Source organism: Ruegeria sp. AM1 (assembly GCF_056540745.1).
Genome location: NZ_JBQFXH010000001.1, coordinates 838955 through 949650 on the forward strand (window position 1 = coordinate 838955; position 110696 = coordinate 949650).

The 110696-nt window shown below is 56.6% G+C and carries 112 protein-coding genes and 3 tRNA genes (2 of these 115 running past the window's edge); 58 read left to right on the forward strand and 57 right to left on the reverse strand.

Going from position 1 to position 110696, the window contains the following annotated elements; all coding sequences use genetic code 11:
* The 3 genes from ACR0I7_RS04185 to ACR0I7_RS04195 all read right to left on the reverse strand — a co-directional run.
* On the reverse strand, positions 1-788 hold the 5' portion of the coding sequence (locus ACR0I7_RS04185; RefSeq protein ID WP_480508720.1) for an HAD family hydrolase. 187 nt of this gene lie to the left of the window's left edge; the window shows 788 of its 975 coding nt (coding positions 1-788); its start codon is at positions 786-788; the stop codon falls past the left edge of the window.
* Between the two features lie 73 nt (positions 789-861).
* Positions 862-2472 carry an arylsulfatase gene (locus ACR0I7_RS04190; protein WP_480508722.1) on the reverse strand — a complete coding sequence of 537 codons (1611 nt, stop codon included), beginning with the start codon at positions 2470-2472 and terminating at the stop codon, positions 862-864.
* Positions 2473-2783: 311 nt separating this feature from the next.
* Entirely contained in the window at positions 2784-3860 is a 1077-nt protein-coding gene (locus tag ACR0I7_RS04195; protein ID WP_480508724.1) for an AI-2E family transporter, read from the reverse strand.
* Between the two features lie 151 nt (positions 3861-4011).
* Here ACR0I7_RS04195 and ACR0I7_RS04200 point away from each other — a divergent pair, with 151 nt between their 5' ends.
* The 3 genes from ACR0I7_RS04200 to ACR0I7_RS04210 all read left to right on the forward strand — a co-directional run bounded on the left by ACR0I7_RS04200 (position 4012) and on the right by ACR0I7_RS04210 (position 7088).
* Positions 4012-4881 (forward strand): YihY/virulence factor BrkB family protein, encoded by an 870-nt coding sequence (locus ACR0I7_RS04200; RefSeq protein ID WP_480508726.1) that lies wholly within the window; start codon positions 4012-4014, stop codon positions 4879-4881.
* Entirely contained in the window at positions 4878-6806 is a 1929-nt protein-coding gene (locus tag ACR0I7_RS04205; protein WP_480508728.1) for a multiheme c-type cytochrome, read from the forward strand. Before ACR0I7_RS04200 ends, ACR0I7_RS04205 begins: the two co-directional genes overlap by 4 nt.
* Before the next feature lie 99 nt (positions 6807-6905).
* Positions 6906-7088: a hypothetical protein gene (locus ACR0I7_RS04210; protein WP_480508730.1), complete on the forward strand. Its 183-nt coding sequence runs from the start codon at positions 6906-6908 to the stop codon at positions 7086-7088.
* Between the two features lie 4 nt (positions 7089-7092).
* Here the strand turns inward: ACR0I7_RS04210 and ACR0I7_RS04215 are convergent, their stop codons facing one another.
* From ACR0I7_RS04215 to ACR0I7_RS04225, 3 genes are read right to left on the reverse strand one after another with little or no spacing between them, the layout of a single operon-like run.
* Positions 7093-7809, reverse strand: a complete 717-nt coding sequence (locus ACR0I7_RS04215; RefSeq protein ID WP_480508732.1) for an RlmE family RNA methyltransferase — start codon at positions 7807-7809, stop codon at positions 7093-7095.
* A 52-nt stretch (positions 7810-7861) separates the two neighbouring features.
* Positions 7862-8197 (reverse strand): hypothetical protein, encoded by a 336-nt coding sequence (locus ACR0I7_RS04220; RefSeq protein ID WP_480508734.1) that lies wholly within the window; start codon positions 8195-8197, stop codon positions 7862-7864.
* 20 nt (positions 8198-8217) lie between these two features.
* Positions 8218-9330: a Ppx/GppA phosphatase family protein gene (locus ACR0I7_RS04225; protein WP_480508736.1), complete on the reverse strand. Its 1113-nt coding sequence runs from the start codon at positions 9328-9330 to the stop codon at positions 8218-8220.
* Positions 9331-9569: 239 nt separating this feature from the next.
* On the opposite strand from ACR0I7_RS04225, the gene ACR0I7_RS04230 reads away from it, so the two are divergent.
* From ACR0I7_RS04230 to ACR0I7_RS04245, 4 genes are all read left to right on the forward strand, one after another.
* Positions 9570-9866: a virulence factor gene (locus ACR0I7_RS04230; protein ID WP_480508738.1), complete on the forward strand. Its 297-nt coding sequence runs from the start codon at positions 9570-9572 to the stop codon at positions 9864-9866.
* 26 nt (positions 9867-9892) lie between these two features.
* Positions 9893-10819: a methylenetetrahydrofolate reductase gene (locus tag ACR0I7_RS04235; RefSeq protein ID WP_480508740.1), complete on the forward strand. Its 927-nt coding sequence runs from the start codon at positions 9893-9895 to the stop codon at positions 10817-10819.
* Between the two features lie 9 nt (positions 10820-10828).
* Entirely contained in the window at positions 10829-11890 is a 1062-nt protein-coding gene (locus tag ACR0I7_RS04240) for a methyltetrahydrofolate cobalamin methyltransferase (protein ID WP_480508742.1), read from the forward strand.
* 127 nt (positions 11891-12017) lie between these two features.
* Positions 12018-12091: transfer RNA gene (locus ACR0I7_RS04245), tRNA-Gly, on the forward strand.
* 44 nt (positions 12092-12135) lie between these two features.
* Here ACR0I7_RS04245 and ACR0I7_RS04250 read toward each other — a convergent pair.
* A complete protein-coding gene (locus ACR0I7_RS04250) occupies positions 12136-14178 on the reverse strand; it encodes an ASKHA domain-containing protein (protein WP_480508744.1) in 2043 nt (680 codons plus the stop codon).
* A gap of 217 nt (positions 14179-14395) precedes the next feature.
* Between ACR0I7_RS04250 and guaB the strand changes: the two genes are divergently transcribed.
* The 3 genes from guaB (at position 14396) to ACR0I7_RS04265 (ending at position 19481) form a co-directional block, all read left to right on the forward strand.
* Positions 14396-15844, forward strand: coding sequence for an IMP dehydrogenase (guaB, locus tag ACR0I7_RS04255; RefSeq protein ID WP_480508746.1), 1449 nt, complete (start codon positions 14396-14398; stop codon positions 15842-15844).
* A gap of 77 nt (positions 15845-15921) precedes the next feature.
* Positions 15922-17082, forward strand: coding sequence for an RsmB/NOP family class I SAM-dependent RNA methyltransferase (locus ACR0I7_RS04260; RefSeq protein ID WP_480508748.1), 1161 nt, complete (start codon positions 15922-15924; stop codon positions 17080-17082).
* Positions 17083-17189: 107 nt separating this feature from the next.
* On the forward strand, positions 17190-19481 hold the full coding sequence (locus tag ACR0I7_RS04265; protein ID WP_480508750.1) for an ATP-binding protein: 2292 nt from the start codon (positions 17190-17192) through the stop codon (positions 19479-19481).
* Positions 19482-19505: 24 nt separating this feature from the next.
* On the opposite strand, the gene ACR0I7_RS04270 is transcribed toward ACR0I7_RS04265, so the two are convergent.
* The 4 genes from ACR0I7_RS04270 to ACR0I7_RS04285 form a co-directional block, all read right to left on the reverse strand.
* The gene (locus tag ACR0I7_RS04270; protein WP_480508752.1) at positions 19506-20783 is read right to left on the reverse strand and encodes a hypothetical protein; all 1278 of its coding nucleotides are present in this window, start codon (positions 20781-20783) and stop codon (positions 19506-19508) included.
* 66 nt (positions 20784-20849) lie between these two features.
* Positions 20850-22304: a hypothetical protein gene (locus ACR0I7_RS04275; RefSeq protein WP_480508754.1), complete on the reverse strand. Its 1455-nt coding sequence runs from the start codon at positions 22302-22304 to the stop codon at positions 20850-20852.
* Between the two features lie 89 nt (positions 22305-22393).
* Entirely contained in the window at positions 22394-23803 is a 1410-nt protein-coding gene (locus ACR0I7_RS04280) for a hypothetical protein (RefSeq protein WP_480508756.1), read from the reverse strand.
* A 131-nt stretch (positions 23804-23934) separates the two neighbouring features.
* A complete protein-coding gene (locus tag ACR0I7_RS04285; RefSeq protein ID WP_480508758.1) occupies positions 23935-25773 on the reverse strand; it encodes a GumC family protein in 1839 nt (612 codons plus the stop codon).
* 641 nt (positions 25774-26414) lie between these two features.
* Between ACR0I7_RS04285 and recA the strand changes: the two genes are divergently transcribed.
* The 4 genes from recA to ACR0I7_RS04305 all read left to right on the forward strand — a co-directional run bounded on the left by recA (position 26415) and on the right by ACR0I7_RS04305 (position 31599).
* The gene (gene recA, locus ACR0I7_RS04290) at positions 26415-27479 is read left to right on the forward strand and encodes a recombinase RecA (protein WP_480508760.1); all 1065 of its coding nucleotides are present in this window, start codon (positions 26415-26417) and stop codon (positions 27477-27479) included.
* Positions 27480-27636: 157 nt separating this feature from the next.
* Complete coding sequence (gene alaS, locus ACR0I7_RS04295; RefSeq protein WP_480508762.1) at positions 27637-30309, forward strand: alanine--tRNA ligase; 2673 nt, start codon at positions 27637-27639, stop codon at positions 30307-30309.
* Position 30310: 1 nt separating this feature from the next.
* Complete coding sequence (locus ACR0I7_RS04300) at positions 30311-30598, forward strand: DUF1330 domain-containing protein (protein WP_480508764.1); 288 nt, start codon at positions 30311-30313, stop codon at positions 30596-30598.
* Between the two features lie 377 nt (positions 30599-30975).
* Positions 30976-31599 (forward strand): transglutaminase-like cysteine peptidase, encoded by a 624-nt coding sequence (locus tag ACR0I7_RS04305; RefSeq protein WP_480508766.1) that lies wholly within the window; start codon positions 30976-30978, stop codon positions 31597-31599.
* A gap of 92 nt (positions 31600-31691) precedes the next feature.
* On the opposite strand, the gene ACR0I7_RS04310 is transcribed toward ACR0I7_RS04305, so the two are convergent.
* The 3 genes from ACR0I7_RS04310 to ACR0I7_RS04320 form a co-directional block, all read right to left on the reverse strand.
* Positions 31692-32420, reverse strand: a complete 729-nt coding sequence (locus ACR0I7_RS04310) for a hypothetical protein (RefSeq protein WP_480508768.1) — start codon at positions 32418-32420, stop codon at positions 31692-31694.
* 457 nt (positions 32421-32877) lie between these two features.
* Positions 32878-34695: a translational GTPase TypA gene (gene typA, locus ACR0I7_RS04315; protein ID WP_480508770.1), complete on the reverse strand. Its 1818-nt coding sequence runs from the start codon at positions 34693-34695 to the stop codon at positions 32878-32880.
* A gap of 76 nt (positions 34696-34771) precedes the next feature.
* Positions 34772-35107, reverse strand: a complete 336-nt coding sequence (locus ACR0I7_RS04320) for a DMT family transporter (protein WP_480509709.1) — start codon at positions 35105-35107, stop codon at positions 34772-34774.
* 207 nt (positions 35108-35314) lie between these two features.
* On the opposite strand from ACR0I7_RS04320, the gene ACR0I7_RS04325 reads away from it, so the two are divergent.
* Positions 35315-35446, forward strand: coding sequence for a hypothetical protein (locus ACR0I7_RS04325; RefSeq protein WP_480508772.1), 132 nt, complete (start codon positions 35315-35317; stop codon positions 35444-35446).
* 57 nt (positions 35447-35503) lie between these two features.
* Here ACR0I7_RS04325 and ACR0I7_RS04330 read toward each other — a convergent pair whose 3' ends face one another.
* Genes ACR0I7_RS04330 through ACR0I7_RS04340 form a run of 3 tightly spaced genes read right to left on the reverse strand, consistent with a single transcriptional unit; the run spans position 35504 to position 37550 of the window.
* Positions 35504-36655: an HD domain-containing protein gene (locus ACR0I7_RS04330; protein ID WP_480508773.1), complete on the reverse strand. Its 1152-nt coding sequence runs from the start codon at positions 36653-36655 to the stop codon at positions 35504-35506.
* Positions 36652-36897, reverse strand: coding sequence for a hypothetical protein (locus ACR0I7_RS04335; protein WP_480508775.1), 246 nt, complete (start codon positions 36895-36897; stop codon positions 36652-36654). The genes ACR0I7_RS04330 and ACR0I7_RS04335 overlap by 4 nt, the downstream gene beginning before the upstream one ends.
* On the reverse strand, positions 36897-37550 hold the full coding sequence (locus ACR0I7_RS04340; protein ID WP_480508777.1) for an alpha/beta hydrolase: 654 nt from the start codon (positions 37548-37550) through the stop codon (positions 36897-36899). The genes ACR0I7_RS04335 and ACR0I7_RS04340 overlap by 1 nt, the downstream gene beginning before the upstream one ends.
* 180 nt (positions 37551-37730) lie before the next feature.
* On the opposite strand from ACR0I7_RS04340, the gene iscR reads away from it, so the two are divergent.
* From iscR to ACR0I7_RS04390, 10 genes are all read left to right on the forward strand, one after another.
* Positions 37731-38189, forward strand: coding sequence for a Fe-S cluster assembly transcriptional regulator IscR (iscR, locus tag ACR0I7_RS04345; protein WP_480508779.1), 459 nt, complete (start codon positions 37731-37733; stop codon positions 38187-38189).
* A gap of 57 nt (positions 38190-38246) precedes the next feature.
* Positions 38247-39290, forward strand: coding sequence for a cysteine desulfurase family protein (locus tag ACR0I7_RS04350; protein WP_480508781.1), 1044 nt, complete (start codon positions 38247-38249; stop codon positions 39288-39290).
* 18 nt (positions 39291-39308) lie between these two features.
* A complete protein-coding gene (gene sufB / locus ACR0I7_RS04355) occupies positions 39309-40829 on the forward strand; it encodes a Fe-S cluster assembly protein SufB (protein ID WP_480508783.1) in 1521 nt (506 codons plus the stop codon).
* Positions 40829-41032: a hypothetical protein gene (locus ACR0I7_RS04360; RefSeq protein WP_480508785.1), complete on the forward strand. Its 204-nt coding sequence runs from the start codon at positions 40829-40831 to the stop codon at positions 41030-41032. Before sufB ends, ACR0I7_RS04360 begins: the two co-directional genes overlap by 1 nt.
* Before the next feature lie 48 nt (positions 41033-41080).
* Positions 41081-41836 carry a Fe-S cluster assembly ATPase SufC gene (gene sufC, locus ACR0I7_RS04365; RefSeq protein ID WP_480508787.1) on the forward strand — a complete coding sequence of 252 codons (756 nt, stop codon included), beginning with the start codon at positions 41081-41083 and terminating at the stop codon, positions 41834-41836.
* Positions 41836-43116, forward strand: coding sequence for a Fe-S cluster assembly protein SufD (sufD, locus tag ACR0I7_RS04370; RefSeq protein WP_480508789.1), 1281 nt, complete (start codon positions 41836-41838; stop codon positions 43114-43116). The genes sufC and sufD overlap by 1 nt, the downstream gene beginning before the upstream one ends.
* Positions 43116-43601, forward strand: coding sequence for a YIP1 family protein (locus tag ACR0I7_RS04375; protein WP_480508791.1), 486 nt, complete (start codon positions 43116-43118; stop codon positions 43599-43601). The genes sufD and ACR0I7_RS04375 overlap by 1 nt, the downstream gene beginning before the upstream one ends.
* Positions 43598-44182, forward strand: coding sequence for a YIP1 family protein (locus ACR0I7_RS04380; protein WP_480508793.1), 585 nt, complete (start codon positions 43598-43600; stop codon positions 44180-44182). The genes ACR0I7_RS04375 and ACR0I7_RS04380 overlap by 4 nt, the downstream gene beginning before the upstream one ends.
* On the forward strand, positions 44175-45395 hold the full coding sequence (locus ACR0I7_RS04385; RefSeq protein WP_480508794.1) for a cysteine desulfurase: 1221 nt from the start codon (positions 44175-44177) through the stop codon (positions 45393-45395). Before ACR0I7_RS04380 ends, ACR0I7_RS04385 begins: the two co-directional genes overlap by 8 nt.
* A gap of 75 nt (positions 45396-45470) precedes the next feature.
* A tRNA-Arg gene (locus ACR0I7_RS04390) sits at positions 45471-45547 on the forward strand.
* A 126-nt stretch (positions 45548-45673) separates the two neighbouring features.
* On the opposite strand, the gene mepK is transcribed toward ACR0I7_RS04390, so the two are convergent.
* Positions 45674-46243, reverse strand: a complete 570-nt coding sequence (mepK, locus tag ACR0I7_RS04395; RefSeq protein ID WP_480508796.1) for a peptidoglycan L,D-endopeptidase MepK — start codon at positions 46241-46243, stop codon at positions 45674-45676.
* A gap of 354 nt (positions 46244-46597) precedes the next feature.
* Between mepK and ACR0I7_RS04400 the strand changes: the two genes are divergently transcribed.
* Genes ACR0I7_RS04400 through ACR0I7_RS04415 form a run of 4 tightly spaced genes read left to right on the forward strand, consistent with a single transcriptional unit; the run spans position 46598 to position 50843 of the window.
* Positions 46598-48208, forward strand: a complete 1611-nt coding sequence (locus ACR0I7_RS04400; RefSeq protein ID WP_480508798.1) for a L,D-transpeptidase family protein — start codon at positions 46598-46600, stop codon at positions 48206-48208.
* Between the two features lie 35 nt (positions 48209-48243).
* Positions 48244-49335, forward strand: coding sequence for a UDP-3-O-(3-hydroxymyristoyl)glucosamine N-acyltransferase (gene lpxD, locus ACR0I7_RS04405; protein ID WP_480508800.1), 1092 nt, complete (start codon positions 48244-48246; stop codon positions 49333-49335).
* A gap of 32 nt (positions 49336-49367) precedes the next feature.
* Positions 49368-49625, forward strand: coding sequence for an acyl carrier protein (locus tag ACR0I7_RS04410; protein WP_480508802.1), 258 nt, complete (start codon positions 49368-49370; stop codon positions 49623-49625).
* A gap of 9 nt (positions 49626-49634) precedes the next feature.
* A complete protein-coding gene (locus ACR0I7_RS04415) occupies positions 49635-50843 on the forward strand; it encodes a beta-ketoacyl-[acyl-carrier-protein] synthase family protein (RefSeq protein WP_480508804.1) in 1209 nt (402 codons plus the stop codon).
* A 45-nt stretch (positions 50844-50888) separates the two neighbouring features.
* Here the strand turns inward: ACR0I7_RS04415 and ACR0I7_RS04420 are convergent, their stop codons facing one another.
* Positions 50889-51497, reverse strand: a complete 609-nt coding sequence (locus ACR0I7_RS04420) for an invasion associated locus B family protein (protein WP_480508806.1) — start codon at positions 51495-51497, stop codon at positions 50889-50891.
* A gap of 426 nt (positions 51498-51923) precedes the next feature.
* Between ACR0I7_RS04420 and ACR0I7_RS04425 the strand changes: the two genes are divergently transcribed.
* Positions 51924-53471: a helicase HerA-like domain-containing protein gene (locus ACR0I7_RS04425; protein ID WP_480508807.1), complete on the forward strand. Its 1548-nt coding sequence runs from the start codon at positions 51924-51926 to the stop codon at positions 53469-53471.
* A gap of 46 nt (positions 53472-53517) precedes the next feature.
* Here ACR0I7_RS04425 and ACR0I7_RS04430 read toward each other — a convergent pair whose 3' ends face one another.
* The 8 genes from ACR0I7_RS04430 to ACR0I7_RS04465 all read right to left on the reverse strand — a co-directional run bounded on the left by ACR0I7_RS04430 (position 53518) and on the right by ACR0I7_RS04465 (position 60540).
* Positions 53518-53772 (reverse strand): hypothetical protein, encoded by a 255-nt coding sequence (locus ACR0I7_RS04430; protein ID WP_480508809.1) that lies wholly within the window; start codon positions 53770-53772, stop codon positions 53518-53520.
* Between the two features lie 190 nt (positions 53773-53962).
* Entirely contained in the window at positions 53963-55276 is a 1314-nt protein-coding gene (locus tag ACR0I7_RS04435) for a branched-chain amino acid ABC transporter permease (protein ID WP_480508811.1), read from the reverse strand.
* Positions 55273-56283: a branched-chain amino acid ABC transporter permease gene (locus ACR0I7_RS04440; protein WP_480508813.1), complete on the reverse strand. Its 1011-nt coding sequence runs from the start codon at positions 56281-56283 to the stop codon at positions 55273-55275. The genes ACR0I7_RS04435 and ACR0I7_RS04440 overlap by 4 nt, the downstream gene beginning before the upstream one ends.
* A gap of 114 nt (positions 56284-56397) precedes the next feature.
* Entirely contained in the window at positions 56398-56751 is a 354-nt protein-coding gene (locus ACR0I7_RS04445; RefSeq protein ID WP_480508815.1) for a hypothetical protein, read from the reverse strand.
* 207 nt (positions 56752-56958) lie between these two features.
* Complete coding sequence (locus ACR0I7_RS04450) at positions 56959-57288, reverse strand: hypothetical protein (protein WP_480508817.1); 330 nt, start codon at positions 57286-57288, stop codon at positions 56959-56961.
* A 316-nt stretch (positions 57289-57604) separates the two neighbouring features.
* On the reverse strand, positions 57605-58435 hold the full coding sequence (locus ACR0I7_RS04455; protein WP_480508819.1) for an ABC transporter ATP-binding protein: 831 nt from the start codon (positions 58433-58435) through the stop codon (positions 57605-57607).
* A gap of 8 nt (positions 58436-58443) precedes the next feature.
* The gene (locus ACR0I7_RS04460) at positions 58444-59232 is read right to left on the reverse strand and encodes an ABC transporter ATP-binding protein (protein ID WP_480508821.1); all 789 of its coding nucleotides are present in this window, start codon (positions 59230-59232) and stop codon (positions 58444-58446) included.
* A gap of 126 nt (positions 59233-59358) precedes the next feature.
* A complete protein-coding gene (locus tag ACR0I7_RS04465; RefSeq protein ID WP_480508823.1) occupies positions 59359-60540 on the reverse strand; it encodes an ABC transporter substrate-binding protein in 1182 nt (393 codons plus the stop codon).
* A 165-nt stretch (positions 60541-60705) separates the two neighbouring features.
* Here ACR0I7_RS04465 and ACR0I7_RS04470 point away from each other — a divergent pair, with 165 nt between their 5' ends.
* Together ACR0I7_RS04470 and ACR0I7_RS04475 are read left to right on the forward strand one after the other, a co-directional pair.
* On the forward strand, positions 60706-61803 hold the full coding sequence (locus ACR0I7_RS04470) for a PQQ-dependent sugar dehydrogenase (RefSeq protein ID WP_480508825.1): 1098 nt from the start codon (positions 60706-60708) through the stop codon (positions 61801-61803).
* A 52-nt stretch (positions 61804-61855) separates the two neighbouring features.
* A complete protein-coding gene (locus tag ACR0I7_RS04475; protein ID WP_480508827.1) occupies positions 61856-62383 on the forward strand; it encodes a GNAT family N-acetyltransferase in 528 nt (175 codons plus the stop codon).
* 18 nt (positions 62384-62401) lie between these two features.
* Here ACR0I7_RS04475 and ACR0I7_RS04480 read toward each other — a convergent pair whose 3' ends face one another.
* Positions 62402-63406 (reverse strand): GlxA family transcriptional regulator, encoded by a 1005-nt coding sequence (locus tag ACR0I7_RS04480; RefSeq protein WP_480508829.1) that lies wholly within the window; start codon positions 63404-63406, stop codon positions 62402-62404.
* A gap of 168 nt (positions 63407-63574) precedes the next feature.
* Here ACR0I7_RS04480 and ACR0I7_RS04485 point away from each other — a divergent pair, with 168 nt between their 5' ends.
* Positions 63575-64945, forward strand: coding sequence for a class II 3-deoxy-7-phosphoheptulonate synthase (locus ACR0I7_RS04485; RefSeq protein ID WP_480508831.1), 1371 nt, complete (start codon positions 63575-63577; stop codon positions 64943-64945).
* A gap of 52 nt (positions 64946-64997) precedes the next feature.
* On the opposite strand, the gene ACR0I7_RS04490 is transcribed toward ACR0I7_RS04485, so the two are convergent.
* Complete coding sequence (locus ACR0I7_RS04490) at positions 64998-65672, reverse strand: PAS domain-containing protein (protein WP_480508833.1); 675 nt, start codon at positions 65670-65672, stop codon at positions 64998-65000.
* 242 nt (positions 65673-65914) lie between these two features.
* Between ACR0I7_RS04490 and ACR0I7_RS04495 the strand changes: the two genes are divergently transcribed.
* The 11 genes from ACR0I7_RS04495 (at position 65915) to ACR0I7_RS04545 (ending at position 76818) form a co-directional block, all read left to right on the forward strand.
* The gene (locus tag ACR0I7_RS04495) at positions 65915-66805 is read left to right on the forward strand and encodes a YicC/YloC family endoribonuclease (RefSeq protein ID WP_480508835.1); all 891 of its coding nucleotides are present in this window, start codon (positions 65915-65917) and stop codon (positions 66803-66805) included.
* Between the two features lie 18 nt (positions 66806-66823).
* Positions 66824-67465 (forward strand): guanylate kinase, encoded by a 642-nt coding sequence (gene gmk, locus ACR0I7_RS04500; protein WP_480508837.1) that lies wholly within the window; start codon positions 66824-66826, stop codon positions 67463-67465.
* Positions 67462-68001, forward strand: a complete 540-nt coding sequence (locus ACR0I7_RS04505; protein ID WP_480508839.1) for a gamma carbonic anhydrase family protein — start codon at positions 67462-67464, stop codon at positions 67999-68001. The genes gmk and ACR0I7_RS04505 overlap by 4 nt, the downstream gene beginning before the upstream one ends.
* 10 nt (positions 68002-68011) lie before the next feature.
* On the forward strand, positions 68012-69058 hold the full coding sequence (locus tag ACR0I7_RS04510) for an ATP-binding protein (protein WP_480508841.1): 1047 nt from the start codon (positions 68012-68014) through the stop codon (positions 69056-69058).
* Between the two features lie 189 nt (positions 69059-69247).
* Positions 69248-70303, forward strand: a complete 1056-nt coding sequence (locus ACR0I7_RS04515; RefSeq protein ID WP_480508843.1) for a substrate-binding domain-containing protein — start codon at positions 69248-69250, stop codon at positions 70301-70303.
* Positions 70304-70388: 85 nt separating this feature from the next.
* On the forward strand, positions 70389-71861 hold the full coding sequence (gene pstC / locus ACR0I7_RS04520) for a phosphate ABC transporter permease subunit PstC (RefSeq protein WP_480508845.1): 1473 nt from the start codon (positions 70389-70391) through the stop codon (positions 71859-71861).
* Positions 71858-73219 carry a phosphate ABC transporter permease PstA gene (gene pstA, locus ACR0I7_RS04525; protein WP_480508847.1) on the forward strand — a complete coding sequence of 454 codons (1362 nt, stop codon included), beginning with the start codon at positions 71858-71860 and terminating at the stop codon, positions 73217-73219. Before pstC ends, pstA begins: the two co-directional genes overlap by 4 nt.
* A gap of 12 nt (positions 73220-73231) precedes the next feature.
* Positions 73232-74029 carry a phosphate ABC transporter ATP-binding protein PstB gene (gene pstB / locus ACR0I7_RS04530; protein WP_480508849.1) on the forward strand — a complete coding sequence of 266 codons (798 nt, stop codon included), beginning with the start codon at positions 73232-73234 and terminating at the stop codon, positions 74027-74029.
* Positions 74030-74045: 16 nt separating this feature from the next.
* Entirely contained in the window at positions 74046-74747 is a 702-nt protein-coding gene (phoU, locus tag ACR0I7_RS04535; protein WP_480508851.1) for a phosphate signaling complex protein PhoU, read from the forward strand.
* Between the two features lie 11 nt (positions 74748-74758).
* Positions 74759-75448: a phosphate regulon transcriptional regulator PhoB gene (gene phoB, locus ACR0I7_RS04540; protein ID WP_480508853.1), complete on the forward strand. Its 690-nt coding sequence runs from the start codon at positions 74759-74761 to the stop codon at positions 75446-75448.
* 140 nt (positions 75449-75588) lie between these two features.
* Positions 75589-76818, forward strand: coding sequence for an acyl-CoA dehydrogenase (locus ACR0I7_RS04545; RefSeq protein ID WP_480508854.1), 1230 nt, complete (start codon positions 75589-75591; stop codon positions 76816-76818).
* 211 nt (positions 76819-77029) lie between these two features.
* On the opposite strand, the gene ACR0I7_RS04550 is transcribed toward ACR0I7_RS04545, so the two are convergent.
* The 3 genes from ACR0I7_RS04550 to ACR0I7_RS04560 all read right to left on the reverse strand — a co-directional run bounded on the left by ACR0I7_RS04550 (position 77030) and on the right by ACR0I7_RS04560 (position 80196).
* Positions 77030-77389, reverse strand: a complete 360-nt coding sequence (locus ACR0I7_RS04550; protein WP_480508856.1) for a pyridoxamine 5'-phosphate oxidase family protein — start codon at positions 77387-77389, stop codon at positions 77030-77032.
* A gap of 676 nt (positions 77390-78065) precedes the next feature.
* Complete coding sequence (locus ACR0I7_RS04555) at positions 78066-78929, reverse strand: acyl-CoA thioesterase (RefSeq protein ID WP_480508858.1); 864 nt, start codon at positions 78927-78929, stop codon at positions 78066-78068.
* 49 nt (positions 78930-78978) lie between these two features.
* Positions 78979-80196 carry a serine hydrolase domain-containing protein gene (locus tag ACR0I7_RS04560; protein WP_480509711.1) on the reverse strand — a complete coding sequence of 406 codons (1218 nt, stop codon included), beginning with the start codon at positions 80194-80196 and terminating at the stop codon, positions 78979-78981.
* A 198-nt stretch (positions 80197-80394) separates the two neighbouring features.
* Here ACR0I7_RS04560 and ACR0I7_RS04565 point away from each other — a divergent pair, with 198 nt between their 5' ends.
* Positions 80395-80994 carry a DsbA family protein gene (locus ACR0I7_RS04565; protein WP_480508860.1) on the forward strand — a complete coding sequence of 200 codons (600 nt, stop codon included), beginning with the start codon at positions 80395-80397 and terminating at the stop codon, positions 80992-80994.
* 4 nt (positions 80995-80998) lie between these two features.
* On the opposite strand, the gene ACR0I7_RS04570 is transcribed toward ACR0I7_RS04565, so the two are convergent.
* From ACR0I7_RS04570 to ACR0I7_RS04580, 3 genes are read right to left on the reverse strand one after another with little or no spacing between them, the layout of a single operon-like run.
* The gene (locus ACR0I7_RS04570; protein ID WP_480508862.1) at positions 80999-81796 is read right to left on the reverse strand and encodes an IclR family transcriptional regulator; all 798 of its coding nucleotides are present in this window, start codon (positions 81794-81796) and stop codon (positions 80999-81001) included.
* Positions 81797-81808: 12 nt separating this feature from the next.
* Positions 81809-82834, reverse strand: a complete 1026-nt coding sequence (locus ACR0I7_RS04575; RefSeq protein ID WP_480508864.1) for a phosphotransferase — start codon at positions 82832-82834, stop codon at positions 81809-81811.
* Positions 82831-83649, reverse strand: a complete 819-nt coding sequence (locus ACR0I7_RS04580) for an SDR family oxidoreductase (RefSeq protein ID WP_480508866.1) — start codon at positions 83647-83649, stop codon at positions 82831-82833. Before ACR0I7_RS04580 ends, ACR0I7_RS04575 begins: the two co-directional genes overlap by 4 nt.
* Before the next feature lie 467 nt (positions 83650-84116).
* On the opposite strand from ACR0I7_RS04580, the gene aroQ reads away from it, so the two are divergent.
* Both aroQ and ACR0I7_RS04590 read left to right on the forward strand, forming a co-directional pair.
* A complete protein-coding gene (gene aroQ / locus ACR0I7_RS04585) occupies positions 84117-84566 on the forward strand; it encodes a type II 3-dehydroquinate dehydratase (protein WP_480508868.1) in 450 nt (149 codons plus the stop codon).
* Positions 84563-85318 (forward strand): helix-turn-helix transcriptional regulator, encoded by a 756-nt coding sequence (locus tag ACR0I7_RS04590; RefSeq protein WP_480508870.1) that lies wholly within the window; start codon positions 84563-84565, stop codon positions 85316-85318. Before aroQ ends, ACR0I7_RS04590 begins: the two co-directional genes overlap by 4 nt.
* A gap of 398 nt (positions 85319-85716) precedes the next feature.
* Here ACR0I7_RS04590 and tsf read toward each other — a convergent pair whose 3' ends face one another.
* The 5 genes from tsf to ACR0I7_RS04615 all read right to left on the reverse strand — a co-directional run bounded on the left by tsf (position 85717) and on the right by ACR0I7_RS04615 (position 89516).
* Positions 85717-86592, reverse strand: a complete 876-nt coding sequence (gene tsf, locus ACR0I7_RS04595) for a translation elongation factor Ts (RefSeq protein WP_480508872.1) — start codon at positions 86590-86592, stop codon at positions 85717-85719.
* 76 nt (positions 86593-86668) lie between these two features.
* A complete protein-coding gene (rpsB, locus tag ACR0I7_RS04600) occupies positions 86669-87460 on the reverse strand; it encodes a 30S ribosomal protein S2 (RefSeq protein WP_480508874.1) in 792 nt (263 codons plus the stop codon).
* A 168-nt stretch (positions 87461-87628) separates the two neighbouring features.
* Positions 87629-88483 carry a lyso-ornithine lipid O-acyltransferase gene (gene olsA / locus ACR0I7_RS04605; protein WP_480508876.1) on the reverse strand — a complete coding sequence of 285 codons (855 nt, stop codon included), beginning with the start codon at positions 88481-88483 and terminating at the stop codon, positions 87629-87631.
* Positions 88470-89225, reverse strand: a complete 756-nt coding sequence (olsB, locus tag ACR0I7_RS04610; RefSeq protein ID WP_480508878.1) for an L-ornithine N(alpha)-acyltransferase — start codon at positions 89223-89225, stop codon at positions 88470-88472. The genes olsA and olsB overlap by 14 nt, the downstream gene beginning before the upstream one ends.
* Positions 89226-89333: 108 nt before the next feature.
* Positions 89334-89516 carry a DUF3553 domain-containing protein gene (locus ACR0I7_RS04615; protein WP_480508880.1) on the reverse strand — a complete coding sequence of 61 codons (183 nt, stop codon included), beginning with the start codon at positions 89514-89516 and terminating at the stop codon, positions 89334-89336.
* Between the two features lie 42 nt (positions 89517-89558).
* On the opposite strand from ACR0I7_RS04615, the gene ACR0I7_RS04620 reads away from it, so the two are divergent.
* Positions 89559-90155, forward strand: coding sequence for a histidine phosphotransferase family protein (locus tag ACR0I7_RS04620; protein WP_480508882.1), 597 nt, complete (start codon positions 89559-89561; stop codon positions 90153-90155).
* Here ACR0I7_RS04620 and ACR0I7_RS04625 read toward each other — a convergent pair.
* The 10 genes from ACR0I7_RS04625 to ACR0I7_RS04670 all read right to left on the reverse strand — a co-directional run bounded on the left by ACR0I7_RS04625 (position 90152) and on the right by ACR0I7_RS04670 (position 98118).
* Positions 90152-91414, reverse strand: a complete 1263-nt coding sequence (locus ACR0I7_RS04625; protein ID WP_480508884.1) for a glutamate-5-semialdehyde dehydrogenase — start codon at positions 91412-91414, stop codon at positions 90152-90154. The two genes, ACR0I7_RS04620 and ACR0I7_RS04625, sit on opposite strands and share 4 nt — an antisense overlap.
* A 38-nt stretch (positions 91415-91452) precedes the next feature.
* Entirely contained in the window at positions 91453-92559 is a 1107-nt protein-coding gene (gene proB / locus ACR0I7_RS04630; protein WP_480508886.1) for a glutamate 5-kinase, read from the reverse strand.
* The gene (obgE, locus tag ACR0I7_RS04635) at positions 92547-93581 is read right to left on the reverse strand and encodes a GTPase ObgE (protein WP_480508888.1); all 1035 of its coding nucleotides are present in this window, start codon (positions 93579-93581) and stop codon (positions 92547-92549) included. The genes proB and obgE overlap by 13 nt, the downstream gene beginning before the upstream one ends.
* 37 nt (positions 93582-93618) lie before the next feature.
* Entirely contained in the window at positions 93619-94155 is a 537-nt protein-coding gene (locus tag ACR0I7_RS04640) for a GNAT family N-acetyltransferase (RefSeq protein WP_480508890.1), read from the reverse strand.
* A complete protein-coding gene (locus ACR0I7_RS04645) occupies positions 94152-94760 on the reverse strand; it encodes a LysE family translocator (RefSeq protein ID WP_480508892.1) in 609 nt (202 codons plus the stop codon). Before ACR0I7_RS04645 ends, ACR0I7_RS04640 begins: the two co-directional genes overlap by 4 nt.
* Complete coding sequence (locus ACR0I7_RS04650; protein WP_480508894.1) at positions 94757-95260, reverse strand: GNAT family N-acetyltransferase; 504 nt, start codon at positions 95258-95260, stop codon at positions 94757-94759. Before ACR0I7_RS04650 ends, ACR0I7_RS04645 begins: the two co-directional genes overlap by 4 nt.
* A gap of 84 nt (positions 95261-95344) precedes the next feature.
* The gene (gene rpmA, locus ACR0I7_RS04655; protein WP_039535512.1) at positions 95345-95614 is read right to left on the reverse strand and encodes a 50S ribosomal protein L27; all 270 of its coding nucleotides are present in this window, start codon (positions 95612-95614) and stop codon (positions 95345-95347) included.
* 11 nt (positions 95615-95625) lie between these two features.
* Positions 95626-96246 (reverse strand): 50S ribosomal protein L21, encoded by a 621-nt coding sequence (locus ACR0I7_RS04660; RefSeq protein WP_480508896.1) that lies wholly within the window; start codon positions 96244-96246, stop codon positions 95626-95628.
* Between the two features lie 220 nt (positions 96247-96466).
* On the reverse strand, positions 96467-97276 hold the full coding sequence (locus ACR0I7_RS04665; RefSeq protein ID WP_480508898.1) for a DUF2059 domain-containing protein: 810 nt from the start codon (positions 97274-97276) through the stop codon (positions 96467-96469).
* Positions 97276-98118, reverse strand: coding sequence for a DUF2059 domain-containing protein (locus ACR0I7_RS04670; protein WP_480508900.1), 843 nt, complete (start codon positions 98116-98118; stop codon positions 97276-97278). The genes ACR0I7_RS04665 and ACR0I7_RS04670 overlap by 1 nt, the downstream gene beginning before the upstream one ends.
* Before the next feature lie 123 nt (positions 98119-98241).
* Here ACR0I7_RS04670 and ACR0I7_RS04675 point away from each other — a divergent pair.
* Together ACR0I7_RS04675 and ACR0I7_RS04680 are read left to right on the forward strand one after the other, a co-directional pair.
* Positions 98242-98331 (forward strand) — tRNA-Ser (locus ACR0I7_RS04675).
* A gap of 207 nt (positions 98332-98538) precedes the next feature.
* On the forward strand, positions 98539-99060 hold the full coding sequence (locus tag ACR0I7_RS04680; RefSeq protein ID WP_480508902.1) for a hypothetical protein: 522 nt from the start codon (positions 98539-98541) through the stop codon (positions 99058-99060).
* A gap of 98 nt (positions 99061-99158) precedes the next feature.
* On the opposite strand, the gene rpsI is transcribed toward ACR0I7_RS04680, so the two are convergent.
* Together rpsI and rplM are read right to left on the reverse strand one after the other, a co-directional pair.
* Positions 99159-99644, reverse strand: a complete 486-nt coding sequence (gene rpsI / locus ACR0I7_RS04685) for a 30S ribosomal protein S9 (RefSeq protein WP_039535473.1) — start codon at positions 99642-99644, stop codon at positions 99159-99161.
* A gap of 6 nt (positions 99645-99650) precedes the next feature.
* Positions 99651-100109 carry a 50S ribosomal protein L13 gene (gene rplM / locus ACR0I7_RS04690; protein ID WP_480508904.1) on the reverse strand — a complete coding sequence of 153 codons (459 nt, stop codon included), beginning with the start codon at positions 100107-100109 and terminating at the stop codon, positions 99651-99653.
* 188 nt (positions 100110-100297) lie between these two features.
* On the opposite strand from rplM, the gene ACR0I7_RS04695 reads away from it, so the two are divergent.
* Positions 100298-100714, forward strand: a complete 417-nt coding sequence (locus ACR0I7_RS04695; RefSeq protein ID WP_480508906.1) for a nuclear transport factor 2 family protein — start codon at positions 100298-100300, stop codon at positions 100712-100714.
* Here the strand turns inward: ACR0I7_RS04695 and ACR0I7_RS04700 are convergent.
* Complete coding sequence (locus ACR0I7_RS04700) at positions 100711-102105, reverse strand: aminotransferase-like domain-containing protein (protein ID WP_480508908.1); 1395 nt, start codon at positions 102103-102105, stop codon at positions 100711-100713. The two genes, ACR0I7_RS04695 and ACR0I7_RS04700, sit on opposite strands and share 4 nt — an antisense overlap.
* Before the next feature lie 99 nt (positions 102106-102204).
* Between ACR0I7_RS04700 and ACR0I7_RS04705 the strand changes: the two genes are divergently transcribed.
* Positions 102205-102432 carry a DUF1127 domain-containing protein gene (locus ACR0I7_RS04705; protein WP_480508910.1) on the forward strand — a complete coding sequence of 76 codons (228 nt, stop codon included), beginning with the start codon at positions 102205-102207 and terminating at the stop codon, positions 102430-102432.
* 59 nt (positions 102433-102491) lie between these two features.
* On the opposite strand, the gene ACR0I7_RS04710 is transcribed toward ACR0I7_RS04705, so the two are convergent.
* Positions 102492-102935 (reverse strand): PaaI family thioesterase, encoded by a 444-nt coding sequence (locus ACR0I7_RS04710; protein ID WP_480508912.1) that lies wholly within the window; start codon positions 102933-102935, stop codon positions 102492-102494.
* 58 nt (positions 102936-102993) lie between these two features.
* Between ACR0I7_RS04710 and ACR0I7_RS04715 the strand changes: the two genes are divergently transcribed.
* The 4 genes from ACR0I7_RS04715 to gluQRS all read left to right on the forward strand — a co-directional run bounded on the left by ACR0I7_RS04715 (position 102994) and on the right by gluQRS (position 106916).
* Complete coding sequence (locus tag ACR0I7_RS04715; protein WP_480508914.1) at positions 102994-103779, forward strand: enoyl-CoA hydratase; 786 nt, start codon at positions 102994-102996, stop codon at positions 103777-103779.
* Between the two features lie 250 nt (positions 103780-104029).
* A complete protein-coding gene (gene trmFO, locus ACR0I7_RS04720) occupies positions 104030-105400 on the forward strand; it encodes a methylenetetrahydrofolate--tRNA-(uracil(54)-C(5))-methyltransferase (FADH(2)-oxidizing) TrmFO (RefSeq protein ID WP_480508916.1) in 1371 nt (456 codons plus the stop codon).
* A complete protein-coding gene (locus ACR0I7_RS04725) occupies positions 105397-106011 on the forward strand; it encodes a class I SAM-dependent DNA methyltransferase (protein ID WP_480508918.1) in 615 nt (204 codons plus the stop codon). Before trmFO ends, ACR0I7_RS04725 begins: the two co-directional genes overlap by 4 nt.
* Positions 106008-106916, forward strand: a complete 909-nt coding sequence (gene gluQRS / locus ACR0I7_RS04730) for a tRNA glutamyl-Q(34) synthetase GluQRS (protein WP_480508920.1) — start codon at positions 106008-106010, stop codon at positions 106914-106916. Before ACR0I7_RS04725 ends, gluQRS begins: the two co-directional genes overlap by 4 nt.
* On the opposite strand, the gene hisI is transcribed toward gluQRS, so the two are convergent.
* Positions 106913-107302: a phosphoribosyl-AMP cyclohydrolase gene (gene hisI / locus ACR0I7_RS04735; protein ID WP_480508922.1), complete on the reverse strand. Its 390-nt coding sequence runs from the start codon at positions 107300-107302 to the stop codon at positions 106913-106915. The genes gluQRS and hisI overlap by 4 nt on opposite strands.
* Positions 107303-107350: 48 nt before the next feature.
* Here hisI and ACR0I7_RS04740 point away from each other — a divergent pair, with 48 nt between their 5' ends.
* Both ACR0I7_RS04740 and ACR0I7_RS04745 read left to right on the forward strand, forming a co-directional pair.
* Positions 107351-107803: an iron-sulfur cluster assembly scaffold protein gene (locus tag ACR0I7_RS04740; RefSeq protein ID WP_480508924.1), complete on the forward strand. Its 453-nt coding sequence runs from the start codon at positions 107351-107353 to the stop codon at positions 107801-107803.
* Between the two features lie 58 nt (positions 107804-107861).
* Positions 107862-108500 (forward strand): MarC family protein, encoded by a 639-nt coding sequence (locus ACR0I7_RS04745; protein ID WP_480508926.1) that lies wholly within the window; start codon positions 107862-107864, stop codon positions 108498-108500.
* A 185-nt stretch (positions 108501-108685) separates the two neighbouring features.
* On the opposite strand, the gene ACR0I7_RS04750 is transcribed toward ACR0I7_RS04745, so the two are convergent.
* Positions 108686-108808, reverse strand: a complete 123-nt coding sequence (locus tag ACR0I7_RS04750) for a hypothetical protein (protein ID WP_480508928.1) — start codon at positions 108806-108808, stop codon at positions 108686-108688.
* A gap of 112 nt (positions 108809-108920) precedes the next feature.
* Positions 108921-110696, reverse strand: the 3' portion of a protein-coding gene (gene recG, locus ACR0I7_RS04755; protein ID WP_480508930.1) for an ATP-dependent DNA helicase RecG. Its footprint extends 315 nt past the window's final position; 1776 of the gene's 2091 nt are visible here — the last part of the coding sequence; its start codon lies beyond the right edge, outside the window — the gene reads right to left on this strand; it ends in the stop codon at positions 108921-108923.

Here is a 110696-nt window from a genome sequence, read left to right on the forward strand (position 1 = left end):
GTCCATTCGAGCATCGCAAAGTCTCCGTCAGAATTTCCGACGGCCAGAACAGGGCGCTTACCTATCGTGCGTTCAATGTTGATCGGTTTGCCCTCCTTGTCGTCGACAAAAGCAATGCCGGGTGATTTGACGATGGTTGGGACGCCCTCGACCCTCTCATAAATGCTGTCACCGTAGGTGCCCAGAACCTGAGACGGCGGGATGCCATAGGCTTGCTCGGCAAAGACCCGCATGAAATGGATACCGCCGCCAGAGACGATATAGGTCGTGAAGCCTTCGTCGCGCAGATATCTGAGCAGTTCGACCATGGGTTGATAGGTCATCTGATCATAGGGCAATCCGGTCGCCTCGTGGCGGGCTTGTGTCAGCCATTTTGCGGTTGACGCCTGAAAGGCCTCAACACTCATGCCCGAATGCGAGACGTTTATCACCTCGATCAGCGCCTCTACACCGCCGTCAAGGATCGGGTGCAGGTCGCCTTTGGCGGCGGCCTCAAGGACGGGGCTTGTCAGGATCGAAGGATCATCCTTTGCCATCTCAGCCAGCCGGTCCATGGCAAAGATAAGCTGGAAATAGACCGGCTGTTCGGCCCAAAGCGTGCCGTCATTGTCAAACACTGCGATCCGGTCAGCGGGCGTGACATAGTCTGTGCTGGACGGGTCTGTCACGGCATCAACAAAGGAGACGATCCGGTCACGGGTCTCGGTGTCCCGCCAACTGGGCAGCGGATCGGCGTAAAGGCTGACGGGTAAGCCGCAAAGAAGGGTCGTAAATATTAGGTTTCGCATCAAAACACCCTGTATCTAATGGTTAGGGCCACCCGGTATCAGGCGGCCCTTGGGAGTTCGGCCAGGTTTGAGCCTAGTTGTTGGTGGGGGTCGTCAGCTTTTCCATCACCCGATCCAGATTGAAACTGGCCGCCTTTTGTCGTGGCGGAAACTCTTCAAAAGTCGCCAGGAAGTTCCCCACATATTGCTGGGCGGGAACCAGGAAATACGCCCGATCCAGCAACCAGTCATAATAGGTGTTGGACGTGCGATAGGCCCGCTCATAGGGGTCGCGACGCAGGTTGATGATCAAGGGAATGCGCAGCTCGGTCCAGGGTTCGATCCAGGCGCGCAGGGTTGCCCATGCTTTTTGCTCAAGGAAGATCAGCTTCCAATCATCGAAACGCAGCGCGGTCAGATCGCCGTCATCCGAGAAATAGAAGATTTCGCGGCGTGGGCTTTCGGTTGCTTCACCGGTTAGCAGGGGCAGGATGTTGTACCCGTCAAGATGCACTTTGTAGTCGCGCCCCATGGCTGCTGAGGTATATCCCTCCATCAGCTTGCCCTTGATCTCAGGGTCGCCTGCAATGGCCAGATAGGTCGGCAGCCAGTCCATGTGGTGAACGATCTCATTGCTGACCGATCCCGCTTCGATCTGACCGGGCCAGCGGACCATCGAAGGCACGCGCCAACCGCCTTCCCAGTTGGTGTTCTTCTCACCCCAAAACGGCGTTGCGGCGGCATCCGGCCACGTGTTCATGTGGGGGCCGTTATCGGTCGAGTAGTGAACAATCGTGTTGTCCGCGATGCCCAGCTCGTCCAGCAGGTCCAGCAGCTGGCCCACATGCATGTCATGTTCGATCATGCCCGCCGTGTATTCATCTGCCGAGCCGCCAAAGATCTCGTTCGCCTGGGCCCGCATTTCATCTTTGACATGGGTGCGGAAATGCATACGGGTGCCGTTCCACCAGACATAAAAGGGCTGACCCTGATCATGGGCGCGTTTGATAAAGTCGATGGCCGCCGCAACGGTTTCTTCGTCTACTGTCTCCATACGCTTGCGGGTCAGCGGGCCGGTGTCTTCGATTGAGCCATCGGCGCTGGATTTAATGACACCGCGCGGGCCATAGGCCTCGCGAAAGGTGCGGCCGTCCGGCAAAACAGCATCACCCGGATAATCTTCGTTTTCAGGCTCTTCCTCGGCGTTCAGGTGATAGAGGTTTCCAAAAAACTCATCAAAACCGTGGTTTGTGGGTAGATGTTCATCTTTGTCGCCCAGATGGTTCTTGCCAAACTGACCCGTGACATAGCCGTGGTCCTTCAAGAGGCCCGCGATGGTTGGGTCTTCTGTCTGCATGCCCAGATCGGCACCGGGCAGACCGACCTTGGATAGGCCGGTACGGAAAACGGACTGCCCCATAATATAAGACGAACGGCCGGCGGTGCAGGATTGTTCACCATAATAGTCCGTTAAGATCATGCCTTCTTTGGCCACACGGTCGATATTCGGCGTCTGATAGCCCATTAAACCCATCGTATAGGCCGAGATGTTGGACTGACCGATATCATCGCCCCAAATCACCAGGATATTGGGCTTTTGATCCTGCGCCAGGGCAGGGATGGCCAGCAGGGCGGCTGCGGACGCGACGACAAGGCGCCGCACCTCTCTGCGCCAGATATCGGTAAACGAGCGTGATGATGACATGATATGCTCCTGAACAGACTGGATCGCACGGGACCCATTGGCATGAAGTGATTTGGATGGCTGGTCTTAAGGGCCACCGGCAACTATTTGATTCCTAATTAAAATCCCTGCACGATGCCGAAAATCGACGGCATCTCAACAGGTAGAGGAATATCCAAGGTAGATATCACATAATCGAATTAAAGCATACATTTCTTTGGTTAATTTCTGATCCCGGTGCGGGAAGCCGCCCGTGACAATAGTTTTGTAGGGTCAGGCTGTCTGACTTCCCTGAGGTGACCTCAACAAGCGCTGTATTCTTGCTAGCCAAGCTAGGTCGGCGTGTCGTCCTCACCCAATCGGCCGTCCAGAGACATTAGGATCGCCACAGGGCGCAGCGCCGGGATGTGGCTGAAAATAATCAGAATGCAGACGGTCAGCGGCACGCTGAGGAAGGCGCCGATCAAGCCCCAAAGCGTGGTCCAGAATGTCAGCGCCATAATGACCAGAAAGGTCGACATGTTCAGCGACCGACCCAGCATGGCGGGGTCGAGAAAATTTCCGATCAGGAATTGAATGGTGCCGCACCCCAGAACAATGATCAAAAACGGCGCGATGCTGTCAAATTGCACAAGCGCTATCATCGCCGGAAATACCACCGCGATAATCGAACCGATCGAGGGGATGAAGTTCAGGGCAAAGGTCAGCACCGCCCATGTCTCGGCATATTCAAGGCCCAGCGCGCGAAAAACAGTATAGCTGATACTGGCGGTGATCAGACTGATAAAGGTTTTGACCCCGACATATCGCTGCAGACTGTATGAGATCGCGTCCAGAATTGAGGCCAGATCGGCCCCGGTCAGCGGGCTGCCAGCCGCAAGCTGCAGCTTTTTGCGAAAGGCAAGACGCTCGGCCATCAAAAAGGCCACGTAGAGGCTGATCAGAAAAAACTGGTTGAGCAAAGAGGTTGCGCTGCCCAGCAGCAGGCGCGCCACGTATGACATATCGATGCTGACAAGGTTATCGCGGATAAAGCTGGTTACATCGTTGCCGGCAAGTCCGGTGATGCGATTGACCGCACTGTCGAACTGGGTCTCATAGGTCCCGATTGAACGGGCAAATTGGGTCGCCTGACTGCCCAGAACATACATGATCATAAACAAGCCAGCCAAAACAACGGTGATCGCTGCAACATTCGCCAGCCAAACCGGCGCGTGCGTCAATGAGATAACCCGATCGCTGAGCGCGATGATCAGAACGTTCACCAGCAGCGCCACGGTCAAAGGTATGAGAAAGCTGGCCCCGGCATACAACCCCAGCACCACAAGTGTGGCAACGATGGTGACATCGCGAACCACCGCCAGCTTTAGCCTGGGCCTTGAGGCAGTGTCTTGGGGATCAGAAGTCATGTGATGCCTTGGATTGTCGCGCCGGTGTCGGGGCAATCCTGCACGGGTCAGTGGGTTTATGCAATCCGCTCAGGCGGTTATGGGCGTGGATTCCGCTGATCTGCGGCATTGCCGGGTTCTGCCGCTGCACAAGGCAGGTTAGGGTCGGGATATGTCACACTCCGCGATTCCCATTTTTGGCCGCTTTATCCGCGCGTTCTGGCTGGCGGTTCGGCGTTTTGACGACAAGAACGGCTTTGTCATGAGCAGTCATGTCGCCATGTCGCTGATGATGGCTCTTTTTCCTTTTGTTCTGTTCACCGTGGCGTTGGCAGGCGCGCTGTCGCAGGGATATGTCACCGACGAGTTAATCGAACTGATCTTCGGGGCCTGGCCGAAGGATGTGGCCGACCCGATTGTGAGCGAGCTGCGGGCGGTTCTCGTCGGGGCCGGATCGGGTGTAATCACGTTGGGTGGCCTTTTGGCGATCTATTTTGCGTCCAACGGGGTCGCCGCAGTGCGCGCTGCGATGAATATGGCCTATCACGACCATGACAGCTGGCCGTTCTGGAAAACGCGCCTGCTGTGTTTTGCGCTGGTCATTATGGGCGGTGCCGCCATTCTTGCGATTGCAGCGGTCGAGGTAATCTTGCCTGTCTACACGCAGCTTGTGTCGGAAAAGACCACGGTCGATGTCGCTGACTGGCTGTCCGTCGACCGTTTGCGCTGGACTTTCACAGTTGCTGTGCCGGCAGGTACAGTCTTGCTTGCTCATCTGATCCTGCCAACCCGACGGCACAGCCTGATGCAGATATTGCCCGGTGTCATCCTGACGCTGGCCCTTTGGACAGCGGGCGGTTGGGGATTTTCGATCTATATCGCGCAATTTGCCACCTACAGCGCAACTTACGCAGGGCTAGCGGGGGCGATGGCTGCGCTGATATTTCTATATCTGTGCTCTGCCATGTTGATACTGGGCGCAGAATACAACGGTGCGCTCATAGACCTCGGGTCGACAGCGCGATCTGGCGCGGACAAATGAAGACGGACAGGCGCGATAGCGCTGGCATGTTGTGGGTGAGTGCCCTGACTGCATTTCTGATTGCCGCAACATCTGTTCAGGCGCAGGACTATGTGGGGTCGGACAGCTGCATCGACTGTCATCACACTGAAACGCGCGACTGGGCTGGCTCGCATCACGCCAATGCTTGGACAAATGCATCGACGGACACCGTTCGGGGCGATTTTGGGGGAACTGCGTTTTCGCATGATGGAATGTCTGTGGCGTTCGAGCGGTCAAACGATCAGTACCACGCCCGTGTAACCGAGAAGAACGGCGAGACGACCAACTATACGGTACACTCGGTCGTGGGTGTCGAACCCTTGCAGCAATACCTGTTTGAGACCGAACCGGGCCGTTTTCAGAGCTTTGACGTAGTTTGGGATACCGAGCGTGATCAGTGGTTTCATCTCTACCCCAATCAGGATCTTCCGCCGGATGACGGGCTGCATTGGACTGGTCCTTACAAGAACTGGAATGCGCGATGCGCAGAATGCCATGCGACCGGGTTCGAAAAGGATTATGATCCGGTCGCCCGTCAATACAATTCGCACCAGTCCGAAATCGGGGTCGGGTGCGAGGCTTGTCATGGACCCGCTTCGGAACATCTGAACTGGGCAACCGGCAAGGCGCCCCTTGATGGTCTGGATGCCTTTGGGTTCGCGATGAGTTGGGGCAGGGGGGGCGCCGAAGCAGAAATCCAACAATGCGCCGGATGTCACTCCAGACGCGAAGCGTTGGACGATGGGAATCCTCTACCCGGTACGGCCTATCACGATGCCTATAACCTCGCCCTTTTGCGCCCCGGTTTGTATCACCCGGATGGGCAGATACTAGACGAAGTCTATGTCTACGGATCGTTCCTGCAATCGCGGATGTATCAAAAGGGCGTCAGCTGCCTGAACTGCCACGACGCCCATAGTGGCGCGCTAAAGGCCGAAGACAACGGGGTCTGTACTCAGTGCCATTCATTGGCTGGGAATGCCGATTTTCCATCGCTGGTCAAAGCTGAATACGATAGTCCCGATCACCACCACCACCCGGTCGAGAGCGCCGGTGCGCAATGTAAAAGCTGTCATATGATCGAGCGCACTTATATGGGTAACGACGGTCGGCGCGATCACAGTTTTCGTATTCCGCGTCCCGATCTGGGGTTGGGTACAGATGCCTGCACCGATTGCCACGAAGGCCGCGATCAGGGCTGGGCGGCGCGTCAAATCGAGCGTTGGTTTCCTCAGTCCGAACGGCGCGGCAGTCACTATGGTTCGGTTTTCAAGGCGGCGCTGTCGGGCCGGTCAGACAGCAGTCCTGAGCTGTTGGAAATTGCCCGCGATCCTTCTGAGGCCGGGATCGTACGGGCGACGGCATTGTATCTGCTGCTGCCCGTCGCTGACTCGGAAATCGCTGCCCAAACTGCGCTTTTGCTGGCGGATGGTGATCCGCTGATCCGGGCAAATGCGGCTGCGTTACAACGTGCAGCGCCTTTGTCAGACAAGGTGACCCGGCTTGAGCCCTTGCTGTCTGATCCATTTCGGAATGTTCGTATTTCAGCTGCCAAAGAATTCCTGACGGTCCCGGATCAGGCGATGACGCCGAGCCAGCGCGCACTGGCCGCGCAGGGGATGGCGGATTGGCGGCAGACGATGTCAAACAGGCTCGATTTCCCAGAAACGCATCTGGTTCTGGGCGGAATGGCGCTGAGACTGCGCAACGTGCAGGCGGCTGAGCGCGCTTTTCGCGAGGTTGTCACGCTTGATCCGCAACGGGCTGAGGCCTGGCCCTTGCTGGTGCAACTGGCGCAGATCAATCGGGGACCGCAGGCGGCGCGTCAGGTGTTGCAAGAGGGGTTGAGCATCCTGCCTGACGATCCGGCCTTAAACCAGCTTGCGACGCAAGTTGGCCGCTGAAACGGCATCAAGCTGACGGTTTTGCGCCACGATACTGGCAATGTTCGGCGGTAGGGGTCGGACAGGGCGGCACGCCCTTTGGTTTCTCAAAGGTGATCCATGTCAGATACAGCGGCAGCAAAAACAACGTCAGAGCAAACATCATTGGAAGAGCGCATTCTAGACCTGCGCAACAGACAGCCGACCTATATCAACCACGGCGAGGCGCTGCTGCTGATCGGGAACGCTGCCGCATCGCTGCGCGCGCAACGTCTGAGCGACGACCGCATCGTTCTGGACTGAGCGCTTAACCGCGGAACCCTGTCGCAACGACAAATTTCTCGGAGCTGTCCGAGCGGGATGCGGGCGGTTTGACGTTGGCCACCTTGTCAAATTTCTGCTTCAACAGCTTTTGAAGATCGCCTTCGGCCCCTCCGGCAAGAACCTTGGCGACAAATGTGCCTCCCTCGTCGAGGACATCAAAGGCGAAATAGGCCGCAGTTTCGCACAGGGCCATAATGCGTAGGTGGTCTGTCTGTTTATGCCCCGAGGACGCGGCAGCCATATCCGACATCACCACATCCGCATTGCCGCCCAGCCAGTCTTTGACCTTGAGATCGGCGTCGTCTTCCATGAAATCCAGAACATGGGCTTCGGCACCCGCAACTGGCTCGACCTCTTGCAGGTCGACCCCCAATACTGTCCCAATCCGCTTGCCGCTTTTCTCGCCCAGCGCGTTGACACGTTTCACGGACACCTGCAGCCAGCCGCCGGGCGCGCATCCCAGATCCACGACGCGCGCGCCGGGGACAAGGAACCGGAACTTGTCGTCCAGTTCCAGAATCTTGAACGCCGCGCGTCCACGATACCCTTCGGCCTGCGCGCGCTTGACATATGGGTCATTCAACTGACGCTCTAGCCATCGGGTCGAGCTGAGCTTGCGCCCGCGCGCGGTTTTGACCTTGACCTTCAGGTCGCGCTGTCCGCGACCCGACGTGTTTTTACCGCTCGGTGTTTTGGCCATACAGATGGTCTCCTGAAGAATGCGTGGCCTTTAAAGGCTCATGCAATGGGTATCAAGCCACTGCGCCCGGCATGTCCCTCAATAACAGATCGGGCCACGGGGACGAAACACCAAACGCCAGAAAACCCAAACCGTTCAATACCGACCTAACCAGAGTGGCTCGGCGGATATCGGCCTGTGCGAAATCATGCAGCAATATTAGTGCATCCTGCGCTTGGTTCGATGGAACCTGTATTGCGATACCCCCAATCGCAAGCGCATAATGGGGCGTGATACCTGCAATGTGATAGCCGGGGCAAAATACATCAAATTTCGCGGCCTCAAGCGCACATATTGTCGTTGAAGCGGTCGAGGTCCGATACGCAATCGCTATGGTGGACAGGGGCATATTGAGCAGCAATCAAGTGTTTAAAATGGTCCGTCTTCCAATACGCCGTCGGCGCTCATCTGTGCATAGAGCAAACCCTCCCGCAGCCCCCGATCCGCCACAGACAGACGGTCCGTGGGCCAGCAGCGCAGTAAGGCCTGCAAGATGGCCGAGCCTGACATGATCAAGGCCTGACGGTCGTCTCCGATCCGAGGGTCGCGGCGACGGCCCTGCGGGCCGAGTTCAAGATAACCGCGGATGACTTTGTCAATCTGATCGCTGGTCATGCGCAGCCCATCCACTTTGGTCCGGTCGTAGCGTCTTAGCCCCAAATGCGAGGCCGCAACGGTGGTGACCGTCCCACTGGTGCCAACGATCTGAAACCCCTCACGGGCCTGTTCGTCTTTGTACGGCGCGAAGTCCGCCAGATTCTCTTCGAAGAACCAACTCATCAGCGCAAAGCGGGCGGCATCATCCTCGACGTCATGGAACTGGTCGCGCAGGGTTGCGACGCCCAGTGGTACGCTGATCCAGTCTACGACCTTGGCTGCGGGAAAAGGGCTTTCTGCGGCGTGGAACCCATTATGCAGGCGCATGATGGCTGCAGGCCTGTCGCGGCGGGGCACGGACGAGATATCAATCCAGACTAATTCGGTCGAGCCGCCACCAATATCCACCACCAACAATTGCTCGGTCTTGGTCGAGACCAGCGGTGCGCAGGATATCACTGCCAGGCGGGCCTCTTCTTCTGGTTGGATAATATCAAGTGTCAGACCGGTCTCACGCTTGACTTGCCGGATGAAGTCGCGCGAGTTCTTGGCGCGTCGGCAAGCCTCGGTCGCGATCAAACGCATCCGCTTGACCTTGTTGCGTTTCAACTTTTGCTGGCAAATCCGTAAGGCCTGAACAGTGCGTGACATAGACGCCCGCGACAGCCGTCCAGTACGCTCTAGACCCGCGCCTAGTTGCACGGACTTGGAGAAACTGTCGACCACATGGAACCCGCTGCCCTTGGGCTGGGCGATCAACATGCGGCAACTATTTGTTCCTAGATCCAGTGCCGCATATAATGCATCCGGATCGGGTTTTGCTGGCGCGGGGCTTTCGACCGCTTTCGGGAACGCGCCCGCACCTTTGGGACGCTTGGGCGCCATCGTAACGCCCTCCGATTTTCGAGTTACCCCGACCATAGGTCGCGCACTGCAATCACGCAAGACGCTCATTATCGTCATGAAGATTTTGATGTCGGGGTCTTGGAAAAGTTCGGATACAAGCCCGGTACATAATCGCGGGCAAAAACGTCGCTGTGAAAGCGTCGTGTGTCGAAATTCGACCGAACAAAGCCCACATTGAAGTTTAGAACCGGTCCATCTGGTTAGGAGGAATCACGGCGATGCCTGACGTCACCATCGTTTACTGGCGCGACATTCCCGCCCAAGTCATCGTCGGCAAAGGCCGCCGGGGCGCAAAACGTCAGCTGGAGGAGCGGTTCGAGCAAGCCATCGACCGCGCTGCGATGAAGGTGAACGCCAAGGACAGTGATGCCTATCTGGCCGAGTGGCGCAAGGCCGCCCCGTTTGCGGTTGAGGGCGATCCGTCCGAGATTGCCGAAGCCGAGGCCGCGCGTCTGGAAACGGAATACGATCAGGATCGCATTAAGGCCCTGATCGCCAATGACGGTTGGGCATGAGCCCCAGATCTTTATGGGAGGCCGCAATGGCTTTGCTGAACTTCAAGAAACGCGATGCGGTCGAAAACGGCCCAGTGAACCCCACCGTCGAAGCCTTTCTAAAGGGCTATTCGATCGAAGTGATGCCGCGCACTGCTGAAAAAGTCGAAGATTTCCGTGCGCTGCTACCCGAAGGCACCCGCGTCTATATCGCTCATATCGAGGGCACGCCCATCGAGGATATGGTCAACACCGCCAAGCGTATCGCGGCCGAGGGCTATCCGGTGATGCCACATTTCCCGGCGCGGATCATCAAGGATGCGGCGACTTTGGAAAACTGGATCGCGATGTATCAGGGCGAGGCAGGCGTCGATCAGGCGCTGCTGCTGGCCGGTGGTGTCGCCATCCCGCACGGCGATTTCCACAGCTCGATGCAGTTGCTGGAAACCGGTTTGTTCGACAAGGCGGGCTTCAAACGTTTGCACGTCGCGGGCCATCCAGAAGGTAACAAGGACATTGATCCGGACGGCTCGACCAAAAACGTCGAGGATGCGCTGCGCTGGAAACAGAAGTTCTCAGAAACGACCGATGCGGACATGGCCCTGGCGACGCAGTTTGCCTTTGATGCCAAACCAATCATCGCCTGGGCTGACGGGCTGAAAGAGGCTGGCATCGACATCCCTGTGCATATCGGTATCGCGGGGCCGGCCAAGCTGCAGACATTGATCAAATTCGCCATTGCCTGTGGCGTCGGTCCATCGCTGAAGGTGCTGCAGAAGCGCGCTATGGACGTGTCCAAGCTGTTGCTGCCTTACGAGCCTACGGATGTTTTGACTGAACTGGCCAACCACAAGGCGGCCAACCCGGATTTCAACGTTACCAAGGTCCACTTCTTCCCGCTGGGCGGGATCAAGACCAACGCCAACTGGGCGATCAATAACGGCGGCGCTTCGGCAAAGCCCGTAAACTCCTAAGGAACGGACATGACCCGTACAGTCGTAGAATCAAAAACAAAAACTGCCGTTCTGGGCTTTGATGAACCGTTTTGCGTGATTGGTGAACGGATCAACCCCACTGGCCGTAAGAAACTGGCTGCAGAGCTGGAGGCAGGCGATTTCTCAACAGTTGAGAAAGACGCGCTGGCGCAGGTTGCCGCAGGGGCCACCGTTCTAGATATCAATGCAGGCGTTGTCTACAACTCGAACCCCAACCCCAATGAAACCGAACCGCCGCTAATGCGCCAGATCGTTGAAATGGTGCAGGGGCTGGTTGATGTGCCGCTGTGCATCGACTCTTCGGTGCCGGGCGCCCTTGAGGCCGGTCTGGAAGCGGCAGAGGGCCGCCCGCTGCTGAACTCGGTCACAGGCGAGGAAGAGCGTCTGGAACTGGTTCTGCCGCTGGTCAAGAAATACAACGTGCCGGTTGTGGCAATCTCGAACGATGACACGGGTATTTCCGAAGACCCGGATGTACGCTTTGCAGTTGCCAAGAACATTGTCGAACGCGCCGCCGATTACGGCATTCCCGCGCATGACATCGTCGTTGACCCGCTGGTTATGCCGATCGGTGCGATGGCGACTGCTGGTCAACAGGTCTTTGCTCTGGTCCGTCGCCTGCGCGAGGAACTGGGTGTGAACACCACCTGCGGTGCGTCCAACATCTCGTTCGGTCTGCCAAACCGTCACGGCATCAACAACGCGTTCCTGCCGATGGCCATGGGTGCTGGCATGACGTCGGCGATTATGAATCCGGTGGCGCTGCCGGTGACGCAGAAGAAGATTGCGGAAAAGAAAGAACAGGTTGCCGCCGCTGGCATTGTTTTGCCCGAAGGCATGGATGACGAGGCATTTGTTCAGATGTTCGGCCTGGGCTCGACCAAACCACGCTCCGGCAAAGAGATGGAGGCCATTCGTGCCGCCAATCTGCTGACCAACAACGACGCGCATGGCGGCGAGTGGATTCGGTTCAACAAACCCCCCGAAGCCGCTGGAGCCGAAGGAGAAGGTCGCGGTCGCCGCGGAGGCGGGCGTCGTCGCCGCGCTTGAGAGAAGCAAGCAGAGATTCTGTTTGGGCCGGGTTCTGTACCCGGCCTTTTTCGTAAAAAAACGATACCAAATTGGGCGTATGGCATCTTGTCTTCGACAAAGACGTAATGCTATTCAAAGCCGCGCGGCGGGTATGATGTAATGGTAGCCTGTCAGCTTCCCAAGCTGAACGCGCGGGTTCGATTCCCGCTACCCGCTCCAATCAATCACTGCCATCTGTCTGACACAGCTTGAGGACGGCGTGCCTATGATCGTCTGCGACGGCGGCGGCCCGTTTTTTCGTCCGCGCCGCCCGTGTTGAAGCTGGGGTTTGGCAGCGTCACCACATGCGCGAGTTCAGTGAACGGATCGGTTTTGTGCGGGATTGCGTTTGCAGCGACAAAATGATCCTGAAACTTTGGCTCAATCGCGGTTTCGACCTTGGTGATTTCGCGCACAACGCGTTCGATCTCGGTGCGCGCACCGATGTTGCACAAGGCAATCCGCGCCCCTGTACCAGCTGCATTGCCTGCACTGGTGACCTTGTCCAATGGCGCATCCGGAATCATGCCCAGAACCATGGCGTGTTTGGTCGAGATATGAGCCCCAAACGCACCCGCCAGAACAACGCGATCCACCCTGTCCACGGCCATTTCATCCATCAGCAGTCTCGCGCCGGCATAAAGTGCCGATTTTGCCAGCTGAATCGCCCGGATGTCGCCCTGCGTGACGGTGATCCGAGGGCCACCTTCGGCGCTTGCATCGTGGATCAGATAAGAATGTGTGCGCCCTTCGGGTACGCAGCGCGAGGTGCCTGTCTGTTCGGCCGAGCCAATCAGGCCGCTTTCGTTCAGCAGCCCGGCCATGCGCATTTCGGCAACGGCTTCGATAATGCCTGATCCGCAGATGCCCGTGATGCCGGTGGTGGCGATATCACGATCAAAACCATCTTCGTCTGACCACTTCTCGGACCCGATGACGCGAAACCGCGGTTCTTTCGTGGCAGGATCGATCTCGATCCGTTCAATTGCGCCGGGGGCGGCTCGTTGCCCTGAACTGATCTGCGCGCCCTCAAATGCAGGGCCGGTGGGTGAGGAACAGGCCAAAACCCTGCTGGTGTTGCCCAGCAGTATTTCGGCATTGGTGCCAACATCGACGATCAAGACCAGATCGTCGGACTTTCCCGGTTCTTCCGATAGGGCAACGGCTGCGCAATCTGCGCCGACGTGACCAGCGATACAAGGAAGGATATAGACCTGCGCGCGCGGGTTCATCGTATCGAGGCCCATGTCGCGGGCAGGTAAGCTGAGGCTTTCTGACGTCGCCAGCGCAAAGGGGGCCTGGCCCAGTTCCACCGGATCAAGACCCAAAAGCAGGTGGTGCATGACGGGGTTACAGACGAATACGGTCTCGACGATCAGTGCGGCATCGATCCCGGCTTCGTCAGCGATCGTCATCACAAGGTCATTGATCGCCGCCCGCACGGCCTGCGTCATTTCTTGATCGCCGCCGGGGTTCATCATCGCATAGGACACGCGACTCATCAGATCCTCGCCAAAGCGAATCTGTGGGTTCATCAACCCAGAGGACGCTTTGACCTCACCAGTCTCAAGATCAGTCAGATGCGCCGCGATTGTGGTCGAACCGAGATCGATGGCCAGCCCATACAGGCCAACCTCGTGCAGCCCCGGCCAGATTTCTGTGATGCGGGCAGGGGCGTCAGAATGGCCCTTGTGAACTGCCACTGTCACCTCCCATTTGCCTTTGCGCAGGGTGGGCTGCAGCTTGGACATCAAGGACAGGTCGGCACTGACCGACTCAATCTGCCATTGTTCGCGCAGAGCACGTTCCAGCCGTTCCAGATCGCCGGTTGGCGAGTGCATGTCGGGCTCTTCCACCACAACGAAGTACAGGCGCGTCGCAGGGTCCATGGTGATGGCGCGCGCTGCAGCGGCCTTGCGTACGACCTGACGGTGGACCTGACTTTCTGCAGGGACGTCAATCACGACATCGCCCTGAACCGTTGCCTGACATCCCAGACGACGCCCCGGTTTTAGGCCACGCTTGTCGTCATAACGTTGTTCGACTGCGTTCCATTCGCTCAGCGCACCTTCGACGACGGTGACGCCATGTTTAGGAAACTCACCGAAACTGGGTGTGATCTGGCATTTCGAACAAATGCCGCGCCCGCCGCAGACCGAATCCAGATCGACCCCCAACTGGCGGGCGGCTGTCAGAACGGGTGTCCCCACCGGAAAATGCCCGCGTTTGCCGGACGGGGTAAAGACGACAAGGGGGTCGGTGGTCATGTGCGGCCTGCCTGTTGTGTTCGTGCGTGTCCCGCGCAAGATATGAGTTTGCGCGCAAAGGGAAAGGGCATTCAGCGGCAAGTTTTGGCTGCCGAGCGTCGTTTTATGCCATGGCGGGTCCCAGTCATTGACAACAACTTGTATGCGGGGGCTTTTCCTTCGGATGAATCCATGTAATAGGGTCACCGCCAAACGGGGTTTTGCATGGGGTTAGCAGATGCAGATTCGTGAGGCACTCACCTTTGACGACGTTCTTCTGGTTCCGGGCGCATCTTCTGTGCTGCCGGCAACAGCGGATACAACGACGCGCGTAACGCGTCAGATCACCATGAATATCCCGCTGCTCAGCTCGGCGATGGACACGGTGACCGAGGCGCGCATGGCCATTGCCATGGCGCAGGCCGGCGGCATCGGCGTGATCCACAAGAACCTATCCGTGGATGAGCAGTCGCGTGAAGTTCGACGTGTGAAGCGCTTTGAATCAGGTATCGTCTACAACCCGATCACACTGCGGGCCAATCAGACGCTGGCGGATGCCAAGGCGCTGGTGCAGCGCTACAACTTTACCGGGTTTCCGGTGATCGAAGAAGACGGTCGGGTCGTTGGTATTGTCACCAACCGAGACATGCGCTTTGCCACCTCGGACGATACGCCCATCAAGATGATGATGACCTCCGATAACCTTGCAATGCTGCAGGAACCGGCCGATCTGGATGAGGCCAAAAGCCTGATGAAGGCGCGCCGGATCGAAAAGCTGCTGGTGGTGGATGGTCAGGGCAAGCTGACCGGCCTGCTCACCCTGAAAGACACGGAACAAGCGGTTCTGAACCCGACCGCCTGCAAGGATCATCTGGGCCGCTTGCGGGTTGCCGCCGCCACATCGGTCGGCGACGCCGGCTTTGAGCGATCCGAGCAACTGGTGGATTCTGGCGCTGACATTATCGTTGTCGATACGGCGCACGGCCATTCTCAGGGCGTTTTGGATGCTGTGACGCGGGTTAAATCTCTGTCAAACGAGGTTCAGATCATCGCGGGCAACGTCGCGACCGGTGACGCGGCCAAAGCGTTGATCGATGCGGGTGCGGATGCGATCAAGGTCGGCATTGGCCCTGGCTCGATCTGCACGACCCGCATGGTCGCCGGTGTGGGTGTGCCTCAGCTGTCCGCAATCATGGATTGTGCGGCTGCGGCTGGCGATGTGCCCGTGATCGCAGATGGGGGCATCAAGTTCTCGGGCGATTTTGCCAAAGCCATCGCGGCAGGTGCGTCCTGTGCCATGGTCGGCTCGATGATCGCTGGTACGGATGAAAGCCCTGGCGAAGTCATCCTGTATCAGGGCCGCTCGTTCAAATCATATCGGGGCATGGGCAGCCTTGGCGCAATGGCGCGCGGTTCGGCGGATCGATATTTCCAAAAGGATGCTGCGAACGACAAGCTGGTGCCGGAAGGGATCGAAGGGCAAGTGCCCTACAAGGGTTCCGCCGGTGCAGTGATCCACCAGTTGGTTGGCGGGTTGCGTGCGGCCATGGGGTATACCGGCTGCGCTACGGTCGATGAAATGCGCCGCAACTGCAACTTTGTAAAAATCACGGGTGCTGGTCTGAAAGAAAGCCATGTGCATGATGTTCAGATCACGCGTGAAAGCCCGAACTACCGGGTCATGTAAATCGATGATCGGCTCGATTGCTGGGCGTTGCATAAGCACTATCTTGGAGCGGCCCTGATGCGGGCACGAAAGCAGCAATGATTCCTGCCGCGCGCGTTCAGGCCGCAATCGAGATTCTAGACGAAATTCTTGCTGGGGCACCGGTTGAAAAAGCCCTGACCGGCTGGGCACGCCGCAGCCGTTTTGCGGGCTCGAAAGACCGGGCCGCGATCCGGGATCACGTCTTTGATGCGCTACGGTGCAAACGATCCTTTGCAGCTCTTGGGGGCAGCGAAACCGGTCGGGGTCTGATGATTGGTCAGGTGCGGAGCACAGAAGCGGATCTGGACCAGATATTTACCGGTCGGCGGCACGCCCCTGCGCCAATCGCGACCGGTGAGATCAGGCGCGACTTTGCCAGCGCTGCAGAGCGCTGTGATATCCCGGATTGGCTGTGGCCGGAATTCAAACAATCCTTGGGGGACGAGGCAGAGGCTGCTGCCATCGCCTTACAGAGCCGCGCGCCGGTGCATTTACGCGTCAATCTGGCTAAATCCGATGTTGTGACCGCGCTGTCGGTGCTTGAACGTGATGGAGTTGTCGCTGAGCAGCACCCAGCCTGCGCAACCGCTCTGTTCATTCGCGACGGCGCGCGCAAAGTCTCGCACAGCACGGCCTATCAGCAAGGTCTGGTAGAGTTGCAGGACGCCGCGAGCCAGGCTGTTGTCACGAAACTGCCGTTGCGTCCGGGTATGCGGGTGCTTGACTACTGCGCTGGCGGCGGCGGCAAAGCGCTTGCGATGGCGGCACATGAGGGCATTCAGGTTTATGCGCATGACGCAAACCCGAGCCGTATGCGTGATCTGCCCGCGCGCGCCAAACGGGCAGGGGTCGATATTGCGATTGTCCCGCCTGAAGACATCCAGAATGCGCCTGAATTTGACCTTGTCTTAACGGACGTGCCCTGTTCCGGCAGCGGTTCGTGGCGCCGCGCTCCGGCCGGAAAATGGGCGCTTACGCAACAACGCCTTCGTGATCTGTCTGCGACGCAGCTCTCGATACTGACCACGGCCTCCGGGCTGGTGCGCCATGAGGGTGTGCTGGCCTATGTGACATGTTCGATGTTGAAGGTCGAGAATGAGCAGATTGTAGGCAGATTTCTTGCCTCACAGCCGGATTGGCGATCGGGCTTTCAAAAAACGTGGCTGGTTACCCACGGCACAGATGGATTCTTCACAACGCACTTGACGCGAAGTTAGTACCCTGAAAACAACTAAGAGACGAATTCTGCTGTTTGAATTTCTTTAAGCGGTAATTAACCATTTGTAAGCCGTAATCGGCGAACGAATTCTGCGCTGAGTTGTGAATGTCCGAAGCTAACGATTTTCTGCCCGATCTTTCTGACCGAAATACCCCAAGCAGCGGCCGTCTGGCTTTCATATTGTCTGCGGCTCTGCTTCTTTCCGCCTTACCTGCTTTGGGCGCGCTGCCACGTGATTGGGACTCCGGTCTTTTTGTTGTGAGCGGGTCGTTTTTGGTGGTCACCATTGTTGTTACCATTCGAAACTGGGTCGTAAGCCAGTCTGCTGCAAAGGTCAGGGCTGCGCTCGGGGTCTTCATTGAGCAGGAAAACAATCCCTGTTTTGTGACCACGGCGCAGGGGGATATCGTAGTCGCGAACAGGCGCGCAAAGGCAAAGTTCGACGCGATCAGCGGATCCCGGTTGGATGCGTGTCTGCGATCTCTTTTTGCCAACCCATCGGCCATTCTGCTGCGGCTGCAGTCGTTGGCAGAGGCACATGGACGTATTCACGAGGATATCGTCACCAAGGGCCGGAGCATTCCGATATCCGCCAGCGCATTGCGCGGTGGGCTGTTTTGCTGGCATATCAAGATTTCTGAACCCGGGCAGTGGGACAACGCCGCTCTTCCGGTGCTGACCCTCGGGCGCAACGATATGATCCTGAACATGAATGATGCGGCCCGGACGCTCATCGGATCTGCGCCCTCGGCATTGGATCAAATTCTGGTCGAGAACGACTGTAATCAACAAAGCATCAGACACATCAAGGTCTCAGATGGGACGGTGCGCGTATGCGTCTCGGAAATACGTCGCACTGCGGTGGGGCGGGATGTGGTTCTGATTCCAGTTCAGAACTCTGCTCAGGAGCAGGCGGTGACACCGTTTGCCGATCTGCCGGTACCGGTGATGCGTCTTTCACCAGAAGGGGATATTCTGGAAATCAACCGGCTTGCTCGCAGACTAATCGGCGAGTCCGATCCGGAAACCACAAGGATCGCTGATGTCATGCATGGGTTGGGATATCCGATCAATGACTGGCTTGCCCAGACCGCAGCACAGGATGGACCTCCGCGGTCAGAGTTTTTACGGCTGACACGCAGGGACACCGAAGTTTTTGTACAAGTCACGCTAAGCCGCGCCGTTGCTGAGGGGCAGGTAGCCCTGATCGCCGTCCTCAACGATGCGACAGAGCTAAAAACGCTGGAGGCTCAATTCGTTCAGGGACAAAAGATGCAGGCGGTGGGGCAACTGGCCGGGGGCGTTGCACATGACTTCAACAACCTACTGACTGCCATTTCGGGCCATTGTGATCTGCTGCTGCTGCGTCACGACCAGAATGATCCGAATTACGGTGATCTCGTTCAGATAAATCAGAATGCCAATCGCGCCGCCGCATTGGTCAGCCAGTTGCTTGCATTTTCGCGCAAACAAACCCTCAGGCCCGAGGTGCTGGATCTGCGCGACACAATTTCCGACCTGATCCATCTGCTGAACCGGTTGGTTGGTGAAAAAATCCGGCTCACACTCAGCCACGATCCGATCCTCAAGCCCGTGCGCGCCGACAAACGTCAGTTGGAGCAGGTTCTGATGAACCTTGTGGTCAATGCCCGCGATGCGATGCCCGAGGGTGGGGAAATCCGCATAGAAACAGAGGTCCTGCAACTGAGCGATGCGATTGTTCGTGATCGTGCCACCGTTGCGCCGGGTGAATATGTTACCGTCAAGGTGAGCGACAGTGGCGTCGGTATCCCCGCCGACAAGTTGCAAAAAGTCTTTGAGCCCTTCTACACCACCAAACGGACGGGTGAAGGCACCGGGCTGGGCCTGTCTACCGCCTATGGCATCGTGAAACAGACCGGCGGCTTTATCTTTGTCGACAGCGTCGAAGGTGAGGGGACAGAGTTTTCCGTCTTTCTGCCGGTATCGAGGGCCAAGAAGAACCCCGAACCCTCTGACCATACCATCCCTGACAGCCAAAGTGCGCGTCAGGGAGAAGGCGTAGTCCTGCTAGTCGAGGACGAAGCGCCGGTGCGCGCCTTTGCAACGCGCGCCCTGCGTTTGAAAGGGTTTACCGTGCTGGAAGCGGAATGTGCCGAAGATGCACTGCACCTTCTGGAGGATGCAGACCTGAAGGTAGATATTTTTGTCACCGACGTCGTCATGCCGGGTATTGATGGTCCAACATGGGTACGCCAAGCGCAAAAAGAGCGCCCCGATGTCCGCGTCGTGTTCATGTCTGGCTATACCGAGGGGGCGTTTGGCGATTCTGGACCACAGATTCCAAATTCCGCTTTTCTTCCGAAACCCTTCTCGCTCAATCAGCTGACCGAGGCGGTGTTTCAACAACTTGGTTAGCAGGCTCTCTGCTCGGTCTCACGATCAATGCGCGGCTGTGCTCGAAGATACAGCGCTTGCGTCGGCTCGCCTGGTGACCTTCCCGCTTCTGCTTGTTGCCAACAGGCCGATGGATACGATCCAGGGGATCAGCGTGCCTCTCTGATAGACATGCGTAAAGTTCATGGCCAGCGCGGCAAATGTTAGGGTGATTGTGATGACCGTTGCGCGGCCCATTACTCTGTGAGGCGTATCGGATTTTGCCAATACAGCTGCAAAAATAGCGGACAGAAAAATCAGCGCCAGGCCGAGCAGGGCCATCAGGCCGCCTTCGTTTGCAAGCAGCAGATATAGATTGTGAACCGAGATGTTCTCGGCGCTCAGCTCGCGATATTGACCGCCGCCCATGCCAATCAGCAGGTAGTCAGGCAGGAACCGCCAGGCTTCGATCATCAATCCGGCACGCGAGTCGAAGGTTCCTGCTTCTTGCAGTTCCCCTTCCAATATGGGTGTCAGCACGCGTTCGATGAATGTTGGGGGCAGGATATGCTCGGCCCAACGTAACCCGATTGCGATGACACATGAAATTGCGGCCGTCCATATGAGGATGAGTTTGAGCTTTCCCAGCAGCAAGAGGTAGAGAACGCCACAAATGAAAGCACCTGCCAAGCTTGAGTTGGAACTTGCGAAGATCAAAGTGACAAAAGTCAGTGCAAAGAAGCCCAGAAACACGCCGGGCCGAAAGGCGCGCGAGAGACCGAGATACCACAGAACCGGGAACCACAGCACGATCAGGCCCGCCATGGAATTGGGATTATCGACCAAACCCGTTACCCGCTTGTTTCCGCTGACAAAAACGAATTGTCGGGTGTTGGTTGCAGAATATCCTATCGCATAAGCGACCATACCTGTCATGCAATTCAGCCCGATAGACAGAATGCCGGTCTTGGCCAGTATCACAGCCTCTTTGTAAGGGCGGCTGAGAATGGTCAGGGGCAGCAAAACTAGTGAAAAGAAGTACTGCACCATGACGACAAATGCGTCCACGGGATTGCCGTAAGCAATGCTTCCAATCAGGAGCCCTGCCAGAACGAGGCCGACACCAATCATCCACATCGAGGTCGCTGAATAGATGGGGTATTTAGGAACGTTGCGTGTACATCGCAGCAGCAGCGATAGGGTCAGGAAGAAATCGCTGGCGGTGAAGAACACAATCGGAGAGCGGAAAGCGAAGAAAGTGCTGAGCAGAACACCAAGCACGGCACAAAAGAACTCGGCCCTCTCAAGTGAGGATTTTGGTTTGGCGCCGATCACTCCTTCCATCGCTATTATGCCCTTAGTCCCTCTTGACCCGCCTGCTTTGCTGGCGGGCCGCTTATGCTATGCTACTTACATTCCAACGCCGTCGCCGGCCAGCTCATGGAGAAACTCCTCCAGATTTGTCCAGCCATCGCCGTCCTTATCAAGCTTGGCATCATCCGGGTCCGAGGGGTTCAGACCTTTGTCGCGCTCCCAATTGTCGGCAATGCCATCCTGATCCAAATCTTCATAGGGCGCGGCGCTTGCCAATTCGGGCCATCCCCCCACTTTTTCAGGGTTTCTTTTGAGGACACGCCCGGAACGGTCCCGAACCTCCTGCAGGACACGTGTATCAACGCTGTCCCTTGCCGGGCGCGTCGCACCCGCGAGTTGGAGGACGGTTTCATACACTGTCGAAACCGGGTCTGCCTCGACCAACGGGGTGATCACCGGTGCATCGACCACATAGTCCCGGTGTTCCGGGGCAATCACAAGTTCTTCAGGGAGTGTGCTGCTGTTCCGGTTATCCTCGTCCAGATTGTCCTGCAAAAACAAACGGAACCCGTGTTCGCCGCGATCGAAGAGATAAATCAGCCGATCCGATCCGATGTCCTCGCCGGTAATCTTGTGGTTGCCGATGACGTTTGCTGCAAGCTCAACCCAGCGATTGTCGAACGAGACGACATATTGCCAGCGCGGCGAATAGAGCAGGTTGTTCACAATCTCTACGCTCAGGCCGGGCGCCTTTGGTACGATCTGCGGGTTTCTGAATATGCCGTGGGAAAACAGATTGTGGTGAACGCTGAAATCCCCGCCTTTCGTCAAAAGCATGTTGCGCGCACGTGTGCTTTTGCCCGGGCCGCCGCTGAACAGGGGTTCGCTGAAAATGCTCCACTGAAACGTCACGCGTTCTGCAAATTCGGAATCCACCGTTTCATCGCTGCCCCAACTGGCCGAGATATGATCAAAGATGATGTCGCGGCTGGCATGGGTATAGAGCCCGATTGCGCCTGAACAGCACGCTCTTAACTCATGCGGGCCCGGGCGGACGCGCAGGTGCCGGGCGATGACGTCATGTGTGCGTATCTCAAGCGAGGGGCGCAGTTGCAGCGGGCCGTTGCGTATCGCGATCCCACCTCCGGGCGCGGTCTCACCCGCAATCGTCAGATAAGGATGGATTGCGATCAGGGGCCGTTTTTCGAGCAAGATGGTGCCGCTTACCCTGAAAATGCATGCGCGCGGCCCTTGGGCCTCGATACAGGCGCGCAGCGATCCGGGGCCTTCCTCGTTGGTATTGGTGACGTAAATTGCGGTGCCGCCACGGCCACCTTTGGCGGCTGCCCCGTGCCCCTCGGCCGTTGGAAAGGCGCGCTGCTGACCATCTGGCAGTTGAGGCGGGAATGTTCGTTGCTGAATTTCGGCACTTGCCTCGCCCCCTAGAAACAATGGGCACAGTGCGACAACCGCAATGCATCTGACCGCGGCATCGGTCAGCTGATGTGAAAGCGAAACAAATCCATCAAGAAGATTGCGGGAACTCGACATAATAGGAACCTTTGTGAACTGAAAAACCACTAAATTTCTGATGTTTAAGGTTGCAGGTTGATTTGGTGTTCAAATCTTGTGGGGTTGGATCATGTGGCCTGTCGCCTCAACTCCTGCACTATCAAAATCAACAGCAGGCTAGCACATATGACGACCGTGACGATAGGCCAAAGTACCGCCAGATTGCGAACCGATGCGACCGAAATCACCGAAGACGAGATCAGCGATCCTTGCAGCAGGAAAACCCCAAGACCGGCGCAGACCAGCATGCGTTGGCCAGGCCATTTCACGCTGAAGCACAAGATCGACAGCGCAAGTATCGCTATCGAAACGATCCAACCGAGCGCAAAGATCGCATGTATCGCGGCGGCGAAAGGCGGGGTGTAGACGTCCCTGACAAAACGGCCCGAAGCGTTGTTCATGGGCAAGGGCGAATTTTCAGCCACGTAGCGGTCGATCTCTTCCTGTGAGACGGCATAGTAGAAGGGCTGCCAGTGCGCGACGTAGTGCCGCAGCGCAAGAGACAGGAAACCGGATGTGTTCTGCCGGATGCGCTCGGCGCCGACTTCTCCCATCAGCTGGCGTTGCGAACGTCCGGTTTTTTGAGCCAGCGCCGCAAGCTCGTCGTTCTTGTATCTAAACAGCATGTCGGATTCGAATCCATGCCGAATAAAGAAGGCGATGCTGCCTGACGGAGCCTGTGCAATAGCGTCGCGCGCCGCCTCTGCCTGGTCATGTTCGAGAAAGTTCCAGATTTCTGTTCTTGGGTCATCCTGATCATAAGGGCTTGGGCCGGCCGAAATGACGCCACTTTTTGAGAACAACGCGTTGCCGAGAACCGTCTCACGCTCTGCATTCTGATAAAATGTATAGCAGATACTCTCGACGGACAGCACAAACACCACGCACGAAATCGAAACCGCAGACGCTTTCCAGATGCTTCTGTGGTTCAGGTATCCGCTGGCCATCAAGGCGATCACCAATACCGGCAGCGCAGCATATCCAACGGGACGACTGATGATCATCAGGCCTGCCGACATGCCGAGCAGCAGATAGGATTTGCGATCCAGCTTGTAACACAGGCGGATAACGGCGGTGAGAAACAGGCAGAGCGCGGTTTGGAACAAAGACTCGGTTAAAATGCTGTTGTTAAAGTAGAACGTCATCGGGTTGAAAATCAGGAGAAGTATCAACACCACGCCAAACGTGGGCCGTCCTGAAAATCTGGCGAAGGTAAAGGCGAGTATCGCTGCGGAAATGGAAAACAACCAGGTCTGCGCGATCACGGCGGCGCGCAGGGGGCGTCCCAGTGTTTCAAACAGATCAAGAAATGCCGGGTACACAACACCACGGTAGGCTTCGGCCTCAACATAGCCCGCAGATGCGTTGGTGACATACACATCCGCCAGCTGAAAGGTCGACTGAACCGCAGCCGCGCAAAGCGCGATGAATACAATAAATAACCTTTGTTGAACTAGCGGCTGCGTCGCGCGTTTCATCGTTAACACTCCGAAAATCGGTACTGGTCACCATTTCTCCTGCACATCATGCGAGAAAACACTCTGAGCGGTCTCGCAAGCCGCCCTGTTTGACACCGCCGGGGACAGGCCCCTGGCACTAGCGATTTGCGCTAGTAGTCGTCGTAGTTTCCATAATATCCATCATACCCGATCCAGCGGAATTTTTTCGGATCGATGTCATTCAGGACGGTTCCCAAAATGCTGAAACCCGCCTGCGACAGGCGCCGCGTTGCGGTGTTTAGCGCATCCAGCGGCGTTTTTCCCCAGCGCGTCACCAGCAGGACGGCGTCGACCAGTGCTTCATTGCGATAGACTTCGTCCAGGATGAGCGCTGGCGGGGTATCGATTACAATCAAATCATACCGTGCCGCCAGGGTATCACGCAGCTTTTTAAGCTTTTTGTCCGCAGCTTCTGTTAGCTCCCGCGTGGGCGATTTGACGGTGACCAAGTCCAGCGTACCCGCTGTGGGCACCGATGTTTGCACCGGCTGCACAACGAGGTTGTCTCCGTAAATATCCGAGAATTGTACATCCTTAAGGTCTGGGAACAGCAGTTTGGTGGCGCCGCGGCGGTGCGTATCCAAATCGATCAGCAGCGCATTCATGCCATCAACAGCCGCCGAGGCCGCAAGGACGGTGCTGACCATCGACTTGCCCTCATTCGGCAGACCCGACGTGATAAGAATGGTCTTGGCGTCCTGAAATTTGATGCAATTTGTCAGTACGCTGCGCGCGGATTCTGACAAAGATGACTTCGGGTTGTTGAGCAGGTCATCAATCGGATTTGCACGGCCGCGGATCTTTTTCTGCTTTATGAAATAGCCAAGATTGTTGAGGCCCGTCGCTTTGTGGATCTGCTTTTCGTTACGAACGGTCCGGTCCATCCCTTCGCGGACCAGCGCGAAGACAAACCCAAGGATCAATGACATTGCGCCAGCCAGCAACGTTGCAAGCAACCGACTTGGCGCATAGGGGGCGATTGGCACACGGGCGACCGAAACCTGGGCCGTTCCTTCGTCAATCTGACCAATCCGTGTCTCCAGCAGGTTCAGATTGTCGATGGCCGTCTGAAAGCGTGACCGAAGAAGCTCGATTTCGCGTTCCTTGCGAAGCAGGGACAATTCCGAGCGTGTTCGTGTCTGCAGCTTTTCTTCGGCTTCGGCCACTCGCTCGCGCAGTATTTCTTCTTCGGCCTCGGAAATCTCCTGTTCGAGGCCCGCGTTCAGGATGGCGCGTTCGCGTTCGACATTGCTTCGGAGACGTATCATGACCTGATCGTCGTCCAGATTGTCGTTGCGGATAAAATCAGCAAGTTCGGCTTCGGCTTGCGTCAGTTCTTCGCCCAGCAAGCCAACACGCCGACGCAGATCGTTGATAGACTTTTGCAACCTATCGAAACGCGTTTTTAGCTCGTTGTCGATGTAGACCGTGATAACAGTATTGGCCAGCGCGGCAGCAAGAGTAGGGTCCGTTGAGCGGCCTTCTACCGTAACCGCAAGGCTCTCGCCGGTTCTAGCTACATTGTAGGAACCCAGAACTTTGTCGATCACAGCCTCATGCCGAACCGCTTCATCAACGGGCAATCCGGTATCAGGATCCACCTTGCTTATAAAACTGCTGTCTTCGAACAGGTCCAACGTTTCTGCGACTTGTTCGGCAAAGTCTCTCGACCGGAGCTTCGCTAGTTCCGTCTCGACCCCGGGCCGGCCAAACTCGACCGTTTCAAGCTGCCCGGTTGTCTCGCTGAACCGTGTTTCGGACAGCGCCAGAACCATCTGCGCCTTTGTCTGATAGCGATCAGGTACCGAAGACATATAGATAGCAGTCATCGTAACCGCGACGATAACCAGAACCGTGATCGCCATAATGTTGCGGCGCAATAGCAGCCAGATATTTACGAAATCGCCAGTTTCATCCTGACTACCAGCAACGTCATTCGATGACTGCACGGTTGTACTCCAAACTTAGTTGTTCAATCGATACGACGACAAACGCGTATCGGAATCCAGTAAAATATGTCGCGCACTTGTATCGCCACTTGAGGTGAGGTGGTAGTATATTTCTCCACAAATCCCACAATTTAGGGCAGCGCCGGCCGCCGTGTATTTCGCGCATGCCTATCAGACCATAAGCGCTTCTGTACCGGGTCTGGGCCGGGTGCGCGACAAAACCCCGTGCAGTGACACCAGATGTGACACAAGCGAGACCATTTTTCGGTAATGTTTCGCCTGTGGGGACAATGCGAGAGTGCTTAAGGTGGTGCGCGCGTTTTAGGGCGAAACGCATCTTCGTGGGAGGGGCCGGTTTGCCTTGCTAAACCGGGTATTGTGTTGAAACCAAAGCTGCGACGTGATGCAGATCTATCCTGTGTGTGAAGTATGTATTTATTTTTTATAGACTTACGAGGGATTTGACGGGCTGCAAGAAGTTCAAAACGCCGTAAACGACTCTTTAACTCATTTGCGAAAGGTTAGAATTCGGAAAGTTTTGATTGAAATGTTCTCCTTTTGATCCCATAAGGAACAAGAGGCGAACAAAGCAGCGATTGCCGCCCGTTCAAGGGTGTGACAAAAGGGAAGGCGACAGGACAATGGCGGATCTTCTGACAATGAGCGATAAGAAAAACGCAGACAAGCAAAAGGCGCTCGACAGCGCACTGGCTCAGATCGAACGGCAGTTCGGCAAGGGCTCGATCATGAAGCTGGGCGAGGATTCTAAGCAGGATATCGAGGCCAGTTCGACCGGCTCGCTGGGACTGGATATTGCGCTGGGAATTGGCGGCCTGCCGATGGGGCGGATTGTTGAGATTTATGGCCCGGAAAGCTCGGGTAAGACCACATTGACGCTGCACTGTATTGCAGAGCAGCAAAAGCGTGGGGGCGTCTGTGCATTTGTCGATGCAGAACACGCGTTGGATCCGCAGTATGCCCGCAAGCTGGGCGTTGATCTGGATGAATTGCTGATTTCGCAGCCCGATACCGGTGAACAGGCACTTGAGATCACCGATACGCTGGTGCGCTCGGGGGCGGTGAACATGGTCGTGGTCGACTCGGTGGCAGCGCTGACGCCAAAATCCGAGCTGGAAGGCGACATGGGCGACAGCAATGTCGGCGTTCAGGCCCGTCTAATGAGCCAGGCGATGCGCAAGCTGACCGGTTCGATCAGCCGCTCGAACTGTATGGTGATCTTCATCAACCAGATCAGGATGAAGATCGGCGTCATGTTCGGCAGCCCAGAAACCACCACCGGGGGCAACGCGCTGAAATTCTACAGCTCGGTTCGTCTTGACATCCGCCGCATCGGCGCGATCAAGGACCGTGATGAAGTGGTTGGCAACCAGACCCGCGTCAAGGTTGTTAAGAACAAGGTCGCACCGCCGTTCAAACAGGTCGAATTCGACATCATGTATGGCGAGGGCATCTCGAAAATGGGCGAACTGCTGGATCTTGGCGTCAAGGCCGGTGTGGTCGAGAAATCGGGTTCCTGGTTCAGCTATGGTGACGAGCGGATCGGGCAGGGGCGTGAAAATGCCAAACAATACCTGCGCGAGAACAGCCGGGCAGCGCTCGAGATCGAAGATAAGATCCGCGCCGCGCACGGGCTGGATTTCGACATGCCGCCGACTGTCGAGGATGACGATATCCTCGAGGCCTGAGGGCGCGCGGAAGGCCGTGATAGGTTGACAGTGATGCATTCAGGGCGGTCCGTCGGGGCCGCCCTGCTTCTTTTGCTGAACGTCAATGCTGTGGACTATCTGCGGGGACAGGGCTAAACCTGCCCAGACCACGATTATTGCGCGCTGAGAGAACCTTATGCCCACCCTGAACGATATCCGCTCAACCTTTTTGAACTACTTCGACAAACAGGGGCACGAGGTGGTTGCGTCCAGCCCGCTGGTGCCCCGCAATGATCCCACGCTGATGTTTGTCAACTCAGGCATGGTTCAATTCAAGAACCTGTTCACGGGCGTCGAAACCCGTGACTACCAGCGCGCGACAACAGCTCAGAAATGTGTGCGCGCAGGCGGCAAGCACAACGATCTGGACAATGTCGGATACACCGCACGCCACCACACATTCTTTGAAATGCTAGGGAACTTCTCCTTCGGGGACTATTTCAAACCCGAGGCGATCCCGTTTGCATGGGAACTGATCACCAAGGAATTCGGGATCGATAAGAACCGACTGCTGGCCACGGTGTATCATACCGACGATGAAGCCTTTGAAATCTGGAAGAAAGTCGGTGTCCCCGAAGATCGCATCATCCGCATCGCCACAAATGACAACTTTTGGCAAATGGGTCCGACCGGTCCCTGCGGACCCTGCACAGAAATCTTCTATGACCACGGTGATCACATCTGGGGTGGCCCTCCGGGATCCGCCGAAGAGGACGGTGACCGCTTCATTGAGATCTGGAATATCGTTTTCATGCAGAACGAGCAGTTCGAAGACGGCTCGATGGTGGAACTCGACATGCAGTCGATCGATACCGGCATGGGGCTTGAGCGGATCGGAGCACTGCTGCAGGGCAGCCATGACAACTATGACACTGACCTGTTCAAAACGCTGATTGAGGCGTCGGCGGATGTGACAAATGTTGATCCCTATGGCGATCAGAATGTGCATCACCGGGTGATTGCGGATCACCTGCGGTCGACCTCGTTCCTGATCGCGGATGGGGTCATGCCAAGCAATGATGGACGTGGCTATGTGCTGCGCCGGATCATGCGTCGCGCCATGCGGCATGCACATCTGCTGGGGGCCAAAGACCCGGTCATGCACCGGCTGGTTCCAACTTTGGTCCAACTGATGGGCGCCCAATATGCCGAACTTGGTCAGGCACAGGCCCTGATCGAAGAGACGCTGCTGCTTGAGGAAACTCGGTTCAAACAGACGCTGGATCGCGGTCTCAAGTTGTTGGACGACGAAGTCTCCGGTCTGGAGGAGGGCGCAGCCTTGTCTGGTGCTGCGGCATTCAAACTCTATGACACCTACGGGTTCCCGCTGGACCTGACGCAGGATGCGCTGCGTGAAAAGGGACGCACCGTTGATACATATGGGTTCGACGCAGCAATGGCAGAACAAAAAGCCAAGGCGCGCGCGGCTTGGGCCGGATCTGGCGAAGCCGCAGATCAAGTTGTCTGGTTTGATGTCCTGGATGCAAGCGGCGCAACAGATTTCCTGGGCTACGACACCGAAAAAGCCGAAGGGCAGGTGGCCGCGCTCATAGTTGATGGGGCGCAGGTGGATCGTATCGAGCAGGGCGGAACCGGTTGGGTTGTGGTCAATCAGACCCCATTCTACGGCGAGGCCGGCGGTCAGATCGGCGATACCGGTGAAATCCGCCGTCTCGAAGAGCGTGCAGATGTATCCCGTGTCGAAGACACTCGAAAATTTGCCGACGGCAAGGTCTATGCCCATAAGGTCACCGTTGATCATGGCATGCTATCAAAAGGCGATGCGGTTGAGTTGGAGGTCGATCACGCCCGCCGCACCGCTATTCGCGCGAACCACTCGGCCACACACCTGCTGCACGAGGCTTTGCGTGAGGCGCTTGGGGATCATGTCGCGCAGCGCGGATCGCTGAATGCTGCGGATCGTTTGCGGTTTGATTTCAGCCACGCGAAGGCGTTGACCACTGAAGAAGTTCAAAAGGTCGAGCGCGAAGTGAATGATTTCATTCGCCAAAACTCGAGTGTTGAAACCCGGATCATGACCCCCGACGATGCACGAGAGCTGGGGGCACAAGCGCTGTTTGGCGAAAAATATGGTGATGAAGTGCGCGTCGTATCCATGGGCAAGGCACCGACTGGCAAAGGCCATGATGGAGAGACCTGGTCGATCGAGCTGTGCGGTGGCACGCACGTTCGTCAGACCGGTGACATTGGAACCTTCGTCATCCTGGCGGACAGCGCCAGCAGCGCAGGTGTACGCCGCATCGAAGCGCTGACGGGAGATGAAGCGTTCCGACACCTGTCGGCGCAGGACCACCGTGTTGCGCAGATCGCGATGGAGCTGAAAGCACAGCCCGGCGACGTCGTGGATCGTGTGAAATCTCTACTGGACGAGCGGAAAGCTCTGCAGAACGAAGTCGCCCAACTGCGCCGCGATCTGGCTATGGCAGGGGGTTCGGACGGCGGCGGCGGCGAAGCGCGTGAGATAAACGGGGTGAAGTTCCTAGCGCAAACGCTGCAGGGCGTGTCCGGAAAGGATTTGCCCGCCTTGATCGATGAACACAAGGCCCGGTTGGGGTCCGGCGCGGTTCTGCTGATTGCGGAAACCGGGGGTAAGGCCGCCGTTGCGGCTGGCGTGACTGAGGATCTAACCGGGTCAATCTCGGCCGTGGATCTTGTCAAATCCGCTGTTGTAGAACTGGGCGGCAAGGGCGGCGGTGGTCGTCCGGATATGGCTCAGGGTGGCGGTCGCGACGCATCAAATGCAGAGGCGGCAATCAAGGCCGCAGAGCAGGTACTGGGAGGGTCCTGAGATGGCCGCACTTTGGATTGCACATGTCACGGTCACCGATGACGAAGCCTATGGCAAATACGCACAGCTGGCAGGACCGGCCATCGCCAAGCATGGCGGTGCGTTTATCGCCCGGGCCGCGCGGTATGTTCAACTGGAAGGCAAGGATCGCCCGCGTAACGTGGTTGCCCGCTTCCCGTCGGTCGAGGCGGCTGTGGAGTGTTACCACTCACCAGAATACCAAGAAGCCCTTAGCCATGCGCGTGGCGCGAGCGAGCGTGAACTGGTGGTTGTAGAAATCACCGAGTGAGAATCACGAGCCGGGCGGAGCCCCAAAAGACAGAAAAACGGTCCGACGGCGTGTCGGGCCGTTTTTTGCATTGTGAAAACAGGCTGCAGGCAGTGTAGGACTCTAGGTTGCGGTCGTCGCCTTTATTATCATTATTTATCAATGTAGTAGATTTCAGATGACGTAAGGGAAACGGGCAGCCCCGACCTCAAATGTGACCAGCATCGCCATGTTCTTGAGCAGAAATAGTCACAAAAAATGACGAATTTCCGCCGCTTTTTCCCTCCAGTTTGACCAGAGATTGCGCTGCCTGATCTGTTCTCGGATAGTTTTGTTAACCGAAAATTACGGTTCAAGCTTGCAATATCGCTATGCTAGTCTTGGATCGAGGGGCAGATATGACACCTGTAAGAAACAGATTGAGCGCCACCATGGGCCGCACTTTGATTGGCTCAGCCAAGGTATTTGGTGTTGCCGTGATGCTTTGCGGGTCGTTTTTTGTGGGCACCTCGGCCAGCGCGACGGGATCTGCGTTTATCAAAAGCGTTGCAGCATCGCCGCCGCCCTCGGGCGCACAACAGCTCTGCCGACAGTACTCTTGGGCTTGCGCTAACAAGCATTCTGTCTCGCTGTCGACCCAGCAGGAAATGAGCCTAGTCAAGCAAATCAATCGCGAGGTCAACGCCTCGACGCGATCGGTAACAGATCAATCACAATACAAGACACGTGAACGCTGGGCTTTGCCCACAGCCCTCGGCGGCGATTGTGAGGATTTTGTTCTTCTGAAGAAGAGGGATTTGATCAAGGCGGGCATTGATCCCAAAAAGCTGCTTATTGCGACGGTCCTTGATACGCGCCGCAATGCGCATGCCGTTTTGGTTTATCGTTCCAGCCAAGGCGATCTTATCTTGGACAACTTGACCAACCGGATCAAACCGTGGTCGGATACCAGATATCTTTTCCTGCGGATGCAAGATCCAGAGCAGCCTAGGAACTGGGTCGGGGTATACGGCAGAAGTTAAGCCAAGTGTCAGTATAGAGGCTCTGGATACTTGTGAGCCGAGAAAAAGGGCGCGTGATTACGCGCCCTATCTTTTTTAAAGGGCTGATATCGTTAGTCGACACTAGGGTCGGGTCTGCCAGAGCCACCGCCGTCACCCGAGCCACCACCGTCACCCGAGCCGCCACCGTCACCCGAGCCGCCACCGTCGCCAGAGCCGCCACCGTCGCCAGAGCCGCCACCGTCGCCAGAGCCGCCACCGTCGCCAGAGCCGCCACCGTCGCCAGAGCCGCCACCGTCGCCAGAGCCGCCACCGTCACCCGAGCCGCCACCGTCGCCAGAGCCGCCACCGTCGCCAGAGCCGCCGCCGTCACCGGAGCCACCGCCGTCACCGGAGCCGCCACCGTCACCAGAGCCGCCACCGTCACCAGAGCCGCCACCGTCACCGGAGCCACCGCCGTCACCGGAGCCACCACCGTCGCCAGAGCCGCCACCGTCACCAGAGCCGCCACCGTCACCGGAGCCGCCACCGTCGCCGGAGCCGCCACCGTCGCCAGAGCCACCACCGTCACCGGAGCCGCCACCGTCACCAGAACCGCCGCTGCCGCCTGAGCCACCGCTGCCGCCAGAACCGCCGCTGCCACCAGAGCCGCCGCTGCCGCCAGAACCACCGCTGCCACCAGAGCCACCTTCATTCGCCGGGCCGTCGCCGGAGCGTGTATCCGTCGAACCGATCGATGCGGTTGGGAAATCTGTCAGGACAGCTGCAAAAGCGGGGCAGCTTTGAAGTGTTCTCGAGAGGATATCCTCAAAATCCGCGCGCCGATGGATATACCGGAGCATGCGCGCATCAACGACGCTACAAGCACAAAGGGTTTCTGTTGAAACAGACTGTTTGGCAGTCCGGACAGTACACTTGCCCGCTGCATTCGCCGCGTCAGTCGAAAGAAGAGGGAATGTTGCTGATACGAAGACAATCGATAATATACGGGACTTGATGCGCATAGCGCGTCTCCTTGAAACTCGTTACCACTAGGTCGCTTATGCACCGAAAAAATGGTGCTGTTTATGAACGACGTCACACTTTGGCCATAAATACACTCTTCTCACGCCATATTTGCAAGAGCTCGCGAAGAAGAATCCCGAAAATTAATTCTCCCCAAAGTAGATTCGCTTCAAAAAACATGAGGAAAACCTGACATTTCGCCAGATTCTCCTCGTTTCTTTATGCGCGAAGTGGACGCAAAAAAGTCACAGTCGATCTATTGTTTCCAATGCGCGCGGCAATCCGATGGGTCGCTTAGGCGGTTTTCGACATGCGCTTGCGCTCATGCGGGTCCAAATAACGCTTGCGCAGGCGTACCGCGTTCGGCGTTACCTCAACCAGTTCATCGTCATCGATATAGGCAATCGCCTCTTCTAGCGAAAACTGAACATGGGGTGTCAACCGAACCGCATCGTCCGATCCGCTGGCCCGCACATTGGTCAGTTTTTTGCCTTTGAGCGGGTTCACCTCAAGATCGTTGTCACGTGAATGCTCACCGATGACCATGCCCTGATACACGTCCGCCTGCGGCCCTACAAACATGCGCCCACGCTCTTCGAGGTTCCACAGCGCATAGGCGACGGCCTGACCGTTCTCCATGGAGATCAGGACACCGGCGCGACGACCAGGAATCTGGCCCTTGTGCGGCGCCCAGCCGTGGAACACGCGGTTCAGTACACCGGTGCCGCGTGTGTCGGTCAGGAACTCGCCGTGATAGCCGATCAGTCCGCGCGACGGCACATGAGCGATGATTCGCGTCTTGCCCGCGCCAGCAGGACGCATCTCAGCCAGTTCGCCTTTGCGGGCACCTGTGATCTTTTCGATCACCGAACCCGAATACTCGTCATCCACGTCAATGGTGACTTCCTCGATCGGCTCCAGCCGCTGCCCGTCTTCTTCACGGAACAGAACCTGCGGACGCGAAATGCTGAGCTCGAACCCTTCGCGCCGCATGTTTTCGATCAGAACGCCCATTTGAAGTTCGCCACGACCCGCGACCTCAAACGCCTCGCCGCCGGGGGTGTCGGTGATGCGAATAGCAACATTGGACTCGGCTTCCTTCATTAGGCGATCACGGATAACGCGGGACTGAACTTTTTTCCCATCGCGTCCGGCCAGGGGCGAATCATTGATGCCGAAGGTTACGGTGATCGTTGGCGGATCGATGGGTTGGGCAGGCAGGGCCTCTTCGACCTGTGGTGCAACAAGTGAATCCGCGACGGTTGCCTTGCTCATGCCCGCAATGGTGACGATGTCGCCGGCCTCAGCCACGTCAATTGGTTGTTGCGCCAGACCACGGAACGCAAGAATCTTTGACGCACGGAAGTTCTCGATCACGGCTCCGTCCCGGCTGAGAGCTTTGAGGCTGTCGCCGGCTTTGAGCGTACCGCTTTCCACCCGGCCGGTCAGGATACGGCCAATGAAAGGGTCACTGCTGAGGGTGGTGGCGAGCATCCGGAAGGGCGCGTCTTTTTGCGCGATCTGCTTGGGAGCGGGCACGTGATCGACGATCAGATCGAACAGCGCGCTCAGATCCTTGCGCGGGCCGTCCAGTTCCATATCGGCCCAACCGGACCGACCTGAAGCATACATTGCCGGGAAATCCAGCTGATCGTCATCGGCGCCCAGGTTCGCAAACAGGTCAAAACATTCATCCAGCGCGCGATCAGGCTCGGCATCGGGTTTGTCGACTTTGTTGAGCACCACAATCGGACGCAGCCCCAGAGCCAGCGCCTTGGAGGTCACAAACTTGGTCTGAGGCATCGGGCCCTCAGCGGCATCGACCAACAGAACAACGCCGTCGACCATGCTGAGAATCCGCTCGACCTCGCCGCCGAAATCAGCGTGCCCGGGCGTATCGACGATATTGATGCGGGTGTCTTTCCATTCGACCGATGTTGCCTTGGCCAGAATGGTAATGCCGCGTTCGCGTTCCAAATCGTTGCTGTCCATGGCGCGTTCAGCCACGGCCTGGTTTTCGCGGAAAGCTCCGGATTGTTTGAGAAGCTCATCCACCAGGGTCGTTTTGCCGTGGTCCACGTGAGCGATGATTGCGATATTGCGCAGGTCCATGAGAGGTCAGCCTTTGAACGGGAAGTTGTCGCGCGCATAACGCGGCGCGACAAAATATACCAGCCCTAACCAGTGCTCAGTGACCTGCGGTTTCTGAAAACAGGTGAATAATCAGGATCCCTGCCAATATCATCGTCAGTCCAAGCACGGCGGGCCAGTCGAGCCTTTGTCCGAACACGATAAAACCAATCAGCGCGATCAGTGCAATTCCAAGGCCCGACCAGATCGCATAGACGATACCAACCGGCATGACCTTCAGCGTCAACGCCATCAGGTAGAACGCGCAACCATATCCCAGGACGACCACGACCGAGGGCAAGAATCGCGTGAACTGCTGACTGGCCTGCAGAGCCGTCGTGCCAATGGTTTCAGCAACAACGGCCAGCAACAGGATAAAATAGGCTTTGGGCATGGCACACCACCTTCTTCCAAGCACCTCGGCCAGCTTGGGCATGAAGTATTCGTGCCGGGCAAGCGAATTCTCCTGCATCTGATGGACGGGGCCAATACAGGGAAATGCTAATTATTCGTTAAGGTCAGGTAAACCAGACTATGAGGTCTTTCTGAGGCCATGTTAGAACGTACTTGTTTTTGTTTCTTTGGTTAAAGAGTTTTTAGCATGACGACATTTTCTAAATACGTCATTTTTGCCTCGGTTATTATTGTGACACTTGGGTGGCTTTTAAGCGAGGGGGCTGTCGATATCGATGCAGCGAATATGCCTGATCGATTCGATCAAAACGCTGTCTGAGCGCCGACCGGCAAAATAGGGAAAAGGAGCCTTCGGGCTCCTTTTCTCTGGCCATATTCAAGCTGTGCGAAAGTGCTGTTCCAGCTGCGGTGACAACCAGTCCCAAAGCGCCGGCGCGCCACGCATAACATATGCGCCGACACGCGTCTCAAGCTGAGCCAGCGTCACATTGTATTCTGCCCACGATCCACCGCCGTTTTCCAGATTCGCAATCGGCGTCTGCACACGGTCGATCGCTTTGGCAAAACGCGCATCTGGGCTTTCGGCGGCCTCGAATTCGGACCACAGCACTTTAAAAACCCGTGCTTGATCCTGCGGAAGCAGGCCGAACAGACGCGCGGCGGCGGCCTCTTCTTCGGCGACTTGTGCCGCATGATCGACCTGACCGTGGATTGGATGATCTCCTGCGTCGATCTCAACGATATCGTGCAACAAAAGCATTTGCAGAACCCGGTCGGCATTAACCTCTTGTCCAGCATATTCGGACAGCACCCAGGCATGCAGCATGATGTGCCAGGAATGCTCGGCTGAGTTCTCATAGCGTGACGCTGCAATAAGCCGCGATGCGCGCTGCACAGATTTCAGCTTGTCCGCTTCGGCGAGAAAAGGAAGACGCTGCGTGAAGTCATTGATCTCTGTGTCATCAACGCCGGTGAACAGCGCCCGCGCGTGCGCATAGGCCAGCGGAAAGGCGTGCCGAAGATAGGCGGCGCGACCTCCATCCAGATTGCCTTCAACAACCTCCAGATGCTCTGGCTGAGGTTGGCCCGCGCACAGCACCTGAAACAAGGGTTGGCACCTGTCTAGGATCTTGGCGAACCGAGCATCTGCGGTCCGGTCGGCCTCAAACTCGCGCCAAAGGTTCAGAAATACTGTGGCCTGATCTGCGGGCAAAATCCCAAACAGCTGTTCCGCCGCTTTGTTTTCTGCTTCGGCGACGGCCTTCCAATCGGTCTCCAGGTGAATTGGGTGGTCGCCAACGATGATCTCGACCAGATCATGCAGCAAAAGCATCTGAATGACGCGCTCGATCCTGACCTCAGGACCGGCGAGCGGAGCCATCACCAGTGCCCACAGAGCCAGATGCCAGCTGTGTTCGGCAGAATTTTCTGCCCGCGACTGATCCAGCAGGGCATTTGCCCGCTCAACCGTTTTAAGTCTGTCTGCTTGTTTCAGGAACTCGATCTGTGCAGACAAACGTTGGGTCATTGTTTTTCAATCGCTTTCACTTTGGATCGATGATCCGCCAGTCGTTTCACGACAAACTGGCGCGCCTTGCGCTCTGCAAGACGCACACGGATTTCGGTCAGGAATGCTTCTTCAAGCGACTGCGACGCCGCACCAAGCACCTCACCCACTTCGACATAGAACCGGTCCTGACCGGTTTCATCCATCACTTTCATCGTGTCCTCTGCAAGCCGTGCGGCTAGAGTTGTGATGGTGTCCGACATCAGCGCGTATTCTCGGTCAGGCGGCGTTTCACATAATCGCTGACATCGGTGATCAGCGTATCCATGTGGCGATCCTGAAAGAAGTGATCGGCGCCCTCAACCTCGTTATGGGTGATGGTGATGCCTTTTTGTTCATGCAGCTTGCCAACCAGCGCGGTGGTATCCGCAGGCGGTGCCACACGGTCGGACGAGCCGTTGATGATCAGGCCCGAAGACGGGCAGGGCGCGAGGAAGGAGAAATCATACATGTTGGCGGGTGGCGATACGCTGATGAACCCGGTGATCTCAGGACGGCGCATCAACAGCTGCATGCCGATCCAGGCGCCAAAGGAAAACCCTGCCACCCAGCAGTGTTTCGAGTTGTTGTTCATCGACTGCAAGTAATCCAGCGCCGAGGCCGCATCGCTCAGCTCGCCCACACCCTGATCGTATTCACCCTGGCTGCGCCCGACACCGCGGAAGTTAAAGCGTAAAACCGTAAAGCCCATGTTGTAGAACGCATAGTGGAGGTTATAGACCACCTTGTTGTTCATGGTCCCGCCAAATTGGGGGTGCGGATGCAGCACGATGGCGATCGGTGCGTCTTTTTCCTTTTGCGGGTGGTAGCGGCCTTCCAGGCGGCCTTCGGGTCCGGGAAAAATCACCTCGGGCATGTGTGCTTTGGTCCTGTCTTTTTCGCTTATGGCGCCGGGATATACTTGACGATATCAGTCAGGCACCTTAGAACGGTTCTAATTACATCTATGTCGCGCAAATACGCTGTCCGTCGGAGATACGCACTGGCTGCGGCGGCGTCAATCTTTTCGCGCGACACTTACCATAAGGGAAGGGACATGAAGCTTTCGACCAAAGGCCGCTATGCGATGGTTGCCCTTGCGGATATTGCTCTGCAACCCGCGGATCAGCTGGTGACGCTTGGCGAGATTTCCGAGCGTCAGGATATCTCGCTTCCCTATCTTGAGCAGTTGTTCGTCAAGCTGCGCCGCGCCGATCTGGTTGCGTCGGTTCGCGGGCCGGGCGGTGGCTATCGCTTGGCAAGGGGGGCGTCGGATATTCGGGTGGTCGAGATTCTTGCTGCCGTCGATGAAACCGTTGACGCAATGCATAAAGGGGCAGGTGCGTCGGGCGGGTCATCCGGTAGCCGTGCACAATCTCTTACCAACCGCTTGTGGGAAGGCCTGAGCGCTCATGTCTATGTGTTCCTGCACCAGACCCGTCTGTCGGATGTAATCAAGAACGATTTGGCACCGTGCCCCGCCGTTCCAAACCTGTTTGCGGTCGTCGATGATTGAGAAAAGCTGCTAAGCCGGGTATCAGCACCCCGCCTTCCTCACGGAAAAGATGTATCTATGAAACGCATTTATCTGGATCATAACGCGACCACGGCGCTCAGGCCCGAGGCCCGATCCGCGATGATTGCGGCCATGGATGTGTTTGGGAACCCGTCTTCGGTACATGCTGAAGGGCGCGCCGCTAAAGCAGTTGTTGAAAAGGCCCGTGCACAAATCGCCTCGGCCCTTGGGGCGGATAGCGCGGATATCGTCTTTACTTCAGGGTCGACCGAAGGGGCTGCACTGACGATGGCCGGTCGGAACCTGCATGGCGCTCCGATTGAACATGACGCTGTAAGGGCTTGGTCTGTCGATGATTTACCTGTTTCCGGGCAGGGTATTGTGTCGATTTCATATCCCGAACAAGCGACGTTGCAGCTGGCAAACTCTGAGACCGGGATTGTTCAAAAGCTGCCCCAGAACCTTGCGGTGACAGATGCAACGCAAGCGTTTGGCAAAATGCCTGTGGCTTTCAACTGGCTTGGGGCCCAAATGGCTCTTGTATCCGCGCACAAACTTGGGGGTCCCAAAGGGATCGGAGCTGTTGTGATGAAACGCGGCACCGATTTGCCCGCCCAGATCAAGGGCGGTGGTCAAGAGATGGGGCGCCGCTCAGGCACCGAAAATGTTATTGGAATCGCAGGCTTCGGGGCCGCAGCTGAAGCCGCTGCCCGTGATCTGGCGGATGGTGTTTGGGAAAAAGTCGCCAAACTTAGAAATATTCTAGAAATGGCTCTTGAGAACGGTTCTAATTCCACTATTTTTGTCGGGAAAGGTCAGGATCGCCTCCCGAACACGTTGTGTTTTGCCACGCCCGGGTGGAAGGGTGAAACGCAGGTGATGCAGATGGATTTGGCGGGTTTTGCGATCAGCGCAGGCTCTGCCTGTTCCAGCGGCAAGGTCCGCGCCAGCGCGGTTTTGACGGCAATGGGATACGACGAGGCAACAGCAGCCAGCGCGATACGCGTTTCGCTGGGGCCTCAGACCGAAGAAGAAGATGTGCTGCGTTTCGCCGAGACGTGGCTTGAAAAAGAAAAGAAGCATCGCGCGCGTGCTGCGTGATCTGACGGAGGGTGTCATATGGCCGCTTTGGACCAGACCCAGGTAAAAGAGGGTGTCGATCAGGAAACCGTGGATGCGGTGCGCGAGGTCGGAACCTACAAGTACGGCTGGGAAACAGAGATCGAGATGGAGTATGCGCCCAAAGGCGTGAACCCTGACATCGTGCGTCTGATCTCGGAAAAGAATAATGAGCCGGAATGGATGACCGAATGGCGTTTGGCGGCGTTTGAACGCTGGACCCAGATCGAAGAGCCCGACTGGGCCATGGTCAACTATCCGGAAATCGATTTTCAGGACCAGTATTACTATGCCCGTCCGAAATCGATGGAAGAAAAACCCAAGTCTCTGGATGAGGTCGACCCCAAGCTGCTGGCGACTTATGAAAAGCTGGGTATCCCACTGAAAGAACAGATGATTCTGGCCGGCGTTGAAGGCGCCGAGGATATGCCTGCCGAGGGCCGCAAGGTCGCGGTGGATGCGGTGTTCGACTCGGTTTCGGTCGGCACGACCTTTCAGGCCGAACTGAAAAAGGCAGGGGTGATCTTCTGCTCGATTTCCGAGGCGATCAGAGAGCATCCCGAACTGGTGAAAAAGTATCTGGGATCGGTTGTGCCGGTGTCTGACAACTTCTACGCCACGCTGAACTCGGCCGTATTCTCGGACGGATCTTTCGTCTATGTCCCGCCGGGCGTGCGCTGCCCGATGGAACTGAGCACCTATTTCCGCATCAATGCAGAGAATACCGGACAGTTCGAACGTACATTGATCATCGCCGACAAAGGCTCGTACGTGTCTTATTTGGAAGGTTGCACCGCACCGCAGCGCGACACTGCACAGCTGCATGCCGCGGTCGTTGAGATCATCATCGAAGAAGATGCCGAAGTGAAATACTCGACCGTACAGAACTGGTTCCCCGGGGATGAGAACGGCAAGGGCGGTATCTATAACTTTGTGACAAAGCGCGCCGACTGTCGCGGCGACCGGTCCAAGGTGATGTGGACGCAGGTTGAAACCGGCTCAGCCGTGACCTGGAAATATCCGTCCTGCATCCTGCGTGGCGATGACAGCCAGGGCGAGTTCTACTCGATTGCGATCACCAACAACTATCAGCAGGCCGATACCGGCACAAAGATGGTGCATTTGGGCAAAAACACCAAGTCGCGCATCGTATCCAAAGGGATCAGTGCTGGTAAGGCGCAAAACACCTACCGTGGACTGGTGTCTATGCACCCCAAGGCCAAGGACAGCCGCAACTATACGCAATGTGACAGCCTGTTGATCGGCGACAAATGCGGGGCGCACACCGTTCCGTATATCGAGGTCAGGAACAACTCGTCTCGCGTGGAACACGAGGCGACGACATCCAAGGTGGATGACGATCAGCTGTTCTATTGCCGCCAGCGCGGCATGGACGAGGAAGAGGCCGTGGCGTTGGTGGTGAACGGGTTCTGCAAGGACGTGCTGCAAGCACTGCCGATGGAATTCGCGATGGAAGCGCAGCAGTTGGTGGCAATCAGCCTTGAGGGTTCTGTCGGCTGATGGAAAACAAGCCACGCCCTCGCATCCAACGGGATGATGTGCTGACCGTGCTTGGCTATGCTTTGCCGGTATTGGGCGGCTTGTTGGGCGTGGCTTACGTCAACATAAATCACATGACCTTTATCAACCCGGTTTGGGCGATCGGTGGTGGGGCGGTCCTGGGTTGGATCGCATCCCGCATCCTTCGGAAACTGCTGGGATAAGAACAGACCGGGGCCGGGTTGCTCCGCGCGTATGCAAAGGACGAAAAAATGCTGGAAATCAACAATCTGCACGTACAACTTGAGGAAGAAGATAAGCAAATCCTCAAAGGCGTCGATCTGAAAGTCGAAGCAGGCAAAGTACATGCCATCATGGGGCCGAATGGCTCGGGCAAGTCGACGCTAAGCTATGTGCTGTCCGGCAAGGACGGTTACGAAGTGACCGAGGGCTCGGCCACCTTGGGAGGCGAAGATCTGCTGGAGATGGAGCCCGAAGAGCGCGCCGCAGCAGGGGTCTTTCTGGCGTTCCAATACCCGGTCGAAATCCCCGGCGTCGGCAATATGACCTTCCTGCGGACCGCCGTGAACGCGCAACGCAAGGCCCGTGGCGAGGATGAGCTGTCTGCCGCTGACTTCCTGAAAGAAGTGCGCGCTAAGGCTAAGGCGCTTAAAATCGATGCAGATATGCTCAAGCGTCCGGTCAATGTCGGCTTTTCGGGTGGTGAGAAAAAGCGCAACGAAATCCTGCAGATGGCTATGCTTGAACCCAAGATGTGCATCTTGGATGAGACGGACTCGGGTCTGGACGTTGATGCCATGAAACTGGTGGCAGAAGGCGTGAACGCGCTGCGCGACGAGGGGCGGGGCTTTCTGGTCATCACCCACTACCAACGCCTGCTGGACCACATCAAACCCGATGTTGTGCATATTATGGCCGACGGTCGCATCGTGAAAACGGGCGGTCCTGATCTGGCTCTGGAAGTTGAAAACAACGGCTATGCCGACATCCTTGCCGAGGTGAACTGATGGCCTTGCCCGAAGTGAAGCAGACCGCAACCGAAGCTCGGCTGGCTGCGCTGTCGCTGCCCGAGGCTGGCTGCACCAAAGACGCGCGTGAGGCCGCTCTGGCCCGCGTGCGCGAAATGGGGCTGCCCGGTCGGCGCGACGAGTATTGGAAATACACGCGTCCGGACACACTCGTTTCGCCTGAGGCACCTGTTGCGGCTTTGTTCCAATCTGACGAAGCGGCGATGTTCGACACGTTCGACCGTCTGAAAATCGTGTTTGTCGATGGTGTTTTTAGCGCAGAGGAATCAGATGATCTGTCGCTTGAGGGTGTCACGATCGACCGGCTGGAAGATATCTGCTGCAAGGATATCCACTGGGCCAAAAAGCTCTATGGTGTTCTTGAGGCGCGTGGCCAATCCCCGGTTCAGCGACCGCTGGCTGCACTGAATACGGCGTTTGCTGCGGATGGCGTTGCCATTCACGTCACCGGGAAGCCCTCCAAGCCGATCAGCCTAATCTATCGCCATGCAGCTGAAACATCGGATGCCATCCTGCACCATGTGATCCGCGTAGAAAGCGGGGCAGAGGTGACGATTCTGGAAAACGGGCCGGCAGCGTCTCGTTTCAACAAATGCATGGAGATCGACATCGCGGATGGCGGCACCCTGCATCACATCCGCGCGCAGGGCCGCGACCATGAACGCCGTGCTGCAACGCATATGTTCACGCGGCTCGGAGCGGAATCGGTTTACAAGTCGTTCACTCTGACTGTGAATGGTGTTCTGACCCGGAACGAGCAGATCGTTGAACTGACCGGTGATGACGCTGTCGCGCATGTGGCTGGCGCCTGCGTTGGAGATGGCGATTTTCATCACGATGACACCGTCTTTATCACCCACGATGCGGTGAACTGTGAAAGCCGACAGGTTTTCAAAAAGGTGCTACGCAATGGGGCAACCGGTGTGTTCCAGGGCAAAATCCTTGTGAAGGAAGGGGCACAGAAAACCGACGGTTATCAGATCAGCCAGTCTTTGCTGCTGGACGATGACAGCCAGTTTCTGGCCAAGCCCGAGCTTGAAATCTATGCCGATGATGTGGCCTGCTCGCACGGGTCGACCTCGGGGGCGATTGATGAAACAGCTCTGTTTTATCTGCGTTCGCGCGGCGTGCCTGCCAAAGACGCGACCAACATGCTGACACTGGCGTTTCTGGCCGAAGCGGTGGAGGAGATCGAAGATCAGGCCCTCGCCGAAGACATCGTCTCACGGTTGGAGGGCTGGTTGGCCCGGCGCAGCTGATGCCTGTCACAACGGATATCGTGGCCACTTACCGGGGGCCGGGCAGGGTGGTTCGCCGCCTGTTGAACATGGGCCCCCGGGAAGACCGCGCGCTGGCATTTGTTATGGCCTTTTGCGTGATTGGCTTCATCGCGCAAATGCCCAGCCTGGCGCGGCGCGCCCATATCGAAGGGCTGGAGCTTAACATGCTGTTGGGGGGCGCCCTGCTGGGATCCGTGTTTATTCTGCCCCTCATGTTCTACTTGCTGGCCTGGCTTTCGTATCTTGCCTCGCGGCTGTTTGGTGGCCAAGGCTCGCCCTATGGCGCACGACTGGCCTTGTTCTGGGCGCTGCTGGCCTCGGCTCCGCTGGTCCTGCTGAATGGCCTGATTGCGGGTTTCATCGGGCCGGGACCTGCGCAAAGCTTTGCGGGCCTTTTGTGGGTCGCGATTTTTCTGTGGTTCTGGTTCTCAGGGTTCAGACAAGCACGGGGATCCGGTGCATGAACGTTGCTGATCTGGCTGCCCTGACGGTCAAAAACCCGGCCGAAGCTGCGCGCAGGCTGATGGTATTGAACCTCAGCCGAGAGGTTCTGTGGCTGGCGTTGGCTCTGGCGGTTGTCCTGAACACGCTGCTGCAGGTGGTTTCAAACCTGTTGTACCCGGCAGAGGACCCTCAGTTGCAGGAACTGGCCAGCTCCATAGTGCTTTATGTGGTGGTTGTTGGCGGCGGCCTGATCCTGAGTATCGCTGCCTTCTATCAGATCGGCCAGAGGATGGGGGGCACCGGCTCATTCAGCGACATCATGACCCTTATGGTGTGGCTGCAGTTCTTGCGGGCCGCTGTTCAGGCGATCAGCCTCATCATATTGCTGACAGTTCCCGGATTGCTGGATATTCTGGCCATCGGCGCGTTCCTTCTGGGGCTTTACATCACCGTTCACTTCATCGATCAGGCGCATAGCTTCGGTTCGCCGCTCAAGGCGTTTGGCGTGCTTATCTTCTCGGCGATTGCGATTGCCGTTCTTATCACTCTTCTGCTCTCACTCGTCGGAGGGCCAATGCTGGGAATACCCGCCCATGTATGACGTACAGAAAATCCGAGCCGATTTCCCGATCCTGTCTCGCGAAATCAATGGCAAGCCTTTGACATACCTCGACAACGGGGCGTCCGCGCAAAAGCCGCAGGTCGTGATTGATGCGGTGACCAATGCTTATGCGCATGAATACTCGAATGTGCATAGGGGCCTTCATTACCTGTCCAATCTGGCGACCGAAAAATACGAATCCGTGCGCGGAACCGTGGCGCGTTTTCTGGGCGTGGCCGATGAGGATGAGATCGTTCTGAATTCAGGCACGACCGAAGGGATCAATCTGGTCGCCTATGGCTGGGCGATGCCCCGGATGCAAGCTGGCGACGAAATCGTTCTGAGCGTCATGGAGCATCACGCAAACATAGTCCCCTGGCATTTTCTGCGCGAACGTCAGGGTGTGGTGTTGAAATGGGTAGATGTCGATGTCGATGGCGATCTGGATCCACAGGCCGTGATTGACGCCATTGGCCCCAAAACCAAGCTGGTCGCGGTCACGCACTGCTCTAACGTCTTGGGAACGGTAGTCGACGTCAAGGCGATTACCCAAGGCGCCCATGATCGGGGTGTACCGGTGCTGGTCGATGGCAGTCAGGGGGCGGTGCATATGCCGGTCAACGTGCCGGATATCGGGTGTGATTTCTATGCCATTACGGGGCACAAGCTCTATGGCCCGTCTGGTTCCGGGGCGATCTTTATCAAAAAAGACCGCATGGATCAGATGCGCCCCTTCATCGGCGGCGGCGATATGATCAAAGAGGTTTCCAAGGATCAGGTGACCTATAACGATCCCCCCATGAAATTCGAAGCCGGAACGCCGGGGATCGTGCAAACCATCGGTATGGGTGTCGCGCTGGACTATATGATGGCGCTGGGGATGGAGAACATAGCGGCGCACGAGGGCGCGCTACGCGACTATGCAATGCAGCGCCTGAATGGGCTGAACTGGTTGCAGGTTCAAGGCACAACCGCGAACAAGGCCGCGATCTTCAGCTTTACGCTGGACGGGGCGGGCCATGCGCATGACGTCTCGACCATTCTGGACAAAAAAGGCGTGGCCGTGCGGGCAGGGCACCATTGTGCGGGCCCCCTGATGGATCATCTGGGCGTCACCGCAACCTGTCGCGCCAGCTTAGGCCTGTATAACACCACGGATGAGATCGACACGCTGATCGACGCGCTCGAGCTTGCGCATGATCTGTTTGCCTAGCGAGGCGAAAGACGTGTCAGATCCTGCAGATTTTCAGTTGCACCCGGGTTCGAACGGGGTTAGCTAACGGCCAAGGCACCTGTAGCTCAGCTGGATAGAGCGCTGCCCTCCGAAGGCAGAGGCCAGAGGTTCGAATCCTCTCAGGTGCGCCATTATCTTCCCGTGCCCCTATCGTTTCTGATATCCCAGCGTTGTGCTACAAACATTTGATATGACAAAAGAAACCCCGAGGCGGTACGGCGCCTCGGGGTTTCTCGGTGAAAGTGGTCGTAACAGTATCAGCCGCGCCAGGTTCGGATGACACCGCAATCCATATGGACAAAGTTCGAGCGATAGTATTGGCCGACACCACCTGCACGGCAGGACATTGCGGCTTTGGCCATCTGAGAGACCGACCGCGATGACAGGCGCAGGTCAGCCGCCTGGCCTTTCATATGCAACGAATTCCGGGCCACACCACGCGAGCGAGAACGCAACATGGCATTTGTTTGGGGGGAACGATAGCCGGACAAGAGCATGTAGGGTTCACTGACATCCAACAGGTTGTGTGAGGCTGCCATTATGTCAATCGTGCGCAAATCCATAGACTTGGCTTGATCGGTGCGCCAATCGCGCATGAAGTTGTTCACTTCTTTTACGGCATCCTTGATATACTTACCATCGACCCAATATATCATATCGATGCGCTCGCCTGTGCGACCTGAATACATACGAATTCGGCGAATATCTCCGCCACCGCGAAGGAATCCGGCTGCTTTGGAGAAAGTTGGTGCTGCTGCTACTGTCGTCGCTGCAAATGCGCCCAATAGGGCACGACGGGTTAACCCCGGTCCACTGCTCTCGGCCATTTTTTGTCTCGTCCCGTACTGTTCCTGCCTGCACACGATGTTACGCGCGCTATCTTAATTTTTTCCCATCCCAGATGCGGGATTTATGACACAGAGAGAATCATCCGCCAAGGAGTCTTTCGGCCTCATATTTTCAAGGGGGAAATTTCGGCAGTTTTTTGCGCATGTGATGCAGAATTGGTCCAATTTGTCTCAAATTGAAGCCCTACGCCCGGTTCGATGCAAACGCGCATCACGGAACGAAAGATGAGTGAAGCTGATCAATTTGTGAATGGACAAAGAGGGACCGCAGAAATCAATATCCATCAGCAAGATACACAGTTGCAGTTTTTTTTGAAAATTCAAGGCCATCCCATGCAATCAGTTTTTCGGAAGAGTACCAATGTTTTACTAGCCGCTTGTTTTGCGGTTTCAGCATCCCTTGCAAATGCCGAAACTGACAAACGGTCTGGAACTGCATTCCAGATGTCTATCGCTGAGTACATTCCGACTGGATCGGGTGTGGCCGAGTTTTATCGCTTAAACGGGTTCTCTCCGATTTGGGTGGGAGATGCGCCAGAGCATCTGGCCCGGCGCGCCGCCCTGATCAACGCGTTGTCTCAGGTTGAGCGGCATGGCTTACCTACGGCAAACTATGATGTCCAAACCCTGGTCGACAAGATGCGGCAGGCCCGCACCATTCGGGACCTGGGGCAGGTAGAAGCCGAGCTCAGCAACATTTTCCTGGTATATGCCAATGATGTTCAGTCAGGCGTTCTGAAGCCATCGCGCGTTGCGCCAGGAATTGTGCGCGAGGTCGAAAAACGTTCGGCGACTGATCATCTGACTGCGTTGCTGGCCTCGGACAACGGCGCGTATATCGATGAACTGGCACCGCAAACACCTCAATACCGCGCGCTGATGAAACAGAAGATAGCACTTGAAGCCCTGATCGCAAATGGCGGCTGGGGACCGACTGTGCCCGTTGCCAAGCTTGAATTGGGGGATGCCGGCCCCAATGTCATCAAACTGCGGAATCGGTTGGTTGCTTTGGGCTATCTTAAGCCGACTGCCAACGCGCGTTTTGATGGTGCGCTGCTGTCCGCAGTGCAGGCGTTTCAACAGGATCACGGGTTGGAGGCCGACGGGGTTGCCGGTCAAGGAACCATCACAGAGCTAAATCGCCCGGCTTCGGACCGTTTGAAGGCCGTCCTTGTTGCGCTTGAACGCGAACGCTGGCTGCCTGGCGAGCGCGGCACCCGGCACGTACTAGTCAATCAGGCTGATTTCTCGGCCAAGATCGTAGATGACGGTCGGGTCACATTCGAAACCCGTGCCGTGATCGGAAAAAACACCCATGATCGCCGCAGTCCGGAGTTTTCGGACGTGATGGAGCATATGGTGATCAATCCAAGCTGGTATGTCCCACGCTCAATCATCACCAAGGAATATCTGCCTCAGCTGCAGTCAAATCCAAACGCAGTCGGTCATATCGAAATCACCGATCGTCGGGGGCGCCGCGTGAACCGTGGAGCTGTTGATTTCACACAGTTCACGGCACGGAACTTCCCATTTGCGATGCGACAGCCGCCCAGCACCCGGAATGCGCTAGGGCTGGTCAAATTCATGTTCCCGAACAAGTACAATATCTATCTGCATGATACGCCGCAAAAGAGCCTGTTCTCACGCGAGGTCCGCGCCTTTTCACATGGCTGCATCCGTCTGGCACAACCCTTTGAATTTGCGTATGCTTTGCTGGCCCGTCAGGAAGAGGACCCCAAGGCATTCTTCAACCGTGTCTTGAAAAGCGGCAAAGAGACAAAGGTCGATCTGGAACAGCCGGTGCCCGTGCATCTCATCTATCGCACGGCTTATATTGGGCCCAAAGGCGACGTACAGTATCGCCGCGATGTCTATGACCGGGATCGCAAAATCTGGGAAGCGTTGCAAAAAGCAGGGGTGGTCCTGCCCGACGTTCAGGGGTAATCACGGGGCAAGTCCTGAGACAAGGGAAGCCCGCCATGCAATTCACCATACAACAAATTGCCGAAGCGCTTGGCGTTTCGGCAGCTGGCAATACCGGATTGACGATTCTGCGCGCCGCTGAACCCGGCGAGGCTGGGGCGACCGATCTGGCCATGGCGATGTCCCCCAAATATGCCGAAGCGCTGTCCGCTGGTGCGGCGCGGGCTGCGGTTCTTTGGGAAGGTGCAGATTGGCAGGCATTAGGCCTTGAGGCCGCTCTTTTTGTGCCACGTCCAAGAATGGCGATGGCAGGTATCACCGCGATGCTGGATCGGGGGCAGGGGGTCGAAGCGGGCATTCACCCGTCCGCAGTGATCGACCCGACCGCCGAACTTAGCGAAGGTGTCTCGGTCGGGCCGCTGAGTGTCATTGGAGCGCGGGCGCAGATCGGGCCAAATTCCGTGATTGGAGCCCATTGTGTCGTGGGTATGGACGCGAAACTGGGGGCAGATGCTTTGCTGCGCGAAATGGTCAGCATCGGCGCGCGGGCGCAGATCGGCGATCGTTTCATCGCACAACCTGGCGCCCGCATCGGTGGTGACGGGTTCAGCTTTGTCACGCCAGAAGTCTCAGGCGCCGAAAATGCGCGCAAAACCATGGGCGATCAGGGTGAAGCCAAAGCACAGAGCTGGCTGCGTATCCATTCGCTGGGTGCCGTTGAGATCGGTGACGATGTCGAGGTCGGATCCAACTGCACAGTGGATAACGGGACCGTCCGTAACACGGTCATCGGCCATGGCTCCAAGCTGGATAACCTCGTCCATGTTGGCCACAACACCCGCATTGGGCAGGATTGCCTTCTGTGCGGGCAGACCGGCGTGTCCGGGTCGGTGGAGATTGGCAACAATGTTGTGCTCGGCGGGCAAACTGGTGTGGTCGACAACATCTTTATCGGTGATGGTGTGATTTCCGGTGGAGGTACCAAGATCCTGTCAAACGTTCCGGCGGGGCGAGTTATTATGGGCTATCCCGGCATCAAGATGGAGAGCCATACAGATATCTACAAAGCGCAGCGCCGCTTGCCGCGCATGGCCCGTGACGTCGAGGCGTTGAAAAAGGCTGTTTTCAAACAGCCTCCGAGTGATTAAATCATCCCCAAAGCGATTAGTAGAGGATCGACATGAGCATCAGCGACCGCGTCATCGCGATCATTGCAGAGCAGGCCGTGCTTGAGCCATCTGATGTAACGCCCGAAAGCACGCTTGAAGACTTGGGTATCGACAGTCTGGGTCTGGTCGAGAGCATCTTTGCTATCGAAGAAGAGTTCGACATCACTGTACCGTTCAACGCCAATGAACCCACATCCGGCGATTTCGATATCTCGAACGTGGCCGCCATCATTGCCGGGATCGAAAAACTGATCTCGCAAAAGGTCTGACCGACAGCCATGAAACGCGTTGTCATTACGGGTGCCGGCACCATCAACTCGTTGGGCCATTCTGTTCCTGATACGATGGAAGCCATGCGCGAAGGCCGGTGTGGTATCTCGGCGCTGGAATTCCGCGACGTCGAAAGACTGGCGATCAAGATTGGCGGACAGGTCCGTGGTTTCGAGGCTGAGGGACGTTTCAATCGTCAGCAGATGACACTGTATGATCGGTTCACGCAGTTCACGCTGACGGCTGCCAAAGAAGCCATCGAACAGTCCGGTATCGAATTCCATGGCGATCTTGCTGCGCGCTCGGGTGTTGTTCTAGGCACCGCAGGTGGTGGTGTGTCGACATGGGATGACAACTACCGCTCGGTCTATGAAGACGGCAAAAACCGTGTGCATCCTTTTGTTGTTCCAAAACTGATGAACAACGCCGCTGCCAGCCATGTTTCCATGGAACACAACCTCAAAGGGCCAAGCTTCACGGTCTCTACCGCCTGCGCCTCATCCAACCATGCCATGGCGCTTGCCTTCCAGATGGTTCGCAGCGGCGCGGCACCAACCATGATCACCGGCGGCTCAGAGTCGATGCTGTGTTTCGGCGGCGTCAAAGCCTGGGAAGGGCTGCGTGTGATGTCCAAGGATGCCTGCCGCCCATTCAGTGCCAACCGGAACGGGATGGTGCAGGGTGAGGGTGCGGGCGTATTTGTCTTTGAAGAATATGAACATGCCCGCGCACGCGGCGCTGAGATACTTTGCGAAGTTGTAGGCTTTGCCATGTCATCGGATGCCGCCGATATTGTTATGCCCAGCAAACAGGGCGCGTCTCGTGCAATGTCCGGCGCTTTGGCGGATGCCAGACTGAATGCAAGCGATGTCGGCTACATCAACGCACATGGAACCGGGACAGCCGCCAATGACAAAACCGAATGCGCGGCTGTTGCGGATGTCTTTGGCCCGCATGCGGACGATCTGATGATCTCGTCAACCAAATCGATGCACGGTCATTTAATTGGCGGGACAGGCGCCGTCGAACTGCTGGCGTGCATTATGGCGTTGAAGGACGGCGTCATCGCCCCAACCATCGGCTATGAAGAGCCCGATCCCGAATGTGCGCTGGATGTTGTTCCCAACGAAGCGCGCGAAGCCAAGGTTGATGTCGCGCTAAGCAACGCCTTTGCCTTTGGTGGCTTGAACGCAGTGCTGGCTCTCAAGCGTATTTAGCAAAAGAGCCACCAAAGTGTTGGTGGCTCTCAGGCAGTTTTTTGATCAGTTGACGTTAACGCTGAGCCCATCGAAACCTGACGTGAACCCGCTCAGGGACATGTCCATATTCAGCACCTGATCCGGAACCCGAGCCGGAACCAAAGACAAGACAGCCTTAGAGCCAGCCTTCATTGCATCGATGTCACCCTGCGTCAGACCAAGCTGGGCAACGCACCCGACCGGGAGGCAGTGGTGGTAGTTATAGAGTTTGCGTGGAGCGCCATCTATCGACAGCGCCAGCTGCGCCTGCAAAAGCGTCTCGAGGGGAACTATGACGTTTGCCCATGCAACAGCCGCACCACCTGCCGGCAGTTTCCCGACGGTAATTTCAGCGATTGGTTCACCTTGCTGACCATTGAGGATTTGCACCATGGCACAGGGATCCTCACCGTTTTCGACCTTGAGACATGACACGTCCCAATCTCCCGACTTTTCCTTCGTGTATTGCTCACCGACCCGGGGGCCAGATTCACCCAGATCGAGATCCGTCCCGGCCTGAGCCTCTGTTGTGCCAGTCTCTGCCTGTGCGTCCTGATTGGCCTCTTGGGCGTGAGCGGCACCAAAGCAAAGCGCAGCGGCCACCAAATTGAGTGGAAGTAGTTTCTTGATCATGAATGCCTCATTGTGCTGATCCAGCCTTTTTTCTTCGTGTAACATCCCAAACTCGCAGTGTCAGGATCAAACCTTTTGTTGCCACACGAATTGATCGAATTTGTGCCGAATTCTGCCGTAAACCCGATCACGAAAAAGGGAGCCAGCAAAGCGGCTCCCCTTAAAAAGTATCTCCCCGTCGGACTAGCCGACTTATTTATGCGCAGACGTTACGAAAGGGGAGGCGCTTGGTCAACTGCTATCCTGAAATTTAATGGAACGGTTTTGATCATATCAATATAACAGGAAAAAAGCCGTGCCCAAAGGCACGGCCAGTCGACAGGGAGGAAGTTACTGCCTCCGCAAAGGCAGCGAATTTGACTATCGCAGTCAAAGGTTAAGTTTGTATGCTTGCCTAAGGTCGATGAATTTCAGGACAGAATACCAATGAGCAACAACATTTTTGTCGGAGGCGCCGGTCCAGACTATGGCATAGCGCAAGGACTGACTTTGAAATATGCAAATCGCCACGGTCTGATTGCCGGGGCGACCGGAACAGGTAAGACCGTCACTTTGCAAATCCTGGCCGAAGGATTTTCGCAAGCCGGCGTCCCGGTATTTCTTTCTGATGTGAAGGGAGATTTGTCTGGTCTGGCGCTCTCTGGCAGCCCGGACCACAAACTTCACGCGACGTTTATGGAACGGGCCGCTCGGATTGGGTTCTCGGATTTCTCATACTCAGCCTGCCCGGTGACGTTCTGGGATCTTTTTAGCGCGCAGGGTCATCCCGTGCGCACCACCGTCACTGAAATGGGCCCGTTGCTGTTCTCACGTCTGCTGGAGCTAAGCGAGGCACAGGAGGGTATTCTGAACATAGCGTTCCGGGTGGCTGACGAAGAAGGTATGCCGCTGCTCGACCTGAAAGACCTTCAGGCACTTCTGGTGTGGATCGGCGAGAACCGAGCGCAGCTGTCCCTGAGATATGGCAATGTGTCGACGGCTTCCATCGGTGCCATACAGCGGCGATTACTGGTTCTCGAAAACCAGGGCGGCACCAAGCTGTTTGGTGAACCGGCGCTGGCATTGGCCGACCTGATGCGAACCGACGAAAACGGGCGGGGCATGGTCAACATTCTGGCTGCAGACAAGCTGATGGGGTCACCACGCCTGTATGCAACTTTCCTTCTTTGGCTGCTCAGCGAGCTTTTTGAAGAACTGCCCGAAGTGGGTGACCCCGAGAAGCCCAAGCTTGTCTTCTTTTTCGACGAAGCGCATTTGCTGTTTGAGGATGCACCAAAGGTGCTGGTCGATAAGGTCGAGCAGGTCGCGCGCCTCATTCGTTCCAAAGGGGTTGGGGTATATTTCATAACCCAAAACCCGGCAGACATTCCCGAGGACATCCTGGGCCAGTTGGGTAATCGTGTTCAGCACGCGCTCAGGGCCTTTACAGCGAAAGACCGTAAGAATCTGAGGTTGGCTGCTGAGACCTATCGCGAAAATCCTGAATTTGACACCGAAACGGCCATACGCGAGGTTGGCGTGGGCGAGGCGGTGACTTCGATGCTGGAAAAAAAGGGCATTCCGGGGATGGTCGAGCGAACATTGATCCGCCCGCCCGGATCCCAGCTTGGTCCGATAACACCGGCAGAGCGGAAAGCAATCATGTCCGCCTCGGCGATGGCCGGAAAGTATGATCAGCCGATGGATCGGAAGTCTGCGTTTGAGATATTGCAGGCGCGGGCGGATCAGGCCGCGCAAGCCGCCGAAGCGGCTGAGTCCGAAGAGGTCATGGCACAACAAAGCCCGATGGAGCGCGAATATGCCTCGGCGCGCCGATACACGGGCAAAAGAGTGAGCAGGTCCACTGCAACGCGTGCGCGCAAGCAGGATACGTTTGCAACCGCAATGACCCAGGCGGTTGTTAAAGAGCTCAAGGGAACTACCGGCCGCCGTATCGTGCGCGGTATTTTGGGCGGGTTGTTCAAAAACAGGTAGTTACCGCAACACAAGCCCTGCCATTTCTGGCAGGGCCAAGCCGGGATCAGCCTTTCAGGCGGCGCTGACCTTCCTGTTTACAATATGCATCCGCTTCTGGAACGGTCATCTTCGTCGCCGGGAAATCGACGGCGCGGTCCCAAGATGTGCGGTCCAGTCGATACAGCTGGCAGGTCACCACACCTTTGGGTGTTTGAACCTTGATAGGTGTCGACTCCAGTTGTTCCGGAGTGGGAATGCAACCGGCCAAGATCGCCAGAACTGGCAACCAGGCCGCTGATTTAACAAGAGAAACTTTCATGATTTGCCTGTGTTCTTTTTTTGGATCAGATCGACGTCGTGTACCGCCGTGTGGGTGCAAAGGGATTTAGTTTGGCAAACTGGCACAAACTGCTTTACCGACGATGAATCCGTGTATTCATTTTTTGGCTTTGAATCAAGAAACCGCGCCGAAATCTCGGCGCGGTCTCCATATTCGGGGGAAATCCGAGCTATTTCTCTGGAATCAGACCTCTTGGGCTGAATCTGAGAACAATCAGCAAAATGAGCCCCATGGTGAAAAGTCGCATGTGGGCGGCACTGTCCAGCAAATGGGCCTTGAGCGCACTTCCTTCGGGCATGCCAGAGGTAATCAGATCCATGACCCAAAGACCGATCGGTTCAACCTGAACCCAGAGGAACCAGATCAAGAAAGCCCCAAGGACCGAGCCAAAATTATTCCCTGACCCGCCGACAATCACCATAACCCAGACCAGAAAGGTAAATCTCAGGGGTTGATAGGCGCTTGGGGTCAGCTGACCATCCAGCGTCGTCATCATGGCCCCTGCAATCCCGCAGATTGCCGAGCCCAGGACGAAGATTTGCAAATGGCGGCGGGTCACGTCCTTGCCCATCGCCTCAGCCGCGACTTCATTGTCCCGAATGGCGCGCATCATACGGCCCCATGGGCTTTTCAACGCCATCTGCGCCATCCAAAGCAAGACCAATAGTACGATCAAGAACAGCAGCGAATATCCAAGTTTCACAGACAGGGTCGAGGCTGTCACTGGATCAAGTCCCAACCACGCCGCGCGTTCGATGAAAGAAGGATCGTTTTGCAGTTCGATCTCATAGCCCACGACAGGGGCAGGGCGTGGAATGCCGTAGACATTCTTTACACCCCGGGCCAGCCAGTCCTCGTTCTTGAGTACAGCGATAATGATCTCGGCAATCCCAAGCGTTGCAATCGCAAGATAGTCCGAACGCAAACCCAGCGCAGTTTTTCCGATCAACCAAGCGGCACCCGCGGCCAGCAGACCACCTGCGGGCCAGGCGAGAAGAACCGGCAGATTCAAACCGCCAATGTTCCCCTCTACAGCCGGATTGATTGCCTCAACCGCCGCGACACTCGGGTCAAAAATCGCACGATAGGCAAAGAAACCCACAATCAGCACAGCGATGATAGACAGAGTTCGCAGGCGACCCTTTGGCATTTTCTGAGCAACCAATACCGCGGCGACAACAGTGGCAGCACCCAGCAGCAAGGCCAGAACGATACCATACCCTCCTGCTGACCACGCACCGGCAGTTGACGGCGTCGAAACCAGAACAACCCCAAGTCCCCCCAAGGCGACAAAGCCCATTACCCCAACATTAAATAGCCCGGCAAAACCCCATTGCAGGTTCACGCCAATCGCCATGATGGCTGAGATCAGCCCCATATTCAGGATCAGGATTGCGGTGTTCCAGCTTTGGGTAAAACCGCTCAGCAGGACAAGTGAGCCAACAACAACGAACAGGACGGCGTTTTTCGTCACCTCGCTCATATCGTTTTCCCCTTGAACAATCCCGTGGGCCGGAACAGCAACACGATCAGAAGGATGACAAAGCTGACCGCAAATTTGTAATCGGTCGACAAGAACTGAACCAAACCCGACGGCGCAAGGTTTTCTGGCGCGACATATGTCAGCACCTTTTTCCAGGCATAGGTGATGGTGACTTCGGAAAACGCGATGATGAACCCACCTGCGATCGCGCCCAGCGGACTGCCCAAGCCGCCGACGATGGCCGAGGCAAAAATAGGCAGCAAAAGCTGGAAATACACAAAGGGTTTAAAGCTCTTGTCCAATCCGTAGAGAACTCCTGCGGTGGTCGCCAGAGCTGCGACGATGATCCATGTGATCATTACGACACGCTCGGGGTTGATGCCGGACAGCAGCGCCAGATCCTCATTGTCGGAGTAGGCGCGCATGGATTTTCCGGTCCGGGTTTTGTTGAGGAACCAGAACAGCGCGGCCACGGCTGCGACTGCGACAACAACGGTGATGACCTGCGATGTGCGAATGGCGAGGCCCTCGCTCAGGCCAGTCCAAGCCTTGAAATCCCGCGCCTTGATCAGAAACCGCGCACCATCGGAAAAGCGTTGATCGTCAGGTCCGATGATGAAACGCACCAGACCATTCATGATGAACATGACACCCATGGACACAATCACCAAAATGACAGGCTTGGCCTTCTGTTCGCGATAGAAGCGGTACACCAGTCGGTCGGTGATCAGCACCAGAACGATACAGCCCAGTATCGCAAAGGGCAGGGCCAGCAAGGCCGTCGGCAAGGGACCAAATCCGATCCCTGCGGCCTGCAACCCCCAGGTCACAAGAACCGCAATCATCGCCCCAAAGGCCATCGTATCGCCATGGGCAAAGTTCGAAAACCGCAGGATTCCATAGATCAGCGTTACGCCCAATGCGCCCAAAGCCAGTTGGCTGCCATAAGCCACCGCTGGCACGACCACAAAGTTCGCAAGCGCCACAAGCGCGTTGAGTAAGTCCATGTATTCTTCTCACTGTCCGGGTGCGGCTTTATGGCATAACGGGGTCGAGGGACACAACATAATGTGCCCTCTTTTTCGTTGCTCCATCCGAAAAACCGGCGCTTGTGGGAATGTTCAGTTCACAGGTTCGCTGCAAGTGCCACGATCATGCGAGGTCAGATGACCCTTGAGCGTCATATCATAGCTCAGATCGGTGAAGTCGACGACAAATGTCACAACATCCCGGTCCATAATATGCAGAAAAGTCAGCGAGTTGACGCCTGACAAAATCTTGGCCTCACCCCGAATTTGATCGGTAACGATAAATCCGGCATCTGTGGCACCTGATCTGGCCAATGTCACGGCACCGCCCCCCTGGTCTGAGACACATGTGACAACGAAATCCGCTCCGTCAAGCGGGCCTCCTCCTGCTGCTTGGCCGAACGAAGGAAGGCTTAGGGCGAGCGTCAGGGCAATCAGGTTTTTCATCAGAGATCCTTGTGGGTTTGGCCCGCGCTAACGTAAAGCGCGGAACAGGGTATTAGAGAGATGCATCAGCCAGATATGCTGGCTGCCTTTTCACTCTAGACAAGGATTTCAAAGACAAAAGTGAGGGCAGGTTACCCTCACATCCAGTTGATTTCATGTGATAAAAGAGATCTGATCAACACTGTGTTTGCTGGGCAAACCTAGAGGTCACGCGTCAACTTCGGTGCAACTGCCGTGATCGTGCCCAGCATGTGGACCTTTGATCGAGAGATCATATGACATGTCATCCAGATGAACGACGAAGGTCATCACATCCGCATCTTCGATATGCATAAAGGTCATGTTACCCACACCCTTAAAAACTGTCGCCTCTCCTTTGATGTTCGTAGTTGAAATGCTTCCTTTATCACCTTCGGCCGATCGGTTGAGGCGTACTTCGCTGCCATCACGGTCAGAAATGCATACAAAGTGACGTTCTTCTGCGGTTGCGGCAGTGGCAACAAGCGTGGCAACGGCCACCAATATCAATTTTTTCATTTTAGGATCCTGAACAAAGTTTTTCATTCAGAAGGTTCGCTTGATTTCACGGAGCTAGGTTTGATGTTCCGGGAAACCGTTTCCTTCACAGCGACCGGCGCTAATAGCATAATGTGACCGGATTGCAGCCGAGCCATGGAATTGTTGCGACTGCCCAAGGTGCTCTCAGATCAGATCGGTCAAACAAGCGAGCAAAGCCAAAGAAATGACCTCCTGCCAATACCGCGCATTGAACGGCCCCCTAAACGATATTGGGGTCCGGTCAAATAGAGGTGGCGGTTATCGAAGCTAATCGACGTCGACTAAGGGGCTCAACTTATCCCCCAAGGAAACTCTTACGCACTTCGGGATCGGCCAACAGTTCTTTGCCCGTACCGGTATAGGCATTGCGCCCCTGCACCAATACATAGCCTTTGTCGGCAATCTCCAATGCTTGGCGGGCGTTTTGTTCGACCATCAGGATCGGCAGACCAGTGCGAGAGACTTCGATGATCCTGTCGAATAACTCGTCCATCACGATAGGGGACACACCTGCCGTTGGCTCATCCAGCATCAGCACTTTAGGTTGGGTCATCAATGCGCGGCCAACGGCAACCTGCTGGCGTTGACCGCCCGACAGTTCGCCGGCTGCTTGATTGCGTTTGTCACGCAAAATGGGAAAAAGGTCATAAACCTGATCCATTGTTTCCGAGATATCATCGCGACGGATGAACGCGCCCATTTCGAGATTCTCTTCCACGGTCATGGAGGTGAAGATGTTCGAGGTCTGCGGCACAAAGCCCATTCCTTTCATCACCCGATCCTGAGGTGACAGGTTGGTAATATCCTCGCCGTCCAGCCGTACGGCACCTGCGCGCACGTCGAGCATGCCAAACACAGCTTTCATTGCGGTGGATTTTCCGGCGCCGTTTGGCCCAACGATCACGGCGATTTCACCCTTGTCTACGGCGATGGTGCAATCGTGCAGGATGTCGGGTCCTTTGCCGTACCCACCGGTCATCGTGTCGCCGATCAGGAAGGGGCCACCGCCGACATAGTGGGTCTTGCCGCTGGTTTTATGCGCTGGTGTCATCGTGCCAACACCATGGGTGTTGGTGATCGAGGCGTCCTTGTTGCCCTTGTCATCGTGATAAGGGTTATCACTCATGCCAGCGGTCATGTCTGGGCCTCCAGCTTGTCTTTGTTCTTCAGGCCGGTGCCCAGATACGCCTCGATGACATGCTCATTGGCCTTGATCTCGTCCAGTGTGCCTTCGGCCAGAACCTTGCCCTCAGCCATGCAGATGACCGGATCGCAGATCTTGCCGATGAAATCCATGTCGTGTTCGATCACCACAAAGGTATAGCCGCGCTCTTTGTTCAAACGCAGGATCGTATCGGCAATGGTCATCAGCAGGGTGCGGTTTACGCCCGCGCCGACCTCGTCCAGGAACACGATCTTGGCGTCGACCATCATTGTGCGCCCCAACTCCAGCAGCTTTTTCTGCCCGCCCGAAACCTGACCGGCCTTGTGATCGGCCAGATGCTCGATGGTGAGGAACTCCAACACCTCGTCTGCTTTGGCCTTCAGCGCGCGTTCCTCATCGGCGATGCGTTTGCGGCCGAACCATGTGTTCCACAGTAACTCGCCTGATTGCGTGCCGGGCACCATCATCAGGTTCTCGCGGCAGCTCATCGATGAAAATTCATGTGCGATCTGGAACGTGCGCAGCAGGCCTTTGTGAAACAGCTCGTGCGGCGGAAGGCCGGTGATGTCCTCGCCATCCATGAGCACCTTGCCACTGGTCGGTGGCAGAACGCCCGCAATCACGTTGAACAGAGTGGTCTTTCCGGCCCCATTTGGCCCGATGAGACCGGTGATCGAACCTTTCTGGATTTCCAGCGATGCCCCATCCACCGCATGAAACCCGCCGAAATGCTTGTGCACGTCTTCGACGACGATCATCTTTTCCCCTAGCCGCCGTTTCGGCGTTCTTGTCGCTTCCCCATTTAAAGAGGTGCGGTCTTTTTTCATTGAAACAGCCCGGGCACAAGGCCCGGGCTGCTTATTGTTATGACTGTCAGTTCAGGATCAACGGAAGTTGACTGTCTTGTTTTCGCCGTCGGTGACTTCGATCTCGCGATATGAGCCCGCACTTTCGCCGGGGCCGATCAGCTCAACACCGGATGCACCGACATAGTCAATCTCCTGACCGGCAGCCAACAGCTCAAGGCCTTTGGCCAGCTCACCCGGATAGATTTTCTCGCCTGGCGCATTTGCGACGTCCAGAATCTTGCCGCCATAGTCGGCAGGGCTGGTTGATCCTGCAGCCTGCATGGCCAGCATAAACAGCGCAGCCGCGTCGTAGGATTCAGGCGAATAAGGGGACGAGCCGTCGAAGCCGGCAGCTTCGGCCAAAGCAAAGTACTTTTCAGCACCTTCGCCGCCAGAACCGGCGATCTGACCGAATGAACCATTCAGGTCCGGGCCGACATTGGCAGGTAGCGAGTCACCGATCATGCCGCCTGGCAGACCGAACGTGTCAAACGCGCCGCTGTCCAGAGACGATTGAATGATGCCCAGACCACCCTGATCAAGATAGCCCGCAACAACCAGGATATCGCCACCGGCTGACGCCAGCGCGCCAACCTCGGCCGAGTAATCCGCTTTGCCGTCCTCGTGCGCTGCCGTAATGGTTACCTCGCCACCGGCAGCCTCGAACGAGCTCTTGATCGCGTCAGCCAGACCTTTGCCATAGTCATTGTTGGTGTAGGTCAGGGCGATCGAGTTGATGCCGCGATCTTTCAGGATGTCGGCCATGACCTGACCTTCGCGCGCGTCAGACGGCGCGGTGCGGAAAAACAGACCGTTATCCTCCATGGTCGACAGGCCGGGCGATGTTGCCGACGGCGAAATCATAACCATGCCGTTGGGAATGGCGACGTTCTGCAGAATGGCGCCGGTCACACCCGAGCAGTCACCGCCGATGATGCCTGCAACGCCATCGGCGATCATGCGTTCGCCGTTCGACGTGGCCAGACCGTTGTCGATACAGCCGGTGTCAGCGCGTGACGCGGTAACGGTTGCACCATCCAGCAGTTTGCCGGATTCGGTGACTTCGGCCATCGCCATTTCGGCGCCTGAACCCATTGCCGGTGCCAGCGATTCAATCGGACCGGTAAAGCCAAACAGGACACCCAGTTTGACGTCGTCCGCCATTGCGGTGCCAGCCAGAAGGGCGGTTGCTGCAGTTGCAGTAAGCAGCTTTTTCATATGGTTACTCCCTAGTTGGAACGTAAGCGTTCTGGGCAAGACCCTAGGCAAGCCGTCAGAAAAAGAAAAGTCCTAACGGAAAAGTGCTTTTGCACGCGGTAACTCTATTTGTTTTGATAGAGTTGGGGCATCAGCCAAATGCCCCCCTGAAACCGGAGACTGATGATGATCAGAGTTTGCACGATTCTTATCTTGCTTGTGTTCGGCACCGCAGTCCGGGCGGATGTTTTGCAAAGCTCGGCAGGGCCGCTGAAGCTGACCCAAATGGTCGGCGGGCTGGACGCCCCGTGGGCCGTCGGCCTCTTGCCTGACGGAAGCTTTGTTGTGACGGAAAGAGATGGTGATCTTCTCTTTGTAAGGGACGGTCAGACAAACCAGGTATCCGGCGTGCCCGAAGTTGCCGCGCAGGGGCAGGGCGGATTGCTGGACGTCACGCCAGCCCGGGATTTTGCCCAAAGTCGTGAACTCTTTCTGACCTACGCCAAGCCGCAGAGCGGCGGCGCGGGCACTGCTGTTGCCGTTGCGCGCCTGTCTGAAAACGGAAAGAGACTGACCAATGTCAGAACCATCTTCGAAGCGGTCCCGGGCGGATCGGGTGGACGGCACTTTGGCTCGCGTGTTGTTGAGGCGCAGGATGGCACGCTGTTTGTCACCATCGGTGAACGTGGGGACAGGCCGGCGGCGCAGGACAGATCAAACCATATGGGAACAGTCATACGCATCAATCGTGACGGCACGGTTCCAGCAGACAATCCGTTTGTTGGCACCCCGGATGTTCGCCCGGAAATCTGGTCCTATGGCCACCGCAATCCGCAAGGGGCTGGTCTGGACAATCAGGGCCGCCTGTGGGTGTCAGAGCATGGGGCCCGAGGCGGTGACGAGGTCAATCTCGTTCGCGCCGGTGCAAATTATGGTTGGCCCGTCATCTCATATGGCACGCATTATTCCGGTGAGAAAATAGGTGAAGGCACAACCAAGCAGGGGTTGGAGCAGCCTGAATTCTACTGGGACCCCTCCATCGCGCCGTCCGGGTTGCTGGTCTATTCGGGCAAGCTCTGGCCGCAATGGAAGGGCGACATCTTTGTCGGATCGCTCAAATTTGACTATATCGCGCGTCTGGCCGGAACGCCTTTGCAGCAAGTTGAACAGATCAAAGGCCCGCAAACCGAACGCGTTCGCGATATAATCGAAGCCGAAGACGGCTCGATCTGGTTCATCTCGGTTGGTCAGGGAGCAGTGTATAGGTTAACGCCCCAGAAATAGATTTCTTGGTCAGAATCCGCCACAATAGAGATATGGATGGGAGCAATCATGGATGAGTGATTTTGAAATAGAGCTTTGCGCAAGCTTGCCGCCAAAGGAAAAACTCAACGACCTCCTCTCACAATACTACGACCTTATCGTTCAAAGAATGGGCGACAAAGGTTTTGAGTTCGATCCAGCCGCGCCTGAAAGCGCGCTTGCTGAGTTCTGGGCCAACGCAGAGGACTATCTGCCTCCGAACGGATGTTTGGTTGTCGCCAAGAACAAAGCAGGAGAGTTTGTCGGATGCGGAATGATGAAGCGTCTCGATGTTTGGACAGGCGAGCTAAAGCGGGTTTTTGTCACCAAAGCAGCGCGTGGAACCGGCACAGGCCGTGCGTTGATTGAGGCCCGTGAAAACGCGGCCAGAGATATGGGGTTGAAACGTCTTGTCGCCGATACGCTGACACCAAACATTGAAATGCGTGACCTTTATCCCAAGCTTGGATTCGTCGAACAGGACACGCCGATCGAGACGACGACCTATTTGGACCAGCCGATGCTAAGGCCGCATCTGCACTACTTTACAAAAGAGCTTTAGGCGCGATTGCGTCAAAGGTTACACCGACAACCGCCCGGCCTGCGCGCCACGCTCTCGATACGGCGTTGTATTATAGTGCGCGCGGTAGCATTTCGAAAAATGCGACGGGCTGGCGAACCCGCAGGCCAGCGCCACGTTGATGACGCTCATATCCGTCTGCATAAGTAAATTGCGCGCTTTGTGCAGGCGCAGTTCCATATAATACCGCTTTGGTGAACGGCTCAGATAGCGTCGGAACAGGCGCTCCAGCTGTCGGGTCGACATGCCGACATCTTTGGCCAGAATGGATGGAGAGATCGGTTCTTCGATGTTCTTTTCCATCATCAGGATAACCTGACTCAGCTTCGGGTGCCGCACACCGATACGGGTAGGGGTCGACAACCGCTGTGTATCCTGATCGGTGCGAATTGAAGAATAGATCAACTGATCCGCCACTGCATTGGCCAGATCTTCGCCATAGTCGTTGGCGATCAGCTTTAGCATCAGATCAATAGACGAGGTGCCCCCGGCGGTGGTCATACGGTTGCCGTCAATCAGGAAAACCGATTTGGTCAGTTCAACCGTATCAAATTCTTCGGAAAAGCTGTCTGCATTTTCCCAGTGAATCGTCGCGCGCTTGCCCTCGAGCAGGCCGGCCTTGGCCAATGTATAGGCCGCAGTACACAGGCCACCGATCCGCAGGCCTTTTCGCGCCTCGCGGCGCAGCCAGTTCAGAACCCTCTTGGACGTGGCAGCCTGAACATCCATGCCCCCGCATACAAGGATGACGTCGTCGCGCTGCAACTCTCCCAGATCGGCATCCAGCTTGAATGTGGTGCCTGCCGAGCAGCGAACAGTCTCGCCACCTTCGCCTGCCAGGGTCCATGTATAAAGTGCGCGGTCGGCCATGCGGTTCGCGATACGAAGGCTGTCCATCGCTGACGCAAACGACAACAATGAAAACTTGTCGAGCAGCACAAATACGAAATTCAGCGGCTTTGTCGCGTCACCGTCGACCGTGACAACTTGGCGTTGCTCTTGCATGGCGAACTGTCCTTGATTCGTCGGCTGCGGCCTTATGGCTGCAGGCAATTTGACAGACACCATGCTCAAAGCTTGTTTACCCCGTCAAGAGGCCGAAATCGCATATGGTCACTCTTCTTTGCATTTTGTATAGAGGCACTCTGAAATACCTCAGCGGAGATCAAAGCTATGACTGAATGGCAAAAAACGAGCTGGCGCAACAAGCCCCGGGTTCAGATGCCAGACTATACCGACGCGGCCGCGCTGGCCAAAGTCGAGGCTCAGCTTGCGCAGTATCCCCCGCTGGTCTTTGCGGGCGAGGCGCGGCGTCTCAAGCAGCATCTGGGGGCCGCCGGTCGTGGCGAGGCCTTTTTGCTGCAGGGCGGGGATTGTGCAGAGAGCTTTGAACAGTTCAGTGCAGACGCAATCCGTGACACGTTCAAAGTGATGCTGCAGATGGCCATGGTGTTGACCTACGGCGCCAAAGTGCCTGTGATCAAGGTTGGTCGCATGGCGGGCCAGTTTGCCAAGCCACGCAGCGCACCCACCGAAATCGTCGATGGCGTTGAGCTGCCCAGCTACCGCGGTGATATCATCAACGAACTGGCCTTCACGCCCGAAGCGCGCATTCCCGATCCGAGTAAGATGCTTAAGGCCTATACGCAGGCAGCGGCAACGCTGAACCTGTTGCGCGCCTTCTCGACCGGTGGTTTCGCCGATATGAGCATGGTGCATTCCTGGACGCTCGGCTTTACCGACCAACAGGACGTGCAAAAGTATTCTGAGATTGCAGACCGCATTCAGGACACGATCGATTTCATGGGCGCTGCCGGCATCACTGCGGACACGACCCACGAGTTTTCGACCGTGGAGTTCTACACCAGCCACGAAAGCCTGCTGCTAGAATATGAAGAGGCGCTGACCCGTCTCGATTCGACGTCGGGCAATTGGTTGGCAGGGTCCGGTCACATGATCTGGATCGGCGACCGCACACGCCAGCCTGATGGGGCGCATGTCGAATTCTGTCGCGGTGTACAAAACCCGATCGGTCTGAAATGCGGTCCGACGACGACCGCAGAGGACCTCAAGGTGCTGATGGCCAAACTGAACCCCGAGAACGAGGAGGGGCGTCTGACCCTGATCGCGCGGTTTGGGGCGGGCAAGGCGGGTGAGCATCTGCCTCGCCTGGTCAAAGCCGTCAAGGAAGAGGGTGCCAAGGTCACCTGGGTCTGTGATCCGATGCATGGCAACACGATCAAATCAGCCACTGGCTACAAAACCCGCCCGTTTGATTCCGTCCTGCGCGAGGTTCGCGACTTCTTTGGCGTGCATCAGGCTGAAGGTACAATCCCTGGCGGCGTGCATTTCGAGATGACCGGCTTGGATGTCACCGAATGCACCGGAGGCGTACGCGCCGTGACCGAGGAGGATCTGTCTGCACGCTATCACACTGCTTGCGACCCGCGCCTGAATGCAACGCAATCGCTGGAGCTGGCATTTTTGGTAGCGGAAGAGCTAACACAACTGCGGCGTGATCGCGTGAAACGGGCAGCTGGTTGAACGCTATGACAAACTAAATAACGGCAGGGTAAAACCTGCCGTTATTTGGATGTCAGTCATCGCGCGAAACCACGAGGCGTAGGTGACTGGCCCGATGCCCGAAGCCGGTCTGCTCCTCGGCAAAGCCGGCGCTTTCGCTTTTTATCGGCTTGGATTGTGCTTGAATTTCCGCGACAACACGCGTTTTTGAGCCGTCAATCGAAAACCTGCGGGGTGTTGCACCCACCGCGCCGTCACTGACCATCACGCCGAGTATCCGGCTGACATCCCCAAGATCGCTGCGCAGCGGCAGTAATATCATCCGGGCCTGCATCCGCGTCCGGCCAAACTTGCCCGTTGAACTCAGTTCCAATTCGGCGACGGCTGGCGCTGCGAACACCTGCTCCAACGTGTCTTTGACATCATCCCGCGCGCCGGGTTCAAAAAAGGCGGTCACAGGCATGCCGCGCACTTCCATTCCTGCCAGTTTGTTGAGATGACTGCCTGCCAGACGAAAGCGTGCCAAGCCGGGTGCGATGCGTTCAAGGATGAAGGTATATTCCAGCAGGTTTTCCAGCCCGCGCGGGTCGATTTGCGAACGCATCGGCACGCCGCTGCCATCCAGCAGCGCCGTCCAATATGCCTCTGCCTGCCGAACTGGGGACAGACTCCGACCACTCTCAAAGCGATCCATCGCGACGATCTTTCCAAATTCTGACCCGGAACTACTGCCGAAAAAGGTTTTCATTTTTTCACCCTCGTATCGATTGGCCGCCATTTTCCTAAAATGCTCTGCATTTGGGGCACGGTAGCCAACCTGTCATCGTGACCGACAGACTGACACGGGTTTATTCAATTTTGGAGCAAATCTTTAACGAATGGTTAACTTTCGGTTAGGAGTTGCTGGCAAGCGAAGTCTTGCCCTTGTGCCACAGATGGCATTAGGTGCGGCAGGCGCGCAGGACACAGTCAGTCAATGAAAGGGCAGGCATGATCAAATCCATGACCGGGTTCGCCTCGGGTAAAGGGGCGTTCGGGCCGCATAGCTGGACGTGGGAACTGCGCAGCGTTAACGGCAAGGGACTGGATCTGCGAATACGGGTCCCGGACTGGTTGACGGGATTGGAAGCGGCCTTGCGTGCCAAATTGTCTAAGTCGATGCATCGTGGAAATGTCACGCTTTCATTGCGGCTGAGTCGCGAAGAGTCGGCGACGGACCTTCGGCTTAACGAAAACGCAATGGCCGCTGCGCTGGAGGCGCTGGCACGAACTCAGGCGATGGCAAAGGCGCAGGGGATCGATCTGGAACCCTCACGAGCTAGCGATCTGCTGCCCCTCAAGGGCATGATGGAGGCCGGAAACGAAGCGGATGATCCCGTGCCGCTGGTTGAACAACTGATCTCTGAGTTTGATGCGGTGCTGAACGCATTTCTCGATATGAGACGCTCGGAAGGAAGTGCACTATCAGCTGTGCTCAATGCGCAGCTGGAACAGATCGATGAGTTGACCGGGCAAGCAGCGGAGCTTGCAGACCAGCGCAAGGATCAGATGGCGGCGGTGTTGCGCGACAATCTTGATCGCGTCATGGCGAACACCCAAGGCGCAGATGCGGACCGTGTTGCGCAGGAACTGGCTCTGATCGCGGTCAAGGCGGATATCACCGAAGAGATCGACCGTCTGGCCACCCATGTCACCGCAGCCCGCGCATTGCTATCGCAAGAGGGTGCTGTGGGGCGTAAGCTGGATTTCCTGATGCAGGAGTTCAACCGCGAGGCCAATACCCTGTGTTCAAAGTCGCAAAACTCTGAACTGACTGCTGTGGGGTTAGAGCTGAAAGCGGTCATAGATCAATTGCGCGAACAAGTGCAAAATGTCGAATAGATACAGGAATACGTAACAATGGCGCATCGCCGAGGCCTTCTTATCATTCTGTCGTCCCCCTCAGGAGCAGGCAAATCCACTCTGGCACGCAGGTTGATGAGCTGGGACCCGGAGCTGGAGTTTTCCATCTCGGCCACGACCCGTGCCCCGCGCCCCGGAGAGGAACATGGGCGCGAGTACTATTTCTTGAGCGAGGATGAGTTCAGACAGCAGGTCGCCGATGGGCAGATGCTGGAACACGCGCATGTGTTCGGTAACTTCTACGGCTCACCCGCCGGGCCTGTGCGCAACTCGATCAACAACGGCTGCGATGTTCTGTTCGACGTCGACTGGCAGGGTGAGGTTCAGATCCGCAACTCGGAACTGGGCAAACATGCGCTGTCGATTTTCATTCTGCCCCCGTCCATTCCCGAACTGCGCCGCCGTCTAGAAACCCGCGGGCAGGACAGCGCGGACGTGATCGCTAAGCGTATGCTCAAAAGCTGGGATGAAATCAGCCACTGGGGTTACTATGACTATGTTCTGATCAACGATGATCTGGACTCGACCGAAGAAAAGCTGAAAACAATTGTCAGTGCCGAGCGTATGCGCAGAATTCAGCAGCCCGACCTGCAAAACCATGTCAGGTCATTGCAAACGGAATTCGAGGGGCAATCATGACAATTTATGCTCAGGGTGAACACGCCCCGCAAATCCACGAAGATACCTGGGTCGCACCTGATGCGAATCTGATCGGTAAGGTGGTATTGGAGCAAGGCGCCTCGGTCTGGTTCGGCTGCACAATCAGGGCCGATCACGAAGAGATCCGGGTCGGGCAGGGCAGCAATGTTCAGGAAAACTGTGTCATGCATATTGATGCAGGGTTTCCACTGACAATTGGTCAGAATTGCACCATCGGGCACAAAGTCATGCTGCATGGCTGCACGATTGGGGACAATAGCCTGATCGGCATGGGCGCGATTGTGTTGAACGGCGCCAGGATTGGCCGCAACTGTCTGATCGGGGCAGGGGCGCTGATCACCGAAGGCAAGGAAATCCCTGACAACTCTCTTGTCATGGGATCGCCGGGCAAGGTCGTGCGCCAGCTTGACGAGGCCACAGCGCAACAACTGACGCTCAGCGCTCTGCACTATCAGGACAATATGCGCAAATTCCGCGAGAGCCTGTCCCCAGTGACACCCCGCGCCGAGCAATAGGGATACCGCCATGACCGACGATTTGCTTACCGAATATGTTTCGGCCATTCCCATGCCCGCGCTGATGGTAGATCAGACAGAGCGGATCATTACGGCAAACACAGACGCCAAGACGCTGCTGGCCCAAAGCATTGTCGGGCGTCACTTTGCCACGATCCTGCGTCAGCCGCAGGTTATCGAAGCGATGGAGCAGAGCCTGCGCACCAAAGGCCCCGCTCAGTCTCGGCATCTAAGCAACGATGGGGCTCAAGACACGACCTTTGTCATGCAATGTCGTTATCTGAACGGCGTCGGTGCGGTCGAAGGTGGAGCCGTTCTGGCGATTTTCCAGGATGTCACACATCTGGAACAAGCCAGCCAGATGCGCCGGGACTTTGTGGCAAATGTCAGTCACGAGCTGCGCACGCCTCTGACCGCTTTGATGGGTTTCATCGAAACCCTACGTGGTCCGGCGCGCGATGACACAGCCGCCCGCGAGCGGTTTCTTCAGATCATGACGGACGAAGCCAACCGTATGAACCGGCTGGTGGGCGATCTCTTGTCTCTCAATCGCCTTGAGAGCGAAGAACGTATCCGTCCCAGTGAGCAGGTCGATCTGCGGGGGTTGCTTGAATCGACGCTGAATTCTTTGCGCCCGCTGGCAGATGAGGCCAAGGTGGCGCTGAATCTGGACACATCAGACAACCCGATTCATGTCACGGGGGACAGCGATCAGCTGCGTCAGGTCTTTACCAACCTTGTTGAGAACGCGATCAAATACGGCGGCAGCGGCGGCAGCGTCGAGGTAAGGGCGCTCACCTCTGAACGAGATGCGGCAACACGCGGCCCTGCTGTGCGGGTCAAGATCATCGACAAAGGCCCGGGCATAGATGCGGTTCATCTTCCCAGACTTACGGAACGGTTCTATCGGGCCGACAGCCACAGATCGCGTGAGCTTGGCGGAACGGGTCTGGGGTTGGCGATCGTGAAACATATCGTAAACCGCCACCGCGGTCGCCTGCGCGTGGAAAGCGATCTGGGCAAAGGCTCGGTCTTTACGGTTATTCTGCCGCGCTGACTTTCCGCGCTTTTGCCTTCGGGTGGGGGCGTCAAGAAAATTAAGATATTTTGCCTCGCCGACCTGAAATTCCAGTGCTTGTCATAAAACTGTTACGCACGTGTCACAAAAGGCTTACGCAGGACGCTTAGGGGTGCCCGCAGATCATCATGGGGGTGATCAAATCTAATCTCTACCAAGGAGACTGAAATGTCCTTTGTTAAACTGTCGGCTTCGGCGCTTGCTATCGCCGCCGTATCAGCCACTGCTGCTGCTGCTCGTGATCAGGTTCAAGTTGCAGGTTCTTCGACCGTTCTGCCTTATGCATCGATCGTAGCCGAAGCCTTCGGTGAGAACTTTGACTTCCCAACACCGGTTGTTGAATCGGGTGGCTCGTCGGCAGGCCTCAAGCGCTTCTGTGAAGGTGTTGGTGAAAACACCATCGACGTTGCCAACGCGTCGCGCCAGATCCGTGAAAAAGAAATCAAAGCCTGTGCCGAAAACGGCGTGACCGACATCATCGAAGTTCAGATCGGTTACGACGGTATCGTTTTTGCCTCCGACATCAACGGCAACTCGTTCGAGTTCACCCCTGATGACTGGTACAAGGCCCTGTCGGCTCAGATCGTTGTTGATGGCCAGCTGGTCGACAACCCGAACAAAACCTGGGATCAGGTCAACCCGAACTTCCCTGCGCAGCCGATTGCAGCCTTCATTCCGGGCACCAAGCACGGCACCCGTGAAGTGTTTGAGGACAAGGTGATCCTGGCCGGTTGTGAGCACACCGGTGACTTTGACGCTTACCTGGCAGCCGCCGAAGGTGACAACGACAAAGCCAAGAAAAAAGCGGCCGAGAAATCCTGTATCGCCATCCGCACCGACGGCGTGTCGGTTGATATCGACGGTGACTACACCGAAACTCTGGCGCGTATCGACAGCAACAAAGACGGCATCGGCGTCTTTGGTCTGGCCTTCTACGAGAACAACACCGACAAGCTGCAGGTTGCGACCATGTCCGACGTTGTTCCTTCGACAGAATCCATTGCTTCGGGTGAATATCCGGTTTCCCGCCCGCTGTTCTTCTACGTCAAGAAAGCGCATATCGGCGTGATCCCCGGCCTGAAAGAATATGCTGAGTTCTTCGTTGCAGACGAGATCGCAGGCCCCGACGGCCCGCTGGCTGAATACGGCCTCGTGTCGGATCCGGAGCTGGTCAAGGTTCAGGAAGCCGTTGCAAACGAAACCGTTCTGGGCGGCGGTTCCTAATTCACTCTTGTGATCCGAGCCGGGGCGTTTTATCCGCGCCCCGGTTCTTTTTGACTCCACTCCCTGCCATTCCGACGGAGTTCCCATGGCGCTATCCTGGTTGTTGCTTATCCTGCTTGTGCTGGCAGTGATCGGATTTTTCGCGGGCCGCACGCGCGCACTGACAAGCGCCGGAGGGGACGCCCGCGCATTGCATTCGCTGCCGTCCTACTATGGCTACAATGTCGCTCTGACCGCATTGGTTCCGGCATTGGGCGTATTGATCATCTGGCTGCTGGTGCAGCCGCTGATCGTGGAAAACACCGTCTCGGGCCTTGTTCCCGACAGCGCGATTCCCGAAGGGTCGGACCGCAACCTGATCATGAGCGAGGTGCGCCGCGTCGCGTATGGCATGGACGGCGCTGTGGCATCGGGCACCATGAGCGAAGCGCTGGCGCAGGATGCGAATGCCGATATCGAGGCGCTGACAGCGGCGCTGAAAGATGCAGGTCAGGTTCTGACGCAAGAGATCAGCCAACCGATCCTGACCGCGGCCCAAAAATACCGCAGCATGAACAGCGTCGGAACCGTTGCGATGCAGGGTATTGTGCTGGCGCTAGCCTTGATGGGTGCGGCTTTTGCCTATGTTCGCACACACAAGGAATTCCGTGCTAGAAACGTGGTCGAGCAGGGGGTTCTGGCCTTGCTGCTGTTGGCCGCATCGATCGCTATTCTGACGACCGTAGGCATTGTCTTGTCGATGCTGTTTGAGACGATGAACTTCTTCCAGCTGCACTCGTGGAAGGATTTCTTCTTTGGCCCGACCTGGGCGCCGAACTTTCGCGGCGGCAGTGAGTTGTCGATCCTTCCGCTGCTGTGGGGGACGCTCTATATCTCACTGATTGCGCTGCTCGTGGCGGTGCCGATTGGCCTGTTTGCGGCAATTTACCTGTCGGAATACGCCTCGGGCGCGACCCGTTCGATTGCCAAGCCGATGCTTGAAATTCTCGCCGGTATTCCAACGATCGTTTATGGTCTGTTTGCTTTGCTGACGGTGGGTCCGGCGCTGGTGTCGCTGTTCGGCGACGGAGGGGCTTTGGGACTGGGCTGGATGGCCAGCTCGAACGCGGTGCTGACGGCCGGGCTGGTCATGGGGATCATGTTGATCCCGTTTGTGTCCTCACTGTCGGATGACATCATCAACGCGGTGCCGCAGTCGATGCGCGATGGCTCACTGGGGCTGGGCGCGACCAAATCCGAGACCGTGCGCCAGGTGGTTCTGCCTGCGGCATTGCCGGGCATCGTGGGTGCGATCCTGCTGGCGGCAAGCCGCGCCATTGGTGAGACGATGATTGTGGTCATGGCGGCGGGTGCCATCGCCAAATTCTCGGGCAACCCGTTCGAGGCGATGACCACAATCACCACGCGGATCGTCAGCCAGCTGACAGGCGATACCGACTTTGCCAGCCCCGAAACGCTGGTGGCCTTTGCACTGGGGCTGACCCTGTTCGTCATCACACTGGGACTGAACATCTTTGCCCTCTACATCGTACGCAAATACCGGGAGCAGTACGAATGACCGACCTTTCCCAAACTCCAGGCGCTGCTCCTGCTGCAAAGCCCAAAAACGGGTCACTGTTCGAAAAGGACGCGCGCACCAAACGGCGCAACTCAGCAGAAGGACGGTTCAAGATCTACGGGATCGCGGCGATTGGTATCGGCTTGCTGATGCTGCTGGTTCTGGTCACCAATATCGTGACCGCGGGTCTGGGCGCGTTTCAGCAGACCTATCTGGAACTGAGTGTCGAGCTGAAAGCCGATAAGCTGGACAAGAAAGGCAACCGCAATATCGAAGATATCAAGAAGGTTTCGACATTCGGATATGCGCCCCTGATCGCGTCGGCCTTGGAAGCCGAAGTTGCCAAACTGGGGATTCAGACGGATTTGTCGGCCAAAGACATGGGCAAGATCCTGTCCAAAGCGGCGCAGGCCGAGTTGCGGAACTATGTCATCGCCAATCCTGACGAGATCGGCAAAACGGTCAGCTTCCGCTTTTTGGTCAACAGCCGCGTGGATGGCTATATCAAAGGCCGCGTGACCCGCGAGTCGATTGCCAATGACAAAAGCATCTCAGTCGCGCAGCTAGATTTCGTTGACCAATTGCGCGATGCAGGCGTCCTTTACAAAGCCTTTAACCCTGACTTCATCTTCGGTTCGGATGCGTCCGACCAACGGCCTGAGGCCGCAGGTATCGGTGTTTCGATGCTGGGCTCGCTGTTCATGATGTTTGTAGTGCTTGCACTGGCGCTGCCGATCGGTGTTGCGGCGTCAATCTATCTTGAGGAATTCGCGCCTCAAAACCGCCTGACAGATATCATCGAGGTCAATATCTCGAATCTGGCTGCGGTGCCTTCTATCGTGTTCGGTATTTTGGGTCTGGCTGTGTTCATCAACTATATGCACCTGCCGACATCGGCCCCGCTGGTGGGTGGTCTGGTGCTGACGCTGATGACACTGCCGACGATCATCATCTCAACCCGGGCCTCGTTGAAAGCCGTGCCTCCGTCGATCCGGGATGCCGCGCTTGGGGTAGGGGCCTCGAAAATGCAGGCCGTGTTCCACCATGTTCTGCCGCTGGCCGCGCCCGGCATTCTGACCGGCACCATCATCGGTCTGGCGCAGGCATTGGGGGAAACCGCACCGCTGCTTCTGATCGGGATGGTGGGCTTTATTGCCTCGAACCCGCCCGATGGCATTATCGCAGGCTTCCTGTCGCCGAACTCGGCCATGCCAGCGCAGATCTACGAGTGGTCCAAGCGTGCCGACCCGGCCTTTTACGAACGCGCATGGGGGGGCATCATCATCCTGTTGATCTTCCTCGTCACAATGAACACGATTGCGGTCATCTTGCGCCGCCGCTTTGAACGCCGCTGGTAAGTGGAGGCAACAATGAACGACATGTCACGAGTGGAGAAGACCGTGGACTCCAAAGCTATCAAGATCGCCGCGAACAACGTGCAGGTCCATTATGGCGATACACACGCCATCAAGGATGTGGATGTCGAGATCGAAGACAAGACCGTAACGGCCTTTATCGGCCCGTCGGGCTGCGGCAAGTCCACCTTTTTGCGCTGTCTGAACCGGATGAACGACACGATCGATATCTGCCGGGTGCAGGGTGATATTCTGCTGGACGGCGAAGACATCTATGACAAACGCGTCGACCCGGTGCAACTGCGCGCCAAGGTTGGCATGGTGTTCCAAAAGCCAAACCCCTTCCCAAAGTCGATTTATGACAACGTGGCCTACGGTCCGCGCATCCACGGCCTCGCCAAGAACAAGGCGGAGTTGGATGAAATCGTTGAGAAATCCCTGCGCCGCGGTGCGATCTGGGATGAAGTGAAGGACCGCCTGCACGCCCCCGGAACCGGTTTGTCGGGTGGCCAACAGCAGCGCCTTTGCATCGCTCGCGCGGTAGCGACCGAACCCGAGGTGCTACTGATGGACGAGCCGTGCTCGGCGCTGGACCCGATTGCAACCGCTCAGGTCGAAGAGCTGATCGATGATTTGCGCAAGCGTTACTCGGTGGTGATCGTGACCCACTCGATGCAGCAGGCCGCGCGGGTCAGCCAGAAGACGGCGTTCTTCCATCTGGGCAATCTGGTCGAATTTGGTGAAACCGGCCAGATCTTTACCAATCCCGAAGATCCCCGCACCGAAAGCTACATTACAGGCCGGATCGGCTGAGAACAGGTATTCAGACATGACCGAACAACATATCGCATCTGCCTTCGACCGGGATCTCGAAGCCATTCAGGCCCACATCATGAAGATGGGCGGTCTGGTCGAGGCGGCCATTATGGGGGCTGCCCGCTCGCTGGAGATGCGCGACGAAGAACTGGCGCAAGAAGTACGTCAGGGCGACAAGGCCATCGATGCCTTGGAAGAGCTTATTAACGAGGAAACCGCCCGTCTGATTGCACTCCGAGCACCGACCGCCAGCGACCTGCGTCTTGTCCTGACGGTTCTTAAAGTATCGGCCAACCTTGAGCGCATCGGCGACTACTCGAAGAACATCGCCAAGCGCACCACAGTGCTGGTCACCGCCGGCGAAATCAACGGGAGCGCCGCCGCCCTGCGCCGCATGGCGCGCGAGGTCGAGGTGATGCTGCGCGACGCGCTGGACGCCTATATCCAGCGTGACGCAGAGCTGGCCACCGATGTTATCGAGCGCGACGAAGAAGTGGATCAGATGTATAACGGCCTGTTCCGCGAATTCTTGACCTTCATGGCCGAGGATCCTCGCAACATCTCATCTTGTATGCACCTGCACTTCATCGCGAAGAACATCGAACGCATGGGGGACCATGTCACCGCAATCGCGGAGCAGGTGGTTTATCTGGTCACTGGTGAACGCCCGGCCGAGGCCCGGCCCAAAGCCGATATCACATCGCATACCGCCTAGGAGGCAAAGCAATGTCCGCTGATCAGCCGACGGTACTGGTTGTTGAGGATGAGTTGGCCCAACGCGAAGTACTGGCCTACAATCTGGAGGCAGAAGGTTTTCGAGTCTCCAAAGCCGCAAGCGGCGATGAAGCTATGCTGCTGGTGGACGAAGACAACCCGGACATCATCGTTCTCGACTGGATGATGCCCAACCTGAGCGGGATCGAAGTTTGCCGCCGACTAAAAACGCGCCCCGATACACGCTCGATCCCGATCATCATGCTTTCGGCGCGCAGCGAAGAGGTCGACAAGGTACGCGGACTTGAAACCGGTGCAGACGACTATGTTGTAAAACCGTATTCGGTAGTGGAACTGATGGCGCGTGTGCGTACGCAGCTGCGGCGCGTACGCCCCGCAACAGTTGGTATCCGACTTCAGTATGACGACATCATTCTGGATTCCGAGACCCACAAAGTTAGCCGAGATGACAAGCCGCTGAAGCTAGGGCCGACTGAATTCCGCCTGCTCAGTACCTTTATGGAAAAACCCGGTCGGGTCTGGAGCCGCGAGCAGTTGCTGGATCGTGTTTGGGGCCGGGACATCTATGTCGATACCCGTACAGTAGACGTTCACATTGGGCGCCTGCGCAAAGCGCTGACACAACACGGCGGCCAAGATCCGGTGCGTACTGTGCGAGGTGCGGGATATGCGCTGGGTTAGGTCTCATTTCGCCATGAGTTCGTCAGTGATCTGAGTCGCGTTTGCCTATGCGATTTACTCATAACAAGTTGCAAATCTCTTGCTGTTTTTTGCGGGTTCCAGAGGGTAGGGTGCGTTAAACTCACCACAGGAGCCCTGCAATGAACGCCCCGGAAACCAAACCCGTCCTTCGCGCAAAAGATGCTCCGGATTTGGGTAATTTTGCATGGGACGATCCGTTCCGACTGGCTGACCAGTTGAACGAAGATGAACGCCTGATCGCGGGCAGCGCGCGCGCCTATGCGCAGGAAAAACTGCAACCATGCATCACGCAAGCGTTTGAAAACGAAGAAACCGACCCCGATATCTTTCGCGAAATGGGCGAGATGGGCCTGCTGGGAACGACCATCCCCGAAACCTACGGGGGCGTCGGTGCAAGCTACGTCGCCTATGGTCTTGTCGCGCGCGAGATTGAACGGGTGGATTCCGGCTATCGCTCGATGATGTCAGTTCAAAGCTCTCTGGTGATGTATCCGATCTATGCTTACGGCACCGAAGAGCAACGCCAGAAATACCTGCCCAAACTTGCGAGCGGCGAATGGATTGGATGTTTTGGCCTGACCGAACCGGACGCAGGCTCGGACCCGGCAGGAATGAAAACGCGCGCTGAAAAGATCGACGGCGGTTACCGTCTGACGGGCAGCAAGATGTGGATTTCCAATTCCCCGATTGCGGATGTCTTTGTCATTTGGGCAAAGTCAGATGCACATGGCGGAAAAATACGGGGTTTTGTTCTGGACAAAGGTCTCAAAGGTCTCAGCGCCCCGAAAATCGAGAACAAACTCAGCTTGCGTGCCTCGATCACCGGAGAAATTGTGCTGGATGGAGTCGAGGTTGGCGAGGGGGCTTTGCTGCCTCACGTTCAGGGCCTGAAAGGACCATTTGGCTGCCTCAACCGTGCGCGTTATGGGATCAGTTGGGGCGTGATGGGGGCGGCGGAATGCTGTTGGCATGCCGCGCGGCAATATGGGCTTGACCGGAAACAATTCGACCGGCCGATCGCTCAGACGCAGCTCTTTCAGCGCAAGCTGGCCGACATGCAAACCGAAATCGCGCTGGGGCTGCAGGCCAGTCTTCGGGTCGGTCGACTGCTGGATCAAGCAGAAGCAGCACCTGAGATGATTTCTATCGTGAAACGGAACAACTGTGGCAAGGCGCTGGACATCGCACGCATGGCGCGGGACATGCATGGCGGCAACGGTATCTCATTGGAGTTTCACGTTGTTCGGCACATGATTAACCTTGAAACCGTCAACACCTATGAAGGAACCCACGACGTTCACGCGCTGATCCTAGGACGGGCGCAGACTGGTTTGCAGGCGTTTTACTGATCAATACTTGGAGCAAACTGCCTTGCTCGAACTCAGTTCGGGCCGAAGCGCTTGATGAGGAAGGCCCCACCAAGCGTCCCAGCAGATTTACCTGACAGCCTGCACAGCTATGGCGCTGAGCCTTCGAGAGCTTCTTTGATCTCCAGCTTGTTTTTCCATTCCGGGACAGGTTGATCCCTATCGGCCTTTGGGATGGGGCGCGATGGGCTAGTCAATTGCTCTCAGGAATATAGCGACCGCAGTTCAGATAAACATGCGTGGCCTTGACTACCATGATGCGCTTGGCCCCCGGAAAGCTGGATTTCTCCGGGTGATCGTCGTGGACCGTCGCTTTGCCATTAACCCGCACACGCAGATAACGGGCGCTGGATTCGGCATCAAACTTGGTGAACAGCAGCCCGACATTGGGGTTTTCGGTGATATTGCCGAGGGATTTGAACATGCTGCTACCGTCATAGTCCGAAAAAACCAGCGTATCCGGACCTGTGATCTTGACGAAACTGTCTGGCCCGCTCTTGAACGAACAATCGGTATTATCTTTGCCAGTCGGCAAGCACTGGTTATCAATCATCCAAAGCCAACATTTTAGAATGGCATCGAAGTGAGGGCAGGGTGGTTGGTGACACCGACTGCTTGATAACCTCGTTATAGAGCAAGTTTGACAGATGCCCCTTAGTTTGACACTCTCCAAACATTCGCAAAGGAGATAGTAACAATGGACCATCATATTTTCTGATCCGACCGCGCGCTGACCCGGATTGGCAGAATGCGCAATGAAACTCTCCTGCGGAGGACTCTGACAATGGACATTCGACGCTAGCCCCCAGAGGGCGTCCACGGTCGTGCATCTGCGCGACCTCTGTTTCCTTTTGTCATGAGGTGCATCATGCCCTTCAAATCACCAAAAACCGCCCACGGGCGGACCCTTCCTGCTGTGGAGGAAGCCCCGAAATCGACGAAATTAATGACCGTCAAAGCCAAACCGCCTCGCGACCTGCGTGTGAAGACGCCACCGCGTGCGGCCAAGCGACTCAATATACCCGGAAAGGCGGGTAGCCGCTAAAGACTGTTGCGGGGCGCGCTTTGCGTCCCGCACTCAACTCTGCGGATAACATGCCAACACATAGCTTTGTGGCTAGATGCGTCATTCGCATAATCGGTATTATGTAACATAAATATTGACATTTGGATGACACATGCCACTCATAGACAAAACAATAACATCATGTTGAAGACAAAATTTGAAGTCATCTGTGTGTGCGGCGCAGCAACCCTTCTTGAGCAACAGACGCCACCAGAAGACCATCTTGAGAATAAATCGAGCCTTTGTTGAAGCTGCGTCCGCGACCGGCCCAAGGCGATTCCATAGAGTACAAGTGCCAGTTTTGAAACTTCACCGGCGCATGAAACCACATCGCATGATCCAGACTGGCGCCATTGATCTCGCCCGTAAACCAGCTGAGGCCATGTGGCCGCATTCCCGAACTCAGCAAGCTCATGTCCGACGCGTATGCCAGCAAAAGATGCTGCGTGACTTGATCCGCCTGTTCTGCAGCCTGCATTCGGAACCACAAATAGTTTCGATCATCCGTTTTTTTGGGCTGAAACAGATCAAGCGGTTCAATCTCACGGACATCTATGGGACGCTCGCGTAGCAATTCGGCGCGAAGATGCTCTGGAACACGGGTCAGATACTTTTGCCGTAGCTCATCCCGAGACGCATGGTGTTCTGGCGCATCCACATCTGGCATGTCGTGCTGATGATCCCAGCCTTCATCCGCTATGTGAAACGAGGCAGACATATTCAGTATCTGTCGACCATGTTGAATCGCGACTACTCTACGCGTTGTGAAAGAACCTCCATCTCGCGCTCGATCAACCTGATAAATAACGGGAATATCCGGATCGCCCGGGCGAATAAAGTAAGCGTGCAGCGAATGGCACAGGCGATCATCAACAGTGCGGTATGCCGCCGCCAAGGCCTGCGCGATGACTTGGCCGCCAAATATCCGCGTTGGGGTTTCTCCTCCTGATCCGGTGCCACGAAACAGGTCAACTTCGAGCCGTTCAATGTTCAGAAGGTCCAGCAGAATGCGCTCGGCTTCGGTCATGTCCGTGTCTCCGTTTGGTCCTGAGCGACGCGTACCAGTCCCAGACCTGTCAATCAATCAATGACCCGAGGACAAGAGCCTTCAGCTCCGAACGCGACGGATACGAACTTGACGGAGACAACTGAGTAAAGAATACGGCGCTCAGCGCGTTCTGCCAGTCGATCCAAAAGAACGTCGATGCCATCCCTCCCCAGCTGAAATCACCGACCGCCCCGGGCGTTCGTGCGCGTGCCGGATCGAGAACAATGGCACCGCCCAAGCCAAAACCCATTCCATCCATGGGCTGTTCGGCGAAACTCTGCGGTCCCATAGATGCAATATCGCCGGGTAAGTGATTGCGCATCATGAACTCTACCGTTCTGGTGCCAAGCAATCTCGTGCCATCGTAAATGCCTTTGTTGCGCAGCATCTCGACGAATTTGACATAATCATCGATTGTCCCAACCAGACCTCCGCCGCCTGAATACGTCGTGGCAGCTTCGAACGGTGAATGGCCGGCCTGATCGACAAGCCGCAACGTCTCGCCGTCCGTTTTGGCCGCGTTCAGGGCCATGGCATCGCCTTCCAACGGGGTATAAAGCGACGCAAACCGGTCCCCTGCCCCGGATGGCACCGAAAACGCGGTGTCCTTCATACCTAATGGCGCAAATATGTGCTCAGCGAAGAACTGGTCCAAACTTTGTCCTGAAACGACCTCGATCACACGCCCGATCACATCGATACCCACGGAATACTCCCAGTGTGCGCCCGGATGGAAAGCTAACGGCAGTTCCCCCAGTTCCGCGACCTTGGCGGACAGAGCTCCCTGATCGGGCTTAAAGATCAACTCTCGCGCCTCCATCTCTTGCGGTAATACTCCGGGATTAAAGGGATAACTCAGACCGCTGGTGTGCGTCAGCAGCTGGTGTATGGTCGGCGTCGCAGACGGTTCGGTCTGATCGAGACGCTCAGCACCTGGGATCAGCGCCTGCATGTCTTTGAGTTCAGGGATAAAATCGGAAACAGGGGCATCCAGATGGAACAAACCACGCTCGATCAACATCATCGCGGCAACCGAAGTTATTGGCTTGGTCATCGAATATATCCGCGCAATCGTATCCCGTTTGAACGCAAGATCACGGCTGATGTCGCGTTGCCCGCAGGCGTGAAACAACACTTCGCTTCCGTTACGAAGCAACCGAAATGAGCTGCCCGCATATTTGCGCTGATCAACGTAGCGCTGCATCCAATCGCAGATACGGTCCAACCGACCGGTGTCAAAGCACATAGTCATTGCCTATTCCAGTTCGCCAACAGCACTGAGTGTGATCATGCAATCTGACGGGTGCAAACAACAGGCCCAATTTCTGCGTGTATCCAACACGCTATTCTATTCGTGTCCTTGCGACGCGCGATTGCTAAGCTGAAACCCTCGCAGAATCATGTCTGCCGGGCCCCTACCCGCGCAACACGAATGGAGCACAACATGACGAAACATTTTGATTTTATATATGATTTTTGCAGTCCAAATGCTTATCTTGCGCATAAGGTTCTGCCAGATTTGCAGAACCGCACCTCTGCAACGGTTGTGAATGTTCCGGTTCTTCTGAGTACTGTGTTTAAGGCGACGAACAATCAAAACCCATTTCAGGCATTCGCTGAAAGCCGGCAGAAGTCTTCCTATCTCACGCATGACCTGCACCGTTTTGCGCGGCGGCGTGGTTTGAGTTTCCACATGAGCCCACACTATCCCCTCAACACTAAATTCGCGATGAGAGGGGCAGTCTACGCGATGGGTAAACCATGGGAAAACAAATATATAGACGCGATATTTGATGCAATTTGGATACATGGGCAAAAGATTGACGACTTGAACGTTCTGACCGACGTACTTCACGAAAACGGGCTGCCCATACGAAAGATTCGCGAGGCGATTTCAAACGTGGAGATCAAGCAGAAGCTCAAAGATCAAACCAAAGCCGCCGTAAGGCGCGGTGTTTTTGGTGTGCCCAGCATGTTCGTGGGGACCGAGATGTTCTTTGGCAAAAACAGCCTTGGAAATCTCGAGCTGGAGCTGAACAGATGAGTGTTCAGGGGCGCATCCCAAGCCGTTTTGAAGCGGCGATCAGCTTGTTCGCATGATCTGCTTCCAGCTCTTCTGGCGAGACATAAAAGCTCGGCCCACCGATATTCAGGCCAAAGAGACGCCCATCTTCCTGTGAAAACACCGGCGCTGCAATGGCGTGTACATCATCCCGCCACAGCGCATACCCGGTGCAATACCCCTTGTTCTGATATTCGTCCTGCGCGGCCTGTATTGCATCGCGCAATGGCTGCTCGCGCAGCCCGAGGTCATTCATGGCGGTTTCTATCGCAGCCTCGTGCTCTTCTGCCGACATGCCCGCGAAAATTGCGCGTCCCATTGCAGATGAAAACAGCGGCAGTCGCGACCCAACATGCATGGTCAGCGCGACGTTCTCGGTCGATCTGTTTACAGCGACATAGATAACCTCAGCCCGGTGCGCCTCGCCCAATGCCGCAGTCAGATAGGGGTTCGCGCCCGCGCGCAGATCGCGCAGCACATCGGTCGCGCGTTCGCAAATATCCATCCCGCCCAAAACGCTGAACCCCAGCCGCAACACTCCGGCGCTCAGCCGGTATGCGCCGCCGGGGTGATCCTGTACCAGATATCCCAGCTGACACAGAGTATGCGTCAGACGTGATATGGTGGGCTTAGGCAAGCTTGTACGTTGGGCAAAGTCCGTATTGGTCAGCGCAACCTCGCCATGGCGGAAGCAACGCAGAAGCTGCAGGCCCCGCGCCAAAGAAGTGACAAAATTTCTGTCTTTTTCCCCTTGCCCCATATCTGCGAGAGTTCCCTCGGTCATACCACTATCCGTTCACTTCAGCGCAGCCAGCCCGTGCTGCGCCAGAATCGCCACATATCCACCCAGAGCTCGTGCCTGCTCCGGGTCTGACGCGTTGCCATCCAGCGCGCGTTTGTAGACGCCCTGCAATATGCTTGCCATGCGAAAGAAATTGAAGGCGAGGTAAAAGCCGAAATTCTTGATCTCTGACACGCCACGCCGCTGGCAATAACCTTCGACAAAGGCTTGATCTGAAGGCAGACCCAAACTGGTACGCTCCAGACCAGCTAGTCCTCTGCCATCTTTCCCCGGTGGCAGCTGCCACTGCATGATCACCGCCGCCAGATCGGCATAGGGATGTCCAATCGTCGACAACTCCCAATCAAGTACACCGATGCACCGGCTGCCGTCGGGCTCAAACATCAGATTGTCGATCCGATAATCCCCATGAACAAGCGTGCGCTGCCCATCATCGGGCGGGATTGACGTCGCCAAACGTGTCATCAGGGCGTTCATATCCGAAATAATGCCGGTTTCTGACGCTTGGTATTGTTTGGTCCAACGCGCGATCTGGCGCTCGAAATAGTTCCCGGTCGGTCCATAATCAGACAGGCCTGCCGCTTCGATGTCAACAGAATGAAGCTCAGCCAGAACCCGGTTCATTTCTTCCATAACCGCCGCTCGGGCGCTGTTGGCTTCCCCCTCCATTGTCGGCTCAAGAAAGACCCGGCCCTGCAAATGCTGCATAACGTAAAAAGTCGAACCGATAACGCGGTCATCTTCGCAGAGCAGGTACATTTCCGGCACCGGAACGTTGCTGTTGGCCAGCGCTGTTTGCACCTGATATTCCCGCTCTACCGCATGTGCGGATTTCAGCAGTTGCCCCGGCGGCTTGCGGCGCAAAACATAGCTCTTTTTCGGTGTCTGCAGCCTGAAGGTCGGGTTGGACTGGCCCACGGGGAATTTTTCGGCCACGACGGGACCATGATAGCCCTTCAAATGCGCGCTCAGATAAGCGTCCACGGCGTCGACGTCCAGGTTATGATCTTGGCCCGTCATGTTGCTTCGGCAAAAATATTGCCGCCCGTCTGAACGTTTATTCCACCGGAAACCGGAATGACCGCGCCGGTTACATAGCTTCCGCCCTGCCCGCACAGAAACAGCATGCAGCCCGCTATATCCTCTTCGCGCCCAACCCGGCCAAGCGGTACAGCATTGCCTACCTTCGCGCGGGTTTCCTCATTGCCGGTTGCAAAAGCAGTCATCCGAGAGACAAACGGTCCGGGAGCAAGCGCATTGACCGTTATCCTGCGCGGCGCCAACTCTTTGGCCAGCACCCGCGACAGGTGAATGACTGCAGCCTTTGACGCAGAATAGCTGTAGGCCCCGTCCCCCATCGGCACTTCCCCCATGACCGAGGCAACATTGACCACCCGCGCCGGATCTTCGTCAGAGGCTGACCTTGTCAGCAACGGAAGTAGCTTTTGGGTCAGATCAAAAATACCTGCAACATTCACTGACATCACCTTTTCCCAGGCATCATAAGGAAACTCTCCTATCGGTGCGCCCCACGTGACACCAGCATTATTCATCAAGATATCCAGGCGCCCGGCCCGCTTTTCGACTTCGGCGACCAAAGCGTCTATGCCGTTCTCGCTGCTGATATCGCCCGCAAAACCCTCAGCATGTCCCTCAGTGCCCAATGCGTTAAGTTCTTCTGCAGACGCATTGCAGGCATCCCCCTTGCGCGAGGCGATGAGAACATTTGCGCCAGCCTGAACCAATGCAGAGGCCGCCATATAGCCGATGCCAGTCGCGCCTCCCGTAACCAGAGCCGTTTTGCCCTCGAGTGAGAATAGAGCTTCTGGGGTCATTCCGCGTCCTCTCCAAGCTAATACGAGGGCGTTTGAAACCATCGTTCGCGTGGCTCAATTTTGCTTTGCAAAATTGAATTTCGCAACGGTCTTGATCACAACTGAAAGGGACAGTCTTGCGGCGCGTTGGTGAAAGGTTTGAAGTCGTCACAGACGACAAAGTCTTGGCAGGCAATTCTTGCTAAAGGAAGCGGCCTAATCTCTATTGCAGCAAGCATGACGACCACGGCGCGAACCGCGCCCGGCTTAGGTTCGACAAAACCTAAGCCCTACGCTCGTCGAAGGGACTGACAAGCGCAATGTTCACGGTCTGGTTGTTATTCTGCTTACTGATCAGTAGACAAGACCTTGAATGCTCAGTCTGCCAGCAAAGGACAGTTCAGTCCACGCTCGCCTCATAAGAGCAATGATCAGTAGACAGCGCCACCTTTTCGCGTTTATGAAAAAGCGGTGGGGATAGTGAAGCAATGCAAAATATTCTGGTTCTAAACGGCCCGAATCTCAATCTGCTTGGTACGAGGCAACCTGAGGTTTATGGCACAACGACTCTTGAGACGATTGCAGATTTGTGCTTGTCGCATGGGCAATCGATAGGTCAGGCAGTTAGTCATTTTCAGTCTAATCACGAAGGCGAACTGATTGACGCTATTCATGGGGCCCGCGGTGTTCAGCATGGCATCGTCCTAAACGCAGGCGCATTTACGCATACCTCTGTTGCGCTGATGGATGCCATTGCATCGGTTGAACTGCCAGCCGTCGAGGTTCATCTCTCGAATATTCATGCTCGCGAAGCTTTTCGCCACAAATCTTATATTGCTCCGGTTGCAATCGGACAGATTTGCGGGTTCGGCGCAAAGGGGTACGTCTTGGCCCTCGATGCTCTGGCGTCTCATCTGAGAGGCGGGGGTAACGGATGAACGTGAAAGACTATCTCAACTTCGTAAGCTACTCAAAATCTCTGGAGGAGCTTTGGGATGCGCATTGTCGCCAAATGTCTGAATATGGTTTTGAGCGATTGTTGTATGGCTACACGCAATATCGCACAGAGACTTCTTTAGGTGATCCTGAGGACTTTGTTATCCTCACCAATCACTGCAAAGCCTACTTGGACGGCTTCCTCAAGTCCGGCCTGTATTTTAATGCCCCGATGCTAAAATGGGCTCTGAAGCATGAAGGCGCGGCCAGCTGGAAGCTTATTAATGACAAGATGTCCAGCGGCAAGATGACACCAGAAGAACAGAAGGTTTTCGATTTCAACAAAGCCCGCGGTATTACAGTGGGTTACACGATCAGCTTCAACTCAGTATCCGCACGATCGAAAGGCGCCATTTCGTTGTCCGCCATAAATGGTCGCACGCAGGAAGAAATGGACTCGATTTGGGAAGAGCATGGCGACGATATCCTGCTTATGAACAACGTCGCACATCTTAAAATTCTGACATTGCCATACAACGCTCCAAACCGAGCTTTGACTAAACGGCAGCGTGAGGCATTGGAATGGGTCGGCGATGGAAAAACAACACAAGATATCGCACTGCTGATGGGGTTGACTTCAGCCACAGTCGAGAAGCACCTTCGCCTGGCGCGTGAGGCCCTATCGGTCGAAACAACAGCGCAGGCAGTGCTCAAGGCGTCGTTGCAGAACCAGATGTTTGTCATGGAAGCCTAGGACCTGAATTTGACGCTGATTAGCATCGATTGACCCTAGGTAAGGAAAACATGACTTTTCGAATTACCCCTAAAATTGCAAAGTGGTGTTGTTCCGTGAGTGGTGGCTTTAGCCAGGGAACATTTGACCAGATCTTTGCAATAACAAAGCTCTCTGGTCGGTCTGACTAAGGGGCGCCTATTCGTCCGCGTACCTGTGTCGGAATTTTTGGGGGGCCTCGACCATCCCCATCATGCGGGGCCCCTCAATCTAACACTTCGACAATATGAACAACGGGCGCTTTTGGGCGCCTTTTTTGTTGCTCGTCCAACATGTGATGCAGTTGCATAGGCCACAAAAAACCGGCCACGCAATGCGCAGCCGGTTCGCTGAGACATGTCTCCGAAAATTCGGAAAGCTTAGCCCTGAGCAGCCTTGGCAACTTCGGCTGCAAAGTCTTCTTTCTCGACCACGATGCCTTCGCCAACTTCCAGACGGATGAAACCAGTGATGGTTGCGCCGGCTTCTTTGGCCGCTGCTTCAACGGTCAGGTCAGGGTTCACAACGAATTGCTGGTTCAGCAAGGTCGATTCGGCGACGAACTTCTTCATGCGGCCCATGATCATCTTTTCGATCACCTGCTCGGGCTTGCCGGATTCGCGCGCGATATCCATCTGAACCTGCTTCTCTTTTTCGACGATCGCAGGGTCCATATCTGCCTCGGACAGAGCCGCAGGGTTCACAGCGGCGATGTGCATTGCAACCTGCTTGCCAATCGCTTCGTCGCCACCGGACAGAGCAACCAGAACGCCGATTTTGCCCATGCCGTTGGTGGCTGCGTTGTGAACATAGGACACAACGGTGTCGCCCGACAGTTTGGCCATGCGGCGGACCGACATGTTCTCGCCGATGGTGGCGATCTTGTCGGTCAGGGTGTCGGCCACGTTCTTACCGCCCAGATCAGCTGCCAGCAGCGCCTCGACATTGTCGACGCCTTCAGCCGCGTAAGCGATCTTGCCGACCATTTCCTGGAACTCGGCGTTTTTCGCAACAAAGTCAGTTTCCGAGTTCACCTCAACAGCAACACCGCTACCGCCGTTGACGTGAACAGCAACCAGACCTTCGGCCGCGGTACGGCCAGATTTCTTGGCCGCTTTGGCCAGACCTTTGGTGCGCAGCCAGTCGACGGCTTCGTCCATGTTGCCACCGGTTTCGGTCAGCGCTTTTTTTGCGTCCATCATGCCTGCGCCGGTAGAGTCGCGCAGTTCTTTCACCATTGCTGCTGTGATTGCCATCTTTTGGCTCTCCTCAATTCAAACGGAATTGGGGCAGGTCTACCCTGCCCCACATGTCATTTACGTGACGGGCAGCTTACGCTTCGGCAGGTGTTTCTGCTTCGGCGGGCGTTTCATCTGCAACGGCTTCTTCAACCGGAGCTTCTTCGAACGCGCCCAGGTCAACGCCTGCTGCGCCCATCTGAGCGGTCATGCCGTCCAGAGCGGCACGTGCGGCCAGATCGCAGTACAGCGCGATGGCGCGGGCTGCGTCGTCGTTGCCGGGGATGATGTAATCCACACCATCGGGCGAGCAGTTGGTGTCGACAACAGCCACAACCGGGATACCCAGCTTGTTGGCTTCAGCGATGGCCAATGCTTCTTTTTTGACGTCGATGACGAACAGCAGGTCAGGAACGCCGCCCATTTCGCGGATACCGCCCAGCGACGCCTGCAGCTTGGCCTGGTCACGCTCCATGCCCAGACGCTCTTTCTTGGTCAGGCCTTCGGCGCCCGATTCCATGGCTTCGTCAATCTGGTTCAGACGGTTGATCGACTGGGAAACGGTTTTCCAGTTGGTCAGCGTGCCGCCCAGCCAGCGGTGGTTCATGTAGTACTGAGCCGATTTTTCAGCCGCTTCAGCGATCGGGCCAGCGGCCTGACGCTTGGTACCAACGAACAGAACGCGGCCACCTTTTGCAACGGTGTCACGAACGGCCTGCAGAGCCTGGTCCAGCATCGGAACGGTCTGGGTCAGGTCCATGATGTGGATGCCATTGCGCGAGCCGTAGATGAACGGGCCCATGCGGGGATTCCAACGCTGTGTCTGGTGACCAAAGTGAACGCCAGCTTCCAGCAGCTGACGCATGGAGAACTCGGGAAGAGCCATGCTATGTTTTCCTTTTCCGGTTTACGCCTTGGCGGGGGTGAAAGAAGCGGATGCTCCAACCGGCGGTCCTGATGAGGATGTCTCCCTCAAAAAGCCCAAACCCCGCCTGCGGGTTTGAATGGCGCGCGTATACGGCAGGTTTCACAGCAGTGCAAGGGTCAAATGCCCCTATTTTTCAAGCCGCGCTAGCGCATGCGCGTGACGTACAGACGCCTCGCAATGCGCCGCCAGCGCTTTGCGATCTTCAAAGTCGCTGACCTTGGCCGGCGCGTGATAGATCAGTTCGACCCATCCCTGTCTGCGCGCACCCAACGTCTTGAGCAGATGGGGGCCAAAATCCATATCACCCCACCAGCCATAAAACCTGTCGGGCTGGCCAACCGGGGCATGAAAGACCACGGATACCGGCTGTACATACATGAAATTACGCAGTTCCTTTGCGAAGAACGCTGCAAAGAGTGTTGTTTTAAAAGGCAAAACCCGAAGGCCATCGGTTGATGTCCCCTCGGGAAAAAACAAAAGCTTGTGCCCTGCACCAAGACGTTCCTGAAAAATCTGCGTCTGCTCGCGCGCCTTTTTTCGGTCGCGTTCAATAAAAACCGTACCTGTTGCCCGCGCCAGCCATCCGATACCGGGCCATTTCGCAACCTCAGCCTTTGAGACAAAATAGACACGCTTGCGCGCATTCAGAGCAAAGATATCCAGCCACGAGGTATGGTTAGCAACAACAGCCCCGCGCTGGTGCATCAGATCACCTGATACTCGAAACCCGATGCCCAGAACCCTCAGCGCGGTGCGACACACAAACTGAGTGATAAAGGGCGTCACAGGTCTATGCACACCAAACAGGGGCAGTTCGATCAGCCGCACCATCAACAGCGCAGCCAAACCGCCAAATACAAGCAGCGCAAGCGGCAGACCTCGTATCACCACAAGTATCCAGCCCAGCAGACCCAGATCCACCGGATCGGGCGCGTCTTCGCTGGTCCAAAGCGGCTCGTTCACCGGATCAGGCTCCGCCATAGATGCGTTTCTGACGCTCGTTCATGCGCTGTGTGTCCAGGATCAGGCAAACGTCGGTTGTGTTAAAGGCGTGGTCGATGAACGCCCCCTCGCCCACGAATCCTCCGAGACGCAGATACGCCTTGATCAGGGCCGGCACCTGAACCATCGCAGCACGGCGATCCAGAGCATCTGGTGCGATCAGGTTCATGCTCTGAAACACATCAGGTTGCGCCCGCACCCGCAGGTCCGGCGGAGCCAGATGATTGTGATGCAGCATCGACAACGGCTGGGCCAATGCCTGGACGTCCGTTCCGTGAAAACTGGCCACACCAAACAGAACCTCAATCTCGCGTTCAGCGACATAGGCCGCCAACCCGTTCCAAAGGTGATACATTGCCGTTCCCCCCCGATAATCGGGATGCAGACAGGAGCGACCAAGTTCCAACAGTTTGCGCCCGCTCTGCTTCAGAACGGTCAGGTCATACTCGTCTTCGGAATAGAACTGACCCAACTCTGCAGCCCGTTCACCGGGCAAAAGCCGATACACACCAATGACTTCGCCGGTTGCATCATCATAGGCCAGCATGTGATCGAAATACGGATCGAACCTGTCCTGCTCAAGCCCCGCGGCGTGATCCACCATATCGCCGCCGCCGCCCAGTTCGCGCACAAAGACGTCATATCGCAGGCGCTGCGCCGCGCGCAGCTCATCCGGGGTTTCAGCGAGGCGAATGGTAAACGAAGGGCCAGCGTCCGGCATGTCGGTGATATTGATCCATGAAACGTGTACTGGCAGTTACCGTAGTTCCCACGGCAAAGGCAACACGATGGCAATTGGCAGCGCCTGTTAACCTTTCCTAAACCAGTTTCACGGATCAAAGACCGGCATCAGGGCAATGCGTGTCCCGTCGATCACCACTTTCCCCTGCTCACGAAAGTTAACGGTGATCTTACCTGCGATGTTGGACTGTACCTGTCCGACGCCCCATTCGGGGAAATCGGAGTGGCGGACATACATGCCCGGTGCAAGAATAGCATTAAGGTCTGTCATGCAAGGGCTCCGGTCCGTCGGCAGATACAGCAGGAGGTACGCATGGGCGACTCGGACGTCAACCTGGCCGAACTGATCGGTTCGCGAATATGTCACGACCTGATCAGCCCGATCGGGGCAATTACCAACGGTCTGGAGCTGTTGGACATGGTTGGCGCGGTACAAGGCCCCGAGATGGAATTGATCTCAGGCAGCGTTGGCAGCGCTGGTGCGCGCATCCGGTTTTTTCGCGTGGCCTTTGGATCGGCCAGCGATCAGCCACTGGGCCGTGCCGAGATTACCGACCTGCTGGAAGATGTTGAACACGCAGGCCGCGTGCGCGTGCGTTGGGCGCTGACCGAAGCGGTTCCGCGCAATCAGGTCAAACTCGCCTTTCTGGCGGTCATGTGCTGCGAAAGCGCAATGCCGATGGGGGGCGAGGTCGAAATCTCGGTGCAGGACGGCCTGTGGAACGTTGTTGGGACTGCGGACCGGCTGAACGTGAATGCCGATCTTTGGAAGAATATCTCAACCGGGCGTTTTCCCACCAAGGTCACGCCCGCACAGGTGCAGTTTGCATTGCTGCACGACACCGCATCCAAGGTCGGGCGCCGGGTTGCCGTTGAAATAACATCAACCCAGGTGGCCCTCAGATACTAGGCGCGGGCTGTTCCGTTTCCGCGTACCAGATATTTGAAACTGGTCAGTTGCGCAGCACCAACCGGGCCACGTGCATGCATCTTGCCCGTGGCAATACCGATTTCTGCCCCCATCCCGAACTCACCGCCATCGGCAAACTGGGTTGAGGCATTGTGCATCAAAATGGCGCTGTCGAGCCGCTCAAAGAAACGCTCGGCCGCTGCGGCGTCTTCGGTCATGATGCAATCTGTGTGGTTCGAACCGTACTGACGGATATGCGCAATGGCCGCGTCGATATCTGCAACGGGTTTTGCGGCAATGATGCTGTCCAGAAACTCCTTACCCCAATCCTCGGGCGACGCAGGCAAGACACCTTCGCGCGCCAGAACGCCTTCGGCATGCACTTCCACGCCTGCGGCCTGCAGGGCGGCAATGACATCGCGGCCCAACGTCTCTGCAATGTCCTGATGCACCAACAAACACTCGGCAGCGCCACAAATGCCCGTCCGGCGGGTTTTGGCATTCAGCACCACATCCAGCGTTTTTTGCGGGTCAGCCGCCTTGTCGACATAGATGTGAACGATCCCTTCGAGATGGGCGAAAACGGGCACGCGCGCCTCTCGCTGGACCAGCCCGACCAGACCCTTACCGCCGCGCGGCACGATCACGTCGACATAGTCGGTCATGGTCAGCAGTTCCTGCACCGCCGCCCGGTCCCGCGTCGGGATCAATTGCACCGCATCTTCGGGCAGGTTCGCAGCTCTCAGGCCTTCGACCAAACAGGCATGAATCGCGGTTGAGGAATGAAAGCTCTCGGACCCGCCGCGCAGAATGACTGCGTTTCCGGATTTCAGGCACAAGGCCCCGGCATCTGCGGTCACATTCGGACGGCTTTCATAGATGACGCCAATCACGCCCAAAGGTGTGCGGACCCGCTGGATGTTCAGGCCGGTCGGCATCTCCCATTCGGCCAAAACCTCTCCGACCGGGTCCGTCTGGTCCGCAACGGCGCGCAAGCCATCAACCATCCCCTGGATGCGATCCTCGTCGAGCATCAGCCGGTCCATCATCGCGGGGCTCAGGCCCTTTTCGCGGCCGAATTCGAGGTCTTTCTTATTCGCCTCAATGATTTGCGCGCGGTTGTTCCACACAGCTTCGGCCGCAGCGATCAGCGCGGCGTGCTTACGTTCGGCGCTTGCAAAAGCCAGTTCGCGCGATGCGGTTTTGGCGCGCTGCCCAAGATCGGCCATCAGGGCGGGGATATTGTCCAGATCTTTCATGTCAGCTCCCTTTCAGGTCGGTGTGTTTGGTTTTTGGGTCATAGCGCAAGGTCATCGCGGTGGATCAACGCAGCTCGCCCCGGATAGCCCAACGTAGCCTCAATCTCAGACGATTTCCGGCCCTTTATGGCATCCGCCTCTTGCGCAGTATAGCGGCTGAGGCCCTGCGCCAGCCGCCGCGCGCCGGGTGCAAGAACAGCAACCGGATCGCCGCGACCAAAATCACCGGTCACCTCGACAATACCAGCGGGCAGCAGGCTTTTGCCATTCGACAGCGCCCGCGCCGCACCTTCGTCGACCGTGATCTCACCACGCGGTTTCATCGCCGATATCCATCGCTTGCGCGCCGCATGTGGATCAAGGGTTGCCGTGAACCATGTGCAGTTCGCACCACTTTCAAGCGTTTTCAAAGGGTTCAAAACCGAACCTTCCGTAATCGCCATATCACAACCCGCAGCTGTCGCCATTTTGGCGGCCAACAGCTTGGTTTTCATTCCGCCCTTGGACAGACCCGAACCGGCATCCCCTGCCATGGCCTCAATCTCGGGCGTAATGTGTTCGATCACCTCGTAACGGGTGGCTGTGGCATCCTCGTTGGGGTTGCCGGAATAGAACCCGTCGACATCCGAGAGCAGGATCAGCTGATCTGCGCCAACCGTCACCGCGATTTGCGCTGCAAGGCGGTCGTTGTCGCCATAGCGGATCTCATCGGTCGCCACCGTGTCGTTTTCGTTAACGATCGGAACAACGCCCAGGCTCAGCAGTGTTTCCAATGTCGCCCGCGAATTCAGATAGCGCCGGCGATTTGCGCTGTCTTCCAGCGTCACCAGAACCTGTGCGGTCTTGATGTCATGCGGGGTCAGCGCTTCTTCATAGGCGCGCGCCAACCTGATCTGACCCACTGCGGCAGCGGCCTGCGACTGCTCCAGAGGCAGGTTTGCCATCGGCAAATCCAGAACACCGCGCCCCAGCGCGATCGAACCGGACGACACCAAGATGACATCCGTGCCCCGTTTTTTCAAAGCAGCCACATCTTGGGCCAGAGAATGCAACCAATCCGAGCGCAACAAGCCGGTTTCCCGGTCCACCAACAAGGCGGAGCCGATCTTTACGACCAAGCGCTGTGCCGTGGTCAGGGATGCCAAGGCTCGGCCTCCTCGGTGGGTTTCTGACGCAGTCGGTTTTCGTCAATCTGCGCCCGCAAGGCGCGCAGCACCTCGGTCACGCCCAGATGCGCAACACCCGACATGGTCATCACCGGACCGCCAACCGCTTCTTCCAGTTCAGAACAGGCTAATTCGCGCTCTTCTTCGTCCAGCGCGTCGATCTTGTTCAACACAGTGATCCGAGGCTTTTCCGCCAGCGCTCCGCCATAGGCTTCAAGCTCGTGAATAATCGTGCGGTAATCCTCGGCCACGGTCTCGGACGTGCCATCCACCAGATGCAGCAGAACCGCGCAGCGCTCGACATGGCCCAGAAAACGGTCACCGATGCCGCGCCCCTCATGTGCGCCTTCGATCAGGCCGGGGATGTCTGCAACAACAAATTCTACGTTGTCGACACCAACAACGCCGAGGTTTGGATGAAGCGTGGTAAACGGATAATCGGCGATTTTGGGGCGCGCGTTCGAGGTTGCGGCCAAAAAGGTTGATTTGCCTGCATTGGGCAAGCCCAGTAGCCCGGCATCTGCAATCAGCTTGAGGCGCAGCCAGATGGTCCGGTCGATCCCCGCCTGCCCCGGATTGGCGCGGCGCGGCGCCTGATTGGTGGCTGACTTAAAATGCAGGTTGCCAAAGCCGCCATTGCCACCCTTGGCCAGCAAAACACGCTCACCAACCTCGGTCAGGTCGCAGATGACGGTCTCTTCGTCTTCGTCCAGAATCTCGGTGCCGACCGGGACGCGCAGGATGATGTCATCGCCATCCTTGCCGGTGCGCTGCTGACCGCGCCCAGGCTGGCCGTTCTTGGCAAAAAAGTGCTGCTGATAGCGAAAGTCGATCAGTGTGTTCAACCCGTCCACAACCTCGGCCCAGACAGACCCACCCTTGCCGCCGTCGCCGCCATCAGGGCCGCCGTATTCGATATATTTTTCGCGCCGAAAGCTGACGCAGCCGTTACCTCCGGCCCCGGACCGGATGTAGACCTTTGCAAGATCGAGAAATTTCATGTGTGTCCCCTACTGCAAAGGCCCCACCGGCCACAAGTCAGAGTTTCTTTGTATAAGTCCAGGTGGGCACATTCGCATCGCGCGCCACCGAATAGCTTTCCGCATCGCCTAGGTACTGGAACCCGCAATGGGTCAGCACCCGTGCCGAGGCCGGATTGTCCTGAAACACGCTGGCGAACATGGTCGCGTTCTTCAGCGGGTTTTCGTTCACCAACACCTCAACGGCCAAGGAGGCGATACCTGTGTTCCAATAGATCGGCGCAACCCAGTATCCTACTTCGGATTGGTTACGATCCAGCCGTGTCAGCGAGATCAGGCCGATCAGTTCGGGGCCACCATCCTTGGTGGCATCCATGGCCCAGACATCCTCTTCGCGCTCATCTGCCATCGCCCGGTTGACGAAAGCCTCGATCGAGCCCGGGGGCAATGGATGCGGGATCGTGGTGGTCATACGCGCCACGCGTTCGTCACCTGCATAATGCTCGATGAGACCCATATCCGACCGGCGCAGGGGGCGCAGATCGAAACGCTCGGTTTCAATGACCGGCTGATTTATTATTGTCTCAAGTTTCATGAGTGCGTTCCTCCTCCGAACAACACAAAAAGTACGGACGCAACAGTGAGACTCGCTAACGTCCACATCAGATATTTTTCCGCAGGCCGTCCTTCAACCATGTGGGCAATTCTATCACCTGCAAATGTCCAGATCGGATGAAGCAGCACCTGACAAAACAACAAACAGAGAGCGATTGTGATCGTAGCCTCAAAACTTGGCGTTCCTGTGGCGACAAAACCAGTGAAACCCGCAATGATCATGGCCCAGGCCTTGGGGTTCAGCGGATGCACGATCAGACCCGCCCAAAAGCTGGGTGCCGCGCCCTCACTCGCCTGCCGAGACAACCTGGTGTTGGCGATTTTCCAGGCCAACCACATGATGTAAGCCGCCGAGGCATATTTCAGCACCGAGAACACCATCGGTGCCTGCTCGGCCAAGTGTAGCAGGCCAAATCCTACGGGCCAAATAATCAACTGCTTACCCAGAATGACGCCGCCCACAAACGGCAACGCCGCCCGAAACCCATAGCGCGCACCTGTTCCCAGCAGGACCATATTGGCCGGTCCCGGCGTGCCGACCTGAGAGGCGGCAAAGATCAGGAAACTGGTGGTTGCAACGGTCATTGCACTCCCTCCCACCGCCTGCGGCTCAGGTACATTCTGCGCAGGGAATGCTGTTTGCCAGTCGCCGGGCAGTTTGCCTGCTCCAGCATACCTGCAACGAAGCCCAGTTTTCTTAGAACGCGATGCGACGCTCGGTTACCAACAAAGTAACCGCTCTTCAAACGTGCCTGACCCTTTGCGAAATAGCGCGTAATCATAGCCGTTGCAGCCTCGGAGGCGATGCCTTGCCCCCAATGCTCAGGCGCGATCCAATAACCCAACTCTCGTTCCGTACCGACGCAGCCAACAAGCCGGGCGTCGCGGAACGCTAGAAACGTGTTCCCAGAACGCCCTTTGTTCCGTGTAATGAAACTGATCGCATCCTTACGAGTATACGGGAAGGGCGCACGGGTCAGCCAGCGCGACACGTTTAGATCATTCATGATCCGCGCCACATCCATCGCGTCACCCATCTGAGGGCGGCGCAGAGCAAGACGCTGGGTTGTGATCACTTCGGTCATGAGACCGCTCCTGAAAACGAGAAAGGGGACCGGCATTTTCTGCCGGTCCCCCATGAATTTTTGATTAACCTTCTGGGTTTCGGCTTACTCTGCGGCCTCCGCCACTGGCAGGACCGAAATGAAGGTGCGATTCTTGAGGCCCTTATGGAACTTCACGGCGCCATCGGTGGTTGCAAAGATGGTGTGATCTTTGCCCATACCTACGCCTTCGCCCGGCCAGAACTTGGTGCCGCGCTGACGTACGATGATGTTGCCTGCGATGGCCGCCTGGCCACCATAGAGTTTCACGCCAAGGCGACGACCCGCTGAGTCGCGACCGTTACGGGAGGAACCGCCAGCTTTTTTATGTGCCATTCTCTCTCTCCTTAGCCTTTGGCCAGTTCTTTGGCCTGCTCAACCCATTCGGGCTTCACTTTGACGGTGTCGATAGCAGCAATCTGCTCGTCCGACAAGGCGGCCAGAGCAGCAAAGCTCTCGATACCGGCCTCAGCCAGCTTTTTGGCAGCGGCAGGGCCGACACCATTCAGCTTGGTCAGATCATCGGCAGCAACTGCGGCGGCAGGTGCCTCTGCCTTGACTTCTGCTTTCTTGGCAGCAGGCTTTTTCGCTGCAGGAGCAGCTTCGCCAGCCGGTGCAGAGCCGGTTGCAGCCTTAATGCCCGACTTGTCAGCGCCCGACGACAGGATGTCGGTGATTTTGACCAGGGTCAGCTTCTGACGATGGCCAACGGTACGCTTCGAGCTGTGCTTACGACGGCGCTTGACGAATTTGATGACCTTGTCACCTTTGATCTGTTCGATCACTTCGGCTTGAACGCCTGCGCCTTCAACGAAAGGTGCGCCAACAACCGGTGCGTCGCCGCCCAGCATCAGAACATCGTTGAATTGAACTGTTTCACCTGCATCGGCAGCCAGCTTTTCAACACGGAGCAGATCGCCCGCCTGAACCTTGTACTGCTTGCCGCCAGTCTTGAGGACCGCAAACATGCGTCTTTCCTTTTCATACCCGCGTTCTGTGGTCCCCATCTGGGTGTTTCGGCCTCAGGAAACCTGAAAGCCACCTCGAACAGCGCGCCCTTTTCGGGCTGTGTGACGACCCGTCGGAATAAGCCCTAGGATCAAATAATAACGAGACCCGGCGCGGAAGATCCGGCCGGGATGCGCGCTTATCTAAACTCCTGAGCGGAAAGTCAACCGAAAACCGGCATCAAAGTTCGGAACCGTTGATCACACCGCCAACGGCCAGACCAAGCTTATATGATATCTCATCAAACATGCTGTTGAGCCCGGAAAACATCGCCGCGCTAAAGGCCTGTCCGGCCTCGGTCCGGGAAAAGGCGATGTTCTTGCGCAGTTGCTCTTCGTCCAGCGGCCGATATGCAAGCAAGAGAAAGGAATATACCCAGTCCCGCGTCGCGTCCTCGGTCTCTTGCTTTTGCGCAAGCAGCCCGGCAATCACCTCGCCATCGTCCAGCACCAGCCCCTGCCCGTCAGCGACCCCCCGAAAGAAGCGAAAATCAGAACTGAATGCGCCCTGCACGTTCTGGTCAATCAGATCGTTGACCTCGACGTATTCGTCCACCAACTGATACAGCTGACTGTCCCGCCCCATATCCTCATATGCGGCCTGCGCCATTTCTTCGACCGTTTCATCAGCAAATGCGCGGCGTGCGGTGTTTTCCAGCGTGATGAGCGTCTGACCCAGATCACTTTCAAAAAAGATCGCGGCCTGTTCCAGATGGCTTTCACTCATCCCTTCGGCCATTGCATCCGAAATCACCGAACGCATCCATACCGGGTCATAGATGTTCTGGACCTGCGTCTCAAAAAAGGCACCTCCGGCACCCTCCATCAGCGTTTTGTCCAGCTCACGCCCTTGCGCCAGTCCTTCATCCTGAAAGATTTCGACAACATCATCAATCTGCAGCGCAGCTGTCAGGCGATTGACATATTCGCCAGCCGAAACCGGCGCGGCCCATATCGCGATGGCCGACAAAAAAGTAAAAGCCAGGCGCATCAGATATCCTGAGCCGGATGCAGATCGGCCATCCGCGCCGCCAATACCTCGAATCTCATGGCCATGATCTCGTACTGAATGGCATTCAACAGCTCGTAAACCTCCTGCATCAGAGGCTGTTCCAGCGCTTTGGTATAAGCGCTCACGTCTTCATCCGAGAAATCCTGATAGGTATACGCAGCCCCCGCCAGCGCGGAAAGCTGAAGAGACTGGCGCATCTGAGGCTCATTCTGTTTCATAAGTTCACGCAGCTCTTCCGAGCTGAACTGAAGGTCAATTACTCCTGAGGCGCTGGCCGCCAGCAGAAACCGAAGCTGAATCTCCTGAAGCGCCCGCAGTGCAGTGCCGCTGGAATCGATGGCCTGGTTCATCCTCTTCAAGCTTTCGACGCGTTGCGAGCCTGACTTGACCAGATCCGCCACGATCTGCTGACCCTCCTCCTGCTTGACCTCATCATCCTCAATCATATGAGCCGCATTTTCGGCCTCAACCAACCGCTGTCCCAGATCAGAGGCGTAAAACTCGACCGCATGGGTCAGCGCTTCGTCACTCAGCGTCTGTTCAAGTATGGACACCGCTGTTTCATGCATCTCACCTGTATCGAAGACCTCTTCGGTCAGACGGGTCCAGTCCGAGCCAAATCCGTCGGGATCAACCCCCAGCATCCGGGGCGCGGAAGCGGATGCAAATGCGATGCTTTCCAGGGCCACGTCAAACCCTGTGGTCGTCAGGAAAGCTTCGATCTGATCCCTGCTGGCGGCCGATGCCGACAAGGTAAATGTCGCCAGCGCGACGAACGGTACAAACAGGATCAGAACAAAGCGTTGGATAAAGTAAGCCATAATACGCAGCCTAGGCCTTTTCGATGCGCAGGCAATGGAAAATCCAAGCTTTGACGAAATCCTGAATTTTCCACTTGCACCCCTGCCCGTTCCTCACTAAATCCCCCCCTCACAGACCCCCGCGGAGAGGTGCCGGAGTGGTCGAACGGGGCGGTCTCGAAAACCGTTGTGGGTGCAAGCCCACCCAGGGTTCGAATCCCTGTCTCTCCGCCACTATTCAGCTTTGGCAGATATTTCAACGGCGACGGTCATTGTGCATCGCTCGCTTGTGCTACAGTGGCGTGAACTTGCCGCTTTTGAGTGACCGGATCAGCGCGGCATGGCTCAAATCGCTGAGCTGCAATGGTTCTTCGGGTTTTCCCCTTTGATACCGCTTAGGTTTTTCCCATCTCAGCGGCACATGTTTCAAAGGAGATCACGATGTCCCGCCTATTTCTTGTTATTATCATCGTCGTCATTGGCGTCGGCGCGTATTTTTACATCAACCAGCCCGAACTAACTCCGGGCGAACAACTACAATCCGCAACTGAAAATGCTGGTGAAGCGGTAACCGAAACGGCATCAGCCGCGCAGGAAACGGCCAGCGAAGCGATTGAAACCGCAACAAGCGAAGCCAGCGAAGCTGCATCGAGCATTGCAGAGCAGGCTAACGAGGCTGCGACCCAAGCTGGAGAAACCGCAACCGAGCTTGCCACTCAGGCTGGCGACCAAGTCGCTGCATTGGCTGGTCAAGGTCAAGACCTGCTTAACAGCTGGGTGCAACAAGGCATGCTGACGGCGCAGCAGTTTGATTATGATGCGATGGTAGCATCGGTTCAGGACAGCACACTGACGCAAGATGTAAAAACACAGGTCATTGAGATTCTCGATGACATCAAAGCTGCCCCTGAAACGGTTGTCACCAGAGTTCAAGAACTAAGCACCCTTATGTCTCAACAGTAACCTCAAACGGCTTTTCCAGCAGTTGACAGCTGGAAAAGCCAACACAAAAAAACGGCCGCAGGATACTGCGGCCGTTAATACTTTGATTGTCGTTGCGATTAACGCTTCGAGAACTGGAACGAACGACGCGCTTTGCGCTTACCGTATTTCTTACGTTCAACAACGCGGCTGTCGCGGGTCAGGAAGCCAGCGGCTTTCAGGGCGCCACGCAGCGACGGATCGTACAGTTGCAGCGCTTTCGAGATGCCGTGCTTAACCGCACCGGCTTGACCGGTCAGGCCACCGCCTTTGACGGTTGCGACAACGTCGAACTCACCTTCCACACCAGCAACCTGAAACGGCTGGCGCAGGATCAGCTGCAGAACGGGACGCGCGAAGTACTTGTCTTGGTCTTTGCCGTTCACGGTGACTTTGCCGGAACCTGGCTTGATCCAAACGCGGGCAACAGCGTCTTTACGCTTGCCGGTTGCATAGGAACGACCCAGCTCGTCACGTACGGGTTCACGCACAATGACTTCTTCGGCCACGGTTTCAACGCCTGCGACGGCGCTCAGCTCTTCGAGAGTATTGATCTGATCAGCCATCGGTCATTAGCTCCGGGTGTTTTTCTTGTTCATGGACTTTACGTCCAGAACTTCGGGCGCTTGCGCCTCATGAGGATGCTCGGCACCGGCATAAACACGCAGGTTGGTCATAACCTGACGAGACAGGCGGTTGCCCGGCAGCATGCGCTTGACCGCTTGGGTCACGACGCGCTCGGGGTGGGCACCCTCGAGGATCTGCTGCTTGGTGCGGGACTTGATGCCGCCCGGGTGGCCAGTGTGCCAATAGAAGTTTTCTTCGCGCTTCTTGCCGGTCATCTGGATTTTGTCAGCGTTGATCACGATGACATTGTCGCCCATGTCCATGTTCGGCGTGAACGACGGTTTGTGCTTACCACGCAGGCGCATGGCGACGATCGAGGCAAGACGGCCCAGAACAACGCCCTCGGCGTCGATCAGGATCCATTTCTTGTCGATGTCTGCAGGTGTTGCAGAAAAGGTTTTCATGGCAGGATAGTCCTGTTTGATGTGAAAGACCGCCCTAAGACAGAGCGGCCCGAATTCGATGGAGCGTGTTTAGAGGGGGTGCCGTGTTGGGTCAATACACACAAACAAGTAATTATTGTTTGATTTCATACAGTTAAAAAATAGGTATTATTTTACCCCAATATTTACCATAGTTCCGCAGTCAATTGATGCTGACCATTCTTATGCACCCCGCCTTAACAATGGAGAGCTACATGCCGGATTTCGACCAGACAATCAGCACTTATGGTGCAGCATGGCAGGAAAAGAACCCGGATCGACGGCTGGATTTGCTTACCGCCTGTTTCGCTGAGCACGGTCGCTATGTCGACCCCACAGCAGATATCACTGGGCGCGCGAACCTGAGCGCGCATATCGGTCGGGTGCTTGAAGAAACCCGAGGTCTGGTCGAGATCACAAGCGAACCGAACACCCATCATGACGTCGTCCATTTCAGGTGGCACATGGTTGCGCCGGACGGCTCGGTCCTTGTGACAGGTCACGACTTTGCGCGATTGGATGATGCTGCGCAAATCCTACATTTGTCGGGGTTCTTCGGGGACCCTGCCCTTTTGGATCAACCTTAAACGCTGATCTGCTCCGGCGGGTTATCCAGCAGGGCTCGTAAGCGCTGCATCGCGCTCTCAAACGAGCTTTTGGCGACGCGTGCATTTATTGCGATCCTGACCGCATGAGGCGCGCGACCATCGCGGAGGGCGAACTCATCTGCAGACCTGATCTGCACCCCTTCCGATTCTGCAGCACGGCAAAACGCAGCGGACCGCCACCCCGAGGGCAGCTTCAACCAGACAAAAGGTACATCGCAATGCCAATTCAGATCAAAACCACCCAGGGTATTCACCGCGATCATGACATATTCTGCCACACCTTCCCGGACATTCTGCGCCAATTGCTTGCTACGGGGATCAGATAACAAGATCCGCGCAACCTCGGCTAATGGGCGGGCCAGACCGAAAAAACCATACTCTGCCACCTGCCGCAGCTCATTGCCGCGCCCGCGCGGAGCGATGGCAAATCCAACCCGCAACGCGGGTGTCAGAGTCTTGGAAATAGAGCTTACGTGCCACCCGCTTTCCGGCATAAGCGCTCTGTAACTTGGTGCGCGGGCATCGCCGATGCGATAACAATCGTCTTCCAGGATTTCCATCCCGTGCTTGCGGGCCACACGCACAAGTGCCTGTCGACGCTCGACCGGAGTATGGGTGGCCGTGGGGTTCTGAACTTCGGGCGAGGTGCAAAAAACCTGCGCCTTCGTCTGGCGCGCTGCGGCATCAAGCGCTTCTGGCAACACACCATGCTCATCCATTGGAACACCAACGACATTTGCGCGCAGTATTTGTGCCGATCGTCGAAATCCCGCATAAGACAGATCCTCGACCAAAATCGTTGGCGATGGGTTCTTCAAGATCGTTTGCAGAACCAACGAGATAGCATTTTGCCCTCCGTGGGACAGAATGACATCACTTTCCTTCAGAACACCCAGGGGCACGTCACTCAACCAGTCAACAACGGCTTGTCGAACTGGCCGGTATGCATCGCGGCTGGGATAGCTCAGAAAATCCTCTGCAGGACCTTTGGAAGCCTCTATCAGGGCAGCCCGAACGGCAGATACCTGCCCCACGTCCGGCAATAGAGGACTAAACAAGCGAACCGCATCAGTCTCTGGTGGCTCAGTTTGCCGTGCCCAGATATCGTCTGGCACAGGCGTTTTGGGCGGCGCGACAAATGTACCACGTCCGACCTCGGCTTGTAGCAAACCTTCATCGGTCAGAATCGTGTATGCTCTGGCAACTGTGCCGGGTGTGATTTGTAACCTATAGGCAAGTTCTCGCACCGGCGGAAGCTTTGATCCAACGTCTAAGATATTGTTATAAATAGCTTTTCGGATTGTATCGGCAACCAGAGTGTATTTGGGACCTTTAGATTTCGGCAACGAGTCGGGCCAAATTGTATCCATTACAATTCTTCCTTTGCTTTCGACACAATTTCGAATGTATCAAGTAAACATATCGAACATCAACGCTTTGTGTCAATACAATTTGAAAGGATACCCATCATGACACGCGCAATGCACAAACCCGCCCTTCTGCTGCTTAACGACAGTCCCCGGCTGCCGCTGATCGCTGCACTGGCCGTGCAGTTTGCGGCGACCGTCACAAAATGGGAACGTCGGCGTCGCAGCCGCGTCAATCTGGGCAACCTGGATGCCCGACTGCTGCGAGACGTTGGATTGACGCAATTCGAAGCCGATCGCGAAGTCAGACGTTATTTCTGGCTTAGCTAACTTATCCCCAGTCCCATTTCGGGACCTCTTCCTGGCCGGGACTTGTTCCCGGCCTTTTTTCATCCAAATGCAGCCGCTGCGGACCCTGCGGGAGGGATGGAATAGGTCATGCTGGCCCGCGCTGCGGGCAAGTCTGCGCCGTCTGAGTAGATCAGAACATCACCAACTGCCAATGTACGCCCAAGCTTCAGCAACCTGCACTTAGCGACAATATCGACATCTCCGTCAGGTTTTCGCAGAAAGTCCAAAGAGCAATTGGTTGTCACCGCCAGAGACTGCCGCCCTTTGCGCGCAAGCACCATGGCATAGATACTGACATCGGCCAGAGCGAACATTGAAGGCCCTGACACGGTGCCGCCCGGTCTCAGATGACGCTCTTCGATGACCATGCGCATCCTGATCGTGTCTTCCGTCAGATCTTCGACGACAAAATCCTTATGCACCTGAGGAAAAACCTCTGCGAGATAGGCCGACAGGTCCTCTTTGTTCAAAACCAACGACATGCTTTCCCTCTTTGCTGTACCAACCTAGAGTTGGCCAGACAGCCAGCGGGAGGGCAAGATGGCAATTCTGGAACGTAACGACACGGGCGCAGTTGCGCGCCTGAACATGAACGCACCCGAACGGTTGAATGCTCTCAGCGATGAGATGCTGGCCGCCCTTCAATCCGAGTTCGATGCGCTGCGGGAGGATACCTCCATCCGCGCCGTCATCCTGTCCGGCGCGGGCAAAGCCTTTTGCGCTGGCCACGATCTGAAACAGATGACAGAGGGTCGTCAGGCCGAAGATGGCGGGCGTGCCTATTTCCGGGATCTGTTTGAACGTTGCGCGCAGATGATGATGTCCATCCAGTCGCTACCTCAGCCTGTCATCGCGCAAGTCCACGGTATCGCGACGGCGGCGGGCTGTCAGTTGGTGGCGACCTGTGACCTGGCCGTTGCCGCAGAAACAACACGTTTTGGGGTAAATGGCGTCAATATCGGCCTGTTCTGTTCGACCCCGATGGTTGCCCTCAGCCGGAACATCCCCCGAAAACACGCGTTCGAGATGCTGACAACCGGCGATTTCATCTCGGCCGAACGCGCCGCTGAACTGGGCCTGATCAATCGCGTCGTACCCGAAATGCTGTTGGAACACGAAACCGTATCCCTGGCCGAGCAGCTGGCGTCCAAACTGGGAGCCGCTGTAAAGATCGGAAAACAGGCATTTTATCAGCAGCTACAAATGCCGTTGGATCAGGCATATGCCTATACCAAAGAGGTAATGACCGAGAATATGCTGTATCGCGACACAGAAGAAGGGATTTCGGCATTTATCGAAAAACGATCACCAAATTGGCCGCAATGACGCAAAGGTGATACATAATTTTATCGACTGTTCTCATTTTTGCACTTTTCAAATGGGCGACACTGTGGCAATGGTGAGACAAGGCTGAGGCCTTGATATACTTTTGGGTCGCCGTGGGCGGAAGGTCCCTCCAGGCTGGTTTCTCTCACCGGCGCGAACGTTCCCGCAGCGGCGACCCCAAAAATCCCTTAATATCATTTCCCCGATTGTGTCATTGCGCATGCCTGCATGCTGCCCTATTTGGCTGCTCATGACACAGAAATTGCATATCGTGGGCGGCGGCATGGCCGGGTCCGAAGCCGCATGGCAAGCTGCCGAGATGGGCGTAGACGTGGTGATCCACGAAATGAGGCCAAAGGTCGGCACCTTTGCCCACCAGACCGGCAATCTGGCAGAGATGGTGTGTTCGAACTCGTTTCGCTCGGATGATGATGAGCAAAACGCCGTCGGGCTGCTGCATTGGGAAATGCGTGCTGCCAATGGTCTGATCATGACAACAGCCGATGCCCATCGTCTGCCGGCGGGCGGGGCGTTGGCCGTGGATCGCGATCCGTTTGCCGAAACGGTCACCGCCAGACTGCATGCGCATCCGCGGGTCAGCGTCACCGGGGAAGAGGTCACCACCCTGCCCGATGACGGCCAGTGGGTTTTTGCCACCGGTCCGCTGACCTCGCCCGCATTGGGCGATGCGATCCGCGCCCAAACCGGCGCCGAGGCGCTGGCGTTCTTCGATGCCATTGCCCCGATCGTCTATGCCGAAAGCATCGATATGAGCCGGGCGTGGATGCAATCACGCTATGACAAGGGCGAGACCGAGGAAGAACGCACCGCCTATCTGAACTGTCCGATGGATCGCGATCAATACGAAGCTTTCATCGACGCCCTGCTGGCCGCCGACAAAACGGAATTCCACGAAGGTGAAACCGCCGGTTACTTTGACGGCTGCCTGCCGATCGAAGTGATGGCCGAACGCGGTCGTGAAACGCTGCGGCACGGGCCGATGAAACCGGTCGGCCTGACCAATCCACACCAGCCCGAGGTCAAACCCTATGCGGTGGTCCAACTGCGGCGCGATAACGCGCTGGGTACGCTGTTCAACATCGTCGGTTTTCAGACCAAGATGAAATACGGCGCGCAGACTGAAGTTTTTCGCATGATCCCCGGGCTTGAGAATGCCAGCTTTGCCCGGTTGGGTGGCATTCATCGCAATACATTCATCAACTCACCCACGCTGCTGGATGCGGAAATGCGTCTGAAATCCAAGCCCAACATCCGTTTTGCCGGACAGATCACCGGCGTCGAAGGCTATGTCGAAAGTGCTGCGATGGGGTTGCTGTCAGGCCGCTTGGCTGCTGCTGAGATATTGGGGCAACCGCTGCCTCCGGTGCCGCAGGACAGTGCGATGGGCGCGCTGATCCATCACATTACCGGCGGGGCCGAGGCCAAAACCTTTCAGCCGATGAACGTGAACTTTGGCCTTTTCCGCCCCGTTGAGGGTCTGAAAGGTGGCCGCCGTGGGCGCAAGGATCGCTACAAGGCCTATACAGACCGCGCCAAGGCGGCCTGGTCAGAGTGGTTGACTGGACGTATACCCCAGCCCGCGCCTAACATGTCTGTATGAGCAAAAAGTTCCTCGACAGCACCTATGATCTGAGCACACCGCAGGAAACGCGGAAACATTATCAGAAATGGGCTGCCTCATATGACGATGAGGTCGGCACCCATGGATATGCCACACCCGGTCGTGTGGCCGAGGCACTGTGGGACAAGTTGCCCGAGGCGCAGACACCGATCCTCGACTTTGGATGCGGCACCGGCCTGTCCGGCGTGGCCCTGCGCGCGGCCGGATTTGAAGTCATCGATGGCATGGACCCGACACAGCAGATGCTTGACGGTGCGGCCGCCAAAGGCGTGTATCGCAACCTCTCAACCTTCGAGATCACGGACCCCGCCCCTGTGCCGCAAGGCGCATACCGGGCCGTGACCGCGATCGGAGTGATCGGCGCAGGTGCAGCACCACCGGATACCTTCGACATGCTCATGAAGGCTCTGCCCAATGCGGGGCTTTTGGCGTTTTCGTTCAACGATCACACGCTGGAAGACCACACATATACCTCGCGCCTGAGCGATTGGCTGGACATGGGGTCGGCCCGGCTGCTGTTTCGGGAATATGGCCCTCACCTGCCCGGCCTTGACTTGAAATCTGACGTTTACATTGTTGAAAAGTCGTGACCTTTACCACCAGATTTGCCCCATCGCCAACCGGTCCTCTGCATCTGGGCCATGCTTATTCCGCCCTTGTTGCCCATGACATGGCACAGCGCGCGGGCGGGACGTTTCTGTTGCGGATCGAGGATATCGACCAGACCAGATCGCGCAACCAGTGGGAAGATCAGATCTATGACGATCTCGCATGGCTTGGCCTGACATGGCCAAAACCAGTTCTGCGTCAATCCGAGCGCATGCATATCTATGACAAAGCGCTGGACACACTCTGGCAGCGCGGTCTGCTGTACCCCTGCACCTGCAATCGTCGCGATATCGCGGCGGCGACAAGCGCCCCGCAGGAAGGTGCCCCGCTGCTGGGCCCTGATGGGATTATCTATCCGGGCACCTGTCGCAGAACCTGGACCGCATCGGAGCTGGGCGAACGCCCCAGAGATGTCGCGCTCAGGCTGAATATGGCCGAAGCGATCCGCACGCATCGTGAGCTGTTCGACAGCCAAGCGGCATTTCAGGAGCTTGGTCACGGACCAGACGTAGAAACCGGTTTGGTTAGCTTCACCGCCGAGGACATGATGCAGACCATCGGCGATGTCGTTGTATCCCGCCGAGGTATGGGGACCTCTTATCATCTGTCCGTGGTTCTGGACGATGCCACACAGGGGATTACCCATGTAATCCGCGGTCAGGACCTATTCGAGGCAACCAGAATTCATATTTTTTTACAGCATCTTCTGGGGCTTTCCTGCCCCGATTATCTGCATCATCGCCTGATCCGCGATGAGGCCGGGAAACGGTTGGCAAAACGCGATGATGCGCGGGCGATCATGAAATACCGGCAGGACGGCGCGACACCTGATGATATCCGCCGCCTTGTCGGGCTGGACAGTTCTGCCACGCTGTCGCGCGCTTAGGTCATGGGGGACATCAGCTCTATTTCATCGCCATCACGTATCGCGGTGTAAAAGCAACTACGCCGGTTGGTGTGGCAGGCCGGGCCAGTTTGTTTCACCACAACAAGCAGGCAATCGCGATCACAATCGACCCGGAAATCCACCAGTTCCTGCACATGCCCCGAACTTTCGCCTTTGATCCAGAACGCCTGTCGCGACCGGGACCAATAGGTGACACGCCCTGTTGCCAGCGTTTGCGCGATAGACTCGGCGTTCATCCACGCCATCATCAGCACCTCGCCCGAATGCTCATCCTGAGCGATGGCAGGAACCAGACCAGCATCGTTGTATTTCAGGGTCAACGGGTCGAAACGAGCAGTGTTTGACATGGTAAAAACCTTTTGCATCCCAGAACATGGCCACTATGTATGGGGAACAGCTAACGAGGGAAAGCCATGTCGGGCGAAACCGATCTGATCAAGCTATATTCCGGTCGTATTCTGGCCCTTGCTGCGGACATTCCGCATCTGGACCGCTTGAAAGACCCGGATGCCAGCGTCAAGAAACGCTCGCCCCTCTGTGGGTCGACGGTCACCGTCGACGTCAAGGTGCGCGATGGACGCATCGCGGAATTCGGTCAGGACGTCAAAGCCTGCGCGCTGGGTCAAGCCTCGGCAGCTGTTGTTGGCGAGGCAATCATCGGCGCGACGCGGGCGCAAGTCGATACGGCCCACGATCAGTTGTCAGAGATGCTCAAGAACGGCGGACCGGCACCAGATGCTCCGTTTGACGCTCTTGAGGTACTGATGCCCGCACGCGACTACAAGAACCGCCACGCCTCGATCCTGCTGGCGCTGGATGCCACCGCCGAAGCCATGGCGCAGGCCGAACAGGCCAATTGTGCCTAATCGTGGCATTTTTTGCTAAACGCGTCTAACCTCTCAAAGACATTCGAGGGGAAGCCCGTTGAACAATTTGCTTGAACACTTCGTAACGCTTTGGGTCGTGATCGACCCTATTGGAACAATCCCTGTATTCATCGCCGTCACCGCGGGGCTTGAAGCGGCCCGGCGCCGTCGCACAGCATTGCTGGCCTCGCTGATCAGCGCCGGAATTCTGCTGTTCTTTCTCGTTTTTGGCCAACTACTGATCGAAGCGCTGGATATCGGCCTCAACTCATTCCAGGTGGCTGGCGGCATCATCCTGTTTCTCTTCGCGCTGACCATGATCTTTGGCGAAAGTAAGCAAGACGTCGAACAGCAACTCGCCGAGGACGACAAAGACGACAAAATCCACAAGCATAATCCGGCCATCTTTCCGCTGGCTGTTCCGTCCCTTGCTTCGCCTGGTGCGATGCTTGCCGTGGTGATCTTGACGGATAACAACAGATTCAGCGCCGTGGATCAGAGCATCACTGCACTGGTCATGCTGTCGGTGCTGGCTTGTGCATTTGTCCTGATGTTGCTGGCCGAACCGATCATCCGTTTAATTGGACATTCTGGCACAGCCATAATCAGCCGCGTTATGGGGATGATACTTGCCTCAGTCGCGGTGAACTCGGTCCTGTCGGCAATGCTGGAAATTCTCAAAACCGGGCAGCTATAAAAAAAACCGCCGCACCTTCCGGGCGAAAGGGCGGCGGCAGGATATGCGTGTCTCGTGTGGGGTCCGGATAACCGCGCGGGGCCGAGGCATGGCCCCCTCAAGGGAATTGGGACAGACAGGTCACCCTTGATCGAAATGGGGATGACAGCGCGGCTTAATCGGCACGAGATCGCAGGCAGAAAGGCTTAGAACCCCGCGGGCAGGTGAAGGGCAATCACCAGCATAACCACCAGAGATACCGCACCCGCTGCATCCTGCAAAAACGTGGCCTGCGAACGGCTGAAAGCGGTCTTAATCTGGGTCAGCATGGTCTCACCTCCGGTCAGAGCTTTAATCCTTTGTTGACCTTTTGTTCTCATATTTTAGCGAGTCGGTAAAGAACTTTTTAAGAACATTTGTGAACTTAGCAGAACTTTTGATCTAACCCACTGAAAGCAAACGGATTGCCTGATCCTGTTTCATAAGCCACAACAGAACGCGCGCGGCCTGACCCCGTGTCGACGTCAGTTTAGGGTCCGCCAAGAGCAGCGCGCGCGCATCCGATTGCGCCACCGCCATCAAACCCGCCTGCCGCTCCAGATCGGCGATGCGGAACTTGGGCAGCCCGGATTGCGCGGTGCCTATCAGATCTCCGGCACCGCGCATCTGCAAATCGGTTTCGGCGATGCGAAACCCATCTTCGGTCTCGCGCAGAACCTCCAGCCGTTTGCGCCCACCCTCGCTTAGCGGAGGCTGGTACATCAGCAAGCAGGTCGAGGCATCCTCGCCCCGCCCAACACGCCCGCGCAGCTGATGCAGCTGCGCCAGCCCGAATATCTCGGCGCGCTCGATGACCATGATCGTCGCGTTGGGCACATTGACCCCCACTTCGATCACGGTTGTCGCGACCAGCACCTTGGTCTGACCCGATTGAAAGGCCGCCATCGCTGCATCCTTGTCCGCAGGCGGCATCTGCCCATGCACAAGACCGACCGAGCCTTCGCCCAACAGTGCACGCAGGCGTTTAAACCGTTCCTCCGCAGCCGTCAGGTCCGAGACCTCGGATTCATCGACCAGCGGGCAGACCCAGTAGCACTGTTTACCTTCATCAATCGCGCGCCGTAGATGGGCGACCACTTCGTCCATACGCTGCGTACTGACAATCGCGGTTTTGATCGGCTTTCTTCCCGGTGGCTTTTCATCCAGAACCGACACATCCATGTCGCCATATTGCGCCAAAGCTAGGCTGCGCGGGATCGGGGTGGCCGTCATGACCAGCACGTCGGCGCCCTGCCCCTTTTCCGACAGCTCCATTCGCTGACGCACGCCAAACCTGTGCTGTTCATCCACGATGGCTAGGCGCAGATCGCGAAACTCGACATCGTTTTGGAACACCGCATGGGTTCCGACAAGGATGTGAATATCGCCGCGTTTCAAAGCCTCAAGCTTGGCCCGCCGTTCGGCCCCTTTGTCGCGCCCGGTCAGGATCTCAAGAACAACACCCGCATCTTCGGCCAAAGGACGCAAGCCCTGCAAATGCTGGCGGGCCAGAATTTCTGTCGGCGCCATCATGACACCCTGCCCGCCGGCCTCGACCGCGATCAAAAGCGCCATAAACGCCACCAGCGTCTTCCCCGCCCCGACATCGCCTTGCAGCAGTCGGTTCATACGCGCATCAGACATCATATCGGCGGCAATATCCTGAATCGCCTGCGTCTGCGCGTTGGTGGGCCGATATGGCAGGCCGTTCAGAACCTTCGATTGCAAGTCGCCCGTTCCCTGACTGGCAATCCCGCGCGTTCGTTTCTCTCTCTGCCGCGCCAGAGCGAGCGTCAACTGGTGCGCAAAAAGCTCGTCATAGGCCAAACGCTCGCGCGCAGGAGCAAACGGGGCGACGTCATCTGCGCCCATCGGGTTATGCGCCGCCTGAATAGCGGTGGCCCAGTCGGGCCATACCTGCCGCTCAACCTGCGCCGCATCGATCCATTCCACCAATTCCGGCGCACGCTGCAACGCGCTTCTGGTGGCTTTATAGGCCGTCTTTTGCGTCACGCCCTGCGTCAGGTGATAGACGGGTTCGAACTCAGGAAGCTCACCTGCCTCTTCGGGCACAACGATATGATCAGGGTGAACCATCTGGGCCATCCCATCGAACAATTCCAGCTTACCCGACACAACGCGGCGCGCGCCCTGCGGCAGTATTTTGTTCAGATAGTC

What these genes read in the sequence shown, in the direction of transcription:
- ACR0I7_RS04580 (WP_480508866.1), bottom strand. Translation starts at nt 83,649, where the DNA reads ATGACCCCAGAAGCTCTATTCTCACTCGAGGGCAAAACGGCTCTGGTT.
- ACR0I7_RS04485 (WP_480508831.1), top strand. Translation starts at nt 63,575, where the DNA reads ATGACTGAATGGCAAAAAACGAGCTGGCGCAACAAGCCCCGGGTTCAG.
- ACR0I7_RS04380 (WP_480508793.1), top strand. Translation starts at nt 43,598, where the DNA reads ATGAACGTTGCTGATCTGGCTGCCCTGACGGTCAAAAACCCGGCCGAA.
- ACR0I7_RS04725 (WP_480508918.1), top strand. Translation starts at nt 105,397, where the DNA reads ATGAGCAAAAAGTTCCTCGACAGCACCTATGATCTGAGCACACCGCAG.
- trmFO (WP_480508916.1), top strand. Translation starts at nt 104,030, where the DNA reads ATGACACAGAAATTGCATATCGTGGGCGGCGGCATGGCCGGGTCCGAA.
- typA (WP_480508770.1), bottom strand. Translation starts at nt 34,695, where the DNA reads ATGGACCTGCGCAATATCGCAATCATCGCTCACGTGGACCACGGCAAA.
- tsf (WP_480508872.1), bottom strand. Translation starts at nt 86,592, where the DNA reads ATGGCAATCACAGCAGCAATGGTGAAAGAACTGCGCGACTCTACCGGC.
- ACR0I7_RS04475 (WP_480508827.1), top strand. Translation starts at nt 61,856, where the DNA reads ATGAGTGATTTTGAAATAGAGCTTTGCGCAAGCTTGCCGCCAAAGGAA.
- ACR0I7_RS04335 (WP_480508775.1), bottom strand. Translation starts at nt 36,897, where the DNA reads ATGTCGGACACCATCACAACTCTAGCCGCACGGCTTGCAGAGGACACG.
- mepK (WP_480508796.1), bottom strand. Translation starts at nt 46,243, where the DNA reads ATGGCCGAGAGCAGTGGACCGGGGTTAACCCGTCGTGCCCTATTGGGC.
- ACR0I7_RS04750 (WP_480508928.1), bottom strand. Translation starts at nt 108,808, where the DNA reads ATGCTGACCCAGATTAAGACCGCTTTCAGCCGTTCGCAGGCCACGTTT.
- ACR0I7_RS04550 (WP_480508856.1), bottom strand. Translation starts at nt 77,389, where the DNA reads ATGATTGATAACCAGTGCTTGCCGACTGGCAAAGATAATACCGATTGT.
- rpsB (WP_480508874.1), bottom strand. Translation starts at nt 87,460, where the DNA reads ATGGCTCTTCCCGAGTTCTCCATGCGTCAGCTGCTGGAAGCTGGCGTT.
- ACR0I7_RS04280 (WP_480508756.1), bottom strand. Translation starts at nt 23,803, where the DNA reads ATGAAACGCGCGACGCAGCCGCTAGTTCAACAAAGGTTATTTATTGTA.
- ACR0I7_RS04415 (WP_480508804.1), top strand. Translation starts at nt 49,635, where the DNA reads ATGAAACGCGTTGTCATTACGGGTGCCGGCACCATCAACTCGTTGGGC.
- ACR0I7_RS04350 (WP_480508781.1), top strand. Translation starts at nt 38,247, where the DNA reads ATGAAACGCATTTATCTGGATCATAACGCGACCACGGCGCTCAGGCCC.
- ACR0I7_RS04410 (WP_480508802.1), top strand. Translation starts at nt 49,368, where the DNA reads ATGAGCATCAGCGACCGCGTCATCGCGATCATTGCAGAGCAGGCCGTG.
- ACR0I7_RS04445 (WP_480508815.1), bottom strand. Translation starts at nt 56,751, where the DNA reads ATGAAAAACCTGATTGCCCTGACGCTCGCCCTAAGCCTTCCTTCGTTC.
- ACR0I7_RS04465 (WP_480508823.1), bottom strand. Translation starts at nt 60,540, where the DNA reads ATGAAAAAGCTGCTTACTGCAACTGCAGCAACCGCCCTTCTGGCTGGC.
- ACR0I7_RS04220 (WP_480508734.1), bottom strand. Translation starts at nt 8,197, where the DNA reads ATGCCCCTGTCCACCATAGCGATTGCGTATCGGACCTCGACCGCTTCA.
- ACR0I7_RS04230 (WP_480508738.1), top strand. Translation starts at nt 9,570, where the DNA reads ATGCCTGACGTCACCATCGTTTACTGGCGCGACATTCCCGCCCAAGTC.
- recA (WP_480508760.1), top strand. Translation starts at nt 26,415, where the DNA reads ATGGCGGATCTTCTGACAATGAGCGATAAGAAAAACGCAGACAAGCAA.
- ACR0I7_RS04545 (WP_480508854.1), top strand. Translation starts at nt 75,589, where the DNA reads ATGAACGCCCCGGAAACCAAACCCGTCCTTCGCGCAAAAGATGCTCCG.
- ACR0I7_RS04430 (WP_480508809.1), bottom strand. Translation starts at nt 53,772, where the DNA reads ATGAAAGTTTCTCTTGTTAAATCAGCGGCCTGGTTGCCAGTTCTGGCG.
- ACR0I7_RS04190 (WP_480508722.1), bottom strand. Translation starts at nt 2,472, where the DNA reads ATGTCATCATCACGCTCGTTTACCGATATCTGGCGCAGAGAGGTGCGG.
- rplM (WP_480508904.1), bottom strand. Translation starts at nt 100,109, where the DNA reads ATGAAAACCTTTTCTGCAACACCTGCAGACATCGACAAGAAATGGATC.
- ACR0I7_RS04205 (WP_480508728.1), top strand. Translation starts at nt 4,878, where the DNA reads ATGAAGACGGACAGGCGCGATAGCGCTGGCATGTTGTGGGTGAGTGCC.
- ACR0I7_RS04705 (WP_480508910.1), top strand. Translation starts at nt 102,205, where the DNA reads ATGACACGCGCAATGCACAAACCCGCCCTTCTGCTGCTTAACGACAGT.
- ACR0I7_RS04710 (WP_480508912.1), bottom strand. Translation starts at nt 102,935, where the DNA reads ATGTCGTTGGTTTTGAACAAAGAGGACCTGTCGGCCTATCTCGCAGAG.
- hisI (WP_480508922.1), bottom strand. Translation starts at nt 107,302, where the DNA reads ATGCAAAAGGTTTTTACCATGTCAAACACTGCTCGTTTCGACCCGTTG.
- phoB (WP_480508853.1), top strand. Translation starts at nt 74,759, where the DNA reads ATGTCCGCTGATCAGCCGACGGTACTGGTTGTTGAGGATGAGTTGGCC.
- ACR0I7_RS04235 (WP_480508740.1), top strand. Translation starts at nt 9,893, where the DNA reads ATGGCTTTGCTGAACTTCAAGAAACGCGATGCGGTCGAAAACGGCCCA.
- ACR0I7_RS04565 (WP_480508860.1), top strand. Translation starts at nt 80,395, where the DNA reads ATGACGAAACATTTTGATTTTATATATGATTTTTGCAGTCCAAATGCT.
- lpxD (WP_480508800.1), top strand. Translation starts at nt 48,244, where the DNA reads ATGCAATTCACCATACAACAAATTGCCGAAGCGCTTGGCGTTTCGGCA.
- ACR0I7_RS04195 (WP_480508724.1), bottom strand. Translation starts at nt 3,860, where the DNA reads ATGACTTCTGATCCCCAAGACACTGCCTCAAGGCCCAGGCTAAAGCTG.
- ACR0I7_RS04480 (WP_480508829.1), bottom strand. Translation starts at nt 63,406, where the DNA reads ATGCAAGAGCAACGCCAAGTTGTCACGGTCGACGGTGACGCGACAAAG.
- ACR0I7_RS04270 (WP_480508752.1), bottom strand. Translation starts at nt 20,783, where the DNA reads ATGGAAGGAGTGATCGGCGCCAAACCAAAATCCTCACTTGAGAGGGCC.
- ACR0I7_RS04495 (WP_480508835.1), top strand. Translation starts at nt 65,915, where the DNA reads ATGATCAAATCCATGACCGGGTTCGCCTCGGGTAAAGGGGCGTTCGGG.
- ACR0I7_RS04740 (WP_480508924.1), top strand. Translation starts at nt 107,351, where the DNA reads ATGTCGGGCGAAACCGATCTGATCAAGCTATATTCCGGTCGTATTCTG.
- ACR0I7_RS04210 (WP_480508730.1), top strand. Translation starts at nt 6,906, where the DNA reads ATGTCAGATACAGCGGCAGCAAAAACAACGTCAGAGCAAACATCATTG.
- ACR0I7_RS04250 (WP_480508744.1), bottom strand. Translation starts at nt 14,178, where the DNA reads ATGACCACCGACCCCCTTGTCGTCTTTACCCCGTCCGGCAAACGCGGG.
- ACR0I7_RS04310 (WP_480508768.1), bottom strand. Translation starts at nt 32,420, where the DNA reads ATGCTCCGGTATATCCATCGGCGCGCGGATTTTGAGGATATCCTCTCG.
- sufB (WP_480508783.1), top strand. Translation starts at nt 39,309, where the DNA reads ATGGCCGCTTTGGACCAGACCCAGGTAAAAGAGGGTGTCGATCAGGAA.
- ACR0I7_RS04455 (WP_480508819.1), bottom strand. Translation starts at nt 58,435, where the DNA reads ATGAGTGATAACCCTTATCACGATGACAAGGGCAACAAGGACGCCTCG.
- ACR0I7_RS04670 (WP_480508900.1), bottom strand. Translation starts at nt 98,118, where the DNA reads ATGGCTTACTTTATCCAACGCTTTGTTCTGATCCTGTTTGTACCGTTC.
- phoU (WP_480508851.1), top strand. Translation starts at nt 74,046, where the DNA reads ATGACCGAACAACATATCGCATCTGCCTTCGACCGGGATCTCGAAGCC.
- ACR0I7_RS04680 (WP_480508902.1), top strand. Translation starts at nt 98,539, where the DNA reads ATGTCCCGCCTATTTCTTGTTATTATCATCGTCGTCATTGGCGTCGGC.
- ACR0I7_RS04225 (WP_480508736.1), bottom strand. Translation starts at nt 9,330, where the DNA reads ATGGCGCCCAAGCGTCCCAAAGGTGCGGGCGCGTTCCCGAAAGCGGTC.
- ACR0I7_RS04665 (WP_480508898.1), bottom strand. Translation starts at nt 97,276, where the DNA reads ATGCGCCTGGCTTTTACTTTTTTGTCGGCCATCGCGATATGGGCCGCG.
- ACR0I7_RS04240 (WP_480508742.1), top strand. Translation starts at nt 10,829, where the DNA reads ATGACCCGTACAGTCGTAGAATCAAAAACAAAAACTGCCGTTCTGGGC.
- ACR0I7_RS04640 (WP_480508890.1), bottom strand. Translation starts at nt 94,155, where the DNA reads ATGAAACTTGAGACAATAATAAATCAGCCGGTCATTGAAACCGAGCGT.
- ACR0I7_RS04420 (WP_480508806.1), bottom strand. Translation starts at nt 51,497, where the DNA reads ATGATCAAGAAACTACTTCCACTCAATTTGGTGGCCGCTGCGCTTTGC.
- ACR0I7_RS04320 (WP_480509709.1), bottom strand. Translation starts at nt 35,107, where the DNA reads ATGCCCAAAGCCTATTTTATCCTGTTGCTGGCCGTTGTTGCTGAAACC.
- ACR0I7_RS04560 (WP_480509711.1), bottom strand. Translation starts at nt 80,196, where the DNA reads ATGTGCTTTGACACCGGTCGGTTGGACCGTATCTGCGATTGGATGCAG.
- pstC (WP_480508845.1), top strand. Translation starts at nt 70,389, where the DNA reads ATGGCGCTATCCTGGTTGTTGCTTATCCTGCTTGTGCTGGCAGTGATC.
- pstA (WP_480508847.1), top strand. Translation starts at nt 71,858, where the DNA reads ATGACCGACCTTTCCCAAACTCCAGGCGCTGCTCCTGCTGCAAAGCCC.
- olsA (WP_480508876.1), bottom strand. Translation starts at nt 88,483, where the DNA reads ATGGCGGAGCCTGATCCGGTGAACGAGCCGCTTTGGACCAGCGAAGAC.
- ACR0I7_RS04305 (WP_480508766.1), top strand. Translation starts at nt 30,976, where the DNA reads ATGACACCTGTAAGAAACAGATTGAGCGCCACCATGGGCCGCACTTTG.
- ACR0I7_RS04590 (WP_480508870.1), top strand. Translation starts at nt 84,563, where the DNA reads ATGAACGTGAAAGACTATCTCAACTTCGTAAGCTACTCAAAATCTCTG.
- ACR0I7_RS04340 (WP_480508777.1), bottom strand. Translation starts at nt 37,550, where the DNA reads ATGCCCGAGGTGATTTTTCCCGGACCCGAAGGCCGCCTGGAAGGCCGC.
- ACR0I7_RS04400 (WP_480508798.1), top strand. Translation starts at nt 46,598, where the DNA reads ATGCAATCAGTTTTTCGGAAGAGTACCAATGTTTTACTAGCCGCTTGT.
- ACR0I7_RS04715 (WP_480508914.1), top strand. Translation starts at nt 102,994, where the DNA reads ATGGCAATTCTGGAACGTAACGACACGGGCGCAGTTGCGCGCCTGAAC.
- gmk (WP_480508837.1), top strand. Translation starts at nt 66,824, where the DNA reads ATGGCGCATCGCCGAGGCCTTCTTATCATTCTGTCGTCCCCCTCAGGA.
- ACR0I7_RS04260 (WP_480508748.1), top strand. Translation starts at nt 15,922, where the DNA reads ATGATTCCTGCCGCGCGCGTTCAGGCCGCAATCGAGATTCTAGACGAA.
- sufD (WP_480508789.1), top strand. Translation starts at nt 41,836, where the DNA reads ATGGCCTTGCCCGAAGTGAAGCAGACCGCAACCGAAGCTCGGCTGGCT.
- ACR0I7_RS04515 (WP_480508843.1), top strand. Translation starts at nt 69,248, where the DNA reads ATGTCCTTTGTTAAACTGTCGGCTTCGGCGCTTGCTATCGCCGCCGTA.
- ACR0I7_RS04620 (WP_480508882.1), top strand. Translation starts at nt 89,559, where the DNA reads ATGGGCGACTCGGACGTCAACCTGGCCGAACTGATCGGTTCGCGAATA.
- guaB (WP_480508746.1), top strand. Translation starts at nt 14,396, where the DNA reads ATGCAGATTCGTGAGGCACTCACCTTTGACGACGTTCTTCTGGTTCCG.
- ACR0I7_RS04385 (WP_480508794.1), top strand. Translation starts at nt 44,175, where the DNA reads ATGTATGACGTACAGAAAATCCGAGCCGATTTCCCGATCCTGTCTCGC.
- ACR0I7_RS04300 (WP_480508764.1), top strand. Translation starts at nt 30,311, where the DNA reads ATGGCCGCACTTTGGATTGCACATGTCACGGTCACCGATGACGAAGCC.
- alaS (WP_480508762.1), top strand. Translation starts at nt 27,637, where the DNA reads ATGCCCACCCTGAACGATATCCGCTCAACCTTTTTGAACTACTTCGAC.
- ACR0I7_RS04660 (WP_480508896.1), bottom strand. Translation starts at nt 96,246, where the DNA reads ATGTTTGCGGTCCTCAAGACTGGCGGCAAGCAGTACAAGGTTCAGGCG.
- ACR0I7_RS04435 (WP_480508811.1), bottom strand. Translation starts at nt 55,276, where the DNA reads ATGAGCGAGGTGACGAAAAACGCCGTCCTGTTCGTTGTTGTTGGCTCA.
- obgE (WP_480508888.1), bottom strand. Translation starts at nt 93,581, where the DNA reads ATGAAATTTCTCGATCTTGCAAAGGTCTACATCCGGTCCGGGGCCGGA.
- ACR0I7_RS04460 (WP_480508821.1), bottom strand. Translation starts at nt 59,232, where the DNA reads ATGATCGTCGTCGAAGACGTGCACAAGCATTTCGGCGGGTTTCATGCG.
- ACR0I7_RS04375 (WP_480508791.1), top strand. Translation starts at nt 43,116, where the DNA reads ATGCCTGTCACAACGGATATCGTGGCCACTTACCGGGGGCCGGGCAGG.
- ACR0I7_RS04425 (WP_480508807.1), top strand. Translation starts at nt 51,924, where the DNA reads ATGAGCAACAACATTTTTGTCGGAGGCGCCGGTCCAGACTATGGCATA.
- sufC (WP_480508787.1), top strand. Translation starts at nt 41,081, where the DNA reads ATGCTGGAAATCAACAATCTGCACGTACAACTTGAGGAAGAAGATAAG.
- ACR0I7_RS04615 (WP_480508880.1), bottom strand. Translation starts at nt 89,516, where the DNA reads ATGACAGACCTTAATGCTATTCTTGCACCGGGCATGTATGTCCGCCAC.
- ACR0I7_RS04645 (WP_480508892.1), bottom strand. Translation starts at nt 94,760, where the DNA reads ATGACCGTTGCAACCACCAGTTTCCTGATCTTTGCCGCCTCTCAGGTC.
- olsB (WP_480508878.1), bottom strand. Translation starts at nt 89,225, where the DNA reads ATGCCGGACGCTGGCCCTTCGTTTACCATTCGCCTCGCTGAAACCCCG.
- ACR0I7_RS04440 (WP_480508813.1), bottom strand. Translation starts at nt 56,283, where the DNA reads ATGGACTTACTCAACGCGCTTGTGGCGCTTGCGAACTTTGTGGTCGTG.
- ACR0I7_RS04625 (WP_480508884.1), bottom strand. Translation starts at nt 91,414, where the DNA reads ATGAAAGATCTGGACAATATCCCCGCCCTGATGGCCGATCTTGGGCAG.
- aroQ (WP_480508868.1), top strand. Translation starts at nt 84,117, where the DNA reads ATGCAAAATATTCTGGTTCTAAACGGCCCGAATCTCAATCTGCTTGGT.
- ACR0I7_RS04265 (WP_480508750.1), top strand. Translation starts at nt 17,190, where the DNA reads ATGTCCGAAGCTAACGATTTTCTGCCCGATCTTTCTGACCGAAATACC.
- ACR0I7_RS04215 (WP_480508732.1), bottom strand. Translation starts at nt 7,809, where the DNA reads ATGGCCAAAACACCGAGCGGTAAAAACACGTCGGGTCGCGGACAGCGC.
- pstB (WP_480508849.1), top strand. Translation starts at nt 73,232, where the DNA reads ATGAACGACATGTCACGAGTGGAGAAGACCGTGGACTCCAAAGCTATC.
- ACR0I7_RS04650 (WP_480508894.1), bottom strand. Translation starts at nt 95,260, where the DNA reads ATGACCGAAGTGATCACAACCCAGCGTCTTGCTCTGCGCCGCCCTCAG.
- rpmA (WP_039535512.1), bottom strand. Translation starts at nt 95,614, where the DNA reads ATGGCACATAAAAAAGCTGGCGGTTCCTCCCGTAACGGTCGCGACTCA.
- ACR0I7_RS04700 (WP_480508908.1), bottom strand. Translation starts at nt 102,105, where the DNA reads ATGGATACAATTTGGCCCGACTCGTTGCCGAAATCTAAAGGTCCCAAA.
- ACR0I7_RS04325 (WP_480508772.1), top strand. Translation starts at nt 35,315, where the DNA reads ATGACGACATTTTCTAAATACGTCATTTTTGCCTCGGTTATTATTGTG.
- ACR0I7_RS04330 (WP_480508773.1), bottom strand. Translation starts at nt 36,655, where the DNA reads ATGACCCAACGTTTGTCTGCACAGATCGAGTTCCTGAAACAAGCAGAC.
- ACR0I7_RS04695 (WP_480508906.1), top strand. Translation starts at nt 100,298, where the DNA reads ATGCTGACCATTCTTATGCACCCCGCCTTAACAATGGAGAGCTACATG.
- ACR0I7_RS04200 (WP_480508726.1), top strand. Translation starts at nt 4,012, where the DNA reads ATGTCACACTCCGCGATTCCCATTTTTGGCCGCTTTATCCGCGCGTTC.
- ACR0I7_RS04575 (WP_480508864.1), bottom strand. Translation starts at nt 82,834, where the DNA reads ATGACGGGCCAAGATCATAACCTGGACGTCGACGCCGTGGACGCTTAT.
- ACR0I7_RS04470 (WP_480508825.1), top strand. Translation starts at nt 60,706, where the DNA reads ATGATCAGAGTTTGCACGATTCTTATCTTGCTTGTGTTCGGCACCGCA.
- ACR0I7_RS04450 (WP_480508817.1), bottom strand. Translation starts at nt 57,288, where the DNA reads ATGAAAAAATTGATATTGGTGGCCGTTGCCACGCTTGTTGCCACTGCC.
- ACR0I7_RS04510 (WP_480508841.1), top strand. Translation starts at nt 68,012, where the DNA reads ATGACCGACGATTTGCTTACCGAATATGTTTCGGCCATTCCCATGCCC.
- iscR (WP_480508779.1), top strand. Translation starts at nt 37,731, where the DNA reads ATGAAGCTTTCGACCAAAGGCCGCTATGCGATGGTTGCCCTTGCGGAT.
- ACR0I7_RS04360 (WP_480508785.1), top strand. Translation starts at nt 40,829, where the DNA reads ATGGAAAACAAGCCACGCCCTCGCATCCAACGGGATGATGTGCTGACC.
- ACR0I7_RS04505 (WP_480508839.1), top strand. Translation starts at nt 67,462, where the DNA reads ATGACAATTTATGCTCAGGGTGAACACGCCCCGCAAATCCACGAAGAT.
- ACR0I7_RS04570 (WP_480508862.1), bottom strand. Translation starts at nt 81,796, where the DNA reads ATGACCGAGGGAACTCTCGCAGATATGGGGCAAGGGGAAAAAGACAGA.
- ACR0I7_RS04555 (WP_480508858.1), bottom strand. Translation starts at nt 78,929, where the DNA reads ATGACCGAAGCCGAGCGCATTCTGCTGGACCTTCTGAACATTGAACGG.
- rpsI (WP_039535473.1), bottom strand. Translation starts at nt 99,644, where the DNA reads ATGGCTGATCAGATCAATACTCTCGAAGAGCTGAGCGCCGTCGCAGGC.
- ACR0I7_RS04490 (WP_480508833.1), bottom strand. Translation starts at nt 65,672, where the DNA reads ATGAAAACCTTTTTCGGCAGTAGTTCCGGGTCAGAATTTGGAAAGATC.
- ACR0I7_RS04275 (WP_480508754.1), bottom strand. Translation starts at nt 22,304, where the DNA reads ATGTCGAGTTCCCGCAATCTTCTTGATGGATTTGTTTCGCTTTCACAT.